This window comes from Rhodoferax sp., assembly GCF_034520025.1.
Classification (GTDB): Bacteria; Pseudomonadota; Gammaproteobacteria; order Burkholderiales; family Burkholderiaceae_C; genus Allorhodoferax.
Genome location: NZ_JAXHNZ010000002.1, coordinates 1,142,653 through 1,256,109 on the forward strand (window position 1 = coordinate 1,142,653; position 113,457 = coordinate 1,256,109).

The following is a 113,457-nucleotide window of genomic DNA, read 5'->3' on the forward strand; positions in this document are numbered from 1 at the left end:
TCGCGCTGGGGTCCGAGAATTCTTGCAGCGCATTCCAAGCCATGCCGCAGATGGCATCCACCAAGGTATTCGTCGCATGAGCCGGCACCCGGTCAAACTGCCTGTAGGCCTCCCTCAGAATCGTTTGCACCAGCCGCGCACTGCCGCCCCGCCCGTCGCAACGCTTGGCGCTACCACGCACGACTAAATCCGCCAATGCAGCGTCTTCCGGAGGGGGCAGCGTGAGAACGATTTGGTCACATCCCGACGGGTTGTGCAGCGCAAACGGACGACCGGTGTCCAGCAAGCACCAGTCCCCCGGGGCTAGCTGTCCGGTGCGCCCGCTTTGCTCAAAAAACGAGACCGGCTTTTGTTGCATCAGCAGCATCAAAGGGCTGGGGTGACTGGTGCTGAGCTCTACCGCCGGTCGCACAAACCGGTGCGGTGCAGCGACCATGCGGCACAGGAAGCCGTTACCCAAGGCACCGAACTCCAGACTACCGGTGAACGGTGCACCGCCTTCAGCCGCCCAGCGGCCGGGGTCGTGCTCCAATTCCTCGCCCATGTTTTGCCCAAGGTGGCGACTGATCATGTTGCGCCATGACGGCAGCCGCTCACCCGGGCTCAGAGTATTCACAGACACATAGGCACGGTGAGGCATAGCAAGGCCTTTCCAAGGATCGGGCGGGCCCGTGATCAGGCTCGCACCCGGAGGATAGCGGCAAAGTACTCCGCCAACGCATTACGCGCATCGAGTGGGAGTATGTGCCCGACATATTGGTCCGGCCGGACAATCACCACGCAGCCCTGAGTGCGGTCAATGCCGCGCATCGTGAAGATGTCCTTTTCTGGAGACAGGTCGGCGCAGAATACTTTTTCATAGTCACACAGGCCCAAGCGCCCGACCTTGGGCCGAAGCAAGGCTGGCATGGCGGTGCAATCCAACGCCCGAAAGCCCTGTTGGAACACAGCACGCACATCAATGACCGCATCCACATCCTCGCCCGGGGCGGTATGGCGGCGCACCGGGGATGCCGGGTCGGTTTCCAGCCAGTGACACAGCGCAGCCACAGGCCCTTGGGCCGTTCCCTGGTCGCTAGCTGGCGCAAAAAGAAGCACCCGGAAGCGCGCATCCGCGTCAATGCAGTGCCCTAAATGCATCGGTCTAGCATCGGCCAGGCGAACCACGGGCGCTGAGTGGAAGCGCTTGCCGATGTCAAAGCCCGTTGCCAGGTGTTGCGACTCAGGTGTACCCGTCAAGGCACCGGGCTCGTATTGCACAGTCAGGCCGCAGGTGAAAGGCAGGTTGTTGACAAATTCCCGGGCCACGCGGGGCAGGCCATCAGTCACGGTATCCGGTGCGGTGGAGCCCACCACACGGGCCCATTTATGGTCAAACTCCACCAGGCTTTGGGCAGCCGCACGCCGCTCGCCGGAGTAGGTGTGCAGCAGGGAGGCGTCGGCCCGGCCCGTCAGCACGGAGACCAGCTTCCAGCCCAGGTTAAAGGTATCACCCATGGACACATTCATGCCCTGCCCCGCTTTCGGGCTGTGGGTGTGACAGGCATCCCCCGCCAGCATGACGCGAGGGAAGCGGGTGGCCACCTCGCCGGCAGGTACGTCATCGAATTTATCGGTTAAGCGGTGGCCGATTTCGTAGATGGACCACCACACCACGTCTTTTACGTCCAGCGTGAAGGGGTGAAAGATGCGTTGGGCTTTGGCAATGATGTCTTGGGCCCCCATCCCGCGGTCGGCCACGCGCTCATGCTCGCCCAGCGCCTCCAGTTCGACATACAGCCTCACCAAATGTCCGCCCTCACGCGGCAGCACCATCAGGATGCCGGTATCTTGAGAGCGCACGAACGACTTCATGCGCCAGTCCGGGAAGTCGGTTGTCGCCAGCAAGTCCATCACGCCCCAAGCGTGGTGGGCGGCATCGCCATGCAAGGTGCCACCAATCGCCTTGCGCACCGTGGATCGTGCGCCGTCGCATCCAACGACGTAGTTGGCACGCAGTGTGGAGATTTGCCCCAATCGCACAGGGTCGGTGTGCTCCAAAGTCACGGTCACAGGGTACTCGCTGGCATCGGGGTCCACCTGAAGATCTACAACCTTCAGCCCGTAGTCGGGCTCCAGCTTGGTAGGGCTATTGCGCATCACATCCATGAACATGTCATGCACGCGTGCCTGATTCAAAAGCACGTGAGGCATTTCAGAGATGCCATCGGGTACATCCTGGACGCGAGCCACACGCTCCAAGCCGGTGCTTTGTCCAGCCCCCCAAAAAGTCGTCTCATTGATCCACATCGACTCGCGCATGACCTTCTCGGCGAATCCGAATGCCTGAAACATCTCCATAGAGCGCACGCTGATGCCATCGGCCTGCCCTTTTTCCATCGGGCCCAATTTAGGCTCAACCACCATGGTGCGAATCAGCGGCTCACGGGCCAGTTGTGCTGCCAGACACAGGCCGGCTGGGCCTGAGCCGGCAATCAACACATCAATGGTTGCGGGTAGTGGGTCGCCAGCACGCCGGTGGCCGGGCGCTGCGGCCGATACATCCGGGTCTCCGGGCACAAATCCGTGGGTGTGGTACTGCATGTCGTCTCCTGGTGGGCCGAAGCCGTTGATTAATTAATATGTATGCATATGATATTTATACAAATTAAAAGTGTCAACGATCCCGGTAAGACCGCTTAAGCTCGCGGTGATGCGAAATAGCGGAGACAGACATGGATATGAGCAGAGTGGCCGGGCACCTGATTCGGCGCTTACACCAACAGTCGGTGCAGGTCTTCCAGACCCACACACAAGCAGCCGGCTTTGAACTAACGTCGGTGCAATTTGCTGCACTCAACACCATCGCGGAGCAACCCGATATCGATCAAGCCAGCCTGTCTACGGCTATCAGTTTCGACCGCGCAACTATCGGCGGAGTGATTGAACGTCTGGAACGCAAAGAGTTGATACGGCGCGTAGTCTGCACGGAGGACCGCCGGGCGAGGCGCCTGCGGCTGACGCCCCAAGGCGAGGCGCTCTTGGCAGCCTGCCGCCCGGTGATAGACGCCTTGCAGGCCGACATTCTGGGGCCCCTGTCGCCCGCGGAGCGGGATGTGTTTCTTCAGCTGGCCAGCAAGGCACTCCGGCTGGATGGATAGATAGACAGCCCAGTGTTATGAACCCTAGCGCTCCCGGTACAAATAGAAGTTGAGATGACCACTTTACTGATCAACGGAATCCATCTGTATTACGAAGTTCACGGCATGGGACCGCCGCTTCTTTTACTTCATGGGTTTGGGGGGGGCAGCGAAACATTGGCAGCCATTTTTACCTAAGCTATCAGAACACTTTTAGCTCGTCTAGCTCGTCATTGTCGATCTTCGGGGCCACGGTCACTCAACCAGCTCAAGCGAGCCTTTTACTCATCGCCCAGCCGCGCATGATGTTGTGTGCTTGCTTGATCAGCGCGACTGCGCACTTTCCCCCACAGGCCAGAAGCATCATGCGGTCGACCTCATTTGAACGCATGCCGGAATTCGTCCGAGAAATGTATCGAGAATGCGCCACGCGCGGGGAGGAGCAAATCCACGATCTCGTATTCCAATTTAATGCGCTTCATGACAACCACGATGACATGAATTTTTCAACCAGCTGTCTAGAAAAGATAACGGCCCACACCCTGATTGTCCATGGTGATAGCGACCAGTTTTTTCCAGTGGATATCGCCGAAGCAATGCATGCCTACATCCGGAGTTCGACGATGCACATAGTCTCTGGAGCACGCCATGTCGCACTCGGAGATCCTGCGCTTCCATTTCTTGAGGTGGCTTGCCCCTTTTTACTGTCGCGAAATCTCGAAGCTATGGGGAAAAAAGTACCCTAGGTGGGCAGCGCCGGGTTCGCCGGTGAGTCCAAGTGCGAGCAGCGACGGGAGAATGGCTCCTCCATCCGAATTCTTGCCATCCTTGCCAATAAAGGGATGCCAGCCAGTTCTTCACACCCAGCCCGTGGAGCTTGCCGAAGCTACGGTGGGGCGAGACCTCGTCCGAACAAAGCACTGTGTCCTTCCCGACAGCGGCACCGGAAGGCCTCCGATCTGCTTGAGCAATCGGTCTTGCAGCTTAGCTGTCAGCCTGCCTCGCGCATTAGTGATTGCAGAAAACCTCAAATCCACTATGTTGGAGCGGTTGAGATAACAATAGTCAGTGACTTCGTTGGATCGGGAGTTTTTGCAAATCTAACGTGGGGGTCAACATGGGTTTTTTAAACCGGTGGAGTGTCAAGGCACGGCTTAGTTTCGGTTACGCGGTCATGACCCTCATCGTGGTCTTGATTGCAGCAGAGGGCCTGATTGCTCTCTCCAATGCCAAGTCAGATTTCGAGCGACAGGTATTCCAGCTCAACAAGCTCACCCAGCTCAGCAACCAAACACTCGATGCCACCAACGCCCGCGCAGTCGGTGCGCGCAACCTGGTCATCAGCTCACCGCAAGCCGGTATTGAGCGTGACAAGGCAGCAATTGAGAAGGCGCATGCAGACGTCCAAAAGCATATTGCGGACATTGACAGCATGCTCGTCCAAGACAACTTCAAGGGCAGTGAACTCGCCCGGGCCTTCGAGGCCGTCAAAAAAACCGAGTCAGTCTATGGTCCGGTCGCGCTGGAGATCACCGCATTGGGTGTAGCCGGCAAGCGTGAGGAGGCGATTGCAGGCATCAACGCCAAATGCCGTCCCTTGCTGGACCAGCTGCTGGCTGACCTCCACGAATTCGGCAAACTCAGCGAGGCGGCAGGCCAGGCCAACGTGGTGGAGTCAGAGCGTGATTTCGGCGTGCTGCGCAACACCTTGATCGTGCTCACTCTTCTGGGCTTGACCATTGCCATCACCATGGGTGTGGGCACCACCCGCTCCATCACACGTCCCCTGCTCACTGCCCGTGCGGCAGCTAAATCCTTTGCCCATGGCGACCTGAGCACCGCACTCGTGGCAGAGGGCAAAGACGAAATCGCACAACTCGTACAGGCGCTGGAAGCGATGCGGCTGGAGCTGTCCGGCATCGTGGCGGCAGTGCGTCACAGTGCCGAGACCGTCTCCAACGCGAGTGCGGAGATCGCCACCGGCAATCACGACCTATCGGGTCGTACCGAAAGCCAGGCCAGCGCCTTGGAGCAAACGTCGGCAAGCATGGAAGAGGTGAACTCCTCCATCCGCCAGAATGCCGATAACTCCCAACAGGCCAGACAACTGGTGGCAGATGCCTCGCAAATTGCCTCACAGGGCGGCAGCACGGTGAGCGAGGTGGTCAGCACCATGCGCGGCATCAGTGACAGCTCTAAACGGATTTCAGACATCACCAGCATCATTGACGGTATTGCCTTCCAGACCAACATCCTGGCGCTCAATGCCGCGGTAGAGGCCGCCCGGGCGGGCGAACAAGGTCGGGGCTTTGCGGTGGTAGCTAGCGAGGTGCGCTCCCTGGCCAGCCGGTCGGCAGAAGCAGCCAAAGAAATCAAAAAGCTCATCGGCGACAACGTGCAGCGCATCGAGCAAGGTGGGGTCCAGGCCGAGCGCGCGGGCACCATCATGTCTGAGGTGGTTAGCAGCATCAGTGGCCTCAACACCGTGATTACCGAGATTTCGATGGCCAGCCGCGAGCAAAGTGATGGGGTTGCCCAGATTGATGTGGCGATCCAGCAAATGGACCAGGTCACACAACAGAACGCCGCCTTGGTCGAAGAAATGGCCGCCGCTGCCAGCAGCCTGAGCAGCCAATCCCGCGATTTGGTGCAAGTCGTCGCCCGATTCAAGCTCAACCCGCTCGACGCGCGAAGCCTGTCCATCGGCCATGCCGGAAGCCCCGGCATGCTGGCGCTGCAGTACTAGCCCAAGAAACGCAACATCCCGTAGAGAGACAACGCGCCGCAGACCGCGAGCATGCCCGTTTTAACCGCGCGGTTGCTCGACAGTGCGCCGGCAATGCTCAGTACCAGAATGGCGATAAAGATAAAGCTCGTTTTCATGGCCGGGATGCTAACGCGTAGCCGTACAGCCACGGCAAATCCAGGAGTTTTTCACCCAATAAGCCCATCGCCGCATCGCGCGCCATGCGCATAGGCCCCGTGAGGTGAAAAACCTGACCGTTTCGAATGGCCCGCGCCTGCACCCGCGCGTTGCGCTGCCAGCGGGCCGCGGCATAGTGCGCCAGTGCAGCAGGTGTGTCGCCCTGCAAGGTTTGTAACGATGCAGCGAGTTGCTGGGCGTCTTCAATCGCCATTCCAGCGCCTTGGGCGAGGTAGGGGCGCATTGGATGGGCTGCGTCTCCGAGCAAAGCACAGCGACCTAGCGCCATCTCACGTGCACTGCGCATAGGAGCGCGGTCACTGAGCGCCCACAAGCGCCAGTCATCAATCGCATGCACCAAGTCCAGCAGCGGGCCACCCGCGTTGGCCAAACGCGCCCGCAGTTCACCGGCATTGGCGGTGTGATCCCATGCCGTGGGGTCGCCAGCCAACGCGCCATGCACGATCACCACCACGTTCAGCCATTCGCCACCTCGCACGGGGTATTGAACAGCGTGGAAATGCGGCCCCATCCACGCGGTAACAACCTGGGACCGGATTGCCGGGGGCAGCGCACTTTGCAAAACCATCGCCCGGTAGGCCAAGTGCCCTGTCACCCGTGGCGCGCCATCGCCTATCAGTTGGCGACGCAGCGCGCTCCACACACCATCGGCGCCCACCACACAACCAGCCTCCAGCTCTTGGCCCTCTTGGGTGATCAAGCGCACCTGCTCTTCGTGACGTGCCACGCTGGCAACACGGGTGTTGAGCGTCATATCCACCGCACCTATGCGCACAACCGCCTCGCGCAACAAACCGTGCAAATCCTGCCGGGCGATGGTGGCATAAGGGGCGCCATAACGCGCCAACGCCTGAGTCCCCAGCGGCAGGGTACCCAACAATCGGGAGCTCATGGCGCTGCGCACCTCCAGCCGCTCCGGGAAAACAGCTACCTGAGACAGCTCTTGTTGAAAGCCCCAGTCATGCAACACTCGGGTGACATTCGGGCCCAGCTGCACACCAGCCCCGACTTCTCCAAACGCTGGGGCCTGCTCCAGCAGCCGCAGCCCTCCCTGCCTATGCCCTGAGAACACGCCTTGCCGGCTGCACGCCAATGCCGCAGCCAAGCCGCCTATGCCTCCCCCCACGATCACCATGTTGTGCTTCATAGACCTGAATTCTGCCGTGCGGCCCACGCAACAAGACTGCGCCAGCGCAAATTACCCCTCACTTCGCGCCGGCACCTTGCGATGGGTGCCATGCAGATGCCCCGAGGGTGGAGCGCCTGCCGACTGCACCGCGAGCCCCTCCAAAATCCCACAGTGCGCACTGTCCAGAACCCCGATGCACTGGGCCCGCAACGCCTTGAGGTGCTTTTCCAGCGCCCGCAGTTCACGGATACGCTGGGCCACATGGCCGATGTGGGCATCCAGCAAAGCATTAACGTTGGCGCAGTTGTCGGCCGGCGAATCCTGAAAAGCCAGCAGCGCGCGGATCTCGTCGAGGCTCATGTCGAGGCTGCGACAGTGGCGGACAAACTGCAGCCGCTGGGTGTGAGCGTCGGAGTAGTGGCGGTAGTTGGCATCGGTGCGGGCCGCGGCAGGCAACAAGCCCTCGCGCTCGTAGTAGCGGATGGTTTCCACCGGGGTGGAGGTGGCCTTGGCCAGATCGCCGATTTTCATGATGAGCCCTGCAATAACCTTGTTGCAGTGTAGCGCTTGACCCTGAAGTGGCTACAGGGTTTCCAATGGCGGCATTGAAAGGAAACACCATGTCTCACGCTTGCGAACACCACACCCCTTCTGCCCACAGCGTTCTTGATTTGCGTCGCTACCGCAGGGTGTTGTGGGTGGCCTTATGGATCAACGCCGCCATGTTCGGCGTGGAGCTGTTCAGTGGCTGGCACTCGGGCTCGCTGTCCCTTTTGGCGGACTCGATTGACTTTGCGGGTGACGCGCTCAACTACGGCGTGTCGCTGGCGGTACTGTCTGCCGCCCTGGCTTGGCGGGCACGCGCGGCAGTGGTCAAGGCGCTGTGCATGATGGGGTTTGGCGCCCTGATATTGGGCCGCGCAGTTTGGAGCCTTTTCACCGGCACAGTCCCGGACGCCACCACCATGGGCGTGGTCGGCCTGCTGGCACTGGTGGCCAATGTGTCGGTCGCGTGGATACTCTATGCCTTCCGCGAAGGCGACGCCAATATGCGCAGCGTGTGGCTGTGCTCGCGCAATGACGCCATCGGCAATGTACTGGTCATGTTGGCTGCCGCTGGAGTGCTCGGTACCGGCAGCGGCTGGCCGGATTTGCTCGTGGCCGCCGGCATGGCAGCGCTGGCGCTACACGGCGGTTGGCAAGTGATGCGCCAGGCCCGCCGGGAACTGGCGCACTAAAGGGCTCGGCGCTCAGTTGGCGACGGTAAAGCGCTTCTTGATGTGCTTAGGCGTTTCCAGCTCGTCCACGATGGCCACCGCCAGGTCGTCCACCGAAATGCTGCCGGGCGCTCCGCCCTCTGCCCACAAAGGCTCATCGGCACCCACGCGGTATTGGCCGGTGCGCACGCCGGGGTTCAGCAAGATGGGGGGAGACACAAAAGACCAATCCAGAGCAGATTCTTGTTGGATCAGGTTCAACGCATCGCGGGCGGCAGAGGCTGCCACTTTGATCTCGGCGGGGAACTCAGGGGTATCCACCAGCTGCACGCCGGGCGCCACAAACAGGCTACCCGCGCCGCCCACCATCAAGAAGCGCTTCACGCCGGACTGCTTGACGCCGTCAAAAATGGCGCGAGTGGCTTGCAAAAAGATTTCGCCGATGCGCGGCTCGGTCCAACCGGGGTTGTAAGCGCTAACCACCGCATCATGGCCGGCAGCAGCCTGAGAGACTTGGGCAGCATCTAAGGCGTCGGCAGACACCACGGTCAAGCCGGCTTGGGCAGCCAGCTTGGTCGGATTGCGGGCCAACACGGTCACTTGGTGGCCACGGCTCAGCAACTCAGCCAACAAAGGGGTGCCCACAAAACCTGTGGCGCCAATCAATGCGATCTTCATAAAAACTCCTGTTTGATGGTGGATAAACAATGGCGTTAGTGTGATTGCTTCACGAAAACCTGAATAGACGGTAAATTTCGCTTTCACCGTGAAGTAAAACTTAACAATTAGATATGGACCAACTCAAACGCATGGCCGTATTTGCCGAAGTGGTCGCTGCTGGCAGCCTCAGCGGCGCAGCCCGCCAGCTCGGCATGACGCCCTCCGCCGTCAGCCAGCACCTCCGCCAGCTGGAAGACGCGCTGGGCTTGGCGCTGCTCCACCGGTCCACCCGCAAGCTGACGCTGACAGAGGCCGGCGCCCGCTATGTAGAGGGCTGCACCGCCATGGTGGCAGCCGCCCGCGCCGCCAACCAGGCGCTGGAGCACCACCGCGACGAGCCCGAGGGTGAGCTGCGCATTGCCGCACCCATTGGCTTTGGCAGCGTGCTGGCCACCGCGCTGGCACCGCTGCACCACTTTCCCAAGCTCAGCCTACACCTGCTGATGGACGATGCGCTGGTGGATGTGATTGGTGAGCGGGTGGACATTGCGGTGCGGGTGGCCACCCTGCAGGACTCGAGTCTGGTGGCGCGCAAGCTGGGCACGCTGCGGGCGCAGCTGTGTGCCTCGCCCGCCTATCTGGCCGCACGCGGCTGGCCCCAGCACCCGGCCGACCTGGCGCGGCACGACTGGTTGGGTGGCCGCCCGCACTCGGCCTCGCACGAGGTGCTGCAGCTGCATAGCAACGACGGGCAAGTGGCGCGGGTGGAGGTCACCTCTCGCGCGTCGGCCACGCAGGTCACCGCCCTGCATGCCCTGTGCGTAGCGGGCTGGGGCATCAGCATTGTGCTGAGTGACGACGACCGCCGCGCCCTGGCCGATGGCCGCCTAGTGCCTGTGCTGCCGGACTGGCGCCCGCCAGACTACGACGCCTACGCCATCACCGTGCGCCGTGGCGAGCAGCCTGCCAAGGTGCGCCATGCGCTGGACCTGCTCGTCCAGTACTTTGCGACCCTGAAGGTCTAGTGGCAGCGCGCTGCGTCAAGCCAGCAACTGCCGCAATACAAAGGGCAGAATGCCGCCGGCGCGGTAGTAGTCCACCTCCACCGGGGTGTCTATGCGCAGCAGCAGGGTGTGGCGGGTCTGGGTGCCGTCTGCCCGGGTCACCAGCAGCTGCGCCTCGCTTTGTGGGGTGAGGTCGGAATCCGGAATGATGCTGATGGTCTCATTGCCGGTCAGCCCCAGGCTCTTCCAGCTCTCGCCGGCCTTGAACTGCAGCGGCAGCACGCCCATGCCCACCAAGTTGGAGCGGTGAATGCGCTCAAAACTCTGCGCCACCACCGCCTTGATGCCCAGCAGCTGCGTGCCCTTGGCCGCCCAGTCGCGGCTGGAGCCAGTGCCGTATTCCTCGCCCGCAAACACCACGGTGGGAATGCCGGCCGCCTGGTAGCGGGTGGCGGCGTCGAAGATGGAGAGCTTTTCACCTTCGCCATCAGCGCCCTGGTACAGGGTGACGCCGCCCTCCTCGCGCGAACCGTCTTCTTTGGGCGGCACCATCAGATTCTTGATGCGCACGTTGGCAAAAGTGCCGCGCACCATCACCTCGTGGTTGCCGCGGCGTGCGCCGTAGGAGTTGAAGTCTGCTTTTTGCACGCCGTTCGCCAGCAGCCACTGCCCGGCGGGTGAGCTTTCTTTGATGTTGCCTGCTGGCGAAATGTGGTCGGTGGTGATCGAGTCGCCGAACAGCGACATGATGCGGGCGCCCTGCACCGCTTCTGCGGACAATTCAGTACCTTTTGAGCCCTTGGCGCCCGTGGAATCTGCGCGAGCAGCTCCTTTTTCCATAGCAAACGTATCAAAGAACGGCGGCTTGGCGATGTAGGTGCTGGCCGGCTAGGTGTAGGTCTGGCCGCTCACGCCCTTGATTTTTTCCCACAGTTTGCCGGGCTCTGACTTCACCTTGGCGTAGTTGGCGCGGAAGACTTTGCGGTTCATCGCAAATTTGAGCAGCTTGTAAATCTCGTCGCTGCTGGGCCAGATGTCACCGAGGTACACAACTTTGCCACCTTTGCCCTGCCCTACCGGCTGGGTCATTAGGTCGCGGGTCACGTTCCCGGCAATCGCATAGGCCACCACCAGCGGCGGGCTGGCCAGGAAGTTGGCCTTGAGGTTGGGGTGAATGCGCGCCTCGAAATTGCGGTTGCCGGACAGCACTGCTGCGCAGACGAGGTCGTTCTCAGTAATCACCGCATTAAGCTCGGGCGCTAGGTCGCCGGCATTGCCGATGCAAGTGGTACAGCCGTAGCCCGCCAGCGAAAAGCCCAGCTTCTCCAAGTAAGGCAAGATGCCAGTTTCCTGCAAATATTCGGTCACGATTCGCGAGCCGGGGGCCAGGCTGGTCTTGATATGCGGGGCCACCGTGAGCCCCGCCTTGACCGCCTTTTTGGCGAGCAGGCCAGCGGCCAGCAAGACGCTGGGGTTGCTGGTGTTGGTGCAGCTGGTGATGGCGGCAATCAGCACATCGCCGTTTTGCACCAGTAAAGGCGAGGGCTCCGCCTTGCCTTTCTTGACGGGCTTCTCCACTTTGGCAGTTACGGGCACAGGTGCGGGATACAGCGTGTGCAGCGTGGCAGCGTCTTTGTTGAAGCCGTTGGCCGTGCCCGGCAGGGTGAACAGCTCGGTGAACTTGTCCGCCACATGGCCCAGCTCGATACGGTCTTGCGGGCGTTTAGGGCCGGCCAGGCTGGGGGTCACGTCCCGCAGGTCCAGCTTGACCACACGGGTGTAAGCAATGTCTTTCATCTCGGCAGATGCACTCTTGCCACCCGGCACGCCAAAGAGCCCTTGGGCGCGGAAGTAGGCTTCAAACGCCTCAATCTCTACTTTGGTGCGGCCCGTGCCCTTGAAGTAGTCCAAAGTGCGCTCATCCACCGGAAAGAAGCCCATGGTCGCACCGTACTCGGGTGCCATGTTGGCAATGGTGGCGCGGTCCGGCAGGGCCAGGTTTTCGGTGCCTTCGCCAAAGGCAAGGACAGTGGCAGGCGGCGTATGTTGGGAAACTGCCGCGCCAGATGCGGCAAGGAGTAAAGCTGCCCGGCTTTGCCGGAAGCCGTTTCAAAAGACCGGAGGGTGGATGCGAATGCGTGTGGCACTAGGGGCTCCCCATGGACATGAAAGAAACATCCTGTCAGCAGCGCAATGACTGTTCTGTGACTGGTGGCTTTTAAAGGCAGAGCGTGCCGCTTCGCCCGCTTGTCACGTGGGTACTGGACACCTGGCGGCGAACGGGCAATAAACCAGCATTCGCAACCAAAAGCACCAAAATCATGAGCGAGACAAGCCACGCCGTCCACACCCACCACCGCATTTGCCCCCTGTGCGAGGCCTGCTGCGGGCTGGAAATCAAGGTCCAAGACCAAAAAGTCATCAGCATCCGCGGGCATGAGGCCGATGTGCTCAGCCGTGGCTACATCTGCCCCAAAGCGATTGCACTCAAGGACCTGCATGAAGACCCCGACCGCCTGCGCACCCCGCTGATCAAGCGCAACGGCAAACATGAATCCGCGACCTGGGACGAGGCCTTTGCCGAGATCGAGAAGCGCCTGCCACCACTCATGGCTGCGCATGGCAAACACGCGGTGGCCATCGCGGTGGGCAACCCCTCGGCCCACAAGATCGGCCTGCTCACCTACTTCGGCAAGCTGGCACGCGCCATCGGCAGCCGCAATGTGTTTTCTGCCTCCACACTGGACCAGATGCCCAAGCAACTGGCCAGCGGCCTGATGTTTGGCCACTGGCTCTCCACCGCCCTACCGGACATCAGCCGCACCGATTTGCTGGTGGTGATCGGCGCTAACCCGTTGGCCAGCAACGGCAGCATGTGGACCGTGCCCGACTTCAAGGGCAAAGCCAAAGCTCTGCAGGCCCGGGGCGGCCAGCTCATCGTGATCGACCCGCGTCGCACCGAAACGGCGGCTGTGGCCGATGCCCACCACTTCATCCGCCCGGGAGCCGACGTGTTTTTGCTGGCAGCCATGGTGCAGGTGCTGTTTGAGGAGAACCTGGTGAACCTGGGACGCGTGGCGCCATGGGTTCAAGGCACCGAGGAAGTTCGCGCAGCGGTAGCCGGCTTCACGCCCGAGGCCGCGGCCGCCCGCTGCGGCATGGGGGCAGACACCATCCGCGCACTGGCCCGGCAAATCGCCAGCACACCCAAAGCGGCTGTATATGCCCGTATCGGCACTTGCACCCAGCAGTACGGCACGCTTGCAAGCTGGCTGGTGGATGTGCTCAACACCCTGACCGGCCACCTGGACATCGAAGGCGGCATGTTGTTTGCCAAGTCCGCCGCGTTTGCCAGCAACACCGCCGGCAAACCTGGCATTGGCAAAGGCGTGAGCACTGGCCGTCACCATGCCCGCGTGAGCGGCGCGCCCGAGGTGTATGGCGAACTGCCCATCACCTGCATGGCCGAGGAAATTGAAACCCCGGGCGAAGGCCAGGTGCGCGCGCTAATCACAGTGGCCACCAACCCGGTGCTCTCCAGCCCGGACGGCCCGCGCCTGTCCAAAGCGCTGGACTCGCTGGACTTGATGGTCAGCCTCGACATCTACCTGAACGAAACCACCCGCCATGCGGACGTGATCCTGCCCGGCCTCTCGCCGCTTGAAGACTTGCACTACGACGTGGCCTTCCCCCAACTCTCGTGGCGCAACCATGCGCGCTACAGCGCACCGGTGCTGCCCCACCCCGAAGGCCAGCCCGAAGAGTGGCAAACCCTGCTCAAGCTGACCGCCATCGTGCAAGGCCAAGGCGCCCAGCAAGATGCGAACCTGCTCGACGACCAGCAGTTTGCTGACGACGCCAATCGCTTGTTTGGTCCGCATGCCGCTGCGGTGATGGCCGCCACATCGGGATTGCGCGGCCCTCAGCGCGGGCTGGACGTGGCGCTGCGCAGCGGCCCCTATGGCGACCAGTTCGGCCTGAAACCTGAAGGCTTAAACCTGAAAAAGGTGATGGCAGCCAGCGACAGCGGCGGCATTGACCTGGGCGAACTGCAGCCCCGCATTCCCGAAATGCTGCGCACCCCCAGCGGAAAGGTGGAGCTGGCCCCACCGCTGTTGCTACAAGATTTAGAGCGCGCTGCGCAGGATTTGTCTGGGCTAGCGCCTGATTTGGTCATTATTGGCCGGCGCGATGTGCGCACCAACAACAGCTGGATGCACAACCTGCCCACGCTGGCCAAAGGCCCTTTTCGCTGCACTGCACTGGTACACCCCGAGGATGCAGCCCGCCGTGGGCTGCAAGACGGTGGCATGGCTACGCTGCGCAACGGGCACCGCAACATACAGGCTCAGGTGCAGTTCAGTACCGACATGATGCGCGGCGTGGTCAGCCTGCCGCACGGCTGGGGCCATAACCTGCCGGGCGCTCAGTTGGGGGTTGCGGCCGAGCGGCCGGGCGCCAATATCAACGCGCTGCTGGATGACCAGCTGCGCGACCCGCTCTCGGGCAACGCCGTGCTGGGCGGGGTGGCCATCACCATGGAAGCGGCCTAGGCGCAAGCCACACCCGCGAGCCCGACCTCGCGCGGGGCAGGCGCTAGAGCAGCGCCTGTCCTGCCGCAGCCACCACACTGCGGGTGAGCCGCTCCAATTCCGGCAGGGGCTGCTGGGCCACCTGCCAGTACAAGGGCACATCCAACGCACGGCCCGGCACCAGCTCCACCAAACGGCGTTTGGACATATGGTCTTGCACCGAGAGCAGCGGGTTCATGCCCCAGCCCACATCAGCCAGGGCAGCATCCACAAAAGCCTGCGATGAAGGTAAGCGGTGGGCGGGCAGCGCCACATCGCGGCGCAACTGGCGGCGCACCCAGCGCTCCTGCAGCCGGTCGTTGCGGTCAAACACAATGCTGGGCGCGCGGGCCAGGGTGTCGGCATTCACCCCGCTGGCGAAGTGCTGTTGCATGAAGGCGGGCGAGGCGGTCGCGCAGTAGCGCAAGGTGCCCAGCTTGCGCACCTTGCAACCCTGCACCGCCTTGGCGTGGGACGTGACAGCGGCCAGCACATGGCCACGGCGCAGCCACTCATTAGTCTGGTCCTGATCGTCCACCGCCACATCCAGCAGCACCCGGCTCTGCGCAGAAAAGTCGCGCATGGCGGTCACGAACCAGGTGCTCAGGCTGTCTGCATTGATGGCGATGCGAATGGTGGTGTGCGCCGCCTGCGCGTCTTCCGGGGCCAGGGCCGGCAGGTCGCGCCGCAAATCGTGCTCCAGCATCGCCACGGAATCCGCATGGCGGCAGATGCGGGCCCCGGCCTCGGTGGCAGTGCACGGCTGGCCGCGAACAATCAATACCGCCCCCACCCGCTCCTCCATCTGCCGGATGCGCTGAGACACCGCCGATGGCGTGATGTGCAGCATCCGCGCAGCGCGCTCGAAGCTGCCTTCGCGCACGACGGAAGCAACGGTGGCAAGCAATGTGGATTCCAGCATGATGGCGTTGAATGAAGTTTGGCTAATTCCAGCGTAGCAGATTTCATGCAGATGGCGCACTGTTGGCTTGCATACTGCCCGGCATGCAAGACACGACCTCTTTTCTATCTACCCTGCACGCAGCGCTGCCCACCATCACCACCGGGCTGACTTTGAGCCTGTCACTCATCGTGGCGATTGGCGCGCAAAACACCTATGTGCTGCGCCAGGGCCTGCGCCGTGAACATGTGCTGGCGGTGGTCATTGTGTGTGCCATGCTCGATATGGCGCTGATGACCCTCGGGGTGAGCGGGCTGGCGGCAACCCTGGGCCAACACCCGCGCGCGCTGAACGCGCTGGCCCTGGCCGGTGCAGCGGTAGTGGCCTGGTACGGCGCCATGGCGTTGCGCCGGGCGCTGGCTCCGCAGGCACTGCAGGCGCAATTGCAAGGCGAACCCCAGAGCCTGCGCACGACCGTGTTGCAAGTACTGGGTATCAGCCTGCTGAACCCGCACGTCTACCTAGACACCGTGATTCTGGTGGGCGCCGTGGGGGCCAAGCAGGCAGCTGATTTGCAGGGCTGGTTTCTGGTGGGCGCAGGCGGCGCGAGTGCTTTGTGGTTCTTCACGCTGGGGTTTGGCGCACGCCTGCTCAGCCCCCTCTTTGCACGCCCGGTGGCGTGGCGGGTGCTGGACCTGCTGGTGGCCGCGATGATGGGCCACATTGCCTACGGTCTGTGGACGCAAGTGACACTGGGGTAAGGTAGGCTCTGCTCTTTTTACTAGGGAGATTGCCATGGTGTGGTTGCATGTAGTCACGGTGCTGGTGGTTGCGCAGTACATGGGCTTTGGGATTCTGGTCGGCTGGGCGCGGGGCCGCTACGAGGTGCACGCACCCGCCGTCACCGGGCACCCGATGTTTGAGCGCATCTACCGGGTGCACATGAACTCGCTGGAGCAAATGGTGGCTTTGCTACCGGCCATGTACTTGAGTGCCCAGTTCTGGTCGCCCCTTTGGAGTGCGGCGGCAGGGGTAGCCTACATCGTCGGGCGACTCATTTACCTGCAGTCGTATGCCAAAGACCCCAAGACCCGCACGCTGGGTTTCGTCATGGGTTTCTTTCCGATCGTCGGTTTGTTGGGAGCGGCGCTGGTAGGCGCCGTTTTGGCAGCTTAACTCTGCCACCTTGACCGGACGCTCAGGCAGCGGCGGGCGAATCAGTGGCGTCCAGCCACTCCAGTTGCCCGCTACCCGCCTCATTCAAGCGAGTCATCAGGCCCGACACTGCATCTGCGGGCACCGTGAAGGCCATGGTGACCCGCACGCTGTGCTGCACATCGCCCAGCACCGCACCGGCATTTTCCAGTTCGCGGCGCACCCGCCCCTCCAAGGGGTAAGGCAAGGCACACCGTAGCATGTGCTGTTTGACGATCGGCACCTTATCCGCGTTGAGCAGGGCTTGCGCTACCGCATCGGTGTAGGCGCGCACCAAACCACCGGCACCGAGATTCACCCCGCCGTAGTAGCGCACCACGGTCGCCAACACGCCCTCCAGGTCATGGTGACGCAACACATCGAGCATCGGGCGCCCGGCTGTGCCGCTGGGTTCGCCGTCATCTACCGCGGCCGAGTGACCGCCCGCCATCAGCGCCCAGCACACATGGGTTGCAGTGGGGTGCGCAGCCCACAGTGCGGCCACGACCTGCTGAGCAGTTGTGCGGTCGGCCACCGGTTGCACACACCCAATAAACCGGCTTTTTTTGATCGTGAGTTCGCTGTGACTGGCTGCGGCCAAAGTGTGGGGCATTTGAATGAAAAAGTGCTTAAGCGCTCTTAGATACTGCGCGAGTCGCTATCTAATCGATAGCAGTCAGCTAGCTGCGGGAGTCTTCAAACCGTCCAGGTAGGCATCCAGCGCGGCCAGGCCTACGGCCTCGAGGTCAAAGGCCTGCGGGTCTAACAGCCAGTTGTATTTGAGCCCACCGATCAGAGCAAACATGCCCAGAGTGGCGGTGCGGATGTCCATCTCTCGGCGCATGGTGCCCTTGTCTTTTGCGATCTGCATCAGGCGGTGAATGTCGTCGATGCACTCATTGCGGCCGGCGATTTGTCGCTCGCGCAGGTTTTGTAGCTCGTCGACATATTCCACCTTCTGCGTGGCAATCTCAAACACACGGCGCACCTGGGGGTCATGGGAAATGGTGTGCAAAGCGGCCGCGGTGTTGCGGCGGATCTTCTCCATCGGGCGCTCTTCGTCCTGCGGCGTGATTTCACTCATCCGCGCCATCATCGGCAGAGTGACACGCTCCATCATGGCGTGAAAAAGCTCGCCTTTGTTCTCAAAGTGCCAGTAGATGGCGCCCCGGGTCAGACCGGCCTCTTTGGCGATTTCCTGCAGGGACGTGCGCGACACCCCGCGCTGGTGAAACACACGTTCAGCAGCGTCAAGTATCAATTCGCGGGTAACTAAAGCTTCTTCTTTGGTGCGGCGGGCCATGGATTGACCTCATAAACATATGCGGGCATTGTAGGTTTTTGGAAACATACATTCGTGCATGTATGTATACTAACCCGCATTGCCGCGGTCTGCTACGCTATTCCTTGAGTGTTTGCCCTAGATCAAGCCGCTGGCAAGCCCCTCCCCCGATTACCGCCCTCCAACTACTTTCGCCGCAAGGGAAATCTGTATGTCGCTGTTCCGTCAGACCCTGGGTCATGCACCCACCTCATCCACTGGCCGCCTCGTTTTGCTGGCCATTCCCTTTGCAGTGGCCCTGGCCGCTTGTGGCGCTAAAGACAGCGCCCAAGGTGGTGGCGCCCCCGGTGGCGGCATGCCGCCAGCGCAAGTGGGGGTGGTAACGGTCGCGCCCCAATCGGTTGCATTGCAATCGGAATTGCCCGGCCGCGTAAGCGCATTGCGCGTAGCCCAAGTGCGCGCTCGTGTGAGCGGCGTGGTGTTGCAGCGCATGTTTCGCGAAGGCAGCGAAGTCAAGGCCGGCCAGGTGCTGTACCAGCTGGACTCCGGCCCCTACCGGGCCGCTTTTGAAAGCGCTCACGCCACTGTCGGCAAGGCCCAAGCCACCCTGGCACAAGCCACCGCCCAAGTGGAGCGCAACAAGGCCTTGGTAGAAGCCAACGCCATCAGCAAACAAGAATTCACCACCCTGCAAACGACCCAGCGTCAGGCAGAAGCCGACCTGGGCGTGGCCAAGGCCGCCGCCGAAACCGCCCGCATCAACCTGGCTTACGCCACCATCACCGCGCCGATTTCGGGCCGCATCGGACAGTCTTCCGTGACTGAAGGCGCGCTGGTGGGTGCTGCGGACGCGGCCGCGCTGGCCACCATCCAGCAAACCGCCTCGGTATATGTGAACTTCACCCAGTCCAGCACCGACGTGCTGCGCCTGCGCAAAGCCATTGCCTCCAAGCAATTGCGCGCCTCGGGCGATGGCTCGGTGCCAGTACGCATCGTGCTGGAAGACGGCAGCGAACTGCCCAAACCCGGCAAGCTGCTGTTCAGCGACTTGACGGTGGACGCCACCAGCGGCCAGATCACCCTGCGCGCCGAAGTGCCCAATGGCGATGGCCTGCTCCTGCCTGGCCAATTTGTGCGGGTGCGCCTGTCACAAGCCGAGTTGCCCTCAGGCATTTTGTTGCCCCAACAAGCCGTGACCCGCACCAACCAGGGCGACACAGTGCTCGTAGTGGGCGAAGACGGCAAGCCCGGCCCTCGCCAGGTCAAGGTGGGGAATGCGCAAAACGGCCAATGGGTGATCTTGGATGGCCTCAAAGAAGGCGATCAAGTCATTGTGGACGGCTTCCAGAAAATGATGGTACCCGGCGCGCCTGTGAAGGCGGTGTCATGGGCCGGCTCTGCCCCGGCTGCTGCCGGAGCGCCTGCAGCCCCTGCTTCCGCCCCAGCAGCTGCCGCATCGGCCGCATCGGCCGCATCGGCCGCAGGCAAATAAATACACACGAGGCACTCTCCCATGGCCCAGTTTTTTATCAACCGCCCCATCTTTGCATGGGTGCTCTCGCTGTTCATCATGGTGATGGGCGGCGTTGCGATTACCCAGCTGCCGATTTCGCAGTACCCGCCCGTGGCGCCGCCGGCCATTGTGGTCAACGTGGCCTACCCCGGTGCGTCCGCCCAAACGCTGGAAGACAGTGTGCTCAGCGTGATCGAGCGCGAAATGAACGGTGCCTCCGGCCTGATCTACATGGAATCGGTTTCGCAAGCCAACGGCTCCGGCGCATTAACCCTGACGTTTGAGACCGGCACCAATGCCGACCTCGCTCAGGTGGATGTGCAAAACCGCTTGGCGCGCGCCACACCGCGTTTACCTGCGGCCGTGACGCAGCAAGGCGTGCGAGTCGACAAGTCGCGCTCGAACTTCCTGCTGTTCACCATGCTGGCCACCGACAACCCGGACACCAGCACCATCGAGCTGGGTGACTACGCCTCGCGCAACATCGTGCCCGAGTTGCAGCGCCTGCCCGGCATCGGCCAGGCTCAGTTGTTTGGTACCGAGCGTGCCATGCGCATTTGGCTGGATCCGGCCAAGCTCGCGTCGTTCAATTTGTCTACCGCCGAGGTCAATGCCGCCATCAGCGCACAAAACGCGCAGGTGTCCGCAGGGGCCATCGGCGACCTGCCCAACATCACCGGCCAAGGCATTGCCGCCACGGTGGTGGTGAGCGGCCAGTTGGGCAGCGTTGCGCAATTCGGCAACATCACTTTGCGCTCTAATGCAGACGGCTCTGCCGTGCGCCTCAAAGACGTGGCTCGTATAGAACTGGGCGCACAAGCCTATGGCACCTCGGCGCGCCTGAACGGCAAGCCCGCTATCGGTATCGGCGTGCAACTCTCCCCCAGTGGCAACGCCATGGCTGCGGCCAAGGCCGTGCGCGCCCGCATGACCGAGCTGGAAGCCTACTTCCCTGAGGGCATGAAGTGGAGCATTCCTTACGACAGCTCGCGCTTCGTCAATATCTCTATCAAACAAGTGGCACAGACGTTGGTCGAAGCCGTGGTGCTGGTGTTTTTGGTGATGTTCTTGTTCTTGCAGAACTGGCGCTACACCGTCATCCCGACCATCGTGGTGCCTATCGCGCTGTTGGGTACCTTCGGCACCTTGCTGGCACTCGGCATGTCGATCAACGTGCTCACCATGTTCGGCATGGTGCTGGTGATCGGTATCGTGGTGGATGATGCGATTGTGGTGGTCGAGAACGTCGAGCGCATCATGAGCGAAGAGGGCTTGCCCCCGCTGGAAGCCACCAAGAAGGCCATGGGCCAGATCTCGGGCGCCATCATCGGCGTGACCGTGGTGCTGATTGCCGTGTTTGTGCCTTTGGCCTTCTTCGCAGGCTCGGTGGGCAATATCTATCGCCAGTTCTCCACTGTGATGGTGGCGTCCATTGCGTTCTCGGCTTTCCTGGCCTTGTCGCTGACCCCCGCACTCTGCGCCACCCTGCTCAAGCCGGTAGTGGCTGGCCATGCGCACGCCAGCACCGGCTTCTTTGGCTGGTTCAACCGCCGCTTCACCAGTACCGCCAAGGGCTACGAAAGCGTAGTGCAGCGCATGCTGAAAAAGGCAGGCCGCTACCTGGTGATCTACGTCGCCATCATCGCCGCTGTGGCAGTCGTTTACATGCGCTTGCCCACCTCGTTTTTGCCCGCAGAAGACCAGGGCAACATCATCGTGAACGTGCAATTGCCGCCGGGTGCTACCCAGCAGCGCACCACCAGCGTGATGGAGCAGGTCGAAGGTTTCATGCTCAAGCAACCCGAGGTGGAGAGTATGGTGGGTGTGATCGGCTTCAGCTTCTCCGGCCAAGGCCAGAACGCTGCGCTGGGCTTTGTCACGCTCAAAGACTGGTCTGAACGCCCAGGCCCCGGCCAATCGGCGCAAGCCTTGGCCGGCAGGGCGTTCGGCGCGCTGATGGGCATTCGTGATGCCTTTATCTTCCCGCTGAGCCCGCCCCCCATCCCCGAGCTGGGAAGCGCATCCGGCTTTACCTTCCGCTTGCAAGACCGCGCCGGCAAGGGCCGCGAAGCCCTGCTCGCCGCACGCAACCAGATGCTGGGCATGGCCTCCAAGAGCAAGGTGCTGACCCAGGTGCGCCCCGATGGCCTGGAAGACGCGCCCCAACTGCAGATCGACATTGACCGCGACAAAGCCAGCGCCCTGGGCGTGAGCTTCAGCGCCATCAACAGCACCATCTCTACGGCACTGGGTTCGAGCTATATCAACGATTTCCCGAACGCAGGCCGCCTGCAACGGGTGGTGGTGCAGGCCGACGCTACATCGCGAATGCAGCCCGAAGACATTTTGAAGTTCAACGTCATCAACACCAGCGGCAAGGCGGTGCCTTTGTCGGCTTTTGCTAGCACCCGCTGGGCCAACGGTGCCATGCAAACGGTGCGCTACAACGGCTACTCGGCCATCCGCATCAGCGGCAGTGCAGCGCCCGGCTTCAGCACGGGTGAGGCCATGGCCGAGATGGAAAAGCTGGCTAGCCAGTTGCCCGCAGGTTTCGGCTTTGAGTGGACCGGTCAGTCCCGCGAAGAAAAGCTGGCGGGCTCGCAAGCGACCATTCTGTATGCGTTTGCGATTCTGGCGGTCTTCCTGTGCCTGGCCGCGCTGTACGAGAGCTGGTCCATCCCGTTGTCGGTGATTTTGGTGGTGCCACTGGGCGTGCTGGGTGTGGTGTTGGCCACGCTGTTCCGGGGGTACGCCAACGACGTGTACTTCCAGGTCGGCTTGATCACCATCATCGGCTTGTCGGCCAAGAACGCGATTTTGATTATCGAATTCGCCAAAGACCTGCAAGCTCAGGGCAAGACGGCCGTTCAGGCCGCTTTGATGGCAGCGCACCTGCGTTTCCGCCCCATCGTCATGACCTCGCTGGCGTTCATCTTGGGTGTGCTGCCCTTGGCCATTTCCAGCGGCGCGGGCTCGGCCAGCCAGCGCGCTATCGGCACCGGCGTGATCGGCGGCATGGTGGCGGGCACCATATTGGCGGTGTTCTTTGTGCCTATCTTCTTTGTGGTGGTGCGCAGCATCTTCAAGGGCAGCGAACGCCAGCGCCAATTCGACGCACAACACGGACACCAGATCGGAGCCGAATCCCATGAGTAAGCACACTTTTGCACGCCCTGCCCTGCGCTTGGCCACCTTGTCAGCAGCTCTGTGGCTGGCCGGATGCAGCTTTATCCCCACCTTCAGCCGCCCGGCGGCACCGGTGGCCCCTGCCTTCCCGCAGATGGCAGCAAGCAGCACCCCTGACGCTGGCGCCAAAGCTGCGGCAGACATCGAGTGGCAAAGCTTTTTCAAAGACGCGCGCCTCAAGCGCCTGATTGAGCTGTCTTTGGAGAACAACCGCGACCTGCGCGTGGCGGCTCTCAACATCGACGCCACCCGCGCCAAGCTGCAAGTGGCACGCGCCGACCAGCTGCCCACGGTGAATGCTGGCATCAACGGCAGCCGCGGCCCGGCTGCCAGCGGCGCCATCACCAGCAGCTACACGGCTGGCCTGAGCGTGACCGCCTATGAGCTGGACTTTTTTGGCCGCGTGCGGGCCCTAGGCCAAGCGGCCCAGTCGCAACTGCTGGCGACCGAGGAAGCCCGCAAAACAGTGCAGATCAGCCTGATTGCGTCGGTCGCCAACACCTACCTCACGCTTTTGGCCGACGACGAGCTGCTGCGCGTGACCCGCGAGACCCTCAAGACACGGCAAGAGAGCCTGCGCCTGATGCAGCTCAAATACGACAACGAAGCCGCCTCCAAGCTGGACCTGAGCACCGCCCAGAGCCAACTCGAAGCGGCCAGAGTGTCGCTGGCCCAACAAACCCGCCAACGCGCCACCGACGAGAGCGCCCTGGTGCTGCTGGTCGGCCAGCCCTTGCCTGCCGACCTGCCAGCAGGCTTAGGGCTGGCAGAGCAAGGCTTCTTGAGCGACCTGCCAGCCGGTGTGCCATCGGAGCTGCTGGTGCGCCGCCCCGATGTGCGCCAGGCCGAGCAAAACCTGCTCGCGCTGAACGCCAACATCGGTGCTGCGCGTGCAGCGTTTTTCCCGCGTATCACGCTCACCGCCAGCGCGGGTGCAGCGAGCAACGATCTGGAGCAGCTGTTCAGCAACGGCACCAGCGCCTGGAGCTTTGTGCCCCAGTTGCTGATGCCTATCTTCGACGCCGGCCGCAACAAGGCCAACTTGGAGGCGGCCAAGGTGAACCGCGACATTGCGATCGCCCAGTACGAAAAAGCCATTCAAAGTGGCTTCAAGGAAGTGGCCGATGCACTGGCCGGCCGCGCCACCTTGGGCGAGCAACTGCAAGCCCAGACTGCACAGCTGGGCGCCACCCAGACCACCATGCAACTGACGGACCTGCGCTTCAAAGCCGGAGCGGCCAGCTCGTTTGAGGTGCTAGAGGCACAGCGCTCGCTGTTCGCAGCCCAGCAAGCGCAAGTGCAGGTGCAAACCCAGCAACTGCAAAACCTGGTGACTTTGTACAAAGTGCTGGGCGGCGGTTGGACGGAAGCTGCCGACGCGCAAAGAGCAGCCCAGCCTTAAGGCAAAAACGGGCGCTAGCGCCCGTGGAATATGCGCAAGTAGCTCCTGTTTTAGGAGCACTTTTGAGAAAGCCCGCAGTACATCGACTGCGGGCTTTCCTTTTTGTGACAGGCCTGACCATGAGGATGGGCAAGATCAGCGCCACCACCAGCTGAGCCACCGACACCCAAGTGCAGATGAAAGTGGACGGCCGCTACGACGGCCGCAGTTAAGACATCGACATCGTCTCTACCAGCTCCATCATGCTGCCGCCAAACGTCGGTGGTCAGGCAGTCCCCGTTAAGCTGCACGGCAATTGGACGGGGCGGATAGTGGGGGTTTATTTTTGAAGAAAATGGGCTCTAGCGCAGGTGGAATTTGCGCCAGTAGCTATTGATTTAGGAGCAAGCTACGGGAGGCAAGGATGTCGGCTTTGGGCTGGAAGCCGACTTTCAAAAATCAGACAGCAGTCATCCAGATACTATGGTTTCTCCCTGTAGCGTTCGAGTTAGACCCGCTTGACTGTTTGGCCCCAAGGAGAGTTCTTGATTCCAGGCAAGTACCGTAGGCCATAGTCGTACCAAGGGCTGCAGTTCTTCCAGCGGAGGCCCATGTAGCGAAGACCCCAAGACTCCGTCATATCCATGATGTCCTGAATCGACTTCTCACTCGTTTCCTCGCCGAACATCACTCCTATCAGAGCGTCGCCGTACGCGACATAGAGGTCTTGGTTGCTGCTAGCAAACGCTACCCATCTCCATTCACATTCGTCGCGCCAGTCGGTCATCTTCTCGAAAAATAGCCTCTTGTAGCTTGTCTGGAGATGCAGATCAGCATATCGCTCCTTGCCAAGATCCTCCAGCGCATCGATATTGATCATGAATTGCCAATCAGAGGCCATGTCTCTGAGTATCGAGCGATCAATGTACTCGACTGGACCAGCGAGCACGCGGTTGGCACCCGCAACTTGCATTGAGATCGCTGCATCCAGCCGCGCGCGGTCGAAAACCATGCAAACGCCTGTATGGCGATCTGCGTATTGAGCCCACATTCGAGGTTTGCTAAAGCCGCGAATGAAAATGTCGTTGATGTGATTGCCAGTCAAAGGCGCTCTGTCAGAAGAAAGGCAAAGAAGTCGGGCGCACGCCTTTAGCCTAGTCGACAGCCACGACGAAGTTTCTGACATCTTGTACGCGCCCAAGTCGCGGTTCTCATTCGTTCCAAGATCGAACTGCCAAGTCTTCGTTTCCTTTGGATCATTCGTATTTGTGTACACCCCGAATCGAAGCATTCTTGTCTTTAGGATGTAGTTGAGAGCTTTGTCCACTGTCGTGTAGTGGTACAGGAATTCGTCAACTCGCGATACGTTCTCGATCATGGGCGTTGAGCGGGGCTAACGAATGAAAGGGACGTCCCCATCCCGAGCAAGCCACAAGCCGTTGGACTTGCGGTTAACGGCAACTGAGTGCCACGATAGAAAGGTCAAACTTTTCATCAACTTGTTCGAGATGGAAAATTGTGCTCATCGTACCAATATTGGGCTCGGTTTTTCATCAGTTGGCACAGACGCAACGGTGCAAAAAGCCCGCAGAATGTGCTGACTAGACTTTCAATTTGAATGTCGGCTTCCGCTGCAAACCAGCCGACTGTCCCGGCTGCGTCCCTCATCACTCCACCCGCGTAATCCGGTTTGGCTTAAAGCCCAAGTCCGCTGCTTTGCCCTTGCGCCCACGCGCAGCGCGGGCGTTGTTGAGGCTGCGGATTTCCAAGGTTTCGTCGCGCTCTTTGCCGCCGCGGCCGATGCCGTCGATGCGGATGCTGCGGGTGTAAGCCGCAGCGCCGGCCAGGGTGTCTTTGTCTTCCAGGTCGATGAGCATCAAACCGCGGCCGCCGTTGGCCATGGTCTTGAGTTCGGTGATCTCAAAGGTCAGGATGCGGCCGCCGGTAGACGCGCAGGCCACGTGGGTGGCAGGTGCTACGACTGCGGACGGAGTACCCGCCACCGTGACCTTGCCTTGCGCGCCCGACACCACTGACGGTGCGCACAGGGTTTCGCCCTCGCCCACGCCCACGAAGGCCTTGCCGGCTTTTTGGCGGGAGGTCATGTTCTCCACACTCGCAATAAAGCCATAGCCGCCACTGCCGGACAGCAGCAACTGCGCGCTGGCAGGGCCGGCAAAGTAATACAGGATTTGCGTGCCACTCTCCAACTCAAGCAGAGTGGTCACCGGCTGGCCATCGCCCCGCCCGCCGGGCAATGCAGACACCGGCACGGTGTAGATGCGCCCGTTGGAGCCGAAGACCAGGAGCGTATCCACCGTGCGGCACTCGAAGGTGCCATACAAGCCGTCACCCGCCTTGAAGGCAAAGGTAGACGCCTCGTGGCCATGGCCGGTGCGGGCGCGCACCCAGCCTTTTTCAGACACCACCACGGTCACCGGCTCGTCCACCACTTTCACCTCAGCCACGGCCTTTTTCTCGGCCTGGATGAGGGTGCGGCGCGCATCAGCAAACACTTTGGCGTCGGCCTCAATTTCTTTGACCATCAAGCGGCGCAGCGCAGCGGGGCTATCCAGAATTTCTTCCAGCTTGCCTTGCTCCGTGCGCAGCTCGGCGAGCTCCTGCTCGATCTTGATGGCCTCCAGACGCGCCAATTGGCGCAGGCGGATTTCGAGAATGTCTTCAGCCTGGCGGTCGCTCAAGTTGAAGCGCGCAATCAGCGCGGCCTTGGGCTCGTCCGACTGGCGGATGATGGCAATCACCTCGTCGATGTTGAGCAACACCGTCTGGCGACCTTCCAGAATGTGGATGCGGTCCAGCACCTTGTTCAGGCGGTGGCGCGAACGCTTTTCGATGGTGATCTGGCGGAAAGCCACCCACTCCACCAGCATTTGCCGCAATGACTTTTGCACCGGTTTGCCGTCCAACCCCACCATAGTGAGGTTGATGGGCGAGGAGGTTTCCAGGCTGGTGTGGGCCAGGAGCGCGGTGATCAGCTCTTGCTGCTCTACGGTGCGGCTCTTGGGCTCGAACACCAGGCGCACCATGGCGTCTTTGTTCGACTCGTCACGCACCACGTCCAGCACACTCAAGATGCTGGCCTTGAGCTGGGTTTGGTCTTGGCTCAGGGCTTTTTTGCCGGCCTTGACCTTGGGGTTGGTGAGCTCTTCAATTTCTTCCAGTACACGCTGGCTGCTCACACCGGGCGGCAGCTCGGTCACCACCAGCTGCCACTGGCCGCGGGCGAGGTCTTCAATCTTCCAGCGCGCGCGCACCTTGAGGCTGCCACGGCCGCTGCGGTAAGCATCGGCAATGTCATTCGCGCTGCTGATAATCTGGCCGCCACCGGGGAAGTCCGGGCCGGGAATGATGGTGAACAGCTCGTCGTCAGACAGCTTGTCGTTTTTGATCAGCGCCACACAGGCATCGGCCACTTCGCGCAGGTTGTGGCTGGGGATTTCGGTGGCCAAGCCCACGGCAATACCGCTAGCGCCATTGAGCAGGCTGAATGGCAGGCGCGCGGGCAACTGCTTGGGCTCTTCGGTGGAGCCGTCGTAGTTGGGCTGAAAGTCCACGGTGCCCTGGTCGATTTCGTCGAGCAGCAGCGTGGTGATTTTGGCGAGGCGCGCTTCGGTGTAGCGCATGGCGGCAGCGCCATCGCCGTCACGGCTACCGAAGTTGCCCTGGCCGTCTACCAGCGGGTAGCGCTGCGAAAAGTCTTGCGCCATGCGCACCAGTGCGTCATAGGCCGACTGGTCGCCGTGCGGGTGAAAGCGGCCCAGCACATCGCCCACCACGCGGGCGCTTTTGACCGGCTTGGCACCGGCGTTGCCATTGGCCCCGCCAAAGCTCAGGCCCATGCGGCCCATGCTGTACAAAATGCGGCGCTGCACGGGCTTGAGGCCATCGCACACGTCGGGCAAGGCACGGCCTTTGACCACGCTCAGTGCGTATTCGAGGTACGCGCGCTGGGCATAGGTGGCGAGGTTGAGTTCACCATCTTCACCAGGGGGCACAGGGCCGGTCGGTTCAGCGGGTTCGGGGATCAAATCGAGCGTGGTTTGGTCAGTCATGTTTCTTCAGTTCAGTCCACTGCAATCTGGGTTTCTTGTTGGGACACAGGCAGGGCCGGTGTGATCATGTTGCCGCGCCCGATGGCGCCACCGGGCATGGCACCGGGTGCCAAGACATAAGCGGTGCGGGAGCCCGACAACAAATAGCCATCGCCATACGCGTTGAGCACGGGCTTGCCGCCTGCTTTTTGTGGCGCGGCAGGTTTGGCCGGCGCCGGCGGCTTGAGTGCGGCATACAGCTCCGACACGGTCGCCACGTAGTTTTGGGTCTCTTTGTAATTGGGCACTTTGTTGCCCGCCCGTTGCACCGCGCCTTCGCCTGCGTTGTACGAGGCGAGAGCCAGATCGGTGCGGCCGGGGAACATGTCGAGCAACAAGCGCAAATAACGCGCGCCAATGCCGACGTTGATTTTGGGGTCTGCCAGCTTGGCTTCTACCGACATCCAGCGGTCGCTGTCCACACCGAAGCGGCGAGCAGTGTCGGGCATGATTTGCATGAGGCCGATAGCACCTTTGGGCGACACGGCCGCAGGCTCGAAACCGGACTCGGTAGTGACCAGCGCCTTGAGCAGCTCGTAGTCCAGGCGGTACTTGCGCGCGGCCTCTTGCAGCAAGGGCTGAGCTTTGCGGTAACGGGGGGAGTTGTCAAAAAACGCTGCCAACTTGGGCGACAACTCGGGCGAGGTATCGGGCCCTTGAGGGGTCGAGGCCGGCAGTGCTGCCGCATCGGCACCCGGGCTCAAGCCACGAATGGAGGCGCGAAAAAACAGGGTGTACCGCTCGTCGGTTTGCTCGCCAGAGAAGTGCGACTGCCCCTGCGGGTCTACATAGACCCACACATCGGCTTTGGCATCAAAAGTGGCTGCAGCGCACATAAAACATGCGCAAGCAGCTATATTTTTGATAGCAAAACGAGAGGCAGCAGCACGCTGGAGCATCAGACGTCGATCTCGACCGAATCGCCATGCAGCTCCATCAGCTCACGGCGTGAGGCCGCTTCGCCCTTGCCCATGAGTTTGGTGATCAGCGCCTCGGTAGCGGCAAAGTCCACCGCGCCCAGCTCCACCGGCAGCAGGCGGCGGGTGTCGGGGTTGAGGGTGGTGTCCCACAACTGCTCGGCATTCATCTCGCCCAAGCCTTTGAAGCGGCTGATGGACCAAGCGCCTTCGCGCACGCCCTCTTTGCGCAACTTGTCGAGGATGGCGGTGAGCTCACCTTCATCCAATGCGTAGGCCTTGCTGGCGGGCTTTTTGCCGCGCGCTGGCGCATCGACCCGGAACAACGGTGGCCGCGCCACAAACACGTGGCCAGTCTCGATAAGCTTGGGGAAGTGGCGGAAGAACAGCGTGAGCAGCAGCACCTGGATGTGCGAGCCGTCCACGTCCGCATCACTGAGGATGCAAACCTTGCCGTAACGCAGGCCGCTCAGATCAGGCGTGTCGTTGGGGCCGTGCGGGTCCACGCCAATGGCGACCGAAATGTCGTGGATTTCGGTGTTGGCAAACAGGCGGTCGCGGTCTACCTCCCAGGTGTTGAGCACCTTGCCGCGCAGGGGCAGGATGGCCTGGTTTTCTTTGTCGCGGCCCATCTTGGCGCTGCCGCCGGCAGAGTCACCCTCGACCAGAAACACCTCGTTGTAGGCAATGTCGCGGCTCTCGCAGTCGGTGAGCTTACCGGGCAAAACAGCCACGCCGCTGCTCTTGCGCTTTTCGACCTTTTGACCGGCTTTCTGGCGAGTTTGTGCGGCCTTGATGGCCAACTCGGCCAGTTTTTTGCCGTAGTCCACGTGCTGGTTCAGCCACAGCTCCAGCGCGGGGCGCACAAAACTGCTGACCAGGCGCACCGCGTCGCGCGAATTGAGCCGCTCTTTGATCTGACCTTGAAACTGCGGGTCCAGCACCTTGGCGCTCAGCACATAGCTGGCGCGGGCGAACACGTCTTCGGGCATGAGCTTGACGCCCTTGGGCAGCAGGCTATGGAACTCGATAAAGCTCTTGACCGCCTGGAACAAGCCATCGCGCAAGCCGCTTTCGTGCGTGCCGCCCGCGCTGGTGGGAATCAGGTTCACATAGCTCTCGCGCACCGGGGCGCCGTCTTCAGTAAAGGCTACGCACCAAGTAGCGCCCTCGCCTTCGGCAAAGGTGTCGTTATTGCCATCCGCAAAACCTTCGCCGTCAAACATGGGGATGACGGGGTCGGCGCTCAGGGTCTGGCCTAAATAGTCTTTCAGGCCGCCCTTGTAGAGCCAGTTCTGGCTTTCCTTGGTTTTTTCGTTGACCAGCGTGACGCTCACACCGGGCATCAGCACCGCTTTGCTACGCAGCAGATGGGTCAGTTCGCCCATGGGCAAGGCTGCGGATTCGAAATACTTGGCGTCTGGCCAGGCGCGGACCGTGGTGCCCTGCTTGCGATCACCATCCCCCGCTGGGCGCAGTTGCAGCGCCTCGGCCACGTCGCCACCGGCAAACACGATGTGGGCCACCTTCCCTTCGCGGTAGCTGGTGACTTCAAGACGGGTACTCAGCGCATTGGTGACGGAAACGCCCACCCCGTGCAGGCCGCCCGAAAAACTGTAGGCGCCGCCTTGGCCCTTGTCGAACTTGCCGCCCGCGTGCAAGCGGGTGTAGACCAGCTCAATCACCGGCGCTTTTTCCTCAGGGTGCATGCCGTGCGGGATGCCACGGCCATCGTCTTCGATGCTCACTGAGCTATCTGCGTGCAGCGTCACCTTGATCTTTGTACCAAATCCGGCCAAGGCCTCATCGGCGGCGTTATCCAACACTTCCTGGATGATGTGCAGCGGGTTATCGGTGCGGGTGTACATGCCCGGGCGCTGTTTGACGGGCTCCAGGCCCTTGAGCACGCGGATCGATGATTCGGAATATTCGGGAGTGGGTTTGACAGCCATAGCGGCGGATTGTAGGGGAACTGCGGCAATCCACTGTATATGCATACATGCAAATACCCGAATCCCTCACAAGCGCTGCACCAAACACTGCCCCACGCGCTGCGAACCCCGGGGCCTGAAACTGGCTACATTTAGAGGATGAGTGCAAGTCCCCAACCTCTCTCGCTCACCCAAGTGCTGGTGTGCGGTGCCACCATCGTGACCTTGTCGATGGGCATACGACACGGCTTTGGCCTGTGGTTGCAGCCAATCACCCAAGCCCAAGGCTGGACGCGCGATACCTTTGCCTTTGCGATCGCGATTCAAAACCTTGTCTGGGGCGTCAGCGGGATATTTGCGGGCATGGCGGCAGACCGCTATGGGGCGTTTCGCGTCATCATCATCGGCGCGTTGCTCTACGCCTTGGGGCTGTGCGGCATGGCCCTTGCCACCACGCCACTGACTTTCACTATCGCAACGGGTGCGTTGATCGGGATGGCGCAGGCGGGCACCACCTATGCAGTGATTTATGGCGTGATCGGCCGTAACGTTCCTGCAGAAAAGCGCTCTTGGACGATGGGCGTGGCGGCCGCAGCCGGCTCATTCGGGCAGTTTTTGATGGTGCCCACCGAAGGCTTTTTAATCAGCCACTTCGGGTGGCAAGAGGCCTTGCTAGTGCTGGCTGTGGCGTCGTTCCTGATGATTCCTTTGGCGCGAGGACTCCGTGAAAACTTGTGGCACCCAGCATCTGCTGGTGCCCACCAGCAAAGCATTGCACAGGCATTGCGCGAGGCCTTCAAGTACCCCAGTTTTCAGCTGCTCATGGCGGGCTACTTTGTGTGTGGCTTCCAGGTGGTGTTCATCGGCGTGCACATGCCCAGCTATTTGAAAGACAAGGGCTTATCACCCCAGGTTGCCAGCTATGCACTGGCTTTGATTGGCCTCTTCAATGTGTTTGGCACCTATGCGGCAGGAGTGCTGGGGCAAAAAATGGCCAAAAAGCACATCCTGGCGTTCATTTATTTTGGTCGGGCGATTGCGATCAGCCTCTTTTTGATCGTGCCTCTGTCGCCGGTGAGCGTGTATGTGTTTTCAGCGGTCATGGGTTTCTTGTGGCTGTCTACAGTGCCGCCTACCAACGCGACCATTGCCCAGATTTTTGGCGTAGCCCACTTGTCGATGCTCGGTGGGTTTGTGTTTTTCAGCCACCAGATTGGCTCGTTCATGGGCGTGTGGCTGGGCGGCTACTTGTACGACAAGACCGGCAGCTACGACATCGTTTGGTACATCGCGATTGCGCTGGGTGTGTTTGCTGCCTTGGTTAATCTGCCCGTGCGCGAGGCCCCGATCGGGCGCGCACCGCAACCCGCGTAAGAGCCATCTCCATGTTGAGAAAAGCCGCTTTCACTTTGGTCTTGTGCCTGTTGCTGAGCGCTGTTTTTTCCCTTTACGCCCAACCTGATTTCATGGTGCAAATGGCCAATCAGGTATGGGCCTGTTTTTGAGCCCAGCCCCCCATGACCACAAGTACCACTGTCACCATCATCACCGGCGCGTCTGAAGGCATAGGCGCTGAACTCGCGCGGCAGCTGGCCACACGTTATGGCGCGGGACTGAGCCTGGTGCTGGCCGCCCGCAAGCGCAAAGGGCTGGACACAGTGGCAGACATTTGCCGTGCCAAGGGCAGCCAAGTTTTGGTGGTGCCGACCGACGTGTCTGTGGAAGCCCAATGCCGCGCCTTGATTAAGGCCACTATTGACGCTTTCGGGCGGATTGACACCCTGGTCAACAACGCCGGCGTCTCTGCTCAAGCGCTGTTTCAGGACGTGGATGCCCAAGACCTGCATTGGTACGAGGACCTGATGCGCGCCAACCTGTGGGGCAGTGTGTGGTGCACCCATGCAGCGTTGCCCCACATCAAGCAAGCCCAAGGGCGCATTGTGGCGGTGTCTTCGCTGGCAGGCCTGATTGGCGTGCCCGGGCGCACGGCCTACAGCGCGTCCAAGTTTGCGATGACGGGCTTTTTCGAAGCGCTGCGCGCTGAGCTCAAGCCGTCAGGTGTGAGTGTGACTACCGCCTTCCCCGGCGTGGTGTTGACCGACATCCGCGCGCACGGCCTCAACGCCAAGGGCGAGGTCGCGGGCTCCAGCGGCCTCAAGGAAGACAAGGCCATGACCGTCTCCGAGTGCGCCTACCTGATTGCCACCGGCATGCAAAAACGCCAGCGCGAAGTGGTGATGACCGCCCAAGGCAAGCTCGGGCGCTTTCTCAAACTCTTGTTACCGGGCGTTGTGGAGAACATGGCGATGGCGGCGCTCAAAGATGAAGTGAAGCCCAAGTGATGCACACACCGCACCGGCAGTTGTCTGCACCGTCGCCCTGGATTCAGCGCTGGAGCCACCTCATCCCGCCGGCTGCCTCAGTTTTGGACGTGGCTTGCGGCAGTGGGCGCCACCTTCATTGGTTTGCCGGGCGCGGCTGCAAGGTGACAGGCGTCGACCAAGATATTGAAAGTGCTCGCCAAGTCATGCCAAATGTCAGACTCGTGCGGGCCGATATCGAAAACGCGCCATGGCCTTTGGTGAACGAGGCCAACGCCGAGCCTGAGTTGTTTGACGCGATTGTGGTGACCCATTACCTGTGGCGGCCACTCATGGACACATTACTGGCCAGTCTGGCATCGGGCGGCGTCTTGCTCTATGAAACATTTGCTGCGGGCAACGAGACGGTGGGGCGCCCTGCCCGGCCTGATTTTTTGCTGAAAAACGGTGAATTGCTGCAGATTTGTAGCGTTTTGCACATCGTGGCCTACGAAAACGGTTTTCTAGAGGAACCCGACCGTTTCGTGCAGCGCATTGCGGCCACACGTATCTTTACCCCAAGTGCACCCAACGGCGCTCCGGCGCGCTATGCACTCTAGTTAAAATGTTTGTTTATAGATTCAACACTCGACATGAACGCTTCTAAAGGTCCAATCCGGGGCAGCATCGTAGCCCTTATCACTCCGATGCTTGACGACGGCTCCGTGGATTACCCCGCGCTGCGCAAACTCATCGATTGGCATATCGCCGAGGGCACCGATTGCATTGGCGTCGTGGGCACCACCGGTGAGTCCCCCACCGTCAGTGTTGAAGAACATTGCGAAATCATCCGCGTGTCGGTCGAGCAATCCGCCGGGCGGGTGCCGATCATGGCCGGCTGTGGCGGCAACTCCACCCGCGAGGCGATTGCCTTGGCCCGCTTTGCCAAACAAGTAGGCGCAGACTGCCAATTGCAAGTCGTGCCCTACTACAACAAGCCGACCCAAGAGGGCCAGTTCCAGCACTTTAAGGCCATTGCAGAAGCTACTGGCGACCTGCCGATCGTGCTTTACAACGTGCCCGGTCGATCGGTGGCCGATATGGCTCACGACACCGTCTTGCGCCTGACACAAGTGCCCGGAATCGTGGGTATCAAAGAAGCAACCGGCAACATTGAGCGTGCCCAGTGGCTCATCAAAGATGCACCAAAAGAGTTTTCGATCTACAGCGGCGACGACCCGACCGCGGTGGCGCTGATGTTGTGCGGCGGCCATGGCAACGTGAGCGTGACTGCCAACGTGGCACCGCGTCTGATGCATGAGCTCTGCAAGGCAGCCATTGCCGGGGACGTAGCCCGCGCCACGGAAATCCAGATGAAACTTTTGCCCGTCCACAAGACTCTATTCATCGAGTCCAACCCGATTCCTGTGAAGTGGGCGGTTGCGCGCATGGGCCTGAGCAAGCCCGCACTGCGCTTGCCTTTGACACAGCTGACAGAAGCCAGCCAACCCGCCCTTGAAAAGGCCATGCAAACCGCTGGTCTGATCTAAGCGCGTTGCCATTTTGAGGATTTTTGTGAATTCGATTTCTAAAGTTATTTTGCTCAGCGCGACGATTGGCTTGGGAGCCTGTACCGCGCTGGAAACAGACAAAGTGGACTACCGCTCTGCAGCAAAAGCCCCTCGCTTGGACGTTCCGCCCGATCTCACCCAGTTGAACAAAGACACCCCCTACACCGTGGTGGGTGGTGCAGTCTCTGCAAATGCCACCAAGACAACCCAGGCGGTGACGGAAAAATCCGACGTAGCGGCATTGGCGGTGGGTGACGTCAGAATCGAGCGCGCAGGCAACCAGCGTTGGCTGGTGGTGAATCGCCCCGCCGACAAACTATGGGAACCGGTGAAAGACTTCTGGCAAGAGAACGGATTCCTGTTAGCGATTGACCAGGACACACTGGGAATCATGGAAACCGACTGGGCGGAAAACCGCGCCAAGCTCCCTCAAGATTTCTTGCGTGCCTCGCTGGGCAAACTGTTGGATTCTTTTTACTCTACCCCGGAGCGAGACAAGTTCCGTACGCGCCTAGAGCGGGATAGCAACGGAAACACCGAAATTTTCATCAGCCACCGGGGCATGGTAGAGGTCTACACCACCGATCGCAGTGACCAAACTGTGTGGCAACCACGTGCAGCCGACCCGGAGTTGGAAGCAGAATTCCTGCGTCGCTTGATGGTCAAACTGGGGGTCTCGCAAGAGCAATCCAAGGTACTCGTGGCCAATAGCGTCCCAAAGCGAGTAGCTACGGTCACGAGCTTGAATGGACAGCCAGCCGTTCAACTGGACGAGGGCTTTGACCGGGCATGGCGCCGCACAGGGCTCGCTTTAGATAGAACCGGTTTCACGGTAGAAGATCGGGACCGAAAGCAAGGTGTTTACTTTGTTCGCTATCAAGAACTGACGTCAGACAAAGCGGAGCCTGGTTTTTTCAGCAAAATGTTCAATGGTACTAAGGCCAACGTTGCCCAGAAGTACCAAATTGCGGTCCGTAGTGCAGGTGAAAAATCCACAGTCAGCGTTTTGGACGCCAATGGCAACCCCGAGAGCACCGCAGTTGCACAAAGAATCGTGCAAATCATTGCCGACGATATCAAGTAACCACGGATGCATCGCCATGAGGCGATGTACCGGCAAAAAAAAACCACCGAAAGGTGGTTTTTTTTCGTCTGCAAGCAGATTATTGCTTGGCTGGCTCGGAAGCAGCAGCTGCAGGAGCCATGGCTTCGGAAGCAGCAGCTGTAGGAGCAGCGGCTTCAGGAGCGGATGCAGCAGCGGCAGGAGCTTCAACAGCAGCAGGAGCTGCAGCGGGAGCTTCTTCTTTCTTACCGCAAGCAGCCAAAGCAGCAGCAGCAATCAATGCTGCCAAAACGAGAGACTTGTTCATTTTTAAAGACTTCAGTGAGTTAACGAAACAATTTCCGGAAATTGTCTGGATAGCGAACCACCCAGCCCTGACGTAAAGCATTCGGTCTCTTTCCATCAGAGCTTGAAATTATACAAGACCCAAAACAGTGCGTACGGGTAAACCCTCTTGAACCTTAAAGTCCCAAAACGGAGGCCGGAAAACCGGGGGAGCTTTGACGGAAACACTCGTCAACCGATTCTTTTAAATTCAGTTTCGAGCGGGCCTCACGAGACCACACACCGACCGAACGCTCGGCATCGCGACGGTGCAAGAACCACGCGGGGCTCAATAAGGCGCTGGGCATTTCAGACTCGTCAAGATGCTTGACCACCCGGCAATCCAGAAGGTGACCCCAAGTCACGCGCCACTGCACAAAGCGGGGGTGCAGCAGCGTGACCTGGTTGTAACGCTTTGCAATCATGGTCAGCCGTCGCCCGGGCTTGACCCATCGCTGGAGAGATTCGATAACCGCTTTTTCGCGCAACGGCCAATCCGCAAAATCAACATCGACCCAGACCATCTGGCTCCAGCCTTCCAGGCCAGCAAGGTCGATGCCTTGCCGGACGGCCTCTGCAAACTCAGAGGGGCCTAGAAACGCCCCCTCACCTGACCATGATGCCTCATTGGTCGACATGCAACCATCCGGAATCGCACCATTCCTGCACCAAGGTGATTGCCCCCTCACTCAAGCGACGTACCTCTTTCGCGTCTAATTGGCGCATATCGGCCAGTTGGCGCATCAATTGCGCGTCTCGACCTGCGGCATTGAAGCTTTCACCGTTGATGAATACATGATGCGCGTCGTAGAGCATACGGGTGCGGCGATCCAAGCGGATGGCACCCGCGACGTCTTGGCCCTCGCCATCGAACCATACGTTGGCCTTCGGTTCACTCAAATATTCGCCCAGTGCACGGGCGATGGCTTTAGGGTCCTTCAGCGCTGACTGCACTGCAGCCTGAGCGAACTCCAGCATGGTGGATGGCAACTCAGCGTGGGCTTCAACTGCCGCTTGTTTGGGGTCGGTGTAAAGGGTTGCCGGCAAATCATCCATCGCTTGCTCAGCAATGCGTTGCAAAACCTCTTGCGCCAACTCCGCCTGCGAAGGAGAGCGGAAACCGATGGAATAGGTCATGCATTCCCCCTCTGCAACACCATCGTGGGCGTATTTGGGCGGGAGGTACAACATATCGCCGGGTTCGAGCACGAACTCTTCTTCCGGCTCGAAATTGGCCAGGATTTTGAGCGGCATATCAGGGACCAGTGACAGGTCTTTCTGCCGGCCAATGCGCCAGCGACGGCGGCCATGGGCCTGCAGCAAAAACACGTCATAGCTGTCGAAATGGGGGCCCACACCGCCTTGGTCTGTGGCGTAGCTGATCATCAAATCGTCAAGGCGCGCATCCGGCACAAAACGGAACTGATTGATCAAGCCATGCACCCGCTCATCATGCGAATCTACCCCCTGCACTAGCAAGGTCCAACCCGCTTGCTTGAGCGGCGGCAGGGCCTTGCGGGCAAAAGGCCCGTGCTTGAATTTCCATGCATCCCCTTTGCCGGGGGCACCCTGCACCACCAAACGCGACTCCACGTCTTCTTGCGCGGCCAGCTCCAATAGCTCGATGCGCTCCAGTAATGGAGAAAATCCGGGAATGGCTTGACGGATCACCAGCGGCTTCTTTTGCCAGTAGCGCTGCATGAAGGTTTCCGGGCTGATGCCGCCGAGCAGCTGGAGTGGGGTTTCAATGTTCATGGGAGAATTCTGCCTTATGGAAATCACCACACAATGCGTCGTTGCCCTCACATGGACGCTGAAAGACACACTGGGCGAAGAACTGGACGTTCTGGACGAGCCGGTTGAGTTTTTATTGGGCGGCAACGACTTGTTGCCCCCCATCGAAGCTGCGCTGCAAGGCCACGTAGCCGGAGATAAAGTGCAATTGCAAATCGAGCCGGAAGAGGCTTTCGGCGATTTCAATGACCAGTTGATTTTCTTGGAGCCGCGCGGCCTGTTCCCCGCAGAACTGCAAGAAGGCCTGACCATGGAGGGTTATGCCTTACCCGCAGGTTGCAACCCGGACGCGCCCAAAGACGCGCTCTACACCATCACAGATATTTACCCCGAACACGTGGTTCTGGATGGCAACCACCCGCTAGCGGGTATCGCCATCCGTATCCAACTCAAAGTAGAGTCCGTCAGGGAAGCCACTGAAGAAGAAATCGGCTCTGGCACCTTGGGTACCGGGTTCTTCCGGGTCCAGCCTTTGCACGAGCAAGCCCCAGGCAACGATCACTTGCACTAAGCCGATCAGGCCTTACCAGTGGAGCCGTAACCGCTCTCCCCGCGCTGTGACGCGGGGAATTCGGTCACCACATTAAACTGGGCTTGCACCACCGGCACGATCATCAACTGGGCTATGCGCTCCATCGGCTCGATAGTGAACGGAACTTCACTGCGGTTCCAAGCGCTCACCATGAGTTGGCCTTGGTAATCGCTGTCGATCAAACCCACCAGATTGCCCAGCACGATGCCATGTTTATGCCCCAGCCCGGAGCGGGGCAGAATCAGCGCCGCGTACGCAGGATCCTCGAGATAAATTGCCATGCCGGTAGGTACCAGTTGCCATGCATTGGGAGCCAGGGTTAGCGGTGCGTCCAGGCAAGCGCGCAAGTCCAAGCCAGCACTGCCCGGGGTGGCATAGGTTGGCAAGTTATTTTGCAAGCGGGGATCGATGATCTTGACGTCGATTTTCATGATGTTCAGTGTGAAAAATTAAGAGGTAGCGTGCAGCCGTTTGGCGATTTCGGCCGCAAGTTGCCGCGCCAAATGCAGCTTGGAGTTGCGGGGCAGCTCGGTAGAACCGGCAGCATCGATGAGCAAAAGCGCATTGTCGTCCTGACCGAAGGTCGCGGGACCGATGTTGCCCACCAGCAGCGGCACCTTCTTTCGCAGTCGCTTTGCCGTCGCGTGGGCCAACAAATCATGGCTCTCCGCAGCGAAGCCGACGCAATAGAGATCACCACGCACCGCGCGCTCGGTTTGGGCCACATCGGCCAGTATGTCGGGGTTTTCCACAAACTCGAGTTTCGGCGTGGCACCACTGCCGTCTTTTTTGAGCTTTTGGTTGGCCGCAGCCGCAGGGCGCCAGTCTGCCACCGCAGCCGTTGCTATAAACACAGTAGCGCAGTGCGCATGTTCTGTGCTAGCTAGGTGCATATCGAGTGCCGATTTCACATCGACCCGCCGAACGCCCTGCGGCGTTGCCAAGCCCACCGGGCCGGCGATCAAGGTCACCTCAGCCCCTGCCTCGCGCGCAGCTCGGGCAATAGCGAATCCCATTTTCCCGCTGGAGAGGTTGGTAATGCCACGCACCGGGTCAATGGCCTCGAAGGTGGGCCCCGCAGTGACCACCACATGCTGCCCCGCCAGAAGCTTGGGCTGAAAAAATGCAACAACCTCCTGCAGCAACTCGTCTGGCTCCAGCATCCGACCATCGCCCGTCTCGCCGCAGGCCTGGTCTCCATTTCCCACGCCCAGCACATGGGTGCCATCCGCACGCAGCTGCGCGAGATTGCGCTGGGTGGCAGGGTGCGCCCACATCTCCCGGTTCATGGCGGGGGCAATGATCAGCGGCACGCTCTCAATAGGCCGCGCAAGGCACATCAGGCTCAGCAAATCGTCGGCTCGACCATGCAACAGTTTGGCCATGAAATCGGCGCTGCAGGGCGCGATCAGAATGGCGTCGGCCTCGCGGCTCAGATTGATATGCGGCATGTTGTTGTGCTCGCGCGCATCCCACTGCGAATCAAATACCGGGCGATTGCTCAACGCTTGCATGGTCACCGGCGTGATGAATTGCGCGGCGGCCTCGGTCATCACGACCTGCACGGTGGCCCCCTGCTTGATCAACGCACGGCACAGCTCAGCCGCTTTGTAGCAGGCAATACCGCCTGTCAAACCCAGAACAATGTGCTTACCGGAAAGGTCCATGTCGTACTCATTTCATGATGGCGAACAGCACGATGGCGCTGCCGCAGACCGCCGCAATGTAGCAGACGCCTATAATCTCGCTTTACCACCTCATCGAACCCTCAAGTTCGCCCCTGACATGACCAAATTTGTCTTCGTCACCGGCGGTGTGGTGTCTTCCCTTGGAAAGGGAATCGCCTCAGCCTCCCTTGCTGCGATCCTCGAATCGCGGGGCCTGACAGTCACCCTCATCAAGCTGGACCCCTACCTCAACGTTGATCCCGGGACCATGTCTCCCCTGCAGCACGGCGAGGTGTTCGTCACCGACGACGGCGCAGAAACTGACTTGGATCTCGGCCACTATGAGCGTTTCATCGAAACGCGCATGCGCAAGACCAACAACTTCACCACGGGTCAAATTTACAAAAGCGTGCTCGACAAAGAGCGCCGCGGTGACTATCTGGGCAAAACAGTCCAGGTCATTCCCCATGTGACCAACGAAATCCAGGAGTTCGTCAAACGCGGTGCGCGGTTCGGCGAGCCGGATGCTGTGGACGTGGCAATCGTCGAAATCGGCGGAACCGTGGGCGATATCGAGTCGTTGCCCTTCCTCGAAGCCGTGCGCCAAATGAGCCTCAAGCTCGGCCCCAATAACAGCGCGTTTGTCCACCTGAGCTACCTCCCCTGGATTGCAGCGGCTGGCGAACTCAAGACCAAGCCGACCCAGCACACTGCCAAGCAGTTGCGCGAAATCGGTATCCAAGCGGATGTTCTTTTGTGCCGCGCGGATCGCCCGATTCCTGATGAAGAGCGCGCCAAAATTTCGCTGTTCTCCAATGTGCCTGAATGGGGAGTGATCTCCATGTGGGATGTGGACACCATCTACAAAGTGCCGCGCATGTTGCACGAGCAAGGCCTGGATGGCCTGATTTGCGACAAGCTCCGCCTAAACACACCACCTGCAAGCCTTAAGCGCTGGGATGATCTGGTGTACGCGACAGAACACCCCCAGGGCGAAGTCACCATTGCCATGGTCGGCAAGTATGTAGACCTGACCGACAGCTACAAGTCGGTCAACGAAGCCCTGCGCCACGCCGGCATGAAAAATCATGTACGCGTCAAAATCGAACACGTGGATTCCGAGACCATTGAAGCCAGCACGGCAAACCAGCTGGCGAAATACGACGCCATTCTGGTGCCCGGCGGTTTCGGCAAGCGAGGCATTGAAGGCAAGATCAGCACCGCCCGTTTTGCCCGCGAGAACAAAGTGCCCTATTTGGGCATTTGCTTGGGGATGCAGGTTGCCACCATCGAATTCGCCCGCCATGTAGCCGGCTTGACAGATGCCAACAGCACCGAATTTGATCCTGAAAGCCCGAATCCTGTGATCGCCCTGATTACCGAGTGGAAAGATGCGGACGGAACGATCAAAACCCGTGATGTCAATTCGGATCTTGGCGGCACCATGCGCTTGGGCGCACAAAGCTCTGATGTAGCCAAAAACACGCTGGCCCACAAGATCTACGGGGATGTCGTCACCGAGCGCCACCGCCACCGCTACGAGGCGAATGTGAACTACCTCGACACCCTTCGTGCGTCCGGCCTTGTCATTTCTGCGCTTACCCAGCGCGAGCAACTGACCGAGATCGTGGAACTGCCGGAAAGTGTTCACCCTTGGTATGTGGGTGTGCAGTTCCACCCGGAGTTCAAGTCCACTCCGTGGAACGGCCATCCATTGTTCAATGCATTTATCAAAGCGGCCGTTGAGCACCAGAACGGTGGAAAAAGTTTGAAAGCGGTTGCCTGATGAAGCTTTGCGATTTTGAGATCGGTCTCGATCGTCCCTTTTTCCTGATCGCCGGAACCTGCTCCATCGAGGGATTGGAAATGTCCATCGAAGTGGCAGGGCAGCTCAAAGAGGCATGCGCCAGCTTGGGCATCCCCTTGATTTACAAGGGCTCGTTCGACAAGGCCAACCGCTCCTCCGGGACCAGCAAGCGTGGTGTCGGCTTGGATGCCGGACTGAAAATTCTCGACGAAGTACGCCGCCAACTGCAATTGCCCATCTTGACCGATGTGCATGACGAGTCGCATATCGTCGAAGTCGCCAGCGTGGTGGATGTGTTGCAAACACCCGCGTTCTTGTGCCGCCAAACTGACTTCATCCGCGCCGTTGCCCAGTGCGGCAAGCCGGTGAACATCAAAAAGGGGCAATTCCTTGCCCCTTGGGACATGAAGAATGTGATCGACAAAGCCCGTGCTGCTGCAGAAGAAGTCGGCCTCTTTCCTGACCGCTTCTTGGCTTGCGAGCGTGGTGTGAGCTTTGGCTACAACAACCTGGTGGCGGACATGACCAGCTTGGCCGAGATGCGGAAGTCAGGCGCCCCAGTGGTCTTCGACGTGACCCACTCCGTGCAAAAGCCTGGCGGGTTGGGCGGCAGCAGTGGTGGCGCGCGTGACATGGTGCCTGTGTTGGCCCGCGCCGGTGTGGCTGCCGGCGTGGCGGGACTCTTTATGGAGACCCATCCACGCCCCGCAGAAGCTTGGTCTGACGGTCCCAATGCCGTCCCACTGCGCCATATGAAAGCGTTGTTGGAAACTTTGGTCGCGCTGGATTCCGTAACCAAAAAAACCCCGTTGCTGGAAGACAACTTCCAGTGATCGGCGGCAAGATGGGATTTGACGTTTTTTGTTTGTGTGTTTTTGAACTGGAAAGAAACTAATGAGCGCAATTGTTGACATCGTCGGCCGAGAGATTCTTGACTCTCGCGGCAACCCTACCGTTGAATGCGACGTGCTGCTGGAATCCGGCACCATGGGCCGTGCAGCTGTGCCCTCCGGCGCATCCACTGGTTCCCGCGAAGCCATTGAGCTGCGTGATGGCGACAAGAAGCGCTACCTCGGCAAAGGCGTGTTGAAAGCGGTTGAGCACATCAACACTGAAATCTCTGAAGCCGTGTTGGGCCTCGACGCTTCCGAGCAAGCTTTCCTGGACAAGACATTGATTGACTTGGACGGCACCGAAAACAAATCCCGCTTGGGCGCCAACGCGATGTTGGCTGTCTCCATGGCAGTAGCCCGCGCTGCCGCCGAAGAGGCAGGCTTGCCTTTGTACCGTTACTTCGGCGGCATGGGCAGCGTGCAAATGCCCGTTCCCATGATGAACGTCATGAACGGTGGCGAACACGCCAACAACAACCTTGACCTGCAAGAGTTGATGATCATCCCCGTGGGCGCGCCCAGCTTCCGCGAAGCCCTGCGCTGGGGTGCCGAAGTGTTCCATGCGCTCAAGAAAATCCTGCACGACCAGGGCATCAGCACGGCAGTGGGCGACGAAGGCGGTTTTGCCCCCAACGTGGCAAACCATGAAGCAGCGATCCAGATGATTCTGCAAGCCATCGACAAGGCTGGCTACGTGGCAGGCGAGCAAATCGCCCTCGGCCTGGATTGCGCAGCCTCTGAGTTCTACAAAGACGGCAAATACGAACTCGAAGGTGAAGGCCTGAGCCTGACCGCCCAAGAGTGGACCGATATGCTGGCCACCTGGGTCGACAAATACCCCATCATCAGCATCGAGGACGGCATGGCTGAAGGCGACTGGGACGGCTGGAAAGTACTGACTGACCGCTTGGGTGCCAAGGTGCAAATCGTGGGTGACGACTTGTTCGTGACCAACACCAAGATCTTGAAAGAAGGCATCGACAAAGGCATAGCCAACTCGATCCTGATCAAGATCAACCAGATCGGCACTTTGTCTGAAACTTTCGCCGCCATCGAAATGGCCAAGCGTGCCGGCTACACCGCCGTCATCAGCCACCGCTCGGGCGAAACTGAAGACTCCACCATCTCTGATATCGCTGTGGGCACCAACGCCGGCCAGATCAAGACCGGTTCCCTGAGTCGTTCCGACCGTATGGCCAAGTACAACCAGTTGCTCCGCATCGAAGAGGACTTGGGTGATGTGGCCGTGTACCCCGGCCGCGCGGCGTTCTACAACCTGCGTTAAGCCTCTCCATCGACCGAACCACTGCCATGGGTAACCGCTGGGTCCCTGTCATGTTGATTGCGCTCCTGCTGATCCTGCATGGTCAGCTGTGGTTCGGTCGTGGAAGCATTCCGGACGTCGCCCGTCTGTCCAAACAACTAGAAGAACAAAAACAGCTCAACGCGCAGGCACTCCAAGCCAATGAGCGTCTCGAAGCTGAAATCCACGACCTGAAAGAAGGCCTGGAAATTGTCGAAGAGAAAGCACGCTCTGAATTGGGCATGGTGAAGGCGAACGAGATTTACGTTCAGATTGCCCGCTGAGCTTGATAGCTATGGGCATGAAAATAGCGATTCTCGGCGCGGAATCGACCGGCAAAAGTACCCTCGCGCACGATTTGACGCTCGCGCTACAAGCCGCCGGCACTCCCGCAGTGACCGTCTCTGAATATTTGCGCGAATGGTGCGATCTGCACCAAAGAACACCCCGCCCCGACGAACAAGCCGGCATTGCCATGGAGCAAACACGCCGTGTTGTCGCACCCCATGGGATGGCCGTGATTTGTGACACCACGGCCTTGATGACGGCCATTTATAGCGATGTGCTCTTCCAAGATGTCAGCCTCTACACCGAAGCCCTCGCGGACCTGCGCACCTACTCGCATGTGCTAGTCACGGGTTTAGATTTGCCTTGGGTGGAAGATGGCTACCAGCGCGACAGCCCTGCAGGGCAACAGCGGGTCCATCAGCGCCTGCAAACGGTCTTGCAGGAACACGACATCGCCTGCTCGATGGTGTGGGGTAAAGGCTCCTTGCGGCTCAAGGCTGCCTTGCGGATCGTGTTGCCCGACCAGATGGAAGACGATCGCCAAGCCGCCGAACAATACGCACGTTGGCTTGGCCAATGTGAGAAGTGTTCGGACGCGACCTGTGAACACAGCCTCTTCAGGTCTTTGCTAGCCCGTTAGTGGGTGCCTGAAGGCCCCTGCTGCAATTGGACCGCATCGGTGAACAGCTGAGCGGCATCCACCGGGTCAAACCGGTACTGCACACCGCAAAACTCGCAAGCGACTTCGATATCGCTACGTTCCGCCAAAATGCTGGCCGCCTCTTCACGCCCAAGGCCGACAATCATTTTGCCCACACGCTCACGGCTGCAATTGCAGCTAAAGCGCGGCGCAGTCTCGCCGACCAAGGGTTCAAACCGGGTCAAGGGCTCTTCCCAAAAAAGGCGTCGAAGAATCGTGTCGACATCCAGCTCCAGCAACTCTTCACTCTTCAGGCTCTTAGCCAGGATGGAAATACGGTTGTAGTGCTCGTTAAGCCCAATTTCATCCTCGTTCTCTTTGGACACCATGCTGCCTGAGAGATTCCCCTCCCCTTGCATCGGCAAGCGCTGGATCAAAAGACCCGCCGCCACCTTGTCGTTGGCGGCCAATACCAGCGTGGTATCCAGCTGCTCGCTCTGCAGCATGTAGTGCTCCAAGACCTCGCTGATACGCTCCAGCGGCTTGCCACTGTCATCAAACAAGGGCACGACACCCTGGTAAGGCTGTTGACCAGGGAACTTGGTGGTGGGGTCCAGGGTAATCGCGCAACGCCCTTCATTTTGCGCGTTCACCATCTGGCTCAACAGCATGTCAGGCGCAATGTCTCCCGCAATAGTGGCGGTAGAGCGCACCTTAAAGTCGGGTTGGATCTCGGTGACCGCCAGCTTGACCGGACCATCACCAAAAATTTGCAGGACGAGCGCACCGTCAAACTTGATGTTGGACTGCATCAAGGTCGCTGCCGCTGTAATCTCACCCAACAGCCTTTGCACAGGCTCCGGGTAGGCGCCATGCTCAGTACTGGAAGCGCGTCGCCGCAAAATCTCTTGCCAGGTGTCTGTCAAACGCACAATGGCTCCCCGAACCGGTAAGCCATCAAACAAAAACTTGTGCAGTTCAGACATGCACCTTCTCCAAAAAAAACAGGCCCCTTGCGGGGCGGATAACTAAGCGATTTTCTTCAGGCCAGACCTGAAGCGTCGCGCGTTTTCAACGTAATGCTTGGCACTGGCGACCAAGGCTTGTTGCTGTGCTTCGGTCAACTCCCGCACAGCTTTGGCAGGACTGCCGATGATCATGCTGCCATCAGGAAATTCTTTTCCCTCGGTCACCAAAGCACCCGCACCCACCAAACACCCTTTGCCGATGCGAGCACCGTTTAGGACCACCGCACCGATACCGATCAAAGAGCCATCACCGATAGTGCAACCATGCAACATGACTTGGTGCCCTACCGTGACGTTGTCGCCAATGGTCAAAGGCTTACCCGTGTCTGCATGCAGCACGCTGGCGTCCTGGATATTGGTTCCTGCACCGATGCGGATCGTTTCCGTGTCTCCGCGCACTACGGCTCCGGACCATATATTGGCATCTACGCCAATTTCAACAGCGCCCATGACTTCTGCACTGTCTGCGATCCAAACACCCTCAGAAAGCTGAGGCGCGATGCCATCAAGTTCATAAACCGCCATCAGAGTCCCCGCAGCGCAAAATTAGAATTGTAAGGATGGAACTTAGAGAACACGCCCTCAAGGCCTTTCAAGCCAGCGTACCGGAGCATAAAGCGCAACTCGCGTTGGAGTTGCAGTCTGGTTGTCCCGCATTCGTCGTGGATGCAAAACGCCACTTTGCGCCCCCTGACGCACCGGGACAACCGGCTCGCCCGGAGCTCGTGGATCCCAAAGACGTTCCCCGCCGCTCGCCCTTCACACCTGCGGGGCATGCAGCTTTGATGCACTCGATCACGCACATTGAATTCAATGCCATCAACCTCGCTTTGGATTGCATTTGGCGTTACGACCATATGCCAGAAGCGTTCTATCGCGACTGGGCGACTGTGGCAGCGGAAGAAGCCAAGCACTTCACCCTACTGTCCGGACACCTTAAGGCACTGGGCTACGCGTATGGCGACTTTCCCGCACATACCGGGCTCTGGACGATCTGCCACAACACCGCGCCTGACATCGCTGCCCGGATGGCACTGGTGCCGCGCACCATGGAAGCGCGCGGACTGGATGCGACACCACTCATTCAATCCAAACTCGCCAAGGTCGGCACTGCGGCGGCTATGGAGGCGCGCGCTATCCTGGACATCATCTTGGCAGAGGAAGTGGGCCATGTCGCCACCGGAAACCGCTGGTACCACTGGGTTTGCGCCCAGCACAACTTGGATGCAGGTGCGTTTTATGCGCAAGCTGCCGCAAGGTATGCGGCACCGCGGCCAAAGCCACCATTCAATTACGCAGCTCGCAAAGCCGCAGGCTTTACCCCCGCCGAAATGCAAAGGCTGGATATCGACGCCGGGCTCGAAACTGGGCTCGATTTTGCCCAGTCCAACGCGGCATGTACCACCTAGAATCGAATCAACTATTTCCTGTGCCGGCTCTCCGGCTGCTTGATGTACCCCACCGAAAATGCCTTTGCCAACCCCGGCGCAGCCTCTGTCTCGATTGCCCGGCAAGCGATCGTCGACAAGAACCAAGCCGTAGTCGGGTATGAACTTTTCAATCGCAGCGTCCAAAAGGGTGAGCACACGGCATCATCCGACGCCCAGATGCTGTTCAACTTGCTGTCCATGGCCGAGAGTGAAACACTCGTTGGCAAGGCCCTGCTGTTTGTCAATTGCACGCTCGACAGCCTGGCAGCGGGCCATGTCGACTTGATTGCGCCGGAACACTCTGTTCTACAAATTCCGGCAGTGCCGCTGTCCCAAATAGATCAAATCCAGCTACGACTACCGACCCTGCGAGCCCTCCATGCGCGCGGGTTTCGGCTGGCGTTCGACTACTCCGTGTTGACCCAGCCCTATGCGGAATGGCTGCCCTTGGCTGCCTACATCAAGTTCGATACCGTTGTTTTGAAGTCTGCGACCATGCATTCGTTCATACGCTTGGCACAAACGAAAACCCCAGCCCTTCTCGTTGCTGAAAAAGTATCGAGTCAGGCGCAGTACCTTCAACTCAAAGAGCTGGGAGTCGAACTATTTCAGGGCGATTGGTTCGCCAGGGCCACCATGGTTGAGGGGCAAAGCATGCGCCCCGGTCAGGCCACGATCCTCCAACTGATCAACTTGGTTCGTAAGCAGGCCAGTACCGCAGAGATTGAAGAAGTCTTGAAGCGTGACCCGACCCTGTCTTTCAACCTGCTGCGATTTATCAACTCGGCAGGATTCGGCCTCCGGACTGAGGTTTCCTCTTTCAAGCACGCGGTCATGCTGCTGGGGTTGCAACGACTGTTCAAGTGGGCCGCTTTGTTGCTGACCACATCGACACTGAGCGGTGCTGCGCCTGCGATCGGAACCACCGCGGTGATTCGCGGCCGCCTAATGGAATTACTGGCCGCAGAGGCCCTCTCCGCCGATGACTGCGACCACGCGTTTGTCGTGGGTATCTTCTCCTTGCTCGACAACATGCTGGGCATGCCGCTCGAGACCGCGTTGTCCAACCTCACCCTGCCGGACAGTGTGACCCAGGCTTTGCTCCACCGGAGCGGGCCACTTGCGCACTACCTCACGCTCACCCTGGCTTGCGAATCAGGCGATGACGAGGCTTTTGCCCAGAGTGCACAAGCCTTGCAACTGACTGAAAAACAAATCAACTGGGCGCATTTGCAAGCCTTGGCGTGGGCAGAGACATTGGGCGAGACCTGAGCGGGACCACGCCCACCCCGGGGTCCCCGAGCCACTACCCGCGAGGGTGGTGCTGGGCGTGCAGCGCAGCCAACCGATCTCGGGCCACGTGGGTGTAAATAGTCGTGGTGGAAATGTCGGCATGGCCCAGAAGCATCTGCACGGCGCGTAGATCCGCCCCATGGTTGAGCAAATGGGTGGCAAATGCATGCCGCAGGGTGTGCGGTGACATTGGGCTGCGAATACCTGCCATCAGTGCATAGCGCTTCACGAGCCCCCAAAACATGATGCGTGACATCGCGCTGCCCGCCTTGGCACCACGCACAGTCACAAACACATCTTCGCTTTGCCGTCCGGCCAAAAGCTCTGCGCGCGGCCCTTGCAGGTACCGCTGCAACCAGAGCCCCGCTACCTCTCCAAAAGGCACCAAACGCTCTTTGGAACCCTTGCCCACGACCCGCAGTACACCCTCATTGAGCCCGAGCTGCGTTATGCGCAGAGCTACCAGCTCGCTCACGCGCAGACCGCTGGCGTACATCAGCTCCAACATGGTCTTGTCCCGGATACCTAGTGCCTCACCGGTATCCGGCGCATTCAAAAGCGCTTCCACTTGCGCTTCGCTCAAGGTTTTGGGAACCCGCAGCGCCTGCTTGGCAGCCTGCAGCTTGAGGGTCGGGTCTTGGGCAATATGCTTTTCGCGTAAGGCCCAGCGAAAGTAGCGTTTGAAAACTGTCAGCCGCCGGTTGGCAGTGGTGGCTTTGGTTTCGGCATGCCTGGCCGCAAAATAGGCCTGTACATCATGCTCTTGGGTTTGCACCAACGGCCGCCCCTTGAGCGATGCCGCAAACAAGCAGAGATCTCGCCGGTAGGCCTCCAAGGTATTCTTGGAGAGGCCTTCTTCGAGCCACAACGCATCGATGAATGCATCCACCGATGCGGTGTCTTCCATGATCAATCCAGACGCAGCTTGGCAGAGTCCACGACTTTTTTGTAGACCTCAAATTCCGCCTTGATCTGGTCCGCAAACTGCTCGGGTGAATTGCCAACCACCAGGGAGCCGGTGTCCTCAATGCGTTTGCGCACCGCTGGGTCCTCCAGCACTTTTTTCACGCCGGCATTGATTTTGTCGATCACGTCTTTGGGCAATCCTTTGGGGCCGTAGATGCCATAAAACGCCATGCGGTTCACAGGCTCCAGCCCCACCTCTTTAAAGGTGGGCACGTTGGGCAACTGGCTCAAGCGCTGCGGCGCAGCCACCACAATGGGGACCAACTTGTTGGAATTGATAAACGGCAATGCAGAGGGCAGATTGTCGAAAATCAGGGGCACTTGCCCTCCCACGGTATCGTTCAATGCCGGGCCTGCACCGCGGTAGGGAATGTGGGTGATGAAAGCGCCGGTCAAGCTCTTGAACAACTCGGTCTGCATGTGACCAATACCCCCGGTGCCTGACGATGCATAGGAATACTTACCCGGATTTTTCTTGATCTCAGCCAGAAACGCTTTGTAGTCTTTGGCTGGGAACGTGGGATGCACCGCGATCACATTGGGCGTGGCCGCAATGTTGATGATGGGCGAGAAATCGGTGAGCGGGTTGTAGGGGTTTTTCGGGTTAATGGCAGGGTTTGCAGCCACCGTAGACACGGTGGCAATACCCAGCGAGTAACCATCGGGGGTTGATTTGGCGGTTTCGTTGGCTCCGACTACGCCACCACCACCGGCCTTGTTTTCCACAATGACGCTCTGGCCCAGCACTTTGCCCAAAGGGTCGGCAATGATGCGAGCAATGATGTCGGAGGTGCCGCCGGGAGCAAACGGCACCTGCAACTTGATCAATTTATTGGGGTAGGTCTGGGCCATGCTCACACCAGAGGCAGCGACGAGGCTGCAGGCCAGAATCAAACGACGTTTCAACATGTAGTCTCCGTAATAAAAAGCCAAGCAAACCCGGCGAGTGTGCTCTTCTGCGATGGTACTGCGACACAAGGGCTCGGGTCTATGCGGTGGAACCATTAGGCTGCTGATATGCTCACCCGCGTGAATTACGCCCAGCTACTTTTCCCCGACTTTTCGCTCATTCTCCTCGGCTACCTGGTCTGCCGCTACACCCAGCTCAACCGCCCCCTGTGGGAGAAGGTCGAGGCCTTGGTGTACTACCTGCTGTTTCCGGTTCTGTTGTTTCACTCCATCGTCAAAAGCCCGCTAGATCTGCAAGTCGCCTCGCGGCTGATGGGCGCAGGCTGGGCACTCGGGGTCGCGGCTATCGGCCTGGCTTATGTGTTGCCCCACCTGCCCGGGTTGCGACGCCATATCAGCGGCCCGGATCATGCCGCGAATGCGCAAATCGCCTTCCGCTTCAACTCTTTTGTTGGCCTGGCAATTGCTGAGCGCCTGGCGGGCCCACAGGGTCTGCAGCTGATTGCGGTGTTGATCGGGGTTTGTGTGCCTTTGTTCAATGTGGCGGCTGTGTGGCCGATGGCGCGGCATGCCCAACGGAGTTTTCTCAGTGAGCTGGTCCGCAACCCGCTCATCATTGCGACGGTCGGAGGGCTGATCAGCAACCTGCTGGGCTTTCAAATGCCGGTGTGGCTGGAGCCCACCGTCGCCCGCTTGGGCGCGGCCTCTCTGGCGATGGGCCTGATGGCGGCCGGCGCAGGCATGCAATTCGGCGCATTGGCACGGGCCAAGACCTTGGCAGTGGCGGTGCTGGCCATCCGCCATGTCATTACGCCTGCCATGGCGTGGGGGGTTTCCAAACTCTTCGGCCTAGACCCAACACAGACCACGATTTTGCTGGCGTTTTCCGCCTTGCCCACCGCCTCTAGCTGCTATGTACTGGCGGCACGCATGGGCTACGACGGCGCCTATGTAGCGGGCCTGGTGACGATCTCCACCCTGCTGGGCGTAGTGAGTTTGCCGTTTGCTCTTGGGGTGTTGCGCGGGCTGTAACCCTACTCGTACCAGCGCTGCAAGGCCTCGGCGTGCATCGCATGTCGGTAGCTACCTTGGGGCAACCAACTCTGCGCGCTGCAGGCGGCACGCGAGACGAAATCCAGCAGCGCCATATGGCGCCGTAACACCCGCTCCTGGCGGTGCCCGATCAAAGGATTAAAAATTCCATATCGGCTGAATAGTTGCCGGGGATTCTTTTTGATCCAGAGCCAAGAACCCATCTCGAGTGTCAAAGGCAGAAACACCTGCCGGGCGGGATCTTCCAATCGGGTGTGCAAGTGGTCCCACAAATCGCCATGGGTCAGGTACTGCAGGCTCTGAGGCTCAAACACATAGGGGTGGTGGCTGTAACTCTGCCGGTACATGCGCTGCAGCACATACATTTCTGCCAGATGCGTGATGGGCTGGCGCGTGTGCGCATAGGGAAACCACAGGCGGTCCCGCACCCCGAAGCCGGAATGGCAGTCGATAGAGATACTGAATGCGCGGTGCGTCAACTCTGACTCCACTACATCGCACAGCGCTTGAGCTTCGGGCTGCATGGGCGCAGAGAGCGCTCCGCGGTACCACGGCAGCTTGGCACTGACACGCTGGCCACCGACCCAAGCGGGCACCGGCTCCAAGGCGTCAATCGGGGCATTGCGCATCAGATCTACTCCTGCGGTGTTGGCCCGCGTGCCACGCAACATGCCCCCGGGATTGACCAAGGGCATGAACACCATGCGCATGGTTTGCAATTGCTGGTGCAAGGTATGGTCCCACGCCATGCGCTGCACCAAGCTGGCCAGAAAGGCGAGCACCACCTCGGTACCAATGCGTTCCAGCCCATGCACCCCGCCAAAAAAACCAATGGCGGGCACCTCGGGGGACGGGTTCCCCATAGCAATCGCATAGACCGGCAAGGCCCCACTCTCGGATGCGACTTGGTGCATCACACGCACCTCCACACGGTCACCTGCAAGCTGCAATATCCGGTCGAGTTCTGCCAGCGCGGGCAAGTTGGTGGATGGCACAAAGTCTCCTGTTATTCACGAGCTTAGCGGCCCATGACACGCTTTCAAAGCCCTGCGGCGCGTCCACCACACTGCCATCAAAGCGTCACACAAAAGACCTAAATTCATTTCAGCAAAACGTAACCGGGAGCTGTCATGATCCTCAAACTGCTGGGCTTGCAACGACTGTTGGATGAATTGTTCGACGATGAGTGGCTAGCCCCCATCGCGTTGATCGAGGTATGACGCGGCGCGGTACCCCGGCGATGCGTCGCCGGGCCTTCCAAGGGCTGGCGCTGACGATGGCTGTTTTACAAGGCGCATTGGAATGGTGGGCTTTGCAGCGCAACACCCGATAGCCGGACCCGCGCGTAGCGCCTAGACTGGGCGTATGCGTATCAAATGGATCCTTGGCACCTTGGTGCTGTGGCTGGTAATCGGAGCCAGCACACTGGCTTGGCTGCTGAGTCACCCACCCGGCATGGGAGGTGTTCAGTCTTTGCGCTGGCCCACTGCATCCGAGCCGCTTGCGCCACTCAAAGTCCGGTTTTTGGGCGTTGCCACCGTGTTGCTGGACGACGGCGAGACGGCCCTATTGACGGACGGCTTTTTCTCGCGCCCCGACAAACTCACTGTTTTCTTGCGCAAGGTGGAGCCCGACGTGCAGGCCATCACTAAGGGCTTGCAACGCGCTGGCATTACCGGGAGTGCGAGTCGCTTGGCCGCTGTGATTCCGCTGCACTCGCACTACGACCATGCCATGGACGCGCCCGAAGTGGCGCGCCAAACCGGCGCACTGTTGATGGGTTCAGGCTCCACCATGATGGTGGGCCAGGGCTGGGGGCTGCCAGCTGATCGCATGAAGCTGGTCCAGCTCCACACCCCATACCACTTCGGCCGGTTCACCATCACGCTCTACCCCGCTCTGCACACACCCACCGGCTTTACCGGGGGCGTGATTGAGCAGCCATTAAAGCCTCCGGTGCGGGCTACCGACTATCTCGAGGGCCAAAGCTACGCCATGCACATAGCGCACGAGGGCCGCACCTTGCTGATCACGGGCACTGCAGGCTTTGTACCCGGCGCGCTGCAAGATGTGCGCGCCGATGTGGTGCTTCTCGGAATTGGTGCCATGGGCCCGCGCAGCCCCGAACACAAACTCGCCTATTGGAATGAAACCGTGCGCACCGTGGGTGCCCGCCGGGTCATCCCCATCCATTGGGACGACTTCTGGATTCCCTCCGCACAACCCATGCAGCCCATGCCCCGCCCTCTGGACGACTTTGAGGCGTCCATGGCGTTCCTGGAGCAACAAGGCGCCGCTGAAGGCGTCAACATCCGCTTGCCGGCCGCTTGGACACCAATGGACGTGTTTGACGGACTGCCGCGCTGAGTCAAGCCAAGGTGCTGAGCGTCGTTGCCTGCAGGCCTGCAGCACGAGCGCGCACCATGAAGTCTTGAGCCGCAGTTTCAAAGCCCGACACCGGGCTCATGCAATCGGTCAACAACACCAACTCGGCCAAGCGCCCAGCGGGCAGGACCTCCATCAAGTCAGATACCGAAGCGGCCACGCAATGGCTCATGGCCTCGCCTGCTATCAAAAGGGTAGCACCCTGCGCAGACAGCGATTGAACCAGAGGCTGATTCAGCTTCGTACGCGCATCATCCGCCCGGGGAACCTCTGCTTTAAACGCGCTGTACTGTTCGGTGAGAGGGTTCTGTCCCTTGAGCACCTTGTGCACGATCTGGCCGGTCGCCAGCTCCCAAGCGGCTAAAGCCTCGCTCAAGCCGGTGTGAATGTTGTGGCCCCAGGTACCCAGCACGCAGTGCACCGGCCAGACTACGAGTTGGCGTTGGCCGGTGGCCTCCAAGGCGTGCAGGTAGGCCTGCACCTCGGCCTGCAGCGCCGGATTGCGCGGTTTGAATTGGCCGCAGGCTAGGTCTGCCGCGGTGATCACGGTGAACGGTGCGACCGGCTCGCCGTTGGACTGCAACCAAAACGTAGTGCGCTCGACGCCCACGCTGGCGTGGGAATCGAGGGTGACAGTGATGCTGCGCACCTGGGCGGCGTGGGGCACCAACCAATCGGCCAGGCGCTGCATGTCCGCGGCGGCACCCGGCACCGGCAAAGCGGCTCCGGCAATGTCTAGAAAATCGTTTTGTGGATCGATGATGAGCAGGTCGTAAGGGGTCGTCATGGCAAGTTTCCAGAGAGTGTTGGGATCGAGACCTGGGACTGCAGCGCCCAGTGCACATGTTCTTGCACCAGAGGGTCTGGATGGCTGATGCGGCGCTGCAAGGACTGGACCAGCATCGCACGCTCAGGTGCCGAGAGCGCACTGCCCTGCAAGGCATTGCCCACGGCCACCGCTACATTGCGCAGCCAGCGCACATGACCGATGCGCCTGATCGGGCTGCCTTCGGTATTGCGCAAAAAGGTGTCTTCGGTCCAGTCCATCAGCGTGGCCAATGCACTGCCGGTGAGGCCATGCCGGGCATCAAAGTCGGGCAAGGTGCTGCGCTTGGCAAACTTGTTCCAAGGGCACACCAGCTGGCAGTCGTCACAACCGTAAATGCGGTTGCCAATCAGGGGGCGCATCTCGAGCGGAATCGGGCCATCGTGTTCGATGGTCAGGTAAGACACGCAGCGCCGCGCATCCAAGCGGTGGGGGGCCACGATAGCCTGCGTCGGGCAGGCACTGATACAGGCGCTGCAACTGCCACAGTGCGCCTCGACCGGCGCACTCGGCGGAAGTGCTACATCCAGATACACCTCGCCCAGAAAAAACATCGACCCCGCTTCGCGGTTGAGCAGCAAGGTATGCTTGCCACGCCAGCCCTGCCCGCTGCGGCTGGCCAGCTCAGCCTCCAGCACCGGCGCGCTGTCGGTAAACACCCGGTAACCCAGGGGGCCCATATGGGCTGCCATGCGGTCGGCCAATTGTTGGAGGCGGTTGCGCAAGACCTTGTGATAGTCCCGGCCGCGTGCGTAGACCGACACAATGCCCTCACCCGGGCGTTGCAAACGGGCCAGCTCGGCGTCGGCCCAGCCGTCTTCTGTGCCGCGGGGCAGGTAGTCCATGCGCGCAGTAATCACACTCACCGTGCCGGGCACCAACTCGGCCGGACGGGCGCGTTTCAGCCCGTGATGCGCCATGTAGCCCATGCCACCGTGGAAACCGTGCGACAACCACGCTAATAATCCGGCCTCAGCGGAGGACAAATCCACACCGGCCACGCCAATTTGGGAGAATCCGAGTTCCCGGGCCCAGCCCTGTATCTGAGCGACCATTTCGTCGCCATCGAATTGAGCCTTGATTTGAGTGCTGTTGATCGTCACCACCCGATTGTAGAAAGCGCGGCCCCGAGCATCGTCTTGGAATGGGCTGATGAATCCGACACTGTCGCCTTTGCGCAGCAGTGGGCCCGCGCGCCATCCATCACAAACGCATTTATTGCACTGCACGGTGATTTGGGGGCCGGTAAAACCACCTTGGTGCGCCACCTGCTGCAAGCACTAGGGGTGACTGGCCGCATCAAAAGCCCGACCTACGCAGTGGTAGAGCCCTACGAGCTGCCTGAGCTGAACATCTGGCACTTTGACTTCTACCGTTTCAATGACCCGCGGGAATGGGAAGAAGCCGGTTTCCGCGATATTTTTGCCAGCCCCGGCCTCAAGCTGGCCGAGTGGCCGGACAAGGCGGCCAGCATGCTGCCGGTGGCTGATGTCACCCTGCATTTGCACACCTTGGATGACAGCCGCCGCGAGGTGCGCCTGACTGCAGGCACCCCTGCGGGCCTGCTACTCATCCAAGCAGCCCAAGGAGCTCGGGCTTGAGGCGCCGCACCCTGCTGCAAGCCGGTAGTCTGGTCTTGACACTGGGCTCCGCCGAGCTCGCCAAGGGTGCCGCCATCATGACTGTGCGGGTATGGCCTGCACCAGAGTATTCGCGGGTGACCATCGAGTCCGACTCCGCACTCAGCGCCAAACAGCTATTTGTGCCCAACCCGCCACGGCTGGCGGTGGATATTCAGGGCATCAGTTTGAACCCGGCGCTCAAAGAGCTGGTCGCCAAAGTGAAGGCGGATGACCCGAACATCGCAGGCATCCGCGTCGGGCAATTCACCCCTGACATCGTGCGCCTGGTGGTCGACTTGAAGCACCCGATACGGCCGCAAGTGTTCAGCCTGGCGCCTGTGGCGGCTTACCAGCACCGCTTGGTGCTGGACCTGTACCCACTGGCCGAGGTCGACCCCCTTGATGCCCTGATCACCGACCGTGCCAACGAGGCCAAAGCTGTTCAGCAGTCCAAGGCAGCGGCACAAGATCCCCTGGACGCCCTGATTGCCCAGCACACCCAGCGCCCCCCTGTGCCGGCTACCGCTGCCAGCAGCACCCTGCAACCAATAGGCGCTATCAAATCAGGAGCAACCCGCGCAGATTCCACGAGTGCTGGAGGCACAAAAGATCCTCAAACCACGGAAAAGGCCAGCACGCCGACCGACCGGCTGATCATCATTGCCCTGGATCCCGGGCATGGTGGCGAGGACCCCGGCGCCATCGGCCCCGGCGGTACCCGGGAAAAAGACGTGGTGCTCAAACTCGCGCACCTCCTGCGCGAACGGATCAACGCCGCCAGCGTTAACGGCAACGCCATGCGCGCGTTCCTGACCCGTGATGCCGACTTCTTTGTGCCCCTGAGCACCCGGGTGCAAAAAGCCCGGCGGGTGCAGGCAGACTTGTTCATCAGCATCCATGCCGATGCGTTTTTCACCCCGGACCCTCAAGGGGCCAGCGTGTTCGCGTTGAGCCAAGGGGGCGCAACGAGTAGCGCTGCCCGATGGATGGCGGCCAAAGAAAACAAAGCGGACTTGATCGGTGGCCTCAACGTCAAGGCCAAAGATGCTACGGTGCAGCGCGCCTTGCTCGACATGAGCACCACTGCACAGATCAATGACAGCCTGAAACTCGGCGGCAACCTGCTAGGCGAGATTAAACGGGTCGGCAAACTGCACAAACCCAAAGTTGAACAAGCCGCGTTTGCAGTGCTCAAGGCGCCTGACATTCCGAGTGTGCTGGTCGAGGCTGCATTCATCAGCAACCCCAGCGAAGAGATCAAACTCAACAGCGACGAATACCAAAACCGCCTGGCTGATGCCTTGATGCGCGGCATCGAAGGCTACTTCGCCAAAAACCCACCCCTCGCACGCAACCGCACCACCAGTTAAAACGCAAAAATCGCCATTTGGCGTAATGATTTATGTATTTTTGGTGTGGAGATAGTCGGCTAAACCTTGCTTCATTCATCGGCTGGAACCAAGTAACAACCCTAAACTGAGCCTTTCAGTCACTCATTCGAAGGAGGTTGTCATGGCTCTGGTAGAGAGAATTCAAGCAGCGGTTGCACGAACCGAATTGTTGCCCTTCAAGGTAGAAATTGCCACCGAGGCGCAGATGGACGGCGTCATTCAGCTGCGCGCAGCCTCTTATGGCAAACACCTGCCGGAATTGGGCGCCAAACTGCGAGAGCCAGAAGCCGCCGACTTTGCCTACGGCTGCGAAGTGTTTCTGGCCACCTCCAAATTGGATGGCACCGTTCTGGGCACCTTGCGGACGCATTCCAACGTGATGGAGCCGTTGCCGTTGCAGATGTCTTTGCGTTTATCTGCTGATTTCCGCGGCCAACGAATGGTTGAATCCACACGACTTTGCATCAAGGGGACCGCAGGATCATCCTTGGTCCGGGCTGCGCTGTTTAAAGCCTTCCACCGATACTGCCTCGCTCAAAAAGTGGATTTGATGATGGCAACGGGTCGGCGGCCGGTCGATCGCATTTACGAAAGCCTACTCTTCACAGACGTGGGACAAACAGGTGCCTTCTACCCCATGACCTTCACTGGCGGGGTACCGCACCGGGTGATGTACCTCGCGCCAGAACGAGCCCGCGAAATCTACGTAGCGGCCCAGCAGCCACACACGGACTTTTTCTTTGAGCAAATCCATCCCGATATTGATTTATCCGGTGCGAAAGATTTGTCAGACAAACTGTGGATGTGCTCGGACACGCAAGTATTGCCACCGGCCAACAGATCGCATGTCGCGACCGTTGCCGGCACTGCAAACAGCCTCAGTCAATGAAGATAAAAGCCGTCAACTTGCCAAATCAATATTCAGCCCGGGCACAGTGACGGGCTTTTGATCAGTCGCGGCGCGAATCGCGAAACAAAGGCATCGAGGCGGATTCGTTGTCTTGTATCGACTCAAAGAAGGCCAGGATTGCTTCGTCTTGAATGAAATCTGCGCCACTGGAGGCCGCGAGGATTTCCTCTGGCGACACGGGCCTGCTGATCCCGTAACCTTGCGCATAGTCGATTCCGGCATCAAAAAGAACTTTGATGGTAGGGAGATCCTCCGCGAACTCCCCGACAGATTTCATCCCTAAATTCCGCACCAATCCACCAATCGCCACAATGATGGCTTGCCCGGCATGAATGCGTACGGCATCACGCACCAAGGAACCATCGAGCTTTAACGAGTCTACGGACAACTCCTTCAAATAGCCGAAGGACGAATACCCTGCGCCGAAATCGTCAAGGGCTACTTTGCCACCCATAGCCCGGACGCGATCGATGAAATGTTGCATCTTCCTCATGTCGGTAATCGCCACCGTTTCAGTGATTTCAATACAGAGCTTTTCGAGCGCCACAGGATGTTGCTCAAACAAGGCAAAAAGCTCTTGCGTAAAAGCTTCGTCGTTTAATGAGCCGCCCGACAGATTCACACCAACAAAACGCGTGGTTAACAATTGATGCGCATGCGCTTCTATCCATCGCACGGTCGTTCCCACGACCCACCGATCAATGATGGCGGTTTTGCCATGCGCCTCCGCCGCTTCGATGATCGTGCCGGCCGGGACTACATCGCCGTTGGATTTACGCAGTCGAACAAGCACCTCGAAATTCAAGGAATCAAAAGGCCGACTGAAAGAAATTTCCGGCTGCATCACGAGGAATAGACCCTCGGGTGTTTCTCCACGCTCCAGGCAATTGATCAAATCCAATTCATCCTGATGCTGTTGCAAGAAGCGGTCATCCGACTTCATCACCACCATGTGCTGCCGGGGGCGCTTCTTCGCCATACGACACAACATGTCAGCTGCAGAAACCAATCCTTTCAAATCAGTCGACTTGAACTGGTCTGTGCCCACCAATCCCGCAGAAATATCCAGTTCAAAGCTCTGCGTTTCGATCTGAAAGGGAGAGGCCGCTATCAACGTGGCGATCGTGTTGCATTTCGCCTCGCATGTATTGATCGTGCCTTCAAAAAAGACAATCACAAACTCATCACCACCAATACGGGCCAGCACATCAGTGTGATGTAGAACGCCACGCATGCGCTCAGTCACTTGGGTGAGCACTTGATCTCCGGCGCTGTGCCCGTACAAATCGTTGATCAGCTTAAATCGATCCAAGTCAAAGTAAGCCAAACCACATGGGCGCTGAGTAATGCGCTCCGTCTCTTGAATCAGTCCCCGCAGGTTCAAACAACCGGTCAAGGGGTCGTGGCCTGCCAGATATTCGAGACGCTCAGTAGCTGAGACTTGGGTCGTTATATCTACCAAAGAGCATTCGACAATGGCTCCGTCTGCCGTGGACGCTCTCAATGAGAACCACTTTTTGTCGGCGAGGTCCTTGGACTCAATGCTGGTTTGCAACTCCAACACTCCGCCTTCACGCGCGCATCGCAAAGAAGCGATACGTGTCTGCACTTCGCTATCAAACAAGTCTGAGAGATCTGCTTTACGCAACGCACCCAGAGCAGCAACCATCGACTCAAAGGCCGGATTTGTTTTCGAAATTTGCGTCCCATGGGTTACCGAAAACAACCCGATTGGTGAGTCTTGGTACGCCGCCTCAAGCAACCGTTGAGCCCGCAAATTTTGCAGCCGATGGGTCCGCATATGCTCAGCTACAGCGGCAGATGCAAGGAGCGCCGACCCTATCGCTGCTGTCACGCTGTTGAGGCCGTACTCAAAAGTGCGCTGTCCAGTGGCAGCAATAAAGACCTCATTCAGTGTTGCGATCAGAGTCAAGAAAATAGATGCGCCATACCAGGCAGCCACTCTTGAATGGGTGTTGCGCAATATCAGGAAAACATAGGCCGATATCACTACGATCCCGGCAAAGGTCGCAACCCAAAGGGGCGGCAGCAAACTCTCGTAAGGCACCACCGGCGCCAAAATCAAAAAGGCTAGTGACTGAAGAAAGAGCAATGTCAGTGGCCACTTTACTTTGAGCGTTCTGAGCTCTTGCTTGAACAACACATAGAACAATCCCACCGTGTTGGCGAAGTACAAGCAAAGCGTCCACTGGCGCATGGGGATCAAGTAGTCAATCGGAACTTCCATGCCGAGGAAGTAGAAATCGGTACCCACAGAGAGGGATGCCATCCTCATGTTGAGGACCAATCCTCCAACAAATGCAAGGTAAAGGGCACTCGAATTAACGAATGCAGTGAGCAGCATGAATATGGCCAGAACGCCAATGGCCGCTTCAATCATCACTCCAGTGTTGCGGTGCGATAGCTGCGCGCGGCCCAATTCATCCGAACTCCAGAGTCGTGCCGAAATCTTCGCAGGTCCTCTGAAGCTGGCCCGACACAGCACGACAGCACCGCGCAAAACTGGAAAGACTTCCAACGAAAAACCGGCTCGACTGCCAGCAATCAAACCTTGGGCTTGACGGCGTTCGCTGTATCCCAGTCGCTGCCCAGTCGCTGTATCCCAACATGCCATGCCCATTGCATGTCGGGATGGAAAGTCAATCAATGTGGCTGCCACACCGTCAACATCAGGAATCCTTAACTCGAACCAAAAAGGCGCGGTAGAGCGACCTGTATCCCATGAGCTTGACTCGCCCCGGAAGACTACGTGATCGATTGGTAGTTGAGGACCTTCTGCGGGAGTTGAATCTGTCTGCTCCCAGACCTTGAAGCTAAGAGATCGCCCTTCATTGAAAGCAGGACCAGCATCCCCAGCAAAAAACAATCCGACAGTGAGTATCAGCGCGATCGCCGGAAACACATAGGTCGTCAGCCGCTCCAGCAAAGTTACAACAATTTTTTGCACAGGGGTCAATGATTAAGCTGGCCGTTTGGTTCGGCTCTTGAGTGCTCCCACAATCACGATCAATCCGGGGATCAATATCATCGCCCAAATAATCTTGTCCAAATTCATTTTCACCCACGGAATGCTGCCCAAAAAGTAACCTGCGGTGCAAATTCCTACGACCCAGAGAACCGCACCCACGATATTGAAGAAGGTGAATTTGGCGCGATTCATGGCCGCCACTCCGCCCACAAAGGGCACAAAGGTGCGCAAAAACGGCATGAAGCGCGCGGCGATGATGGTGAACCCGCCATAGGTTTCGTAGAAGTTGTGCGCTTTGTCAAAAGCCGCTTTGTTGAAAAACCGGCTCTGCTCCCACTGAAAGACTTTGGGCCCGAAGTAGCGCCCAATGCTGTAGTTGCACTGATCGCCCAAAACGGCCGCGACCAGCAGCAGGCCAACGGCCAACGGGTAGCTCATCAAGCCTGCACCGCACATGGCGCCCACTACAAAGAGCAAAGAGTCACCCGGTAAAAACGGCATGACCACCACGCCAGTTTCCACAAAAATGATCATGAATAGCAGGGCATACACCCAAGCCCCGTAGGTCTGGACAAACACCTCAAGGTGCTTGTCGACATGAAGAATGAAGTCGATGAGTACAGCAATAAGTTCCATAGGTGGGATTATGCTGCCCGCCTAAAATACAAATGTGAACGCAACTCTGACTCCCGCACCCCGCCGCCCCATCCGTGAACTCCCGGACGAATTGATCAGCCAGATAGCGGCGGGTGAAGTCGTAGAGCGACCCGCCAGTGTGGTGCGCGAACTCGTGGACAACGCGCTGGACGCAGGCGCCACCCAAGTCACCCTGCGGCTGCTGGCCGGCGGTGTGCGCCTGATCAGCGTGGAAGACGACGGCCAAGGCATCCTGCGCGATGAGCTACCGATCGCCTTCAAGCGCCACGCCACCAGCAAGATCGGCAACCTGCACGACCTAGAGAGCGTGGCCACTATGGGCTTTCGCGGCGAGGCACTGGCCGCTATTAATTCCATAGCTGATTGCGCAATATTATCGAGGGCTAGCGGCCTGAATGATGCCTATTTGCTAGACGGCCGTACCGGTGAACTGCGCCCAGTCGCGCGGGGCCAGGGCACCACCGTCGAAGTCAAAGAGCTGTTTTACAGCACCCCCGCGCGCCGCAAGTTCCTCAAAACCGACGCCACCGAACTGGCGCACTGCATCGAATCCGTACGTCGCCACGCGCTGGCCCGTCCTGATGTGGGCTTTGCCATCTGGCACGAGGGCAAGCTGGTCGAGCAGTGGCGCCGCTGCCTCGATATGCCGCTGGCAGATGCCGCCATGGACGCTGCGCTCGCCGCCCTCGACCAACGCCTCTCAGATGTGCTCGACCCTGAATTTCTAGCCCAAAGCGTGCGGGTGGATTGGCACAGCAAACAAACCAACGGAGCCGGCCAACCCGCCTTGCGCGTGTGGGGCCGCGCCGGCGTTCCCGACGCCGCCCGCTCGCGCGGCGATCAGCAGTTCTGCTACGTCAACGGTCGCTTTGTGCGAGACAAAGTCCTGACCCACGCCGCCCGCAGTGCCTATGAGGACGTGCTGCATGGCAACCGCCAACCGGTGTACGCCCTGTATGTCGCCATGGACCCGACACGGGTGGATGTGAACGTACACCCCACCAAAATCGAAGTACGCTTCCGCGACAGCCGGGAAGTGCACCAGGCCGTGCGCCACGCCGTAGAAGACACCTTAGCCGCGCCGCGCGCCGCCGCAGCGGCAGGCACCGCAGCGGGCCAGCCCCAAGCGCCCAGCTTGTTTGGCACCACCAGCGAGGCCAACGCACTGCCCGCGCCCGGTACTTATGTGCCAAACAGGCCGGTAGCGCCCATGTACAGTTCGCAACCCGCTATCAAATTTGAAGCAGAAGAAGGCCTGATCGGCCATCGCGTCAATGACATCAGCCTGCTCTGGCAACGCAATGCCACCCCGGAAGGCGGGATGGCTGAGCGTTTTGCGCAGGTCAAGGAGGAGCCCGCACAGCGGGCGGGGGACACGGAGCAAAGCGCTCAGCCATCCCACCTTCCAGCGAGCAAAGAAGCCTGGCCCCAGAACCGCGACGGCAACCAAGAAGCCTGGCCATTAGGCCGCGCGATAGCCCAACTCCAAGGCGTCTACATCCTCGCCGAAAACGGCCAAGGCTTAGTGATTGTGGACATGCACGCCGCCCACGAACGCATCGTCTACGAACGGCTGAAAACACAAATCAGCCTCACCGCCCCGGACGGCAGCGTGCACCCGCTGGCCAGCCAGCCCCTGCTCATCCCCGCCACCTTCGCCGCCACCCCCGACGAAGTGGCCACGGCTGAAGCCCATGTGGCCACCCTCAACACCTTGGGTTTGGAGATCAGCCCCTTCTCGCCCAAAACCCTGGCCGTCCGCGCCGTGCCCACCACCCTGGCGCAAGGCGACGCCGTGGAGCTGGCTCGCAGCGTACTGGCTGAACTGGCGCAACACGACGCCAGCACCGTCATCCAGCGCGCGCAAAACGAAATTCTGGGCACCATGGCCTGCCACGGCGCCGTGCGCGCCAACCGCAAGCTCACGCTGGAAGAAATGAACGCGCTCTTGCGCGACATGGAAGCCACCGAACGCAGCGACCAGTGCAACCACGGCCGCCCCACGTGGCGCCAACTCACGCTCAAGGAGTTGGACTCGCTGTTTTTGCGCGGGCGTTAGCCTCGCAGAGGTCCCGTGTTTTTACGCAATGGCGACGACGGCTTCGGTCTCACGGATACCCATGACAAACACCTCACCAAACTTCCGCTCGCCCCTGATCAAAGGGCACTGGTGCACTCGCGCGGCGGCTTTCACTGCAGCACTTTTTTTGTTCGCTTGCTCACCCAAAGCGGACACCGCACTTGCCAATATGCAGACCACCTCCAGTGCTGGAGATGGCATCGTTATCGTGCGGGAAAAACGGCACGATTACCCTGAAAAATTTGTGGCCGCGGTCAAAGAGCTGCAATCGCGCTGCTTCGAAGCAAAGGCCGTCGTGGCCCAAGCGCAAGGTTGGGCCTATGACCCCTCTTCGGAAACCATGACCGACGCGGAAATCGCCCAGCTAGATACCGAACGCATCGCAGAATATTTTGAGGGCAAGCGATATGCCAAACTGGTAAGCGGAGTTCGCATGGACGCCTCCAAACTCGAACCCACCCGCGATGGGAGCTGCAAACCCCTACCCGTACTCTTCAAGTCGGTGGAGGTACACGATGGCAAATGCAATGTCTCGCGTGCCTTCTATGACCAGGCTAGCAGCACAGGCCGGCGCGAGTTGCTGAAAGACGCCTGCACCTCCCCCGGCAAAACCCCCGCACAAGACGGCGACCCCGTATCGGTGCCTGGTACCACCGCACAGTGCAAATGGACGCCCAAACTGATGGTGGGGGGTGTGGCACTGCCTATTGCGCCCGAGTGCACTTTGCTTCCCCTGCCATTGCACACGGGTACCGGGCGGCCATTGGTGGCTATCCGCAAAATGCCAGAGCACCTGCGTACAGCCGCGACGCCATTGCCGGGCATGCAGGCCATGAACATGCAAAGCTTTGTAACCACCGAACACGCCGTGCAAATCAGCGTGGGCACCAGCATTCCCGCCAACACATTTGAACTTCCAGCAGACACTGCATCGTTTCCTTTGACCCATTGAGCCAGCTCCGGAGCGGTAGCGCAGTTTCTGGCCGATCCGGCTAGTCGATGCCGGTTTGCGTCGGGCACGGCGCCTGCTCGATAACGTGCAGCACTTTGAATATCAACAGGCGGTGGGCAAGGTGTCACCTTCAGCGACTTCGACCTGTGTCAATAGGCTCACAATGGATGCATCTATGCGAGCCCGTTTTTTCTTCCAACTCGTCTGCCTCTCCGCTTTGTGGGGTGCGTCTTTTCTCTTTATCCGCATTGCAAGCCCGGTGTTCGGGCCCAACCTGCTGGCCTTTTTTGCGGGTGGCCCTGGCCACTTTGACCCTGGCGGTACTGATGCGGCTGCTGCGCCAGCGCTGGGCATGGCGCCAGTGGCGCACCCTGGCAGTCATCGGGGCACTGTCAGTCGCCATGCCTTTTTTGCTGTTTGCGTGGGCGGGCCTGCAGTTGCCTGCGGGCTACAGCGCCTTGCTCAATTCGACTGCGGTCATATTTGGTATGTTTGCCTCGGCCCGCATGGGTGAGGACACCATCACCCTCAAAAAGCTGCTGGGCTGCGCGTGCGGATTTGCAGGGGTGGCACTCATCGTGAGCCTGGGGCCGGTAGAGCCCTCTTTCAAAGTGGTAATGGCGGTTTTGGCCTGCGTTACAGCCTCGGCCTGTTATGGCTTGTCTGCCCCCATTACCAAGCGCGCAGTCGGTGAGATGCAACCCGTACAAATTGCAGCCGGCATTCACGCCTTGTCGCTGCTCATGGTCTTGCCGGGGGCTGCATACACCCTGCCTTCGGCGCATTTCAGTTGGACCGCTTTGGCGGCCGTAGCTGCCATGGGCATCGTGACATCTGGCTTAGCCTACTGGGCACATCTGCGCATCCTGCGCCATGTGACGCCCGTGGCCGCCATGAGCCCCATCTTCATGGTGCCCGTCTTCGGGGTGCTGTGGGGGCACTTGTTTTTGGGCGAAGAGCTGGGTCACGGCTTGCTGGTGGGTGGCAGCCTGGTGTTGTTGGCCAGTGCGCTCATCACCGGATTCAACCCGCTGCAACGCTGGCTGGACTTGGCCAACGCCAAACCCTGAGCTCTGTCACGCAACAGTCATCCGGGCGCACCATGATCTCGGGTTACTTATTTTCACCATGAGGGCCCCCATGAAAACCATGCGTTTTGCATCCAAGGCTGTCGCCGTTTCGATCGCTACTTTGTTGGCTGCCTGCAGCACTCTCGGCACACCAAGCTCCGCCTACCCCACTTTGAACGGCGCCAAGCCGCTGGTCATCGGCCACCGCGGCGCGAGCGGGCATTTACCCGAGCACACCTTGGCCGCCTACAAAAAGGCCGTCGACATGGGTGCCGATTTCATTGAGCCCGATTTGGTGGTCACCAAAGACGGCGAGTTGATTGCCCGCCATGAACCCAATATCACCGCCACTACCGATGTGTCGGCACGCCCCGAGTTCGCCAGCCGCAAGACCACGCGCAAGGTAGACGGCGTGAACGAAACCGGCTGGTTTGCCACCGACTTCACCCTGGCCGAGCTGCGCACCTTGCGCGCCAAGCAGCCCAACGTTGCGCGCGACAAGTCGTTTGACGGCCAGTTCCAGATCCCCACTTTCCGCGAAATTCTGGACCTCGCCAAGTCGGAGTCCGCCCGCACTGGCCGCACCATCGGCGTTTACCCCGAGACCAAGCACCCCACTTACCACGTGGATGCCGGCCTGCCGATCGAGCCACGCTTGCTGGCCCTGCTGGCCGAATACGGTTACACCAAAAAAGACTCCCCGGTCATCATCCAGTCGTTTGAAGTCTCTAACCTCAAGGCCCTGCGCAAACTCACCCAGGTCCGCCTGGTGCAGTTGGTGGACGCTGACGATGTCGACTCCAAAGGCAACGTGACCCTGGTCGCCCCGTTCGATAAGCCCTACGACTTTGCAGTAGCCAAAGACAGCCGCACCTTCCCCGACCTGCTGACCCCCAAAGGGCTGGCTGAAGTCAAAACCTATGCTGACGGCATCGGCCCCTGGAAGCCCTACCTGGCCAGCGCCGCCCATGTGCTGGGTGCCGACGGCAAGCCGCGCGACCTGAACGGCGACGGCAAGATCACCGACAACGACCGCGTGGCCCTGCCACCCACCGACGTGTTGAAAAATGCCCACGCCGCAGGCTTGTTTGTGCACGCCTACACCTTCCGCAGCGAAGCCCCCGGCCTGCTGTCCGACTACAAGGGCGACCCCAAAGCCGAATACAAGCGCTTCTATGCCCTCGGTGTGGATGGCTTGTTCAGCGACTTCCCGGACACTGCGGTGGCCGCTCGCGACAGCAAATAAAAGGCCTCGGCCACTACAAAAACAGCGCTTCGGCGCTGTTTTTTTTGGCGGTGCCGCACGCGGGTCGAGCGCACTGCAGGGCCACTCTTGCGGGTCACCGCGCAGCAGGGGGTGCCCCGTAAAATGGGCGCCACATGACCGCTCCCGCTGCAAGCCCCCTTCCGCCACCCACGGCCCTCCCCCGCATACATACCCGCACCGAACTGGCCGCCCTGTGGGCGTTGGCATGGCCCATCCTGATCGGCCAGCTGGCCAATGTGGGCATGTCGGTGGTCGATGTGGCCATGGCCGGTCACGCCTCGGCCCACGATCTGGCGGGCATTTCGCTCGGGGTGTCGATCTGGAACATCATCATCATTACCCTCATGGGGTTGATGATGTCGGTAGCCCCGATGGTCGCCCACCATGTAGGCGCCCGCGAGTTCACCCAAGTGCCCCACCTGGTGCGCCAGGGCATGTGGAAGGCTCTGGGCGTGGGCTTGGTGGCCATGGTGCTCGCCCAGTTGTCTACCCAAGTGTTTGACCACATGGACATCGAGCCCCATGTGCACGAAGTTGCTACGGGGTTTGTGCTGATCATCAGCTTTGCCCTGCCGGCCTTTGCCTGCTACCGGGTGCTGTACGGATATAGCGCCAGCCTGAACCAGACCAAACCGCTGATGGTGATGTCGGTGGCGGCCCTGCTGCTCAACATCGTGGTGAACTGGCTGCTGGTGTTTGGCGTGGGCCCCTTCCCGCGGCTGGGCGGCCTGGGGTGTGCCTGGGCGACTTTGCTGTGCGTGTGGTTCAACTTCGGCGGGTTGCTGCTGTGGATGCGCATCGCACCGGCCTACCGCAGCACCTGGCCGTTTGCCGAATGGGAAGGGCCGCACCCCGCCAAGCTGCTGGCGCTGTGGAAGCTGGGCTTTCCGATCGGGGTGACCTACTTTGCCGAAACCAGTGCTTTCGGGCTGATTGCCTTGTTGATTGCAGGCTTCGGCAGCCGCGAAGTGGCCGCCCACCAGATTGCACTCAACTTCACGTCGCTGGTGTTCATGATTCCGCTGAGCATGGGCATTGCCCTGCTTACCCGGGTGGGCCAGAGCCTAGGGGCCGGGGACCCCGTGGCTGCGCGCTTCAGGGCTTGGTTAGGTGTCAAAGCGGGCCTCGCTTTCGGCGTGGTGTCTGCCATCGGCATGGCAGCCGGGGCCCACCAGATTGCCTGGCTCTACACCAACGATGCCGCAGTGGCCGCTGTGGCTGCGCAGCTGCTGTTCCTGGCGGCGGTGTTTCAGTTGTCGGACTCGGCTCAAGTGGTCATCAGTAGCGCCATCCGTGGCTACAAGGTCACCCGCAGCCCCATGGTGATTCACCTCACGGCGTTTTGGGGCTTCTCGCTGCCGCTGGGTTGCGTGCTGGGCCTAGCCCCGGAGTGGCTGCCATGGCGGCCGGCCCAAGGCATGGGAGCGCAGGGTTTCTGGATTGCCCTGGTGGTCGGGCTCACGGTAGCTGCTGTCGGACTGCTGATTCTGCTGCGCCGGGTCACTCTCGCACGCTTACCCGAAGGAGCGAAGGCATGAGCACCCCTTTGCCCTTTTACCTGTGCCTGGCCGGCCCCACCGCAGCCGGTAAAACCGCTGCCGCGCTGGCGATTGCTGCAGAGCATCCGGCCGAGATCATAAGCGTGGATTCGGCTCTGGTCTATCAGGGGATGGACATCGGCACCGCCAAACCCGAGGCCCATGAGCTGGCCGCGGTGCCGCACCACCTGATCAACATCCGCGACCCGCTGCATACCTACAGCGCCGCCGAGTTCGTGAAAGACGCCAAGACGCTCATCACCGACATCAGCACCCGCGGCAAGCTGCCCCTGCTGGTGGGCGGCACCATGCTGTACTTCAAGGCCTTGTTTGACGGTCTCGATGACATGCCCGCAGCCAGCCCCGAGATCCGCGCCGTCCTGGAGGCCGAAGCTGCGACCTTGGGCTGGCCGGCTATGCACGCCCAACTGGCCGCCGTGGACCCGGTAACCGCTGCCCGCCTGGCACCGGCGGACAGCCAGCGCATTCAGCGCGCGCTAGAGGTCTACCGCGTTTCGGGGCAACCCTTGTCGTACTTCCACGCCCAGCAAGACGCTATCAAAAAAGAAGCGGCTCGCGCAGATAATACGGGCGCCAGCACCCTTTTTTCCTTAGAACCCGCCGACCGCACCTGGTTGCACGGCCGCATTGCCCAGCGGTTTGACCTGATGCTGCAAGGCGGCTTTCTGGACGAGGTGAAAGCGCTCATGGCGCGCGGCGACCTCCACCCCGACTTGCCCAGCATGCGCTGCGTAGGCTACCGCCAGGCTTGGGAGGCGCTGACCGGCGTCTCCCCGATGGCAGAGCTGCGTGACAAAGGCATCTTCGCCACCCGCCAACTCGCCAAGCGGCAAATCACCTGGCTGCGCTCCATGCCGCGCCGCCAAGTGATTGCCTGCGACCAAGCCGGCGCCCAAAACGCCTTGCTGCACGCCGTGCGCACCACCCTTCAACAGCGGGCCGCTTCATGACCTTGCAATTGCGTGATGTCGGCAAACACTACGGGAGCACCCCGGTGTTTGCCCATGTGAACCTGGATGTTGCACCCGGCGAGTTTGTGGCCATTGTGGGTGAGTCCGGGGTTGGCAAATCCACCCTACTCAACTGCATGGCCGGGCTCGACAGCTGGGACCACGGCACCGTGCACCTGGCCGGGCACGACCTCGGGCGACTGAATGACGACCAACGGGCCCTGCTCCGGCGGGACAAGGTGGGCTTTGTGTTCCAGGCCTTTCATGTGCTGCCGCATCTGGATGTGGCGCAAAACGTGGCCTTGCCGCTGATGCTGCTCGGCCGCCAGGAGCCAGAGCGGGTGCAGACCTTGCTGGACGCAGTCGGGCTGGGCGAGCTCGGCGCGCGTTTGCCCCAACAGCTCAGCGGTGGGCAGTTGCAACGGGTGGCTATCGCACGCGCGCTGGTGCACCAACCTGCATTGATTCTGGCCGATGAGCCCACAGGCAACCTCGACCCCACGACAGCGGCTAAGGTCATGCAAGCCCTGGTCACCCAGTGCCGCCAACATGGTAGCGCCCTGGTGCTGGTCACGCACTCCATGGCGGCCACGGAGCATGCAGACCGAGTGTTGCACTTGCATCACGACGGGATACGTCACCAGCAAGGCTGACAAAGCAAGGCGCCTGCGCTAGACTGTTTGTTACAACTTGCCCTACGTCGCCAGACGCACCACTGTGAACTTGCCCGCCCCCAGGATTCGTAGCTCGCTGCTGGTTGCCCTAGGCCTCATGGCAAGCACCGTGGCCACGGCCGCATGCGAGCGCAAGCTGCAAGTCCCCGTGTCCTCGACCGGCCAGAGCCTGACCGTCAACGGCGAACGGGTCGGCGGAATTTACAAAGACCTGCTCGACGCGATTTCCAGCAAAAGCAAATGCACTTTTGTGTTCAGCCCCGTACCACGGGCCCGACAGGAGCGCTTGTTTGAGGTGGGCCAAGCGGATGTGATGCTCGCTGTCACACAGTCGCCGGAGCGCGACGCCGCCGGTATTTTCATCCCTATGGTGCGCAACCGCGCCACCATCATTTCTTTCGGCAGCGCGGAAAGAAAGGCGTTCACCAACAGCTCTGAATTGCTCAAGCAACGCAACGTCCGCTTAGTGGCCGTGCGGGGTTTTAACTTTGGCCCCCACTATTCGGGGTTGCTTGATGCCATGCAAGCAGAGGGCCGGCTGGTGCTGGAGCCGGACCCGATAGGCGTCGCCCGTTGGCTTCGCAGCAATCCGAACGATGTGACCCTCATGGCCCCGATCACGTTGTATGGCGAGCTGATGGATGACGAGCGCATGAAAGACATGCTCGACACGATGCGCGTGGAGCCCATGGACGACATGCCTTGGGGCGAAAGCGGCGTCTACCTCTCCCGCACCTCCATGCCCGCCGGAACTTTGAAATACTTGAGGACCGCCATTCAACGGGAAACCCGCAGCGATTACCTGTACAAAAAGTTCAGCGTTATCTATCCCCCGTTCGTACTCAAAGGCAGTGTGATGCCCCTGGTCCGTTAATCGTCAATGAAGGGCCCGCCAGGGTCAGCAACCCACGGTTTTCTCAAGTACAGACCAAAAAAAACCACCGCACGCGGTGGTTTTTTGTTGGCAGATGCGAATCAGGAGGACTTCTTGCGACGCGCTGCAGCGCCAATCGCGAGCAAACCAGCCAGCAACATCGCATAAGTTTCCGGCTCCGGAACCGCGGCCGTAATGCTCAACAAGGTGTAATCCGACTGGTTGGTACCCTTACCCTCGCCACGAACGCCCGTCGCCGCACCGAAAGTCACTTGGCTCACCAGCTTATTACCAAAGGGGTCGGCCACCGACCAAGCGCCGCCTTTACTGATGCTGGCCGGGCTCAAATTGGTCACCTGCGTCTTGGAGCCATTCCAAAGTGCCACCGTGTTCCCGGTCGCAATCAAGCTGAAGTTGGCAGTCGTGTTGTCAGCGTACAAAACCGAGACAATGGCATTTTCTTTCACATCGTCGTATTCGGGGCCATTGAACAAGAGGCCGACGCTGAAATTTTTGACCAGCACACCGCGGGAGAAAGAACCGGTAATGGTTTCACCAATATCGATTTCACCGGGGGTGCGGCCGTTTCCGTGGCTCGGGGACACCCCTACGCCCAAAAAGCCGTCTTGTCCCGGTTTAAAACTAAACCGTGCGGCGCTACCGTCGATCTTGGCCGCAAAGCTGGCCACGGTTCCACCCAAGAAAGTGGTGCTGTAGCTACTGCTCAAATTGGTGAAATTGGCGCCGTAAATGGTGTCGAACGTATTCGCTGGCGACACGGTTGCTTGCGCAGACAAAGCGGCCATTGCAAGACCGGCAACTACCGCGACGCGCTTCAGGTAGGGAGTAAACATGGTGGGGACCTTTTCAAATGTGACGCGAGGATACCGGCTCTGCACTATTTTTTCGATGAGCCGAATGGACTGTTGCCCGGGCTTTTTTCACCAAATCGGGCAAAAAACACCGTCTTGCAGCCGGTAACCCCGCACCGCCATCGCGCGGGCCTCGGCTTCGTCGTGGGTCACCCACAGCGTGGCCACGCGGTGCTCGGCAATATGGGCCTTGAATTCGGCGCGCAGTTGCAGGCGCAGGTCGGCATCCAAAGCGGAAAAAGGCTCATCGAGCAACAAGGCACGCGGACGCGTGATCAAGGCCCGAGCCAGCGCCACCCGCTGCTGCTCCCCGCCCGAGAGTTGCCAAACCTTGGAATGGGTGCAAGCCGACAAACCGAACCGGGCCAGCATCGCTACCGCCTCGTCCCGGGCCACTTTGCGGGGTACCCGCTGCTCCACCAGGCCGAAGGCCACGTTGTCTTGCACATTCAGGTGGGGGAACAGGGCAAAGTCCTGGAACATCAGGGCAAAGCCCCGGCGCTCGGGGGGCAGCCCGGTGATTTCTTGGCCATCCATGCAAACGCTGCCGGCATCCGCCGCCTCCAGGCCCGCCGCAATCCGCAGCAGGGTGCTCTTGCCACTGCCGCTGGAGCCGAGCAAGGCGACCGTTTCGCCAGCAGCCACGCTGACAGACACCCCGCGCAGCAATGGCCTGGCCTTTCCGTGCGGGGGCTGCCACGCCTTCACGATCGATTGCAACTCAAGCACGCGCGTCACCTTCCTCACCGGGCCATTCAATCAACACAAACGCCAACAGTGCCAGCGCCATCAGCACACAGGCGAGCACCTGTGCGGCACCCAGGTTCGCCGCACCGGGCTTGCCCAGGTGCTGATAAATCAAGGTGGTGAGTGTGGCCCACTCAGGGCGCGATAAAAACAAGCTCACTGCAAACTCGCCCACGGCGGTGGCAGCCGCAAAGGCCATGCCCCGGCGCAAAGCCGGCGCCAACAAGGGGAGCGTGACCCGCCAGAAACAGCGCCACGGGCTGGCGCCCAGGCTGCGAGCGGCCTCCAGATAGTGGGCGGGCAAGCTATCCAAGCGCGAGGCCACGCTTTTGGCCACGAAGGGATACGCCAGCAAAGCGTAGGCCGCCACCAACACCCCGAAACTGCCGCTGGCCTCGGGGTACAACAGCAACAGGCCAAACGCCACCATCACCGGCGACACAATAAATGGCAGAAACACCAAGGTGCGCAGCCATAGCACCCGGCGGGCCGCCAAGGCGTGTGCAACACCCAGCACAGTGGCCAGCACCAGTGCCAACAACGAGAAACGTACGGTGTTGTAGAGGGCTAGCAAAGTGTCGTCCTCCCACAGCACACCCCAAGCATCTGCTCCTGAAAAAATAGCGCCGTGTGCAATGGCTATGAGGGGTGCAGCACAAATAAGCATCCAAACACCCACCACGGCCATGACCGCGCTCCACTGCCACACGCCCTGTGCGGGCCGGCGCAGCACCCCATCAGCCCGGGCAGGGGTCGCCAGGCGCCGCTCCACCGCCGCGTAACCCAGGGCAACTGCGCCTGTCAGTAACAACATCCAGACCGACAACACACTGGCCTGCCCCAACTGCAGCTCATGGGCCACCAAGGTGTAGATCTCGACCTCCACGGTGGCATAGGCCTGTCCGCCCAAGACCAGCGCAAGACCGAAACCCGAAAAGCAATACAAAAACACGAGGCACAAGGCCGAGGCCAGCCATGGCGCACTCGCCGGCCACTCCACCCGCCAAAAGGCACGCCACGGCGTAGCCCCCAAGGTGCGGGCCGCGGCTACCCGGGCGGCGCTCACCTGCGAAAGCGCATCCACCGCAGCGCGCACCACCACACACAGGTTGAAAAACAAATTGCCAAACAGCAGCAACCACGGTGTGCCCTGCAAATCCGGCCCGCCCCACTGTGCCAGCAAGCCACGCGGCCCCATCAAGGCCAGCACACCCATGGCCGCGACGAGGGTGGGCACCACAAAGGGCAGCATCAAGCCGCGCAACAACAAGCCGCGCCCGGGAAATTCGAGCCGTGCCAACACCCAGCCCATGGGCAAGCCAATCAGCAATACCAAGCCGCAGGTAATCGCCGCTTGGGCCAGCGACCACCACAGCCGCCCGCGCAAATAGGGGTCTTGCCACGGAGCCCACAGGTCGGCACTGCCGCCCTCCACCATCAGGCGCACTGCGGGCGCCGCCAGCACCACTGCCAAAAACAGCAGCGGCACCGCAGCGAGTGCCCAACGCTCCCACGCCCAAGGGCGGGGCCGTTTCAGGCCAGGGATCTCCAACACCACAGCGGACGCTGCAGGCTTACTTCAACACCACCTTGGTCCAGCGGGCGACCCAGTCGCTACCCTTGGCAGCGATGTCAGCGTCAGACGGTGCGTTAAAAGCGGTGGGCTCAGGCGCAAAGCGGAAGGCGTCGGCTTTGGCGACACCGGCCTCTGCGGGGTACATCCACATATCGGTCTGCATCGCGGTTTGGACGGCGGGGGACCGCATGAACTCGACAAACTTTTCGGCAGCAGCGCGCTCTTTACCGCCCTTGACCAAGGCCACGCCTTCGACTTGGCGGAACACCGCGCCCGGCAAACTCAAGGAGGCGGTAGGTGGCTCATTGAGCTTGGTCTTGCTGTAGAACACTTCAGCCGCCGGGCTGGTGGCATAGCTCACCACGATAGGGTGCTTGCCGCCGTTTTGGCTGAACTCGGTGTAGTAGGCCTCGGTCCATCCCTTGGCCACTTTCAGGCCGTTTGCGCGCAGCTTGGCCCAAAAATCAAACGCTTTGTCTTCGCCCATCGCGCCGATGGTGGAGAGCAAAAACGCATAGCCGGGGCTGCTGGTGGCCGGGTTTTGCACCACCAGCAATTTGGCGTAGGCGGGTTGGGTCAGGTCATCGAGTGTTTTAGGCACGGCTACACCGTTCTTAGTGAACCAGGCTTTGTCGTAGTTCAGGGTCACATAGCCGTAGTCCACTGGCACCAGCGGGGCCGGCAGTTCGGCTACCGGTTTGCGGCTGGCGGCTGCGGTGGTGCTGGTATCCAGGACACCCGCGGCCAGCGCCTTGGGGGCAAACGCGTTGTCAATGCCGTACACCACATCAGCGATCGGGTTAGCCTTGGTCAGGATCAGCTTGTTAAGCATTTCACCGGCGTCACCGCCTTTGGTGATGCGCAGCTTGACGCCGTTGTCTTTTTCAAACTGCGCCAGCAAAGGCTTGGGCACGGTGAAGGAGCTGTGGGTGAGTACCCGCAAGTCGGCAGCTTGGGCTGCGGTGAGGCCCGCAGCCAGCAGAGCGCCGCCCAGAGTAGTCTTGAAAAATGAAAAAATCCCGTGTGGCATGGTGCGCTTTCTTTCAATGCGCCGGCGGGGGTCGCATTCAAAAACCGGCACCCGCACAACGGGATCAGGCTTCTCACGCTTCCTACGCTGGCATAACCCAGATCAGGTACATGGGGTATTTCTCAGTCCTGTGACGGACACCCCCGGTGGAAGCTGTGATTGTAGGGCGCACCGGCAAACCGCGAGGCACAGACGCACAATCGCCCCATGCAACTGAACCACCGGACCCCACTTTGGCCCCTGCTCTGCACTTTTTCGTGGCAAGAGCTGCGCCATCATCCGTGGCGCAATGCAGCGGCCGTGGTGTCGGTGATGCTGGGGGTGGCGCTGGCGTTTTCGGTGCATCTGATCAATGCCTCTGCGCTAGACGAGTTCTCGCAGGCGGTGCGGTCGGTGGGCGGGCAGCCCGACCTGGAGCTGCGCCCGGCCAACCCGCAGCAAGGTGTGCCGCTGGATGTGTGGGGCCGCTTGCAACAGGACCCGGATATTTCGCTGGCCTCCCCGGTCCTGGAGCTCAGCACCTACGCCCTGCCCGCCGATACCGGAGGTCAACGCGTGTTGCTGCGGGTCGTAGGCATCGACACCCTGCAAGTGGCAGCAGTGGCGCCGGACTTGCTGCCCCGGCCGCTGGCAAGTGACGACACAGCCAATGCTGACGGCACTGCCCCGGACCGGCTCGCTTTTTTCGCGCCCGACACCGTGTTTTTGAACCCGATGGCGCGCCAACAGTTGCAGGGCAACACAGTGCGCTTGCAAATGGGCCTGCAACTGCGCACCGTACGGGTCGCTGGCAGTGTGGCTGCCGGGGGCGGCCCCTTGGCGGTGATGGACATTGCCGCAGTGCAAGACTTGTTTGGGGTGGGTGAGCGCATCAGCCGCCTCGACCTGCGGCTGCGCGCCGGAGCCAACCGCCAAGCGGTGCAACAGCGCCTGCAGAGTGCAGCAGATTGGCCGCAGGGCCTGAGTCTGCGCGAACCCGGCGACGCGGTGAGCCGCATCAGCAACCTGTCGCGCGCCTACCGGGTGAACCTGACGGTGCTGGCCCTGGTAGCGCTATTCACCGGCGGCTTTTTGGTCTATTCGGTGCTGGCTCTTAGTGTGAGCCGGCGCTCACAACAATTTGCCCTGCTGGCGGTGCTGGGCCTCACCGGCGCACAGCGGCTGCGCTTGGTGGTGCTGGAGGCTGCCGCGCTGGGGGTATTGGGTAGCGTGCTGGGTCTGGCGCTGGGCACTGGCTTGGCCGCTTTGGCCTTGCGGCTGCTGGGAGGCGACCTGGGTGGCGGTTATTTCAGCGGCGCGGCACCTGCCCTGCAGTGGAGCCCAGTGGCCGCGGTGATTTTTGGCGCGCTCGGTACCGCTGCCGCACTCCTGGGGGCGTGGGGCCCGGCCCGGTTGGCGCAACAACTCCCCCCCGCACAAACCCTCAAAGGTCTGGGCCATGCGCACACCCGTAGCCACGCCACCCGCTGGGGCGTGGCCCTCATGGGCGCAGGCGGTGTGCTGGCGCTGCTGCCTCCGGTGTGGGACATGCCGCTGGCCGCCTACCTGAGCGTGGCTGCCCTGCTGTTGGGCGGCATCTTGAGCCTGCCGGCCGCTGTGGGCGTGGTGCTGGACCGCATGGCGCCCCTGTTTGCGCGCTACTTGCTGCCCTTGCTGGCGGTGGAGCGCGCCCGGCGGGTGCGGGAGAGTGCAGCCGTCGCCGTGAGTGGCGTGGTCGCGGCGCTGAGCCTGGCGGTGGCGCTGACGGTAATGGTGGCGAGCTTTCGCGGCTCGGTCATGGACTGGCTGGACCAGGTGCTGCCCGCCGACCTGTACCTGCGCACCGCCGGCAGCGGCAGCGCCACAGAAACGGCCTTTCTGGACCCGGCCTTTGTGACACAAGCCACTGCCCTGCCCGGCGTGGCCCGCGCCACCACCCAACGCACACTGAGCGTGTCGCTCAGTGCCACGCAGCCCCCGGTCGCCCTGATCTCCCGCCCCTTGCGGGACCCGCAAAGCGGCAACCTGAATCTGCCGCTGGTGGGCGATGTGCGTGCGGTACCGGCTGGTCATATTGCGATTTATGTGAGCGAGGCTATGGTGGACCTGTATGGCGCGCAGCTGGGGCAACCGTTTCCAGCCCTGCAGCCCGCTTTTATGCCAAATAAGGCTGTAGCCCAAGCGGGAAAAGCGGGAGTAGCTCCTTTTTTTGTAGCAGGCATTTGGCGGGACTATGCGCGCCAGACCGGTGCAATCACCCTCGATCAGGCAGACTTTGCCCGCCTGAGCCAAGACACGCGCGTCAACGACATGGCGTTCTGGCTCGACGATGGCGCCGATGCCAGCGCACTGCAAGCCCGCATGCGTGCATTGGCGGATCAACTGGCCGGTACGCCAGCTGGCGAGGCCGGTGAATTGTTGGAGTTCAGCTCCGCCCGCGAGATACGGACCATCAGCTTGAAGATTTTTGATCGCAGTTTTGCGGTGACTTATTGGCTGCAGGCGGTGGCCATCGGAATCGGCCTGTTCGGTGTGGCTGCCAGCTTCAGTGCGCAGGTGTTGGCGCGGCGCAAGGAGTTCGGGCTACTGGCGCACCTGGGGCTGACACGGCAGCAAATTTTGCGAGTGGTGGCCCTGGAGGGCGCCGCATGGACCAGCATGGGCGCGCTGGCGGGGGTGACGCTAGGCCTGGCAGTCGCCGTGGTGTTGGTGCACGTGGTGAACCCGCAGAGCTTTCACTGGACCATGGAGCTGGCTCTGCCTTGGGCTCGGCTGGCGGCCCTGGCAGGGGCCGTCGTGCTGGCCGGCACCGCCACAGCCTGGCTGGCCGGGCGGGCTGCGGCGGGGCGGGATGCCGTGATGGCTGTCAAAGAGGACTGGTAAGCCCGCCCTTATTTTTTGCCTCGGATTTTGGCCAGTTCGGCTTGGGCTTCGTTCCACAAGTCCATGCCGATATCGGCACCGATGGTGGCGTACACACGGGTCAGCTTGTCGCGCATGCGTGCAGCCTCTGCGGGGGGTAACTCGTTGATCTGCATGCCCTTGGCCTTGAGATCGGCGACTGCCTTGGCGGCTTCTTCGCGGGTGTCTTTGCGTTCAAAATCGCGGCTCAGTTTGGCTGCGTCGCTCAGGATTTTTTGCTCGTCCTTGGAGAGCTGGTCCCACCATTTCTTGCTCACCAACACAATCCACGGCGCGTAGACGTGGTTGGTCACTGTGACGTACTTCTGCACTTCGTAAAACTTGCTCGACAGAATGGTGTTGAAGGGATTTTCCTGGCCGTCGACGGTGTTGGTTTCCAGTGCACTGAACAACTCTGAAAACGCCATGGGAACGGCATTTGCGCCCAAGGTCTTGAAGCTGTTGAGGTACACGTTGTTTTGCATCACGCGCAGCTTGATGCCCTCCAAGTCTTCGACCTTGTTGATCGCGCGCTTGCTATTGGTCAGGTTGCGGAAACCGTTTTCCCAATACACCAGCCCGACCAGGCCTTTGTCTTGCAATTTGTTGCGGATTTTGTCGCCCACTGGGCCATCCAACATGGCATCGGCCTCTTTGGTGTTACTGATCAAAAAGGGCGCATCCCACAGTGCCATTTCCTTGGTGATGCCGACCAGGGTGGCGGTGGAGCCAACCATCATTTCCTGCGCGCCGCCGATCAGCGACTGCTGCATTTGGGTGTCGGGGCCGAGTGCTGCGGCACCGATGGCGCGCACTTTCATTTTGCCGCCCGACGCTTTTTCGACCGCCTCGGCAAACACCTTGGCAGCGCGACCCTGGTTACTTTGCTCGTTGAGCCCATAGCCGAAGCGGATCAGGCGGGGCTTGATGTCTTGTGCCAGTGCAGGCAGCGCTGCGCTGAACACGGCGGCGCCGGCCAGTGCCAGAACGGCACGACGGATGGGGGTTGTGGATGTTTTCATGGTGTGTCTCCAGGGTGGGTGTTGTTGTTGCAAGAAAAAAAGAGGGCTCAGCGCATCCACGCGACCGGCGCGGTCACCATCTGCGGGAACAGTACAAAGAGCGACAAAATCAGCACATAGGTGATCAAAAAGGGGTTGACCCCTTGTATGACCCGGTGCAGTGGCAAGCGCCCTACCCCGGCCACCACATTGAGCACCGTGCCCACAGGCGGTGTGATCAGCCCGATAGCGCCATTGAGCACAAACATCAGGCCGAAGTAGACCGGGTCGATGCCGGCTTTCACCGCAATCGGCAGCATCACCGGCGCAAAAATCAGAATCGTCGGGGTCAGGTCTAGGGCGGTGCCAACCAGCACCAAAACCAGCATCATCACCAGCATCAGCAAGCGCGGGCTCTCTACCAGCGGGCCCAGCCATCCCGTCAGCACGCTGGGTAAATCGGCCAGGGTGATCATGTAGCTGGCCACTTGGGCACCAGCGCACAAGAACATGACAATGGCGGTGGTTTTGGCGGCACGCACCAACACGCCATACACGGCGGACACCTGCATTTCGCGGTGAACGAAGAGCGCCACCACCAGGGCATAAAACGCGGCCACCACAGCCGCTTCGGTGGGTGTGAACACGCCGGTTTTCATGCCGCCGATGATGATGATCGGCATCAAAAGCGCCCAAAAGGCCTTGAGGGTGGCCTGCAAGCGCTCACGCAGGGGCAGCGGCTGCCCCTCGGGCAGGTCGAGGTTGCGCAGCACCAGCTTCCAGGCGACGATCAAGCCGGCACCCATGATGAGCCCAGGAACAATGCCCGAGAGGAATAAAGACGATATCGAGGTGTTGGTCGTCACACCATAAATCACAAACGGCATGCTCGGCGGAATGATGGGCGCGATGATGCCGCCCGAGGCAATCAAGCCGGCAGAGGTGTGCATCGGGTAGCCCTGCTGACGCATCATGGGCATCAGAATAGTGGCCAAGGCTGCTGTATCTGCCAACGCCGACCCGCTCATGCTGGCCATGAGCACCGCAGCCCCGATCGCCACAAAGCCCAGCCCACCGCGAATGTGCCCCACCCATGCCTGCGCCATGGTAATGATGCGGCGGCTGATGCCCCCGCTGTTCATCAGCTCACCGGCCAGAATGAAAAATGGCACCGCCAGCAGCGGAAAGCTGTCCACCCCTGCCACCAGGTTCTGGGCGAGCAACTGGGTATCCCAGAAGTCCAGCACCCAGGCCATGCCGGCGCCGGTCAGGACCAGTGCCAAGCCCATGTTCATGCCAATGCCCATCAGGGTCAGCATACCGACCGAGAACACCACAAACGCCAATGCTTCGTTGCTCATGGCCTTACTCCACCTCTGCCGCATGACCGAGGTCGAGCGGTGTGCGTTGAATCAATTCCCACAATGCCATCGCACCGATCGACAAGGAACACAAAAAGGCAGGCATCGGCAACAAAGCGGTCGGGTAGCGCAGCACCACCGAGTAGCTGTCCAACCCCACCACGATCTGCTGCCAGGCCCCGTGCGCCAACATGCCGCACGCCAGCAAAACCAGCACGCGGATGAAGGCGGTGGCCAAGGCCAGGCGCACCGGATGCGCCTTCAACATAGCCACCAAACTGGTGAATGCCATGTGCTCCCCTGCCGGGTAAGCCGCAGCAGCGCCAATGAACACCATCCAGACAAACAACAAGCGGGACAGCTCTTCGCTGGCGGCCACACCGCTGCCAAAGCCATAGCGGAGCACCACATTCACAAACACCGAGAGCGCCATCACGCCAAGGCACGTGGCCATCAGCACTTGGGTGATGCGCGCAAAGGCGCTGGGGCGCGGTGCAGACAGGGTGGACTCGGGGGCCGCAGTTTCGGCGTGCTGGCTCATGCAAGCTCCTTGGCAGGCAAGAGCCACGTGCAGATATCGGCTTGCAAGGCATCCAGCGAGCGGGTGGCGTCCAGCGTCAAGACCCCGGCTTCGCCCTCGGGGGACTCCAGCGTGGCGAACTGGTTGTCCACGAGAGCGGTGTTGAAAAAATGTTGGGCCGCGCGGGCGGTGACCCGGGCCTGGGCCTCGGTTTGTGAAATCTGCAAAAAGGCGAAGCGCAAGCCCGGGCTGGCTTGCCGCAGGCGCTCGCGGTAGCTGCGTTTGAGGGCACTACAGGTCACCACCACGCCCTGGGGCTGCAAGGTGATCTGCGTGGCCAATGTGGCGAGCCAGCCTTGGCGGTCGGCATCCGTCAGCGCAATGCCGGACTGCATTTTGTGGCGGTTGGCTTCGCTGTGGTGGTCGTCGCCCTCCACCAGCGGCCATGCAATGGCCTGGGCCACCCGGGCCCCTACGCTGGATTTGCCGCAACCGGCGACCCCCATGATGACAATCGAATTCATATCACTCTGTATTTTTTGGATAGCGCTATCCAATTCGAACCAAAAAAATGCCGCATCTAACGTGCAACGCAATGCACTTTGCGGCTCTGGACGATACGGGTAACTACCTTCACACCGTGCCGTCGGATAGCGCTATCCTATGAGAAGATTTTAAAAACCTATTCAGTAGTTTCCCTAGCCCATGAACTCCCCCCTCCGCCCGCGGGCCACTGGTCGTGTGACCCTGTCCGATGTTGCCCAACTGGCAGGCGTCAGCCCGATCACCGTGTCGCGGGCGCTGCGGGGTGAGCGGGCGGTTGCGCCGGATCTGGTGGCTAAGGTGCGTGCAGCGGCCGATACGCTGGGGTATGTGCCCAATCCTGCGGCACGGGCGCTCGCTTCCGGGCAGAGCAGCCATGTGGCGGTGCTGATCCCGATGCTGTCGAACGCCTTGTTTGTGGACCTGCTGGAGGCGCTACAACACACCTTGCGGCAAGCGGGGTTTCAAACTTTGATCGGCATCACTCACTACGACCCCAGCGAAGAGGAAACCCTGCTGCGCGAGCAGCTGCTCCACCGCCCAGCGGGCCTGGTGGTGACCGGCTTGGAGCGCACCGAGGCCACCCGGCTGCTGATTGCGCAAAGCGGTGTACCGTGTGTGCACTTGATGACTACCGATGCACCCGCCGGCTCCTACTGTGTGGGATTTTCACAGCGGGATGCGGGGCGGGACATGGCGCGCCACCTGATCGCACAGGGTTACCGGCGGATTGCGTTTGCCGCTGCACAACTCGACCCGCGCACCCTGCAGCGTTTGGCGGGCTGGCGCAGTGCGCTGGTCGATGTAGGGCTGTATGACGAGGTTTTGGAGTGGCTTAACCCGGCGCCCTCGTCATTGGCCCTGGGGGCCCGCATGTTCGAGCAGATCATGGGGCAGACACCGCCGGTGGATGCCATCTTTTTTTGTAACGACGACTTGGCCCAAGGCGCACTGCTGGCGGCGATGCGAACCGGTGTAGCGGTGCCGCAGCGGGTTGCGATTGCCGGCTTCAATGACCTGACGGGCAGCGACCAGATGGTGCCCCCGCTCACCACGGTCCGCACCCCGCGCGCCGAGATCGGCCATGCCGCAGCCCGCATGTTGATGGGGCTGATGCAGGGCGAGCCATCTGACAGCAGCGCTATCGACCTGGGCTACACCCTGCAGATTCGCCACAGCACCTGAGCCGCTGTGGGCCACATGCTTCAAGGCGCGTTGGACTCCAAGCCCCGCAGCACCCGGCCACGGCCTGCCACCAGGTAGTCGCCAAAACCGGCCAAACCGGCGAGCAGGCGCAACGTGGAACGGGCCACCAGTGCCAGCCCAACGCCGATGTCGCGGGCTGGCTCCACCACCGTGGCTTGCCAGCGGCTGGCCGCGCCGCTTTCGGGCAAGGGCACCCATTGCAGGCGGACACTGTCTTGCCCGTGGTAGGGCCAGGCCTCCACCACCACGCGCTGCCCGGCGCGTAGCGGCAGATCGTGCCCCAGAGCAACAAAATGGTCACCCGCGTCCGCCAGCGGTGTGTGGCGCGCCACATCCAGCGTTGCCCACGCCCGCCCGCTGACCACCTGCAACACACCGGCGGTGCGCGGCTTCAGGGTGACCGCGTGGCCGTGCGGCAACTTCCAGGATTGCAGGGCGGGCGATGAAGACAGGGACTCGCGGGATGGCATAAAAAACTCCTTTGGGTGGTGAACAGGCACTTGAATGATCCGCCCGGCCTGCTGTACCGTCCAATGATTTCGGGCTATGCTATTCATTCCGATACCGCATGAATCACTCCTGCCATGAGGCCGCTCCATGTCTGATGCCATCGCCCCAAATACCGAAATACGCCTGCGCACCCGCCCAATCTCCATGGGTCATTTGCGTGCCTTGGAGGCGGTGGCGCGGCACCTCAATTTCCGGGCGGCTGCCGAGGAGCTGGCATTGACCCAGAGCGCCGTCAGCCGGCAGATTCAATCACTCGAAGAGGAAGTCGGCGTGCCCTTGTTTTTACGGCACACCCGTGCAGTCGAGCTCACCGGCGCTGGAGGGCAACTGCTGCGTGCGGCCATGCCCTCGCTGGAGCGGATTGATGCGGCGGTGCGCCAGATCCGCCGCACGGCGGGGCGCAAAAGTGTGGCGATTTCGACCTGGGCTTCGTTTGCCTCGATGTGGCTGATTCCGCGGCTGGAGGCCTTTCAGGCCGAGTACCCCGATATCGATATCCGGATTGACGCTACCGACAACCCGGTCGACCTCGACACCAGCGATGTGGACCTGGCCATCCGCTACACCCAGCCCGGCAGTGTGCGGGCCGATGCGGTGCGCCTGTTCGGCGAACAACTCACGCCCGTGGCAAGCCCCTGGCTGCTTAAGAGTGGCGCGCCCCTGCGCAAGCCCGCCGACCTGGCCCGATTCGCTTTGCTGGAAGCCAGCGACACCCATCGGGTGCAGCACATAGAGTGGCTGACCTGGCGGCGGTGGTTGGAGTTGAACCAACAACCGAGACTCGAACCCAAGCGCTGGATGTACTTTAACTACGCCCACCAAATTGCCCAGGCCGCACTCACCGGCCAGGGTATTGCGCTGGCCCGCATGCCGCTGGTGGCCGACAGCCTGGCCAGCGGCGATCTGGTGGAAGTGTTGCCCGGCGGGCGCATTGACACCCCCATGGTGTATTGGCTGCTGGTGGGTGCCCGCAATAGCAGCCGGCCAGAGATCCAGGCTTTTTGCGATTGGCTGTTAGCCCAGGCCGCCATCACCCGGCAAGCCACAGGCGAAGAGCCCGACACCGCCTCGCAAGCCCTTGCACGCTAAACCTTACCCTCCCCCACCGCATGTCCGTCCCGAACCGTATTCCCCTCTCAGCGCCCGGCCGCTTCAGCCATCTCAGGCGGCAACTGTTGCTGGCGCCGATGCTGGCATCCCTGCCGCTGGGTGCACGAGCATTGCCACCGGCGACCCTGCGCTTTCCGCGCGATGCGGGCTCGCACAACGCGTTCAAAACCGAGTGGTGGTATGTGACTGGGTATGCGCAGGTGCCGGGCGACCGGGGTGAGGCCTCCCGCTTGCTGGGCTTTCAAGTGACTTTTTTTCGCAGCCGGGTGGAGGCCACACAGGGCATGCAATCCCGCCTGGCAGCGCGCCACCTGCTCTTTGCCCATGCAGCCGTCACCGATGTGCAGGGCCGCAAGCTCTGGCATGACCAGCGGATTGCCCGCTGGTCGGGCGAGCCCGCAGGCAGTAACCCTGCCGATGTGGCCCATGCCAGCACCGAAGACACGGCGGTAGTGATTCGCGACTGGTTTTTGCAGCGGTCGGGGCCGCATTTGCAGGCGCGTGTCCTTGCGACTGACTTTGTGCTGGACTTGGAGTTGCAGGCCAGCCAGCCGTTGCTGCTGCAGGGGGTGGATGGCCTGTCCCGCAAAGGCCCGCAGGCGCAGCAGGCCAGCTACTACTACAGCGTGCCCCAGCTGCAGGTGCGTGGCAACGTGACGCTCAAGGATCAGAAGTACCCCTTGGCAAGCGGCAGCACCGCTTGGCTGGACCACGAATGGAGCCAGGAGGTGCTGCACCCCAACGCCGTAGGCTGGGACTGGATCGGTATCAACATGCTGGATGGGGCTGCGCTAACCGCCTTTCGCCTGCGGACGGCCCAAGACACGGCCCTGTGGGACGGCGGCTCCTACCGCAGTGGCCAAGGCGTGCGCCAGGTGTTTGCACAAGGCGAGCTTGCATTCACCCCGCAGCGCCGATGGACCAGCCCGGCCAGCCGCGCAAGCTACCCCGTGGAGTGGCTTGTGCGCACACCAGCCGGCAGCTTTACGGTCAAAGCCCTGCTGGACGACCAGGAGCTCGACAGTCGCAGCTCGACCGGCGCGATCTACTGGGAAGGCCTGTGTGAAGTGTGGAACACCAGCGCAGAACTGGTGGGCCGCGGCTATCTGGAGATGACCGGCTACGCCAGCCCGCTCAAAATCTAGAGATTTTTGCTGCAAAAATAGTAGCAACCAGCGCAATATTTGCCTGCACTACCGCCCTATTTGGCTCTTGAAACCTGCAATTCGTGGGCAGAGCGGTGGCTCTTGCGCCGCTCGCGGCCGGCCAGCCATCGCAGCACCAAGGCGTGAAAGGCCTCCGGTTGTTCGAGCATCACCCAATGCCCACAGCGCAGCGCGTGGGCCGCACCATCCTCTGAGGCGCGCAGGGTGTGCAGCCAGCGCGGAGAATGGAACATAAAGGGTTTGCGCTCCCCGAACACATACAGCACCGGACAGGTCAGCTTCACCGGGCGGGTGCGGAGCCCCCCCCGCATGCCGAACCACTGCATCACATAGGGAAAGTTCATGGTCCAGCTGAGCTGTGGGGCCGGCACGGGGCAGCGCATCAGGCCTGCCATCCAGCGCGTCATCCGGTTGCCCAGGCCGGGGTGCAAGTAGCGCCCCACCATCCAGGCTTTGGCCAGCCAGAGCTGGTAGGCCGCCACCGCCAATTTCTGTTTCAGCGACAAGGACTGGACATACGCCCGCGCATTGTGGTCCCCAATGTCGATGGCGACTACGGCCTCCACCCGCTGGGGGTGTCGCATCGCCAGCTCGTACCCAAAAATGCAACCCCAGTCATGGAGCATCAAGGTGACCGGTGCGCCGGGGCTCACGGTTTGAATCACCGCGACCAGGGCATCCACCACATCATCCAGCTTGGGCACCACCGGGGGCCGCCCCTGGACGTCACCGAAGCCGGGGAGCGTCAACCGCACACACCGGTAATTGTTGTGCAGGGCGCGAACGGTGCCGTCCCACACGGCCAGGGTGTCTGGCCATCCATGCAACATCAGGACCGTGCGCGGCCCGCTCCCCTCCACCTGTACCTCCATGCCTTGGATATGCATTTTTCGAGTCTCCATGGTTCCTCCTATTTTTTTCATGAGCTTACATCGACTGATGTGCAACAAAATGAAACAAACCGCAAAGTCCCGCTCAGGCGTCTCTCCGGCAGATTGCGCAATACTCAGCGGCTCACCGGCACACGCTTTAATCCTGCGGATCGCCTTGCAGCCCGGCCCATCACCCTTACCTGATCGCCCATGAGTACCTCTGAACGCCCCAAATCGACCAACCCCAAGTCTTTGAGTGGCTTGCTGCCGTTCTTGAGGCCGTATCACGGGCGGATTGCCATGGCGCTGGTGTTTCTGGTGCTGGCAGCGGTGGCGACCTTGGCCTTTCCGGTGGCGTTGCGCAGCTTGATCGACGGAGGCCTGGTGCAAGCAGACAAAGGCGCCCAGGTGTTGGCGCTGCGCAATCACTTTGCAGCCCTTTTTGCGGTGGCTGTGGCCTTGGGGCTGTTTTCTGCCGCGCGCTTTTACATGGTGAGCTGGCTGGGTGAACGGGTCACCGCCGATCTGCGCAATGCGGTGTACAGCCATGTGCTTCGGCAGAGCCCGGAGTTTTTTGAAACCACCCAGACCGGCGAAGTCCTCTCGCGCCTATCGGCTGACACCACACTGGTGCAAACCGTAGTGGGCTCTTCGCTGTCCATGGGCTTGCGCAACGCGGTCATGGGGGTGGGCGCGTTGGCTGTGCTGGTGTGGACCAACCCTGTCGTCATGTTGCAGGTGCTGGCTGTTTTGGTGCTGATTGTTTTACCCAGTTTGTGGTTCGGTCGGCGGGTACGCAAGCTTTCACGCGCCTCGCAGGACCGGGTGGCGGACTCCAGCGCCATCGCAGCGGAGGTGCTCAATGCAATTCCGGTGGTGCAAAGCTACACCGCCGAAGACCGGGAGACCCAGCGTTTCATTAGCTCGACCGACAACGCCTTTGCAACGGCCGCCAAACGCAGCCTGATGCGCTCGGGTCTGGTGGCCTTCATCATCATTGCCACCAGTGCGGCTTTGTTGTGGGGCTTGTACCAAGGCACCCAAGCCGTGGCCGAGGGGCGCATTACCGCCGGGCACTTGGGTCAGACCGTGGTGTATGTGATCATTTTGGCCAGCGCATTTGCGGTGTTGGGTGAGGTGTATGGGGATCTACTGCGGGCCGCCGGCGCCACCGAGCGTTTGATGGAGTTGCTGGGCACCCAGTCGCCCATTACTTCACCGGCTAAACCAGTGATTGCGCCCATGCCTATTGCGGGGAGTGCTATTCAATTTGAAGCAGTCAACTTTCATTACCCGTCACGCCCTCAGCAGCAAGCCCTGAAAAACTTCCACTTGAACGTGCTGCCCGGGCAAACGGTCGCGATTGTCGGGCCCAGCGGAGCCGGTAAGAGCACCGTGTTTCAGCTGCTGCTGCGCTACTACGATCCGCAGCGCGGAAGCATTGTGCTGGACGGTTCAGAAACACGGCAGCTGTCACTTGATGCGCTGCGACAGCGCGTAGGCATCGTGCCGCAGGATGCGGTGATTTTCTCGAGCAGCGCTATCGAAAACATCCGATACGGCAAACCCGGCGCGACCGATGCGGAGGTCAAAGCCGCAGCCCATGCGGCCTTCGCCCATGAATTTATCGAAGCGCTGCCGGAGGGTTATGACACCTTCCTCGGCGAGCGAGGAGTGCGCTTGTCTGGCGGACAACGCCAACGGATTGCCATTGCTCGCGCCATGCTCAAAAACCCGCCTCTGCTTTTGCTGGACGAGGCCACCAGTGCGCTGGATGCCGAGAGTGAACGCATGGTGCAAGCGGCCCTGGAGTCCGCGATGCGCGACCGCACCACATTGGTGATTGCCCACCGGTTAGCGACCGTCCAAAAAGCAGATTTGATCGTGGTGCTCGACCACGGCGAATTGGTCGAGCAAGGGACCCATGCGGAGCTGGTGGCCAAGGGCGGCGTCTATGCGGGTCTGGCCGCCTTGCAGTTCAACGCGTGAGCCCACACAGCCCCCGCTGATTGCTTAGCCGATTTTCGAGGGTAGCTATCGTTTGATAAAGAGGCGGTAACTCCCTAAAATCAAGGCTTCACCACCGGAGGCCGCTATGGAAGTTACTCGCACCAAGGTACAGCAACCCGAGCAGACACAAGCGTCCAAACGGGCTGAAAACATCCAGCGCGAAGCCGTCAGGCAGGCTGCCGCGACCGAACTGAAGCCCCTCAAGGCGCAGGAAGCCGAGAAGAAACCGGTCGTAAACGGGCAAGGCCAAACCATCGGCACCCGCCTCAACGTGAGTGCCTGAGCGTTCACAGGCAAGCCCGATGGCCATCAGTGCAACCAACAGCGCAACGCCGTCGATCCAGTCGACCCTGAGTCGCGCCCGCTTGGAACAGGCCAAACGCGAAGCCGAAAACGCAGAAAACAAAGTCGAGTCGCTACAACAGCAGACCGACCGGGCCGAGCAAGAAGTCCAGTCCAAGAAGAATGCAGTGCAGACATTAACTGCGCGCAATACTCTCGAAGATACCACTTACATTAGCCAACTCCGGGCTTCGACATCTTCAGTAGCGCCCGCCACGCAGGACTTTCTTCTGCGCATGTACAGCGCGACTTCCGCCAAATTTGCGGCCAGTGGCAATGCCCTGCGCGCCAGCTTGAATGCACGACCTTTCGTCAACACGCTCGGGCAACCGACGGGCCGGATCGTGGATTTGACGGCCTGATCAACTATTAATTTTTTGCATAGTTAGCATATCAAGTGGCCTTGGACAGGTCGGTAAGGGCAGCCTACATTGCGAGCCTTGACGACAACTACAAGGAGCATTCATGTCGCAGCAATCCGGCGTTCAACAGACGCCTAACGCCCACAACGCAGCCGTTACCCATGCGCTGCCGTCTTACCTGCAGGCCGACCATCTCGGTCCGTGGGGCATTTACCTTCAGCAAGTGGATCGTGTGACACCGTACCTCGGCCATTTGGCGCGCTGGGCTGAAACACTCAAGCGCCCCAAGCGCGCTCTGATCGTCGATGTGCCAATTCAACTGGACAACGGTACCGTAGCCCACTTTGAAGGCTACCGGGTTCAGCACAATACGTCCCGCGGTCCGGGTAAAGGCGGTGTGCGCTTTCACCAGGACGTGACCCTGTCAGAAGTGATGGCCTTGTCCGCGTGGATGTCGGTAAAAAACGCAGCGGTGAACGTGCCCTACGGTGGCGCAAAAGGCGGCATCCGCGTAGACCCCAAGACGCTGTCCATGGGTGAGTTGGAGCGGTTGACGCGCCGCTACACCAGCGAGATTGGCATCATCATCGGCCCCTCCAAAGATATTCCCGCACCTGACGTCAATACCAACGAGCAGATCATGGCGTGGATGATGGATACCTACTCCATGAACGAAGGTGCTACCGCTACCGGTGTAGTCACAGGCAAGCCCATTGACTTGGGTGGTTCATTGGGTCGCCGCGAGGCAACCGGCCGTGGTGTCTACACCGTGGGCGTTGAGGCCGCGCAGCACCTCGGACTCGACATCAGCAAGGCACGTCTGGCTGTGCAAGGCTTTGGCAATGTGGGCGGTATTGCTGCCAAGTTGTTTGCCCAAGCCGGCGCCCGCATTGTGGCGGTGCAAGACCATGGTGGCACGATTTACCAGGAGTCCGGACTCGACGCTAATGCGTTGCTAGCCCATGTTGGCCGCCAAGGTAGCGTCGCCGGTTTTCCGGGCGCAGAAACCATCGATGCCAATGCTTTCTGGGATGTGCCTTGCGACATTTTGATTCCTGCAGCGCTAGAGCAGCAGATCACCGCCGCCAATGCCCATCGCATCCAAGCAAAACTCATCATTGAAGGTGCGAACGGCCCCACGACACCGGCGGCGGATGACATTTTGCAGAGCCGCAACATCCTGGTGGTTCCTGACGTGATTGCCAACGCGGGTGGCGTGACGGTGAGCTACTTTGAATGGGTACAGGATTTCTCCAGCTTCTTCTGGAGCGAGGACGAAATCAACGCACGGCTGGTGCGCATCATGAAAGACGCGTTCGCAGCAGTCTGGGAAGTGGCCGCCGAGCACCGGGTGAGCCTGCGCACCGCAACATTTATCGTTGCTTGCAAGCGGATTTTGCACGCACGCGAATTGCGCGGCCTTTACCCATAAGCAGGGTAGTGTGGAACCTCTGCAGTTTCTACTGCAGGGGATTCTTCAAATGCTCGGGAATGGGGATGGCCATAAGCTCTATCCCCTCCTCCACCAGCTCCTTGGCCTCATCGACAGTCGCTTGACCGCGGATCGCACGTTCCTCTGTCTCGCCATAGTGAATGCGCCTAGCTTCCTCTGCAAAACGGTCACCGACGTCATCCGTACTGGCCAACACTTGTTGAACTACTTTTGCGAGTGCGCTCTGCAATTCCGCCTGCATGTTTGCGGGCAAAGGGGCAGTCATTGATGCGCCGGGAGATACGCCCATCGCAGGGGATCGCGGAGCAACAGAGTTACTGTCATCCAGTGCTTTGGCACGTGACAGGTTGAGACGTGGCGCACTCAGCTTTTTATGGACGCTGGAAGAACCACATACAGGGCATTGCACCAAGCCATGCGACAACTGGGTTGAAAAGTCATCTTCAGAACCAAACCAGCCTTCAAAGACATGGCCGGACAGGCAAGACAAATCGAGTACCTTCATACCTAGAAAGCTATGGGCCAGCCTCAGACGGCGGAGTGCCAGGCGGGCGACCAAGTCCCTGTTATGTAATGCTGTAACCAAAGTGCAGCAGCAACTGTCTTGGCGTCTGTAACTTGCCCTTCGAGGCATGCAGTGATCAAGTCCGCCGCAGGCGCATCAAATACATCGAGGAGTTCACCGGAGTCCAAATGTCTCGGGCCGGGGATCAGATCGCGGGCGAACCAGACCTCAATAAACTCGGTGGAGTAGGCAATCACCGGGTGGATCACGCCCGCTTTGGCCCACTGGCCAGCGCGGTAACCGGTCTCTTCAAACAACTCGCGCTGAGCACACTCCAAAGTGGTCTCACCCGAATCCAACTTTCCTGCAGGAAATTCGATCATCACCTGCTGAACCGGATAACGATATTGACGCTCTAGTACGACCCGTGTTGGTGCGTCAGCCTCCTCCAGTAAAGGAATGACCATCACAGCGCCAGGGTGTACAACGTATTCTCTCGTGGCAGCCTTACCGTCAGGTAAAACTACTGAATCCCGCAAGACTTTGAGAAAGCTACCCTGAAGAACTTCTCCACTAGAAACTAATTCCTCGCGGAGGTGTGCATCCTCCCGGGAACTAATCATGGCGTTTCAGGAGATACCGACACACAAACCCTGGAAAAGCCAGGGTGACAAAGAGGGTACCGGTGATGGCGTAAAACTCCCAGCCTTGCGGGAAGATTTGACCTGCTGTCTGCTCCAGCAACAACCCTATGCCACCTACGAGAAAGTAAGCCACCACGAGTTCCCCTAAGCGGGCCCCAAGCGACTTTTCTTCGGTTCCGAAGAACCCGAAAACTCGCCGGGTGAGAAAAGGAGCATTTGCGAATGCAACCGCAGTCAGCAACAACACGAACACACTGGAAGAACTATCCATTCAGCGAGGCCTCGGAATTCGTGTAGACGCTTCTTACATCCCCAGCATCTGGCGAACGGAGGCAGCACACAAGGCCATCAGACCACCAGGCGCCAAGCCCAGTATCAGCACCAAAGCGCCGTTGATAGACAGTACCACCCGGACGTCAGCCGGTGCATTGACGGTTGTTGCCGTAATTGGCTCGTCGAAATACATCACCTTGACCAAACGGAGGTAATAGAAGGCACCAATCAGCGACATCAGCACAGCGAACACTGCCATGCCGAGATAGATAGGCTCGCCAGAGACCACCAAAGCCTGCAATACTGACAACTTGGCGTAGAAACCGACCATTGGCGGAATACCAGCCAACGAGAACGCACAGATAGCCATCACCGCCGCGTACAAAGGGCTGCGTTGGTTCAAGCCGGCAAAATCGGAGATCTCTTCGCTTTCGAAACCTTCGCAAGACAAGAGCAAGATGACGCCAAACGTGGCAAGCGTGGTCAGCACGTATGTCACCACGTAAAACATGGCGGAGCTGTAGGCATTGGCCGCAAAAGTCACAGCATCGCCCTGCACCACCCCCGACATCAGTCCCAACAACACGAAACCCATCTGGGAAATCGTCGAGAAAGCCAGCATGCGCTTCAAATTGGTCTGGGCAATAGCCGCCAAGTTCCCGATCAGCAATGAGCCCACCGACAACACCATCAACATTTGCTGCCAATCACTTGCCAGAGGACGCAGACCCTCCACCAACAAACGGATACAAATCGCAAAAGCTGCCAGCTTGGGAGCACCACCAATCATCAAGGTCACAGCAGTGGGCGCGCCCTGATACACATCTGGAATCCACATGTGGAAAGGCACGACGCCCAACTTAAAGGCCAAGCCCGCAACAATGAACACCAAGCCGAACACCAAAACGTCAGGACGCACTTGACCGCTCGAGATGGACTTAAACAACTGGGTGATGTCCAAGGTTCCAGTCGCACCGTACAACATGGACATTCCGTAAAGCAAGAAGCCCGAAGCCATCGCACCCAGCACAAAGTACTTCATTGCGGCCTCCGTCGCTGCTACGTTATCGCGGCGCAATGCAACCAAGGCGTAACTGGACAAGGTCAACAGCTCAAGCCCCATGTACGTCAGCAGCAAATTGTTGGACGAAATCATGACAAACATGCCCAGCAAAGCCAGCATATTCAAAGTGAACAACTCTCCACCGCGGAGCATGTCACGATGGGCAGCATAGGGGCGCGCGTAAACCAGAGAAACCATGACGGCAATAGCCGCGAAGCACTTGAGCCAATTGCCCATAGCATCGCTGACAACCATGTTGCCAAAGCCGTAGTAGGTTTGACCCGCCAACGCCAAATGCGCCTGCGCAGCGGCGACAACACCCAGTGCCAGCATTGTCAGTCCGTAGGTCAGGCCCCTGAGCGGGCTTTTGACGCCGAGGTCGATCAACAGAATGGCACAGGCCATCACCAACAAGATAATTTCTGGATAGACCGTGATCCAACTGATTGTGTCAATCATCATTCTTCTCTCAATTCAGTTTGATCAGTTCAACTTGGAAATAGCGACGTGCTTCAGCAGCTCAGCAACGGAGACATCCATCACGTCGGTAAACGGCTTGGGATACAAGCCCATGGCCAGGACCGCAATCGCCAACAGAGCAAGCATCAAAAACTCACGCGCATTGATATCAGTCAATCCCTTGACATCATCATTGACCACAGGGCCCAAGTAGACGCGCTTGAACATCCACAAAGTGTAGGCTGCGCCAAAAATCAGAGCGCTTGCGGATGCGAAGCCGACCCAGAAGTTGAACTTCACGGCACCCAAGATAACCATCCATTCGCCGACGAATCCGGCGGTTCCCGGAAGACCACAGTTAGCCATCGCGAAAAACAAACCGAACGCCGCAAATTTCGGCATGGTGTTGACCACACCGCCATAACTAGAGATCTCACGCGAGTGGACCCGGTCGTACAAAACTCCAATCGACAAGAACATGGCGCCAGAAACGAAGCCGTGAGCAATCATTTGGACCAAGCCACCCGACACACCCAAATCGTTGAAGATGAAGAAACCCAAGGTTACGAACCCCATGTGGGCAACGGACGAGTAAGCCACCAGCTTTTTCATGTCCTGCTGAACCATAGCGACCAAGCCCACATAGACCACAGCCACCAAGGACAGACCCACCATCAAGCTACCCCATGTGTGCGCAGCATCTGGGGCAATGGGCATGGAAAAGCGCAGGAAACCGTAGGCACCCAACTTCAACATGATGGCCGCCAACACAGCAGAACCACCAGTAGGCGCTTCGACGTGCACATCAGGAAGCCATGTGTGCACAGGCCACATAGGCACCTTCACAGCAAAGGCCGCAAAGAACGCAAAGAACAGCAAAGTCTGCGCTGTTTCACCCAAGGGCAGCGCATGCCATTTGGCCAAGTCGAAACTACCGCCGGATTGGGTGTAGAGATAGATCAACGCAACCAGCATCAGTAGCGAACCGAGCAGGGTGTACAAGAAAAACTTGAATGCGGCGTAGATCTTGTTCGGTCCGCCCCAGATGCCGATGATGAGATACATCGGGATCAAAGTTGCCTCGAAGAACACATAGAACAGCATGCCGTCCAATGCGGAGAACACGCCGATCATGAGGCCACTCAGGATCAAGAACGCACCCATGTACTGATTGACCCGCTCAGTAATCACTTCCCAACCGGCAATCACCACGATCACCGTGATAAACGCGGTCAATGGCACGAACCAGAAAGAAATTCCGTCCAAACCGAGGTGGTAATTGACGTTAAAACGCTCGATCCAGGGGAGGTTCTCAACGAACTGCATGGCAGCAGTCGTGTTGTCAAACTGGCTGTACAGAGGAAGCGTCAACAAAAAACTGCACAGTGCACCAATCAGTGCAACCCACCGCACTGCAGTCGCCTGCTCGTCTCGTCCGAATGCAAGAAGAACAACGCCGAAAGCGATGGGCACCCAGATAGAAAGGCTCAACAAACCCATATTATTTTTCTCCTACTTGAGCCAAACGAAATAAGTCATCAGCACAAAAATCCCGAGGATCATGACCAATGCGTAGTGGTAGAGATAGCCCGACTGTGCTTTGCGCACAAATCCAGAGAGTAAGCCCACCAGCTTCCAGGAACCGTTGACCACAGCACCATCAATGATGGCTTGGTCGCCGACCTTCCATAAACCAGTTCCCAAGAGTCGCGCACCACGTGCCAAGACGTTCTCGTTGAACCAATCCAAGTAATACTTGTTTTCGAGCAAGGTGTAGATAGGCTGGGCAACGCGCTTGATGGCAGCGGGTATCGCCGGGAACATCATGTAGAACACATAGGACGACACCACACCTGCCACCGCGAGCCACAAAGGCAAAGTCGACAATGAATGCGACGCCATTGCAACGGCACCGTGGAACTTGGAAGAAATCTCTTCCATCGCTGGGTGCAAGGTGTGATTGACGTAGATGACATCCTTGAAGAAGTCACCGTGGAGCATAGGCCCGATGGTGAAATATCCAATCAGTACTGAAGGGATCGCCAACAAAACCAATGGCACCCAGACCACCCACGGGGACTCATGGGGAACCGCATCATGGTGGTGGTCGTCATGGTGGGCATCAGGGTTTTGGTCAAAGCGCTCTTTTCCGTGAAATACCAAGAAGTACATACGGAAAGAGTAGAAGGCCGTCACGAACACCCCTGCAAGCACCGCGAAATTGGCAAAGCCGGACGCAGGCAGGTTACTGGCGTGAACCGCCTCGATGATGCTGTCCTTCGAGTAAAAGCCAGAAAACAAGGGAGTGCCGATCAGGGCCAACGAACCAAGTAGCGAAGTAATCCAGGTAATGGGCATGTACTTGCGCAAACCGCCCATCCAACGAAGGTCCTGGTTGTGATGGACCCCCATGATGACCGAGCCCGCACCAAGGAACAACAGTGCCTTGAAGAATGCGTGGGTCATCAAATGGAAGACTGCTACTGAATAAGCAGACACGCCCAAAGCGACCGTCATATAGCCGAGCTGAGACAGAGTCGAATAAGCGACAACTCGCTTGATGTCATTCTGAATGATGCCCAAAAAGCCCATGAACAGCGCAGTAATCGAACCCACCACGAGAATCAAATTCAAAGCTGTGTCACTCAGCTCAAACAATGGAGACATACGCGAGACCATGAAGATACCTGCAGTCACCATCGTGGCAGCATGAATCAACGCGGAGATGGGCGTTGGGCCTTCCATAGAGTCGGGCAACCAAACGTGCAAAGGGAATTGCGCGGACTTGCCCATGGCGCCGATGAACAAACAGATGCAAATTACTGTGACCAACATCCAGTCAGTACCGGGGAAGACCAAGGCTGAAAGATCATTGGTTTTCGCAAAAATTTCGGTGTAATTCAAGCTACCGGTGTAAGCGCCGATGAGACCAATACCCAGAATGAAGCCGAAGTCGCCGACCCGGTTGACCAAAAATGCCTTCATGTTGGCAAAAATTGCCGTCGGCTTATTGAACCAAAACCCGATCAACAGGTAAGACACCAAGCCCACCGCCTCCCAGCCAAAGAACAGCTGGAGCAAGTTGTTACTCATCACGAGCATCAGCATCGAGAAAGTAAACAAGGATATGTAAGCAAAGAAACGGTTGTAACCCTCGTCCTCTTCCATGTAACCCACCGTGTACAGGTGAACCATGAGAGAGACGAAGGTAACCACACACATCATCATGGCGGTCAAGGAGTCCACCAGGAAGCCAACTTCCATTTTCAAACCACCAACGACCATCCAGGTATAAATGGTTTCGTTGAATCGTGCTCCGTCATTCACGACCGACATCAATGTCATCGCAGATAAAACGAAGGAAATAAAGACGCCGAGAATAGTGAGACTGTGGCTAAGCTTGCGACCAAACCAATTGCCACCAAATTTCGTACCAAATACACCTGCCAACAAAGCACCGGCAAGTGGCGCTAAAGGTACGGCTAGCAAAGTCGACGCAGAAAGGGTCTGGCTCATTAGATTAACCCTTCAAAGTATTGAGCTCATCCACGCTGATACTGGATTTATTGCGGAACAGCAAAACCAGAATCGCGAGTCCGATAGCAGCTTCAGCAGCGGCCACGGTCAGGATAAAGAAAACAAAAATTTGGCCGTGCATGTCATTCAAATAGTGGGAAAAGGCCACGAAATTTGTATTCACTGCCAGCAACATAAGCTCAATCGCCATCAACAAAACAATCAGGTTGCGACGGTTAAGAAATATTCCGACTACCGAGAGTGCGAACAACATCGCTCCGAGTGATAGGAAGTGTCCCAGGGTCAAAGTCATGCTTTTTGCTCCGTATCAACTGTCTCAACCACTGGCGCAGACTTCGTAGCGTCCATCTTAAGTACTGTCATGCGATCTACCGGCTTGACACGTACCTGCTCACCTGGAGAGACATATTTGCTGTCCTTGCGTGCGCGCAAGGTCAGTGCGATTGCCGCAATCATGGCGACCAGGAGTATGGCGGCAGCTACTTCAAGCTGAACAATGTATTGGGTGAAAAGCAACTTACCCAAAGCCTTTGCGTTACTTGGCTCAGCTGCAGTAGCAGCTGCCAAGGCGGCTGGGTCATCCACTACCCGGAACCCGCCCATCAACACAGCGGCCATTTCCAAAGCAATCACAACGCCCACAACGGCTGCAAGCGGGAAATGCTTCCAAAAACCAACACGCAGGTTCTCCACGTTGATGTCCATCATCATCACAACGAAAAGGAACAACACCATGACAGCGCCGACATACACCAACACTAGTGTGATAGACAGGAATTCAGCTTTTAACAGCATCCAAATCATCGCTGCCTGAAAGAACGTCAACACCAAATACAGCGCCGCGTGCACTGGATTGCGTGCAGTGATCACTCGAAACGCTGCGAACAAGAGCACCGCAGCGAAGACGTAAAAAAGTCCGGTCGTAACATTCATGATTCAAGGGCTTTCTTGCGGCTATTCATCGGTACTTCGCATCTGCCTGCTTGTTTGCGGCAATCTCGGTTTCGTAGCGATCTCCCACCGCCAGGAGCATTTCCTTGGTGAAGTACAGGTCGCCGCGCTTTTCGCCGTGGTACTCCAAAATGTGTGTTTCAACGATGGAGTCAACGGGGCAGCTTTCTTCACAGAAGCCGCAAAAAATGCATTTGGTCAGGTCGATGTCGTAACGTGTCGTCTTGCGGGAACCATCGTCCCGGACATCGGATTCGATAGTGATCGCCATCGCAGGACACACCGCTTCGCACAATTTGCAGGCAATGCAACGTTCTTCCCCATTTTCATAGCGCCGCAACGCATGCAGACCACGGAAACGCGGTGAAAGAGGCGTCTTCTCCTCAGGAAATTGAACAGTAACTTTCTTACGAAACAAGTAACGGCCTGTCAAAGCCATTCCCTTGAATAACTCCACCAGCAAAAAGCTGTAGAGAAAATCCTTGATGGAAAAGGCCGAAGCCGGGCGAGCCGTAGTTTGTGTAGACATTACTATGCCCCTCACTTCCAAATGTTCAGAGGCGTTTGCATCCACAAACCGACCACCAATAACCAAACCAACGTTACGGGAATGAATACCTTCCAACCCAAGCGCATGATCTGGTCATAACGAAAACGGGGGAAGGTAGCACGTACCCAAATGAACAAGCTGACAATCGCGAAAGTCTTGAGTCCCAACCAGATCCAGCCAGGTATCCAATTTACCAACGCGTGGTCAAAGGGGGACAACCAGCCGCCCAGAAACATAAGGGCTGCAAGAATAGAAATAAGCCACATATTGGCGTATTCAGCCAGGTAGAACATCGCGTATGACATGCCGGAATACTCGACCATGTGACCGGCAACGATCTCGGCTTCGCCTTCAACGACGTCAAAAGGGTGGCGATTGGTTTCAGCGAGACCGGAAATGATGTAGACCGCAAAAATTGGGAGGAGTGGCAACCAGTTCCAAGACAAGAAATTCAAGCCCGAGGCTGCGAACTGACCAGTCGCCTGTCCCGCCACAATGTCTGAAAGATTCATGCTGGAAGACACCATGAGCACGATCACAAGGCAAAAGCCCATGGCAATTTCGTAGCTCACCATTTGTGCGGACGCGCGGAGGGCTCCTAAGAACGCATATTTGGAGTTCGAAGCCCAGCCCGCGATCACGACGCCATAAACCTCCATGGAGGTAATAGCCATAACAAACAGCAATCCCGCATTGATGTTGGCCAGCGCCACATCAGGCCCGAAAGGAATGACTGCCCAAGCTGCCATGGCCGGCATGATGGTCAAAATCGGGCCCACAAAGAACAAACCTCTGTTCGCAGCTGTAGGGACCAAAATTTCTTTGGTCAATAGCTTCAACGCATCGGCGATTGGTTGCAAAAGACCCCATGGTCCTACACGGTTAGGCCCCACTCGCACTTGCATCCAACCCAGGAACTTCCGCTCCCAAAGAGTGAGATAGGCCACAGCGCCCATGAGAGGGAGGACCACAATGACAATTTTCAAGAGCGTCCAAATGACCGGCCACAACACGGATGCCCATACAGGCACACTGAACAAACCAAGGCCTGCGCTGTAAATAGTGTCAATCATGCTGCCACCTCATGTGCGGCACGCGCATCCGCTGTTAACTGCAAGGAACTCGAGCGACGTACCAAGCCATCCAATTGATAGATGCTGGCCACAACCGGACGCACTTCTGCCGGCGTCAAGTCAATAGCTCCACTCACGCTTAGGCCCAAACGGTCAGCGGCTACGCTGCCTGCTTGGATACCAAGCGATTCCAAAGAGGCCAAAACCTCTTGACTCGAATCAAACTCCATGCCTTGAACCGACATGAGGTTGCCCAGTACGCGAAGTACCTTCCAGGCGGGGCGAGTTTCACCCAAGGGCTTCACCACCGCATGGAAACTTTGGACACGGCCCTCGGCGTTCACGAATGAACCGGACGTTTCAGTAAATGGCGCGATCGGCAGAAGCACATCGCTAAACGACAGGTTGCATTTGAAAGGACTGAGGGTCACTACCATTTCGGCCCCCATCAAGCCCTGCTTGGACGCAGCTCCGACAGCGGTATCGAATTCAGGTTCAACATTCACCAGGATCGCCGCTTTCAGTGCGCCGGTCAGCATCTGACCTGCATGAAAACCATTGCCTGTTGGCAACGCTCCCACAGCATATCCACCCACAGTGTTGGCTGCCTCTGTCAGGTATCCGATATTGGCGCCTGTTTGAGCAGCAATCCAGGAAGCAATAGCAACCAAGCTGGAGGACTTCGCATGGTGGGCCGCCGCATTACCGAGCAAGATGGCTTTTCGCTCACCAGTGCTCAGGGATTTGGCTACTGACTTCGCAGCTTCGGTCGAGGTACCGGCCGCAGGTGCAGCAACACCATTTATCTCAGCCAATGCAACGGCAATATCGGCCAGGGTTTGAACCCACATGGCAGATTCAACGACATGGCTTGTAGACAAAGGCAGCGCCCAATCCGCTTGGGAGTCGACGATGGCATGCACTTGTGCTCCAGCCTTGGTAGCTTGGCGAATGCGCTGTGCAAAAAGCGGGTGGTCTTTGCGCAGGTTCGAGCCGACAACTAGCACCCGCTGCAAAGTAGTCAAAGACGCGATAGACGTTCCCAAATAAGGGACCATTTGCGTGCCGGAAAAATCTGCATGGCGAAGACGGAAGTCTACGCTTCCGGATCCGAGTCCCTGAACAAGGGTCTTGGTGAGCGCCATTTCCTCCAGCGTGCTGTGAGGGCTCAGCAATGCTCCGATGCGGTTTGCACCGTGATTAGATTTGATTTGCTTCAACCCGTTGGCAACGTACTCAAGCGCAGTTTGCCAATCCACCGCTTTCCACTCACCGCCCTGCTTGATCATTGGGGACGTCAAGCGGTCAGGACCATTCAGCGCTTCATAGGAGAAGCGATCACGATCGGCAATCCAGCACTCGTTCACGGCTTCGTTCTCCAAAGGAACGACGCGCATGACTTGATTGTTTTTGACTTGAACAACCAAGTTGGCACCGGTTGAGTCGTGAGGGCTCACTGATTTACGACGTGACAGCTCCCAGGTACGAGCGCTGTACCGGAATGGCTTGCTCGTGAGAGCACCCACCGGGCAAATATCAATCATGTTGCCGGACAACTCAGAGTCCACGCTCTGGCCGATGAAAGTCTCAATCTCAGCATGCTCACCACGATGCGACATACCAAGTTCCATCACGCCGGCAACCTCTTGCCCGAAACGGACACAGCGGGTGCAGTGGATGCAACGGCTCATCTCTTCCATGGAAACGAGTGGGCCCACGTCCTTATGGAACACGACGCGCTTCTCTTCCTCATAACGTGAAGAGGAACCGCCGTAACCCACTGCCAGATCTTGCAATTGGCATTCACCACCTTGGTCGCAAATCGGGCAGTCCAAAGGATGGTTGATCAACAGAAACTCCATGACGGACTTCTGCGCTTTGATGGCTTTTTCGCTTTTGGTCCGAACGATCATGCCGTTGGTGACCGGTGTCGCGCAGGCCGGCATCGGCTTGGGCATTTTTTCGACATCCACCAAGCACATGCGGCAGTTCGCTGCAATGCTCAGCTTCTTGTGATAGCAAAAATGCGGAATATAGGTGCCGGCCTTATCAGCAGCATGCATCACCATGCTGCCTTCAGCAATTTCAACTTTTTTGCCGTCGAGTTCGATTTCAATCATCTTGTGGACTCGCTCAAACGTAGGCAGGGACCATGCAGGTCTTGTTCGCCACGTGGTACTCAAATTCGTGCCGGAAGTGTTTAATCATGGCGCGCACAGGCATGGCCGCCGCATCACCCAGAGCGCAAATTGTGCGTCCTTGAATATTTTCGGCAACGTTGTCCAACAGATCCATATCGCTTGGACGACCTTGTCCTCCCTCAATGCGATCCACCATGCGGGACAACCAGCCCGTGCCTTCGCGGCATGGGGTGCACTGACCACAGGATTCATGCATGTAGAAATAGCTCAAGCGCTGCAGAGCTTTCACCATACAACGGCTGTCATCCATCACGATCACGGCACCGGACCCCAGCATCGATCCTGCTTTCGCAATCGAGTCGTAGTCCATCGTGCATTCCATGATGATGGACGCCGGCAATACGGGCGATGAAGATCCGCCTGGAATGACTGCCTTCAACTGTCTGCCCGCGCGCACACCGCCCGCCAACTCGAGCAGCTTTGCAAAAGGTGTGCCCATCGGAACTTCGTAGTTGCCCGGACGCTCTACGTCTCCGCTCACAGAGTAGATCTTGGTGCCGCCATTGTTAGGCTTGCCGCACTCAAGATAGGCTTGACCACCGTTGCGGATGATCCAAGGCACAGCCGCGAAAGTCTCTGTGTTGTTGATTGTGGTCGGTTTGCCGTAGAGGCCAAAGCTTGCAGGAAACGGCGGCTTGAAACGTGGCTGACCTTTTTTGCCCTCTATGGACTCCAGCAGTGCGGTTTCTTCACCGCAGATGTACGCTCCAAACCCGTGTGCAGCATGTAATTGGAAGTTAAAGTTGCTGCCCATGATTCCGTCGCCGAGGAAACCAGCAGCGCGTGCTTCTTCGAGTGCAGCTTCAAAACGATCGTACGAAGCAAAAATTTCGCCGTGAATGTAGTTGTACCCAACCGAGATGCCCATCGCATAGGCAGCGATAGCCATTCCTTCGATGACTATGTGCGGGTTGAATTGCAAGATGTCACGATCTTTGCAAGTGCCAGGCTCGCCCTCATCAGAATTGCAAACCAAATACTTCTGACCTGGAAATTGACGTGGCATGAAACTCCACTTCAACCCCGTCGGGAAGCCTGCGCCCCCACGACCACGAAGGCCCGACTCTTTCACCGTGGCGATGACTTGGTCTTGGGTCAGTCCTTCGCCTCCGTCTTTGCCCAAAATCTTGCGCAATGCTTGGTAGCCGCCACGAGAAACGTAGTCTTGAAGGCTCCAGTTAGAACCATTCAAACCTGCATAGATTTGTGGCTCGATGTGGCGATCGTGGAAACAAGTTTCAGCGCCGGAAGCACTGAATTTTGCGAGGATACTGTTGGCGCTCATGCTTGGCCTCCCGAGGCACGCAGTTCATCCACCAACTGATCAAGCCGGTCGTTCGTCATGAAGCTGCACATCGCGCGGTCATTCACCAACATCACCGGAGAGTCGGCGCAAGCGCCCAAACACTCGCTCTGTTGGAGTGTGAATAGGCCATCAGCAGTGGTTTCCCCCATATGGATTCCGAGTTTGGACTCCAAATGATGGAGGGCCTTTTGGCCGTCACGCAACTGGCATGGCAGGTTCGTGCATACATTCAACTTGAACTTGCCAACCGAACGCTGGTTGTACATGTTGTAGAACGTCGTGACCTCATGCACTGCCATGGGCGCCATGGACAAATGCTCAGCAATCACCTTTTCACTGTCGGTGCTCACGAAACCCAGCTCTTGCTGAACAATCGCCAAGCAAGCCATGACTGCGGATTGCTTTTGCTCAGATGGGTACTTTGCAACTTCGCGATCAAAACGCGATTTCATTTCAGCGGAGATCATCGATCAATCTCTCCAAAAACAATATCCATGGTTCCAATAATGGAAACAGCATCGGCAATCATGTGACCCTTTGCCATCTCGTTCAAACTGGCCAAATGCACGAATCCTGGGGGTCGAATTTTCAAACGATAAGGTTTGTTGGCACCATCACTGACGATGTAAATACCAAACTCCCCCTTCGGATGCTCCACTGCGGCATAAGCTTCACCTTCAGGTACACGGAAACCTTCCGTAAACAACTTGAAGTGGTGAATCAGCTCTTCCATGCTCGACTTCATCGCTTCGCGGGAAGGGGGAGCCACTTTGTGGTTGTCCGTAATCACGGGACCAGGATTGGCTTTGAGCCAGTCCACGCACTGCTTGATGATGCGATTGGACTGCTTCATCTCTTCCATGCGAACGAGATAGCGGTCATAGACGTCGCCAGTCTTCCCGACGGGTATATCGAACTCGACTTTGTCATAGGCATCATACGGCTGCTTTTTGCGCAGATCCCAACCGATGCCCGATCCACGCAGCATAGGGCCTGAAAAACCCATATTCAACGCACGCTCAGGCGACACAATTCCTATATTGACCGTACGCTGCTTCCAAATTCGGTTTTCGGTCAGCAGAGTGTGGTACTCCTCCAAACAAGCCGGAAAGCGCTGTGCAAAGTCGTCGATAAAGTCCAGCAACGAACCCTTGCGATTGGCGTTCAGTTCCTCGATCCCCTTGGCATTCCGGACCTTGCTGGCCTTGAATTGGGGCATGGTATCCGGCAAGTCACGGTAGACACCACCTGGGCGGAAGTACGCAGCATGCATGCGGGCGCCACTGGCGGCCTCATACATGTCAAAGAGATCTTCCCGCTCGCGGAAGGTGTAAATCAGAATCGTCGAGCTACCGCAATCGTTACCATGCGAGCCCAGCCACATCAGATGGTTGAGCAGTCGGGTAATTTCCGAGTACATCACCCGGATGTACTGCGCGCGAATCGGCACCTCGATGCCCAAAAGCTTCTCGATGGCCAGGCAGTATGCATGCTCATTACACATCATGGACACGTAGTCCAAACGATCCATGTACGGCAGGGATTGGATATAAGTTTTGCTTTCGGCCAACTTTTCAGTCGCACGATGCAACAAACCAATGTGCGGATCCGCGCGTTGGATCACTTCGCCGTCCAACTCCAAGACGAGGCGCAACACTCCGTGAGCCGCAGGATGCTGCGGGCCGAAGTTCAAAGTGTAGTTTTTAATTTCAGCCATGCTTGTTCTGCTTACTGCAGGCCTCCGTAATTGTCTTCACGGATGATGCGTGGTGTGATTTCCCGAGCCTCAATCGTGACAGGCTGGTACACCACACGCGCTTGTTCCGCGTCGTAGCGCATTTCGACATGGCCACTGAGCGGAAAGTCCTTGCGGAACGGGTGACCAATAAAGCCGTAATCCGTCAATATCCGGCGGAGGTCATCATGGCCTTCAAAAAGAATACCGAACAAGTCAAAAGCTTCGCGCTCAAACCAATTCGCAGAATTCCAAACTGAATTTACCGAAGCAACAACCGGCATGTCATCGTTTGCGACCCACACTTTCAAGCGCAAGCGCTGATTCAAACTGATGGAGAGCAAATGCGAGACGACAGCGAAACGAGCACCTTCGTACGCGCCATCTTTGTACTCTGAGTAGTCAACCCCACACAGGTCAATCAACTGCTCAAACTGGCAACTAGGCGCATCACGGAGAGACAGTGCAGCTTCCAAATAGTCTGCCGGGGCCACTTGCACAGTGACTTCGCCAAGCGCTATCGAAATTTGCTTTACCTTATCACCAAGAGCTGCTTGAACTGCGGCCTGTGTTGCCTCAGGACTCACTGAATAAATAGTCATATCTCTCAGGCCCGTGCGATGGTTTCGGTGCGACGGATTTTGTGCTGCAGCTGCAAAATTCCGTATACCAAGGCTTCAGCGGTCGGAGGGCAGCCTGGCACATAGACATCCACCGGAACGATGCGGTCGCATCCCCGCACCACCGAATAGCTGTAGTGGTAATAACCACCGCCATTGGCGCACGAACCCATGCTGATTACCCAACGTGGCTCCGACATCTGGTCGTAGACTTTGCGCAGCGCAGGAGCCATTTTGTTGCACAGAGTGCCTGCCACAATCATCAGATCTGACTGACGAGGGCTTGCGCGAAACACTTCTGAACCAAAGCGACTGATGTCATATCGCGCTGCCGCAGCGTGCATCATTTCCACAGCGCAACAGGCCAATCCGAATGTCATCGGCCAGATGGAACCGGTCTTTGCCCAGTTCACTACAGAGTCGTAACTCGTCGCGACGAAGCCTTCCTTCAAAACGCCTTCAATCATTGCGTTACTCCCAGTCCAATGCGCCTTTTTTCCACATGTAGACGAATCCGATAGTCAAAATGACCACGAACTCGACACCGAGCAAGAACCCGAACAGACCGAGCTCCTTGAGGGCTACCGCCCATGGAAACAGAAACGCTGTTTCCAAGTCAAACAAAATAAAGAGAATGGCAACGAGGTAGTACCGGACGTCAAACTTCATCCGAGCGTCTTCAAACGCTTCAAAACCGCATTCATAAGGGGAGTTTTTGGCAGCATCAGGCCTGTTGGGCCCAAGGATGTATCCCAAGATCTGGGGCACAACGCCTACGCCGATACCAACCAAGATGAACAGCAAAACGGGGAGATATTGGTCGAGGTTCATCTTGAGATTCTGATCACCATAAATGCCTGCCACAGGGGTAGAACCTGCGCAAGCTGATTTCTTTCTGGTGCCGTCGGCGAGACTCGAACTCGCACAGCTTTCGCCACTACCCCCTCAAGATAGCGTGTCTACCAATTTCACCACGACGGCGGCTCTCAGCCGATGAATTTGCGTGAGGAGCCTTGCGGCATTTGCTCGTTCATCAGCCTTAGAGTTTACCCTGAATTTCTCTGCCTTGCAGGCAGTCGCAGGGATTTCAGCGGTGTTTATTTTGCAGGAATTTGCGCAGCACCCGATGCAGGGGCCGCTGGCACTGTTTCAACGACCGGCGCTGCGGGAATCGCTTCAAGCACGGAGCCGGAAGTAGATGGGCGAAGGTTGCCGAAGTAAGCCAACGCAAGGGTCGAAACAAAAAACACCGTGGCCAGCACTGCGGTTGTGCGGGAGAGGAAGTTGGCACTACCACTCGCACCGAACAAGCTGCCGGATCCGCCGCTACCAAAAGCAGCCCCCATATCAGCACCCTTCCCGTGCTGAACCAAAATTAGTCCGATCATCGCGATCGCCGACAGCAACTGGATGCTCAGAATGATAGTAATCACAACGTTCATAAATTCTCCTTGATTCAAATTCAAAAAATAATTCAGGCGGCGGCTGCAATCGCCAGAAAGTCCGGCGCTTTCAGAGAAGCTCCACCGACCAAACCGCCATCAATGTCTTTTTGCGCGAGCAGTTCCGCAGCATTCGATGCGTTCATGCTGCCACCGTACAAAATGTGCATGCGATCTGCATGCGGTGTTGCAGCCAGAAGCTGAGCACGCAGCACTGCATGAACTTCTTGGGCTTGCGCGGGTGTGGCAGTTTTACCGGTGCCAATGGCCCAGACAGGCTCATAGGCAACCACGATTTCGCTGATGCAATGCCCATTGGTGTGAATCACCGCTGCCAGTTGCCGCTTAACGACCTCCTCCGTCTTGCCGGCTTCACGCTCAGCCAAGGTTTCACCCACACATACGATGGGGGTCACACCAGCGGCCAAGGCCTTTTGGGTTTTCACTGCCACGGTAACATCGGTTTCGCCGTGATATTGACGCCGCTCAGAGTGACCCACGATCACATAGCGCACACCACATTCACGCAACATAGCCGCGGAGATTTCACCCGTGTAGGCACCGGCGTCATACGCGGACACATCCTGTGCACCCAAACCGATGTCCGAGTTTTGAACCAGCTGCGCCACTTGCGACAAGTACACCGCTGGCACGCAGATCGCCATCTGGCAGGACACTCCCGCGAGGCCTGCGCGCAAGGCCTCTACAAGAGCTGCATTGGCAGCTGCGCTGCCGTTCATCTTCCAATTGCCCGCAATCAGTTTCTTTTTCATGCAGATTCCCAATTCAACACAAGTTTCCCGATATGGGCGTTGCTTTCCATAACACTGTGTGCGGCAGCAGCAGCCGTGCCACCATCGGCCCCGGATACAGCGAATTGTCGAAACACCACAGGACGCACGTCTTTGCGCGACAACAAGGGCCACACCTCTTGGCGCAAGGCCTTGGCAATAGCAGCCTTGAATGCCACAGGGCGCGCGCGTAACGTAGAACCGGTGACCGTTAAGCGCTTGCGCAAGATGGCACCCGCATTGAGCTCCGCGTGAACACCGCCCTGAACGGCAATCAACACCAATCGCCCATCGTCGGCCAAGCAATTTACTTCTTTGCCGAGGTATGAACCCGCCACCATATCGAGGATCAAATCGACGCCACGCCCGTGGGTCAAGCCCATGACCTGCGCCTCAAAATCGTCTGTCCGGTAATTGATCGCATGGTCTGCGCCCAGAGCAAGACAAGCCTGGCACTTTTCCTCCGTGCCCGCCGTGACGATCACAGTGGCACCGCGTGCCTTAGCGAGTTGGATAGCAGTTACCCCGATACCACTACTGCCCCCTTGGATTAACAAGGTTTCGCCGGCCTTCAATGCGCCGCGATCGAACACATTCGACCAGACGGTAAAGAATGTTTCCGGTAGGCTGGCGGCCTCCACTAAGCTCCATCCATCGGGCACTGGCAGGCACTGCGCAATCGGTGCGACGCAGAACTCTGCATAGCCGCCACCAGCGACGAGGGCACACACGGGAGTCCCGATATCCAAACCGGCGAACGCCAGCGCCGCACGATCTCCATCGACGATATGCCCAGCGACCTCCAAGCCCGGAATGTCCGAGGCACCGGCAGGCGCGGGGTACTTGCCCAATCGCTGCAATACATCCGGACGATTAACGCCGCTGGCTGCTACACGAATCAGCAACTCCCCCGCCCCTGCAACAGGCGCGGGCCGATCCACCAGACGCAAAACGTCCGGCGTACCGGGAGAGGATATTTCAAATGCTCGCATATCGAATTGACCGGTAGCGCCCGCCAAGCTTGCGCGAGCAGCTACCAAATCAATAGCAGACCAACGATTTACTCTTGCGCAGGACGCTCGATCAAGGCCTTCATGGACAGCTTGATACGGCCCTTTTCGTCGGTCTCGAGAACCTTGACCTTGACGATCTGGCCTTCAGACAGGTAGTCCGTGACTTTTTCGACGCGCTCGTGAGCGATCTGGCTGATGTGCAACAAGCCGTCCTTACCGGGCAGCAGGTTGACCAGCGCACCGAAGTCCAGAATCTTAGTGATCGGGCCTTCGTACACCTTGCCGATTTCGACTTCAGCCGTAATCTGCTCGATGCGCTTCTTGGCCAACTCTGCCTTCTCAGGATCGCTGGAAGCGATGGTGATGGTGCCGTCTTCCTCGATGTTGATCTGGGTGCCGGTTTCTTCGGTCAGTGCGCGAATCACAGAACCGCCCTTGCCGATCACGTCACGGATTTTTTCGGGGTTGATCTTGAAGCTGAACAGACGTGGTGCGAAGTTGGACACTTCGGTGCGGGCTTCAGCCATGGACTTTTGCATTTCGCCCAGGATGTGCACGCGCGCTTCTTTGGCCTGCGCCAATGCCACTTGCATGATTTCCTTGGTGATGCCTTGGATTTTGATGTCCATCTGCAGCGCAGTGATACCGTTGGTAGTGCCCGCCACCTTGAAGTCCATATCGCCCAGGTGATCTTCGTCACCCAAGATGTCGGTCAACACCGCGAAGCGGTTTTCTTCCTTGATCAGGCCCATGGCGATACCTGCCACGTGTGCCTTCAAAGGCACGCCAGCGTCCATCAGGGACAAGCAGCCGCCGCACACAGAAGCCATGGAAGACGAGCCGTTGGACTCGGTGATTTCCGACACCACGCGCAAGGAATAAGGAAACTCTTCTTTGGATGGCAATACTGCGACCAAAGCGCGCTTAGCCAAACGGCCGTGGCCGATTTCGCGGCGCTTGGGCGTACCCACGCGGCCGGTTTCGCCAGTGGCGAAGGGAGGCATGTTGTAGTGCAGCATGAAGCGGTCTTCGTACTCGCCGCTCAAAGCGTCGATACGCTGCGCATCACGCTCGGTACCCAAAGTGGCGATCACCAAAGCCTGCGTTTCGCCACGCGTGAACAAGGAGGAGCCGTGGGTGCGGGGCAACACGCCATTACGGATTTCGATAGCGCGCACAGTGCGTGTGTCGCGGCCGTCGATACGGGGCTCGCCTGCCAGAATTTGGCCGCGCACGATCTTGGCTTCGATGTCAAACAGCATGCCTTCGACCTTGACGCTGTCAAACTCGACGCCTTCAGCCTTCAAACCGGCGAACACGTCTGCGTAAGCAGCGCGGCAGGCTTGGGTACGGGCTTGCTTGTTGCGGATTTGGTAAGCGGCCACCAGCTTGTCTTTGCCGTGGGCATCAACCTTGGCGATCAAGGCTTCGTCACGGGCAGGAGCCTTCCAGTCCCACACGGGCTTGCCGGCGTCACGCACGAGTTCGTGGATGGCGTTGATAGCGGCCTTGCTCTGCTCGTGGCCATAGACCACAGCGCCCAGCATCACTTCTTCGGACAGCTGTTGTGCTTCGGACTCGACCATCAACACAGCAGCTTCAGTACCGGCAACCACCAGATCCATGATGGAGTCTTTGCGGGCAGTCTGGCCTGGGTTCAACACGTATTCGCCTTTGACGTAACCCACGCGGGCTGCGCCGATCGGGCCGTTGAACGGGATACCGGATACGGACAGGGCCGCGCTCACCGCGATCATGGCGGCAATGTCAGCATCCACTTCGGGGTTCAAGGACACGGTGTGTACCACCACGTGCACTTCGTTGAAGAAGCCTTCGGGGAACAAGGGGCGGATAGGGCGGTCGATCAGACGGCTGGTCAGCGTTTCAAACTCGCTGGGGCGGCCTTCGCGCTTGAAGAAGCTGCCGGGGATCTTGCCTGCGGCGTACGACTTTTCGAGGTAGTCAACAGTCAGGGGGAAAAAGTCTTGACCGGGCTTGCCTTCAGTCTTGCCGACCACAGTGGCTAAAACCACGGTGCCGTCCATGTCCAACAGCACAGCGCCGGTGGACTGGCGTGCGATTTCGCCGGTTTCCATGGTGACGGTGTGTTGGCCCCATTGGAAAGTCTTGGTAACTTTATTGAAAATGCTCATGGTGGTTCTCCTGTGAGTATCGAGTTTTATCGGGGGGTGCAGGCCACCCCGCCACAGCCCGGATTCCACAACACAGTCCACGATGCCATTCCAGAAACACTGCCCATTTGAGAGCAACGGCTTTGGAATGACACAGCTTCGTTCTGTTTTTGCAGTCTCCGAAGTAAAAAACGCCTGAGCTAGTGACCTAACTCAGGCGTTCGTCATTCTGTCAGTCGCTTACTTACGCAGACCCAACTTGGCAATCAGGGCCACATAGCGGTCGTGGTCCTTGGAGTTCAAGTAGTCCAACAGCTTGCGGCGACGGCTCACCATACGCAGCAAACCGCGGCGACCGTGGTGGTCTTTGGCGTGGGTCTTGAAGTGGGGTGTCAGCTCGTTGATACGGGCTGTCAACAGTGCTACTTGCACTTCTGGGGAGCCAGTGTCACCGGCGGAACGGGCGTTGTCTTTGACAACAGTAGCTTTGATGCTGGAAGCGATCATGTGTTTTCCTTTTGATATTTTGACTTGCGCCAGGTGCTGGAATGGCTCTTGGCGTGCGCCTTGCCCAATGCAAAGCCGCTCGATTATAGCCCGAAGCACGCCCTCCGCGAAGCACAGCGTTACCCGGCGCGCTCCGGTTAGGCCTTGTTCCGGCGCACCAAGTACGGTGCAAACCGGCACCAAATAACGCCTCTGACACGGTTTTCAAGGGGCTTTTTTAGGGTTTAAATTCCTACAAATTGGCTTGAATTGCACCCCGCTGCGCTCAGTTAGGGACCAAGCGGCAATCACGGTGAGCGCCGCGCAAGATAAGGAATCCCATCATGTTCTTCGCCACTGCACCCGCCGCCTTTCAAGCCTCTCTGCGCCGCCCTGCCCACTCCGGCAGTGCTCATGCGGTCGAGCGCTTTTTGAGCGACGCACTCCTATCAGCCCGCCAAGCCGGCACCACCTACACCCAAGACGACACCAGTTTCACCCTAAGCCTGGACATGCCCGGTATCGCCAAGGAGCAACTGCGCATCGCGATTGACGGTGCGGTGGCCCGCATCCAAAGCAAGGACGACGCCCCACGCCGCTACCGCGCCGCTTACGAATTGCCCCAAGAGGTAGACAGCGCCTTGAGCGAAGCCAAGCTCGAAAACGGCGTGCTCACCCTGAAATTGGCAAAAAAGGTGCCCGTGGATACCTCGGCAGAGCTCACGATCCAGTAAGTCACCCCGCGCCCTAGCGCTGCACTCACTTGCATGCGCTATCAAAAAAGGAGCTTCACGCGCTTGATTTGCGAGCGTCGGAGGCTCTTTTCACAATGAATGCAGGGGCCAGCGCGGCTTGACGTCAAACGCGTAGTCGGTCACCGCGTTTTGCAAGCCACTTTGCAGCCGCATGGCAGCGGCCATGGCGATCATGGCGCCGTTGTCGGTACACAAATGCAGCTCGGGGTAATGCACCCGGACGCCGCGCTTG

Annotated in this window: 106 protein-coding genes, 1 tRNA gene, 1 pseudogene and 1 riboswitch (2 of these 109 cut by a window edge); of the genes and pseudogenes, 46 read left to right on the forward strand and 62 right to left on the reverse strand. The window is 59.3% G+C overall.

The window, feature by feature from the left end; all coding sequences use genetic code 11:
• Positions 1-640, reverse strand: the 5' portion of a protein-coding gene (locus tag U5L73_RS13710; RefSeq protein WP_322562864.1) for a helix-turn-helix domain-containing protein. 341 nt of this gene lie to the left of the window's left edge; the window shows 640 of its 981 coding nt (coding positions 1-640); its start codon is at positions 638-640; its stop codon lies beyond the left edge, outside the window.
• Between the two features lie 35 nt (positions 641-675).
• Positions 676-2,583 carry an FAD-dependent monooxygenase gene (locus U5L73_RS13715; protein WP_322562865.1) on the reverse strand — a complete coding sequence of 636 codons (1,908 nt, stop codon included), beginning with the start codon at positions 2,581-2,583 and terminating at the stop codon, positions 676-678.
• A 131-nt stretch (positions 2,584-2,714) separates the two neighbouring features.
• On the opposite strand from U5L73_RS13715, the gene U5L73_RS13720 reads away from it, so the two are divergent.
• The 3 genes from U5L73_RS13720 (at position 2,715) to U5L73_RS13730 (ending at position 5,865) form a co-directional block, all read left to right on the forward strand.
• Positions 2,715-3,140, forward strand: coding sequence for a MarR family transcriptional regulator (locus U5L73_RS13720; protein ID WP_322562866.1), 426 nt, complete (start codon positions 2,715-2,717; stop codon positions 3,138-3,140).
• Positions 3,141-3,484: 344 nt separating this feature from the next.
• The gene (locus U5L73_RS13725) at positions 3,485-3,865 is read left to right on the forward strand and encodes an alpha/beta hydrolase (protein WP_322562867.1); all 381 of its coding nucleotides are present in this window, start codon (positions 3,485-3,487) and stop codon (positions 3,863-3,865) included.
• A 371-nt stretch (positions 3,866-4,236) separates the two neighbouring features.
• Positions 4,237-5,865 (forward strand): methyl-accepting chemotaxis protein, encoded by a 1,629-nt coding sequence (locus tag U5L73_RS13730; RefSeq protein ID WP_322562868.1) that lies wholly within the window; start codon positions 4,237-4,239, stop codon positions 5,863-5,865.
• On the opposite strand, the gene U5L73_RS13735 is transcribed toward U5L73_RS13730, so the two are convergent.
• The 3 genes from U5L73_RS13735 to cadR are packed head-to-tail and all read right to left on the reverse strand — an operon-like array spanning position 5,862 to position 7,723.
• Complete coding sequence (locus U5L73_RS13735) at positions 5,862-6,002, reverse strand: hypothetical protein (RefSeq protein ID WP_322562869.1); 141 nt, start codon at positions 6,000-6,002, stop codon at positions 5,862-5,864. The genes U5L73_RS13730 and U5L73_RS13735 overlap by 4 nt on opposite strands.
• Positions 5,999-7,210: an FAD-dependent monooxygenase gene (locus U5L73_RS13740; RefSeq protein ID WP_322562870.1), complete on the reverse strand. Its 1,212-nt coding sequence runs from the start codon at positions 7,208-7,210 to the stop codon at positions 5,999-6,001. Before U5L73_RS13740 ends, U5L73_RS13735 begins: the two co-directional genes overlap by 4 nt.
• A 51-nt stretch (positions 7,211-7,261) precedes the next feature.
• On the reverse strand, positions 7,262-7,723 hold the full coding sequence (cadR, locus tag U5L73_RS13745) for a Cd(II)/Pb(II)-responsive transcriptional regulator (RefSeq protein ID WP_322562871.1): 462 nt from the start codon (positions 7,721-7,723) through the stop codon (positions 7,262-7,264).
• 89 nt (positions 7,724-7,812) lie between these two features.
• On the opposite strand from cadR, the gene U5L73_RS13750 reads away from it, so the two are divergent.
• Positions 7,813-8,430, forward strand: a complete 618-nt coding sequence (locus tag U5L73_RS13750) for a cation transporter (protein WP_322562872.1) — start codon at positions 7,813-7,815, stop codon at positions 8,428-8,430.
• Positions 8,431-8,442: 12 nt separating this feature from the next.
• Here U5L73_RS13750 and U5L73_RS13755 read toward each other — a convergent pair whose 3' ends face one another.
• On the reverse strand, positions 8,443-9,087 hold the full coding sequence (locus U5L73_RS13755) for an NAD(P)-dependent oxidoreductase (RefSeq protein WP_322562873.1): 645 nt from the start codon (positions 9,085-9,087) through the stop codon (positions 8,443-8,445).
• 113 nt (positions 9,088-9,200) lie between these two features.
• Here U5L73_RS13755 and U5L73_RS13760 point away from each other — a divergent pair, with 113 nt between their 5' ends.
• Positions 9,201-10,094 (forward strand): LysR family transcriptional regulator, encoded by an 894-nt coding sequence (locus U5L73_RS13760; RefSeq protein ID WP_322562874.1) that lies wholly within the window; start codon positions 9,201-9,203, stop codon positions 10,092-10,094.
• Positions 10,095-10,109: 15 nt separating this feature from the next.
• On the opposite strand, the pseudogene acnA reads toward U5L73_RS13760, so the two are convergent.
• A pseudogene (gene acnA / locus U5L73_RS13765) lies at positions 10,110-12,092 on the reverse strand (aconitate hydratase AcnA); the annotation flags it as partial.
• A 302-nt stretch (positions 12,093-12,394) separates the two neighbouring features.
• Here acnA and U5L73_RS13770 point away from each other — a divergent pair.
• The gene (locus tag U5L73_RS13770; RefSeq protein ID WP_322562875.1) at positions 12,395-14,626 is read left to right on the forward strand and encodes a molybdopterin-dependent oxidoreductase; all 2,232 of its coding nucleotides are present in this window, start codon (positions 12,395-12,397) and stop codon (positions 14,624-14,626) included.
• A 43-nt stretch (positions 14,627-14,669) separates the two neighbouring features.
• On the opposite strand, the gene U5L73_RS13775 is transcribed toward U5L73_RS13770, so the two are convergent.
• On the reverse strand, positions 14,670-15,566 hold the full coding sequence (locus U5L73_RS13775) for a LysR family transcriptional regulator ArgP (RefSeq protein ID WP_322562876.1): 897 nt from the start codon (positions 15,564-15,566) through the stop codon (positions 14,670-14,672).
• A gap of 83 nt (positions 15,567-15,649) precedes the next feature.
• Here U5L73_RS13775 and U5L73_RS13780 point away from each other — a divergent pair, with 83 nt between their 5' ends.
• Positions 15,650-16,306 (forward strand): LysE/ArgO family amino acid transporter, encoded by a 657-nt coding sequence (locus tag U5L73_RS13780; protein ID WP_322562877.1) that lies wholly within the window; start codon positions 15,650-15,652, stop codon positions 16,304-16,306.
• 34 nt (positions 16,307-16,340) lie between these two features.
• Positions 16,341-16,721 (forward strand): MAPEG family protein, encoded by a 381-nt coding sequence (locus U5L73_RS13785; RefSeq protein ID WP_322562878.1) that lies wholly within the window; start codon positions 16,341-16,343, stop codon positions 16,719-16,721.
• Positions 16,722-16,743: 22 nt separating this feature from the next.
• Here the strand turns inward: U5L73_RS13785 and U5L73_RS13790 are convergent, their stop codons facing one another.
• Positions 16,744-17,352: a YigZ family protein gene (locus U5L73_RS13790; protein ID WP_322562879.1), complete on the reverse strand. Its 609-nt coding sequence runs from the start codon at positions 17,350-17,352 to the stop codon at positions 16,744-16,746.
• 63 nt (positions 17,353-17,415) lie between these two features.
• Complete coding sequence (locus U5L73_RS13795; protein ID WP_322562880.1) at positions 17,416-18,042, reverse strand: TetR family transcriptional regulator; 627 nt, start codon at positions 18,040-18,042, stop codon at positions 17,416-17,418.
• A gap of 190 nt (positions 18,043-18,232) precedes the next feature.
• On the opposite strand from U5L73_RS13795, the gene U5L73_RS13800 reads away from it, so the two are divergent.
• The 3 genes from U5L73_RS13800 to U5L73_RS13810 are packed head-to-tail and all read left to right on the forward strand — an operon-like array spanning position 18,233 to position 24,122.
• On the forward strand, positions 18,233-19,513 hold the full coding sequence (locus U5L73_RS13800; protein ID WP_322562881.1) for an efflux RND transporter periplasmic adaptor subunit: 1,281 nt from the start codon (positions 18,233-18,235) through the stop codon (positions 19,511-19,513).
• Positions 19,514-19,534: 21 nt separating this feature from the next.
• Positions 19,535-22,690: an efflux RND transporter permease subunit gene (locus U5L73_RS13805; RefSeq protein ID WP_322562882.1), complete on the forward strand. Its 3,156-nt coding sequence runs from the start codon at positions 19,535-19,537 to the stop codon at positions 22,688-22,690.
• Positions 22,683-24,122: an efflux transporter outer membrane subunit gene (locus U5L73_RS13810; RefSeq protein ID WP_322562883.1), complete on the forward strand. Its 1,440-nt coding sequence runs from the start codon at positions 22,683-22,685 to the stop codon at positions 24,120-24,122. The genes U5L73_RS13805 and U5L73_RS13810 overlap by 8 nt, the downstream gene beginning before the upstream one ends.
• A gap of 487 nt (positions 24,123-24,609) precedes the next feature.
• On the opposite strand, the gene U5L73_RS13815 is transcribed toward U5L73_RS13810, so the two are convergent.
• From U5L73_RS13815 to U5L73_RS13830, 4 genes are all read right to left on the reverse strand, one after another.
• Entirely contained in the window at positions 24,610-25,479 is an 870-nt protein-coding gene (locus U5L73_RS13815; RefSeq protein ID WP_322562884.1) for a DUF2971 domain-containing protein, read from the reverse strand.
• A gap of 289 nt (positions 25,480-25,768) precedes the next feature.
• Positions 25,769-28,174 carry a DNA topoisomerase IV subunit A gene (gene parC, locus U5L73_RS13820; protein ID WP_322562885.1) on the reverse strand — a complete coding sequence of 802 codons (2,406 nt, stop codon included), beginning with the start codon at positions 28,172-28,174 and terminating at the stop codon, positions 25,769-25,771.
• An 11-nt stretch (positions 28,175-28,185) separates the two neighbouring features.
• Positions 28,186-29,049, reverse strand: coding sequence for a lytic transglycosylase domain-containing protein (locus tag U5L73_RS13825; protein ID WP_322562886.1), 864 nt, complete (start codon positions 29,047-29,049; stop codon positions 28,186-28,188).
• A gap of 62 nt (positions 29,050-29,111) precedes the next feature.
• Positions 29,112-31,082 carry a DNA topoisomerase IV subunit B gene (locus U5L73_RS13830; RefSeq protein WP_322562887.1) on the reverse strand — a complete coding sequence of 657 codons (1,971 nt, stop codon included), beginning with the start codon at positions 31,080-31,082 and terminating at the stop codon, positions 29,112-29,114.
• A gap of 138 nt (positions 31,083-31,220) precedes the next feature.
• Here U5L73_RS13830 and U5L73_RS13835 point away from each other — a divergent pair, with 138 nt between their 5' ends.
• The 5 genes from U5L73_RS13835 (at position 31,221) to bamC (ending at position 36,016) form a co-directional block, all read left to right on the forward strand.
• Positions 31,221-32,435 (forward strand): MFS transporter, encoded by a 1,215-nt coding sequence (locus U5L73_RS13835; RefSeq protein WP_322562888.1) that lies wholly within the window; start codon positions 31,221-31,223, stop codon positions 32,433-32,435.
• Between the two features lie 143 nt (positions 32,436-32,578).
• On the forward strand, positions 32,579-33,403 hold the full coding sequence (locus tag U5L73_RS13840; protein ID WP_322562889.1) for an SDR family oxidoreductase: 825 nt from the start codon (positions 32,579-32,581) through the stop codon (positions 33,401-33,403).
• A complete protein-coding gene (locus U5L73_RS13845) occupies positions 33,403-33,981 on the forward strand; it encodes a class I SAM-dependent methyltransferase (protein ID WP_322562890.1) in 579 nt (192 codons plus the stop codon). Before U5L73_RS13840 ends, U5L73_RS13845 begins: the two co-directional genes overlap by 1 nt.
• Positions 33,982-34,014: 33 nt before the next feature.
• Positions 34,015-34,911 (forward strand): 4-hydroxy-tetrahydrodipicolinate synthase, encoded by an 897-nt coding sequence (dapA, locus tag U5L73_RS13850; protein WP_322562891.1) that lies wholly within the window; start codon positions 34,015-34,017, stop codon positions 34,909-34,911.
• Between the two features lie 25 nt (positions 34,912-34,936).
• Positions 34,937-36,016: an outer membrane protein assembly factor BamC gene (bamC, locus tag U5L73_RS13855; RefSeq protein WP_322562892.1), complete on the forward strand. Its 1,080-nt coding sequence runs from the start codon at positions 34,937-34,939 to the stop codon at positions 36,014-36,016.
• A gap of 79 nt (positions 36,017-36,095) precedes the next feature.
• Here bamC and U5L73_RS13860 read toward each other — a convergent pair whose 3' ends face one another.
• The 3 genes from U5L73_RS13860 to U5L73_RS13870 form a co-directional block, all read right to left on the reverse strand.
• The gene (locus tag U5L73_RS13860) at positions 36,096-36,302 is read right to left on the reverse strand and encodes a hypothetical protein (RefSeq protein ID WP_322562893.1); all 207 of its coding nucleotides are present in this window, start codon (positions 36,300-36,302) and stop codon (positions 36,096-36,098) included.
• Between the two features lie 154 nt (positions 36,303-36,456).
• Positions 36,457-36,957 (reverse strand): hypothetical protein, encoded by a 501-nt coding sequence (locus U5L73_RS13865; protein ID WP_322562894.1) that lies wholly within the window; start codon positions 36,955-36,957, stop codon positions 36,457-36,459.
• The gene (locus tag U5L73_RS13870; protein ID WP_322562895.1) at positions 36,944-38,074 is read right to left on the reverse strand and encodes a cupin domain-containing protein; all 1,131 of its coding nucleotides are present in this window, start codon (positions 38,072-38,074) and stop codon (positions 36,944-36,946) included. The genes U5L73_RS13865 and U5L73_RS13870 overlap by 14 nt, the downstream gene beginning before the upstream one ends.
• A gap of 16 nt (positions 38,075-38,090) precedes the next feature.
• Between U5L73_RS13870 and U5L73_RS13875 the strand changes: the two genes are divergently transcribed.
• Positions 38,091-38,624 carry an FKBP-type peptidyl-prolyl cis-trans isomerase gene (locus U5L73_RS13875; protein WP_322562896.1) on the forward strand — a complete coding sequence of 178 codons (534 nt, stop codon included), beginning with the start codon at positions 38,091-38,093 and terminating at the stop codon, positions 38,622-38,624.
• Positions 38,625-38,629: 5 nt separating this feature from the next.
• Here U5L73_RS13875 and dut read toward each other — a convergent pair whose 3' ends face one another.
• Together dut and coaBC are read right to left on the reverse strand one after the other, a co-directional pair.
• Positions 38,630-39,076: a dUTP diphosphatase gene (gene dut, locus U5L73_RS13880; protein ID WP_322562897.1), complete on the reverse strand. Its 447-nt coding sequence runs from the start codon at positions 39,074-39,076 to the stop codon at positions 38,630-38,632.
• 18 nt (positions 39,077-39,094) lie between these two features.
• Complete coding sequence (gene coaBC, locus U5L73_RS13885) at positions 39,095-40,312, reverse strand: bifunctional phosphopantothenoylcysteine decarboxylase/phosphopantothenate--cysteine ligase CoaBC (RefSeq protein ID WP_322562898.1); 1,218 nt, start codon at positions 40,310-40,312, stop codon at positions 39,095-39,097.
• A 118-nt stretch (positions 40,313-40,430) separates the two neighbouring features.
• On the opposite strand from coaBC, the gene U5L73_RS13890 reads away from it, so the two are divergent.
• From U5L73_RS13890 to U5L73_RS13910, 5 genes are all read left to right on the forward strand, one after another.
• Positions 40,431-42,098, forward strand: a complete 1,668-nt coding sequence (locus tag U5L73_RS13890; RefSeq protein ID WP_313876163.1) for a CTP synthase — start codon at positions 40,431-40,433, stop codon at positions 42,096-42,098.
• On the forward strand, positions 42,098-42,952 hold the full coding sequence (gene kdsA / locus U5L73_RS13895; protein WP_322562899.1) for a 3-deoxy-8-phosphooctulonate synthase: 855 nt from the start codon (positions 42,098-42,100) through the stop codon (positions 42,950-42,952). Before U5L73_RS13890 ends, kdsA begins: the two co-directional genes overlap by 1 nt.
• A 61-nt stretch (positions 42,953-43,013) precedes the next feature.
• Positions 43,014-44,297 (forward strand): phosphopyruvate hydratase, encoded by a 1,284-nt coding sequence (gene eno, locus U5L73_RS13900; RefSeq protein WP_296507956.1) that lies wholly within the window; start codon positions 43,014-43,016, stop codon positions 44,295-44,297.
• A 26-nt stretch (positions 44,298-44,323) separates the two neighbouring features.
• The gene (locus U5L73_RS13905) at positions 44,324-44,599 is read left to right on the forward strand and encodes a septum formation initiator family protein (RefSeq protein ID WP_313873534.1); all 276 of its coding nucleotides are present in this window, start codon (positions 44,324-44,326) and stop codon (positions 44,597-44,599) included.
• A gap of 17 nt (positions 44,600-44,616) precedes the next feature.
• Positions 44,617-45,243, forward strand: coding sequence for an ATP-binding protein (locus tag U5L73_RS13910; RefSeq protein ID WP_322562900.1), 627 nt, complete (start codon positions 44,617-44,619; stop codon positions 45,241-45,243).
• Here U5L73_RS13910 and U5L73_RS13915 read toward each other — a convergent pair.
• Together U5L73_RS13915 and U5L73_RS13920 are read right to left on the reverse strand one after the other, a co-directional pair.
• The gene (locus tag U5L73_RS13915) at positions 45,240-46,229 is read right to left on the reverse strand and encodes an Hsp33 family molecular chaperone HslO (RefSeq protein ID WP_322562901.1); all 990 of its coding nucleotides are present in this window, start codon (positions 46,227-46,229) and stop codon (positions 45,240-45,242) included. The two genes, U5L73_RS13910 and U5L73_RS13915, sit on opposite strands and share 4 nt — an antisense overlap.
• A 42-nt stretch (positions 46,230-46,271) precedes the next feature.
• Positions 46,272-46,796, reverse strand: a complete 525-nt coding sequence (locus tag U5L73_RS13920; RefSeq protein WP_322562902.1) for a gamma carbonic anhydrase family protein — start codon at positions 46,794-46,796, stop codon at positions 46,272-46,274.
• Between the two features lie 35 nt (positions 46,797-46,831).
• Between U5L73_RS13920 and U5L73_RS13925 the strand changes: the two genes are divergently transcribed.
• Together U5L73_RS13925 and U5L73_RS13930 are read left to right on the forward strand one after the other, a co-directional pair.
• Positions 46,832-47,680, forward strand: coding sequence for a ferritin-like domain-containing protein (locus tag U5L73_RS13925; protein WP_322562903.1), 849 nt, complete (start codon positions 46,832-46,834; stop codon positions 47,678-47,680).
• 42 nt (positions 47,681-47,722) lie between these two features.
• Positions 47,723-48,973, forward strand: a complete 1,251-nt coding sequence (locus U5L73_RS13930; RefSeq protein WP_322562904.1) for an EAL and HDOD domain-containing protein — start codon at positions 47,723-47,725, stop codon at positions 48,971-48,973.
• Between the two features lie 34 nt (positions 48,974-49,007).
• On the opposite strand, the gene xerD is transcribed toward U5L73_RS13930, so the two are convergent.
• Together xerD and U5L73_RS13940 are read right to left on the reverse strand one after the other, a co-directional pair.
• On the reverse strand, positions 49,008-49,907 hold the full coding sequence (xerD, locus tag U5L73_RS13935; RefSeq protein ID WP_416221315.1) for a site-specific tyrosine recombinase XerD: 900 nt from the start codon (positions 49,905-49,907) through the stop codon (positions 49,008-49,010).
• On the reverse strand, positions 49,904-50,869 hold the full coding sequence (locus U5L73_RS13940; protein ID WP_322562906.1) for a tripartite tricarboxylate transporter substrate binding protein BugE: 966 nt from the start codon (positions 50,867-50,869) through the stop codon (positions 49,904-49,906). Before U5L73_RS13940 ends, xerD begins: the two co-directional genes overlap by 4 nt.
• Positions 50,870-50,977: 108 nt before the next feature.
• Between U5L73_RS13940 and U5L73_RS13945 the strand changes: the two genes are divergently transcribed.
• Positions 50,978-51,901 (forward strand): AEC family transporter, encoded by a 924-nt coding sequence (locus U5L73_RS13945; protein WP_322562907.1) that lies wholly within the window; start codon positions 50,978-50,980, stop codon positions 51,899-51,901.
• Between the two features lie 2 nt (positions 51,902-51,903).
• On the opposite strand, the gene U5L73_RS13950 is transcribed toward U5L73_RS13945, so the two are convergent.
• Entirely contained in the window at positions 51,904-52,917 is a 1,014-nt protein-coding gene (locus U5L73_RS13950; RefSeq protein WP_322562908.1) for a M14 family zinc carboxypeptidase, read from the reverse strand.
• 370 nt (positions 52,918-53,287) lie between these two features.
• Between U5L73_RS13950 and U5L73_RS13955 the strand changes: the two genes are divergently transcribed.
• Positions 53,288-54,289, forward strand: a complete 1,002-nt coding sequence (locus U5L73_RS13955) for an MBL fold metallo-hydrolase (RefSeq protein WP_322562909.1) — start codon at positions 53,288-53,290, stop codon at positions 54,287-54,289.
• A 1-nt stretch (position 54,290) separates the two neighbouring features.
• Here the strand turns inward: U5L73_RS13955 and U5L73_RS13960 are convergent, their stop codons facing one another.
• Both U5L73_RS13960 and queG read right to left on the reverse strand, forming a co-directional pair.
• Positions 54,291-55,094, reverse strand: coding sequence for an isochorismatase family protein (locus tag U5L73_RS13960; protein WP_322562910.1), 804 nt, complete (start codon positions 55,092-55,094; stop codon positions 54,291-54,293).
• On the reverse strand, positions 55,091-56,188 hold the full coding sequence (gene queG / locus U5L73_RS13965) for a tRNA epoxyqueuosine(34) reductase QueG (RefSeq protein WP_322563516.1): 1,098 nt from the start codon (positions 56,186-56,188) through the stop codon (positions 55,091-55,093). The genes U5L73_RS13960 and queG overlap by 4 nt, the downstream gene beginning before the upstream one ends.
• 27 nt (positions 56,189-56,215) lie before the next feature.
• On the opposite strand from queG, the gene tsaE reads away from it, so the two are divergent.
• The 3 genes from tsaE (at position 56,216) to U5L73_RS13980 (ending at position 59,035) form a co-directional block, all read left to right on the forward strand.
• Positions 56,216-56,734 carry a tRNA (adenosine(37)-N6)-threonylcarbamoyltransferase complex ATPase subunit type 1 TsaE gene (gene tsaE, locus U5L73_RS13970; protein ID WP_416221316.1) on the forward strand — a complete coding sequence of 173 codons (519 nt, stop codon included), beginning with the start codon at positions 56,216-56,218 and terminating at the stop codon, positions 56,732-56,734.
• Entirely contained in the window at positions 56,731-58,125 is a 1,395-nt protein-coding gene (locus tag U5L73_RS13975; protein WP_322562911.1) for an N-acetylmuramoyl-L-alanine amidase, read from the forward strand. Before tsaE ends, U5L73_RS13975 begins: the two co-directional genes overlap by 4 nt.
• 142 nt (positions 58,126-58,267) lie before the next feature.
• Complete coding sequence (locus U5L73_RS13980) at positions 58,268-59,035, forward strand: N-acyl amino acid synthase FeeM domain-containing protein (protein WP_322562912.1); 768 nt, start codon at positions 58,268-58,270, stop codon at positions 59,033-59,035.
• Positions 59,036-59,096: 61 nt separating this feature from the next.
• On the opposite strand, the gene U5L73_RS13985 is transcribed toward U5L73_RS13980, so the two are convergent.
• Together U5L73_RS13985 and U5L73_RS13990 are read right to left on the reverse strand one after the other, a co-directional pair.
• Positions 59,097-62,024, reverse strand: coding sequence for a putative bifunctional diguanylate cyclase/phosphodiesterase (locus tag U5L73_RS13985; RefSeq protein ID WP_322562913.1), 2,928 nt, complete (start codon positions 62,022-62,024; stop codon positions 59,097-59,099).
• Positions 62,025-62,036: 12 nt separating this feature from the next.
• Positions 62,037-62,681, reverse strand: coding sequence for a VTT domain-containing protein (locus tag U5L73_RS13990; RefSeq protein ID WP_322562914.1), 645 nt, complete (start codon positions 62,679-62,681; stop codon positions 62,037-62,039).
• A 34-nt stretch (positions 62,682-62,715) separates the two neighbouring features.
• On the opposite strand from U5L73_RS13990, the gene mutL reads away from it, so the two are divergent.
• The 8 genes from mutL to U5L73_RS14030 all read left to right on the forward strand — a co-directional run bounded on the left by mutL (position 62,716) and on the right by U5L73_RS14030 (position 72,128).
• Positions 62,716-64,761, forward strand: a complete 2,046-nt coding sequence (gene mutL, locus U5L73_RS13995; RefSeq protein WP_322562915.1) for a DNA mismatch repair endonuclease MutL — start codon at positions 62,716-62,718, stop codon at positions 64,759-64,761.
• Between the two features lie 61 nt (positions 64,762-64,822).
• Positions 64,823-65,734: a hypothetical protein gene (locus U5L73_RS14000; protein ID WP_322562916.1), complete on the forward strand. Its 912-nt coding sequence runs from the start codon at positions 64,823-64,825 to the stop codon at positions 65,732-65,734.
• Positions 65,735-66,042: 308 nt separating this feature from the next.
• Complete coding sequence (locus U5L73_RS14005; RefSeq protein ID WP_322562917.1) at positions 66,043-66,804, forward strand: DMT family transporter; 762 nt, start codon at positions 66,043-66,045, stop codon at positions 66,802-66,804.
• 70 nt (positions 66,805-66,874) lie between these two features.
• The gene (locus U5L73_RS14010; RefSeq protein ID WP_416221317.1) at positions 66,875-68,050 is read left to right on the forward strand and encodes a glycerophosphodiester phosphodiesterase; all 1,176 of its coding nucleotides are present in this window, start codon (positions 66,875-66,877) and stop codon (positions 68,048-68,050) included.
• Positions 68,051-68,184: 134 nt separating this feature from the next.
• The gene (locus U5L73_RS14015; protein ID WP_322562918.1) at positions 68,185-69,609 is read left to right on the forward strand and encodes an MATE family efflux transporter; all 1,425 of its coding nucleotides are present in this window, start codon (positions 68,185-68,187) and stop codon (positions 69,607-69,609) included.
• Positions 69,606-70,580 carry a tRNA (adenosine(37)-N6)-dimethylallyltransferase MiaA gene (miaA, locus tag U5L73_RS14020; RefSeq protein WP_322562919.1) on the forward strand — a complete coding sequence of 325 codons (975 nt, stop codon included), beginning with the start codon at positions 69,606-69,608 and terminating at the stop codon, positions 70,578-70,580. The genes U5L73_RS14015 and miaA overlap by 4 nt, the downstream gene beginning before the upstream one ends.
• The gene (locus tag U5L73_RS14025) at positions 70,577-71,233 is read left to right on the forward strand and encodes an ABC transporter ATP-binding protein (protein WP_322562920.1); all 657 of its coding nucleotides are present in this window, start codon (positions 70,577-70,579) and stop codon (positions 71,231-71,233) included. Before miaA ends, U5L73_RS14025 begins: the two co-directional genes overlap by 4 nt.
• A 118-nt stretch (positions 71,234-71,351) precedes the next feature.
• Entirely contained in the window at positions 71,352-72,128 is a 777-nt protein-coding gene (locus U5L73_RS14030; RefSeq protein ID WP_322562921.1) for a hypothetical protein, read from the forward strand.
• Positions 72,129-72,229: 101 nt separating this feature from the next.
• Here the strand turns inward: U5L73_RS14030 and U5L73_RS14035 are convergent, their stop codons facing one another.
• The 4 genes from U5L73_RS14035 to U5L73_RS14050 all read right to left on the reverse strand — a co-directional run bounded on the left by U5L73_RS14035 (position 72,230) and on the right by U5L73_RS14050 (position 76,353).
• A complete protein-coding gene (locus tag U5L73_RS14035; RefSeq protein WP_322562922.1) occupies positions 72,230-72,982 on the reverse strand; it encodes a PEP-CTERM sorting domain-containing protein in 753 nt (250 codons plus the stop codon).
• Positions 72,983-73,069: 87 nt separating this feature from the next.
• Complete coding sequence (locus U5L73_RS14040) at positions 73,070-73,729, reverse strand: ABC transporter ATP-binding protein (RefSeq protein ID WP_322562923.1); 660 nt, start codon at positions 73,727-73,729, stop codon at positions 73,070-73,072.
• Positions 73,722-75,302 (reverse strand): iron ABC transporter permease, encoded by a 1,581-nt coding sequence (locus U5L73_RS14045; RefSeq protein WP_322562924.1) that lies wholly within the window; start codon positions 75,300-75,302, stop codon positions 73,722-73,724. Before U5L73_RS14045 ends, U5L73_RS14040 begins: the two co-directional genes overlap by 8 nt.
• Positions 75,303-75,321: 19 nt before the next feature.
• Positions 75,322-76,353, reverse strand: a complete 1,032-nt coding sequence (locus U5L73_RS14050; protein ID WP_322562925.1) for a thiamine ABC transporter substrate-binding protein — start codon at positions 76,351-76,353, stop codon at positions 75,322-75,324.
• 61 nt (positions 76,354-76,414) lie between these two features.
• Positions 76,415-76,508: riboswitch (TPP riboswitch) on the reverse strand.
• 52 nt (positions 76,509-76,560) lie between these two features.
• Here U5L73_RS14050 and U5L73_RS14055 point away from each other — a divergent pair.
• Positions 76,561-79,215: an FtsX-like permease family protein gene (locus U5L73_RS14055; protein WP_322562926.1), complete on the forward strand. Its 2,655-nt coding sequence runs from the start codon at positions 76,561-76,563 to the stop codon at positions 79,213-79,215.
• Between the two features lie 8 nt (positions 79,216-79,223).
• On the opposite strand, the gene U5L73_RS14060 is transcribed toward U5L73_RS14055, so the two are convergent.
• Genes U5L73_RS14060 through U5L73_RS14075 form a run of 4 tightly spaced genes read right to left on the reverse strand, consistent with a single transcriptional unit; the run spans position 79,224 to position 82,639 of the window.
• Positions 79,224-80,255, reverse strand: a complete 1,032-nt coding sequence (locus U5L73_RS14060) for a TRAP transporter substrate-binding protein (protein ID WP_322562927.1) — start codon at positions 80,253-80,255, stop codon at positions 79,224-79,226.
• A 47-nt stretch (positions 80,256-80,302) separates the two neighbouring features.
• Entirely contained in the window at positions 80,303-81,595 is a 1,293-nt protein-coding gene (locus U5L73_RS14065; protein WP_322562928.1) for a TRAP transporter large permease subunit, read from the reverse strand.
• A 4-nt stretch (positions 81,596-81,599) separates the two neighbouring features.
• Positions 81,600-82,136, reverse strand: a complete 537-nt coding sequence (locus tag U5L73_RS14070; RefSeq protein ID WP_322562929.1) for a TRAP transporter small permease subunit — start codon at positions 82,134-82,136, stop codon at positions 81,600-81,602.
• Positions 82,133-82,639: a gluconokinase gene (locus tag U5L73_RS14075; RefSeq protein ID WP_322562930.1), complete on the reverse strand. Its 507-nt coding sequence runs from the start codon at positions 82,637-82,639 to the stop codon at positions 82,133-82,135. Before U5L73_RS14075 ends, U5L73_RS14070 begins: the two co-directional genes overlap by 4 nt.
• Before the next feature lie 181 nt (positions 82,640-82,820).
• On the opposite strand from U5L73_RS14075, the gene U5L73_RS14080 reads away from it, so the two are divergent.
• A complete protein-coding gene (locus U5L73_RS14080) occupies positions 82,821-83,843 on the forward strand; it encodes a LacI family DNA-binding transcriptional regulator (RefSeq protein ID WP_322562931.1) in 1,023 nt (340 codons plus the stop codon).
• A 20-nt stretch (positions 83,844-83,863) separates the two neighbouring features.
• Here U5L73_RS14080 and U5L73_RS14085 read toward each other — a convergent pair whose 3' ends face one another.
• Positions 83,864-84,334, reverse strand: coding sequence for a DUF2917 domain-containing protein (locus tag U5L73_RS14085; RefSeq protein WP_322562932.1), 471 nt, complete (start codon positions 84,332-84,334; stop codon positions 83,864-83,866).
• Between the two features lie 127 nt (positions 84,335-84,461).
• Here U5L73_RS14085 and U5L73_RS14090 point away from each other — a divergent pair, with 127 nt between their 5' ends.
• Together U5L73_RS14090 and U5L73_RS14095 are read left to right on the forward strand one after the other, a co-directional pair.
• Positions 84,462-85,463 carry a LysR substrate-binding domain-containing protein gene (locus U5L73_RS14090; RefSeq protein WP_322562933.1) on the forward strand — a complete coding sequence of 334 codons (1,002 nt, stop codon included), beginning with the start codon at positions 84,462-84,464 and terminating at the stop codon, positions 85,461-85,463.
• A 20-nt stretch (positions 85,464-85,483) separates the two neighbouring features.
• Complete coding sequence (locus tag U5L73_RS14095; protein WP_322562934.1) at positions 85,484-86,629, forward strand: carotenoid 1,2-hydratase; 1,146 nt, start codon at positions 85,484-85,486, stop codon at positions 86,627-86,629.
• Positions 86,630-86,685: 56 nt separating this feature from the next.
• Here the strand turns inward: U5L73_RS14095 and U5L73_RS14100 are convergent, their stop codons facing one another.
• Complete coding sequence (locus U5L73_RS14100) at positions 86,686-87,552, reverse strand: alpha/beta hydrolase (protein ID WP_322562935.1); 867 nt, start codon at positions 87,550-87,552, stop codon at positions 86,686-86,688.
• Between the two features lie 180 nt (positions 87,553-87,732).
• Here U5L73_RS14100 and U5L73_RS14105 point away from each other — a divergent pair, with 180 nt between their 5' ends.
• The 4 genes from U5L73_RS14105 to U5L73_RS14120 all read left to right on the forward strand — a co-directional run bounded on the left by U5L73_RS14105 (position 87,733) and on the right by U5L73_RS14120 (position 91,668).
• Positions 87,733-89,511: an ABC transporter transmembrane domain-containing protein gene (locus U5L73_RS14105; RefSeq protein ID WP_322562936.1), complete on the forward strand. Its 1,779-nt coding sequence runs from the start codon at positions 87,733-87,735 to the stop codon at positions 89,509-89,511.
• Positions 89,512-89,617: 106 nt separating this feature from the next.
• Complete coding sequence (locus U5L73_RS14110) at positions 89,618-89,815, forward strand: hypothetical protein (RefSeq protein ID WP_322562937.1); 198 nt, start codon at positions 89,618-89,620, stop codon at positions 89,813-89,815.
• Positions 89,816-89,834: 19 nt separating this feature from the next.
• Positions 89,835-90,236 carry a hypothetical protein gene (locus tag U5L73_RS14115; protein ID WP_322562938.1) on the forward strand — a complete coding sequence of 134 codons (402 nt, stop codon included), beginning with the start codon at positions 89,835-89,837 and terminating at the stop codon, positions 90,234-90,236.
• A 103-nt stretch (positions 90,237-90,339) separates the two neighbouring features.
• Positions 90,340-91,668, forward strand: coding sequence for a Glu/Leu/Phe/Val dehydrogenase (locus U5L73_RS14120; RefSeq protein WP_322562939.1), 1,329 nt, complete (start codon positions 90,340-90,342; stop codon positions 91,666-91,668).
• A gap of 28 nt (positions 91,669-91,696) precedes the next feature.
• Here the strand turns inward: U5L73_RS14120 and U5L73_RS14125 are convergent, their stop codons facing one another.
• The 23 genes from U5L73_RS14125 to rpsO all read right to left on the reverse strand — a co-directional run bounded on the left by U5L73_RS14125 (position 91,697) and on the right by rpsO (position 112,491).
• Entirely contained in the window at positions 91,697-92,194 is a 498-nt protein-coding gene (locus U5L73_RS14125; RefSeq protein WP_322562940.1) for a DUF1178 family protein, read from the reverse strand.
• 23 nt (positions 92,195-92,217) lie between these two features.
• Positions 92,218-92,661: an NUDIX hydrolase gene (locus tag U5L73_RS14130; protein ID WP_322562941.1), complete on the reverse strand. Its 444-nt coding sequence runs from the start codon at positions 92,659-92,661 to the stop codon at positions 92,218-92,220.
• Between the two features lie 148 nt (positions 92,662-92,809).
• On the reverse strand, positions 92,810-93,109 hold the full coding sequence (locus U5L73_RS14135) for a DUF2818 family protein (RefSeq protein ID WP_322562942.1): 300 nt from the start codon (positions 93,107-93,109) through the stop codon (positions 92,810-92,812).
• Positions 93,110-93,142: 33 nt separating this feature from the next.
• The gene (nuoN, locus tag U5L73_RS14140; RefSeq protein WP_322562943.1) at positions 93,143-94,633 is read right to left on the reverse strand and encodes an NADH-quinone oxidoreductase subunit NuoN; all 1,491 of its coding nucleotides are present in this window, start codon (positions 94,631-94,633) and stop codon (positions 93,143-93,145) included.
• A 24-nt stretch (positions 94,634-94,657) separates the two neighbouring features.
• Complete coding sequence (locus U5L73_RS14145; RefSeq protein WP_322562944.1) at positions 94,658-96,133, reverse strand: NADH-quinone oxidoreductase subunit M; 1,476 nt, start codon at positions 96,131-96,133, stop codon at positions 94,658-94,660.
• Between the two features lie 12 nt (positions 96,134-96,145).
• Positions 96,146-98,149, reverse strand: coding sequence for an NADH-quinone oxidoreductase subunit L (gene nuoL / locus U5L73_RS14150; protein ID WP_322562945.1), 2,004 nt, complete (start codon positions 98,147-98,149; stop codon positions 96,146-96,148).
• Positions 98,150-98,153: 4 nt separating this feature from the next.
• Positions 98,154-98,462: an NADH-quinone oxidoreductase subunit NuoK gene (gene nuoK, locus U5L73_RS14155; RefSeq protein ID WP_296508048.1), complete on the reverse strand. Its 309-nt coding sequence runs from the start codon at positions 98,460-98,462 to the stop codon at positions 98,154-98,156.
• The gene (locus U5L73_RS14160; RefSeq protein ID WP_322562946.1) at positions 98,459-99,103 is read right to left on the reverse strand and encodes an NADH-quinone oxidoreductase subunit J; all 645 of its coding nucleotides are present in this window, start codon (positions 99,101-99,103) and stop codon (positions 98,459-98,461) included. The genes nuoK and U5L73_RS14160 overlap by 4 nt, the downstream gene beginning before the upstream one ends.
• A 25-nt stretch (positions 99,104-99,128) precedes the next feature.
• The gene (gene nuoI / locus U5L73_RS14165) at positions 99,129-99,650 is read right to left on the reverse strand and encodes an NADH-quinone oxidoreductase subunit NuoI (RefSeq protein WP_322562947.1); all 522 of its coding nucleotides are present in this window, start codon (positions 99,648-99,650) and stop codon (positions 99,129-99,131) included.
• A gap of 11 nt (positions 99,651-99,661) precedes the next feature.
• A complete protein-coding gene (gene nuoH / locus U5L73_RS14170) occupies positions 99,662-100,744 on the reverse strand; it encodes an NADH-quinone oxidoreductase subunit NuoH (RefSeq protein WP_322562948.1) in 1,083 nt (360 codons plus the stop codon).
• Positions 100,741-102,864 (reverse strand): NADH-quinone oxidoreductase subunit NuoG, encoded by a 2,124-nt coding sequence (gene nuoG, locus U5L73_RS14175; protein ID WP_322562949.1) that lies wholly within the window; start codon positions 102,862-102,864, stop codon positions 100,741-100,743. The genes nuoH and nuoG overlap by 4 nt, the downstream gene beginning before the upstream one ends.
• Before the next feature lie 13 nt (positions 102,865-102,877).
• A complete protein-coding gene (nuoF, locus tag U5L73_RS14180; protein ID WP_322562950.1) occupies positions 102,878-104,230 on the reverse strand; it encodes an NADH-quinone oxidoreductase subunit NuoF in 1,353 nt (450 codons plus the stop codon).
• Positions 104,227-104,703, reverse strand: coding sequence for an NADH-quinone oxidoreductase subunit NuoE (gene nuoE / locus U5L73_RS14185; RefSeq protein ID WP_416221318.1), 477 nt, complete (start codon positions 104,701-104,703; stop codon positions 104,227-104,229). The genes nuoF and nuoE overlap by 4 nt, the downstream gene beginning before the upstream one ends.
• Positions 104,704-104,714: 11 nt before the next feature.
• A complete protein-coding gene (locus tag U5L73_RS14190) occupies positions 104,715-105,968 on the reverse strand; it encodes an NADH-quinone oxidoreductase subunit D (protein WP_313880097.1) in 1,254 nt (417 codons plus the stop codon).
• A gap of 11 nt (positions 105,969-105,979) precedes the next feature.
• Complete coding sequence (locus U5L73_RS14195) at positions 105,980-106,588, reverse strand: NADH-quinone oxidoreductase subunit C (RefSeq protein WP_322562952.1); 609 nt, start codon at positions 106,586-106,588, stop codon at positions 105,980-105,982.
• Positions 106,589-106,593: 5 nt separating this feature from the next.
• Positions 106,594-107,073 (reverse strand): NADH-quinone oxidoreductase subunit B family protein, encoded by a 480-nt coding sequence (locus U5L73_RS14200; RefSeq protein ID WP_322562953.1) that lies wholly within the window; start codon positions 107,071-107,073, stop codon positions 106,594-106,596.
• A gap of 4 nt (positions 107,074-107,077) precedes the next feature.
• Complete coding sequence (locus U5L73_RS14205) at positions 107,078-107,437, reverse strand: NADH-quinone oxidoreductase subunit A (protein WP_322562954.1); 360 nt, start codon at positions 107,435-107,437, stop codon at positions 107,078-107,080.
• Positions 107,438-107,502: 65 nt separating this feature from the next.
• Positions 107,503-107,587, reverse strand: a tRNA-Leu gene (locus tag U5L73_RS14210).
• 116 nt (positions 107,588-107,703) lie between these two features.
• Complete coding sequence (gene secG, locus U5L73_RS14215; protein ID WP_313880094.1) at positions 107,704-108,048, reverse strand: preprotein translocase subunit SecG; 345 nt, start codon at positions 108,046-108,048, stop codon at positions 107,704-107,706.
• A gap of 32 nt (positions 108,049-108,080) precedes the next feature.
• The gene (tpiA, locus tag U5L73_RS14220) at positions 108,081-108,821 is read right to left on the reverse strand and encodes a triose-phosphate isomerase (protein ID WP_322562955.1); all 741 of its coding nucleotides are present in this window, start codon (positions 108,819-108,821) and stop codon (positions 108,081-108,083) included.
• Positions 108,818-109,831 (reverse strand): NAD(P)H-quinone oxidoreductase, encoded by a 1,014-nt coding sequence (locus U5L73_RS14225; protein ID WP_322562956.1) that lies wholly within the window; start codon positions 109,829-109,831, stop codon positions 108,818-108,820. Before U5L73_RS14225 ends, tpiA begins: the two co-directional genes overlap by 4 nt.
• A gap of 68 nt (positions 109,832-109,899) precedes the next feature.
• On the reverse strand, positions 109,900-112,005 hold the full coding sequence (gene pnp / locus U5L73_RS14230; protein WP_322562957.1) for a polyribonucleotide nucleotidyltransferase: 2,106 nt from the start codon (positions 112,003-112,005) through the stop codon (positions 109,900-109,902).
• Positions 112,006-112,224: 219 nt separating this feature from the next.
• Positions 112,225-112,491 carry a 30S ribosomal protein S15 gene (gene rpsO / locus U5L73_RS14235; RefSeq protein ID WP_322562958.1) on the reverse strand — a complete coding sequence of 89 codons (267 nt, stop codon included), beginning with the start codon at positions 112,489-112,491 and terminating at the stop codon, positions 112,225-112,227.
• Positions 112,492-112,814: 323 nt separating this feature from the next.
• Between rpsO and U5L73_RS14240 the strand changes: the two genes are divergently transcribed.
• On the forward strand, positions 112,815-113,204 hold the full coding sequence (locus U5L73_RS14240; RefSeq protein ID WP_322562959.1) for an Hsp20/alpha crystallin family protein: 390 nt from the start codon (positions 112,815-112,817) through the stop codon (positions 113,202-113,204).
• A 90-nt stretch (positions 113,205-113,294) separates the two neighbouring features.
• Here the strand turns inward: U5L73_RS14240 and tsaD are convergent, their stop codons facing one another.
• Positions 113,295-113,457 carry the 3' end of a tRNA (adenosine(37)-N6)-threonylcarbamoyltransferase complex transferase subunit TsaD gene (gene tsaD, locus U5L73_RS14245; RefSeq protein ID WP_322562960.1) on the reverse strand. The gene runs 893 nt beyond the window's last position, so the window shows 163 of its 1,056 coding nt (coding positions 894-1,056); its start codon lies off the right edge, out of view; it ends in the stop codon at positions 113,295-113,297.

Bases quoted from the DNA above. Each gene is read 5' to 3' on its own strand.
- U5L73_RS13715 (WP_322562865.1), bottom strand. From the start codon at position 2,583: ATGCAGTACCACACCCACGGATTTGTGCCCGGAGACCCGGATGTATCG.
- U5L73_RS13720 (WP_322562866.1), top strand. From the start codon at position 2,715: ATGGATATGAGCAGAGTGGCCGGGCACCTGATTCGGCGCTTACACCAA.
- U5L73_RS13725 (WP_322562867.1), top strand. From the start codon at position 3,485: ATGCGGTCGACCTCATTTGAACGCATGCCGGAATTCGTCCGAGAAATG.
- U5L73_RS13730 (WP_322562868.1), top strand. From the start codon at position 4,237: ATGGGTTTTTTAAACCGGTGGAGTGTCAAGGCACGGCTTAGTTTCGGT.
- U5L73_RS13735 (WP_322562869.1), bottom strand. From the start codon at position 6,002: ATGAAAACGAGCTTTATCTTTATCGCCATTCTGGTACTGAGCATTGCC.
- U5L73_RS13740 (WP_322562870.1), bottom strand. From the start codon at position 7,210: ATGAAGCACAACATGGTGATCGTGGGGGGAGGCATAGGCGGCTTGGCT.
- cadR (WP_322562871.1), bottom strand. From the start codon at position 7,723: ATGAAAATCGGCGATCTGGCCAAGGCCACCTCCACCCCGGTGGAAACC.
- U5L73_RS13750 (WP_322562872.1), top strand. From the start codon at position 7,813: ATGTCTCACGCTTGCGAACACCACACCCCTTCTGCCCACAGCGTTCTT.
- U5L73_RS13755 (WP_322562873.1), bottom strand. From the start codon at position 9,087: ATGAAGATCGCATTGATTGGCGCCACAGGTTTTGTGGGCACCCCTTTG.
- U5L73_RS13760 (WP_322562874.1), top strand. From the start codon at position 9,201: ATGGACCAACTCAAACGCATGGCCGTATTTGCCGAAGTGGTCGCTGCT.
- U5L73_RS13770 (WP_322562875.1), top strand. From the start codon at position 12,395: ATGAGCGAGACAAGCCACGCCGTCCACACCCACCACCGCATTTGCCCC.
- U5L73_RS13775 (WP_322562876.1), bottom strand. From the start codon at position 15,566: ATGCTGGAATCCACATTGCTTGCCACCGTTGCTTCCGTCGTGCGCGAA.
- U5L73_RS13780 (WP_322562877.1), top strand. From the start codon at position 15,650: ATGCAAGACACGACCTCTTTTCTATCTACCCTGCACGCAGCGCTGCCC.
- U5L73_RS13785 (WP_322562878.1), top strand. From the start codon at position 16,341: ATGGTGTGGTTGCATGTAGTCACGGTGCTGGTGGTTGCGCAGTACATG.
- U5L73_RS13790 (WP_322562879.1), bottom strand. From the start codon at position 17,352: ATGCCCCACACTTTGGCCGCAGCCAGTCACAGCGAACTCACGATCAAA.
- U5L73_RS13795 (WP_322562880.1), bottom strand. From the start codon at position 18,042: ATGGCCCGCCGCACCAAAGAAGAAGCTTTAGTTACCCGCGAATTGATA.
- U5L73_RS13800 (WP_322562881.1), top strand. From the start codon at position 18,233: ATGTCGCTGTTCCGTCAGACCCTGGGTCATGCACCCACCTCATCCACT.
- U5L73_RS13805 (WP_322562882.1), top strand. From the start codon at position 19,535: ATGGCCCAGTTTTTTATCAACCGCCCCATCTTTGCATGGGTGCTCTCG.
- U5L73_RS13810 (WP_322562883.1), top strand. From the start codon at position 22,683: ATGAGTAAGCACACTTTTGCACGCCCTGCCCTGCGCTTGGCCACCTTG.
- U5L73_RS13815 (WP_322562884.1), bottom strand. From the start codon at position 25,479: ATGATCGAGAACGTATCGCGAGTTGACGAATTCCTGTACCACTACACG.
- parC (WP_322562885.1), bottom strand. From the start codon at position 28,174: ATGACTGACCAAACCACGCTCGATTTGATCCCCGAACCCGCTGAACCG.
- U5L73_RS13825 (WP_322562886.1), bottom strand. From the start codon at position 29,049: ATGTGCGCTGCAGCCACTTTTGATGCCAAAGCCGATGTGTGGGTCTAT.
- U5L73_RS13830 (WP_322562887.1), bottom strand. From the start codon at position 31,082: ATGGCTGTCAAACCCACTCCCGAATATTCCGAATCATCGATCCGCGTG.
- U5L73_RS13835 (WP_322562888.1), top strand. From the start codon at position 31,221: ATGAGTGCAAGTCCCCAACCTCTCTCGCTCACCCAAGTGCTGGTGTGC.
- U5L73_RS13840 (WP_322562889.1), top strand. From the start codon at position 32,579: ATGACCACAAGTACCACTGTCACCATCATCACCGGCGCGTCTGAAGGC.
- U5L73_RS13845 (WP_322562890.1), top strand. From the start codon at position 33,403: ATGCACACACCGCACCGGCAGTTGTCTGCACCGTCGCCCTGGATTCAG.
- dapA (WP_322562891.1), top strand. From the start codon at position 34,015: ATGAACGCTTCTAAAGGTCCAATCCGGGGCAGCATCGTAGCCCTTATC.
- U5L73_RS13860 (WP_322562893.1), bottom strand. From the start codon at position 36,302: ATGAACAAGTCTCTCGTTTTGGCAGCATTGATTGCTGCTGCTGCTTTG.
- U5L73_RS13865 (WP_322562894.1), bottom strand. From the start codon at position 36,957: ATGTCGACCAATGAGGCATCATGGTCAGGTGAGGGGGCGTTTCTAGGC.
- U5L73_RS13870 (WP_322562895.1), bottom strand. From the start codon at position 38,074: ATGAACATTGAAACCCCACTCCAGCTGCTCGGCGGCATCAGCCCGGAA.
- U5L73_RS13875 (WP_322562896.1), top strand. From the start codon at position 38,091: ATGGAAATCACCACACAATGCGTCGTTGCCCTCACATGGACGCTGAAA.
- dut (WP_322562897.1), bottom strand. From the start codon at position 39,076: ATGAAAATCGACGTCAAGATCATCGATCCCCGCTTGCAAAATAACTTG.
- coaBC (WP_322562898.1), bottom strand. From the start codon at position 40,312: ATGGACCTTTCCGGTAAGCACATTGTTCTGGGTTTGACAGGCGGTATT.
- U5L73_RS13890 (WP_313876163.1), top strand. From the start codon at position 40,431: ATGACCAAATTTGTCTTCGTCACCGGCGGTGTGGTGTCTTCCCTTGGA.
- kdsA (WP_322562899.1), top strand. From the start codon at position 42,098: ATGAAGCTTTGCGATTTTGAGATCGGTCTCGATCGTCCCTTTTTCCTG.
- eno (WP_296507956.1), top strand. From the start codon at position 43,014: ATGAGCGCAATTGTTGACATCGTCGGCCGAGAGATTCTTGACTCTCGC.
- U5L73_RS13905 (WP_313873534.1), top strand. From the start codon at position 44,324: ATGGGTAACCGCTGGGTCCCTGTCATGTTGATTGCGCTCCTGCTGATC.
- U5L73_RS13910 (WP_322562900.1), top strand. From the start codon at position 44,617: ATGAAAATAGCGATTCTCGGCGCGGAATCGACCGGCAAAAGTACCCTC.
- U5L73_RS13915 (WP_322562901.1), bottom strand. From the start codon at position 46,229: ATGTCTGAACTGCACAAGTTTTTGTTTGATGGCTTACCGGTTCGGGGA.
- U5L73_RS13920 (WP_322562902.1), bottom strand. From the start codon at position 46,796: ATGGCGGTTTATGAACTTGATGGCATCGCGCCTCAGCTTTCTGAGGGT.
- U5L73_RS13925 (WP_322562903.1), top strand. From the start codon at position 46,832: ATGGAACTTAGAGAACACGCCCTCAAGGCCTTTCAAGCCAGCGTACCG.
- U5L73_RS13930 (WP_322562904.1), top strand. From the start codon at position 47,723: ATGTACCCCACCGAAAATGCCTTTGCCAACCCCGGCGCAGCCTCTGTC.
- U5L73_RS13940 (WP_322562906.1), bottom strand. From the start codon at position 50,869: ATGTTGAAACGTCGTTTGATTCTGGCCTGCAGCCTCGTCGCTGCCTCT.
- U5L73_RS13945 (WP_322562907.1), top strand. From the start codon at position 50,978: ATGCTCACCCGCGTGAATTACGCCCAGCTACTTTTCCCCGACTTTTCG.
- U5L73_RS13955 (WP_322562909.1), top strand. From the start codon at position 53,288: ATGCGTATCAAATGGATCCTTGGCACCTTGGTGCTGTGGCTGGTAATC.
- U5L73_RS13960 (WP_322562910.1), bottom strand. From the start codon at position 55,094: ATGACGACCCCTTACGACCTGCTCATCATCGATCCACAAAACGATTTT.
- queG (WP_322563516.1), bottom strand. From the start codon at position 56,188: ATGGTCGCTCAGATACAGGGCTGGGCCCGGGAACTCGGATTCTCCCAA.
- U5L73_RS13980 (WP_322562912.1), top strand. From the start codon at position 58,268: ATGGCTCTGGTAGAGAGAATTCAAGCAGCGGTTGCACGAACCGAATTG.
- U5L73_RS13990 (WP_322562914.1), bottom strand. From the start codon at position 62,681: ATGGAACTTATTGCTGTACTCATCGACTTCATTCTTCATGTCGACAAG.
- U5L73_RS14000 (WP_322562916.1), top strand. From the start codon at position 64,823: ATGACAAACACCTCACCAAACTTCCGCTCGCCCCTGATCAAAGGGCAC.
- U5L73_RS14010 (WP_416221317.1), top strand. From the start codon at position 66,875: ATGAAAACCATGCGTTTTGCATCCAAGGCTGTCGCCGTTTCGATCGCT.
- U5L73_RS14015 (WP_322562918.1), top strand. From the start codon at position 68,185: ATGACCGCTCCCGCTGCAAGCCCCCTTCCGCCACCCACGGCCCTCCCC.
- miaA (WP_322562919.1), top strand. From the start codon at position 69,606: ATGAGCACCCCTTTGCCCTTTTACCTGTGCCTGGCCGGCCCCACCGCA.
- U5L73_RS14025 (WP_322562920.1), top strand. From the start codon at position 70,577: ATGACCTTGCAATTGCGTGATGTCGGCAAACACTACGGGAGCACCCCG.
- U5L73_RS14030 (WP_322562921.1), top strand. From the start codon at position 71,352: ATGGCAAGCACCGTGGCCACGGCCGCATGCGAGCGCAAGCTGCAAGTC.
- U5L73_RS14035 (WP_322562922.1), bottom strand. From the start codon at position 72,982: ATGTTTACTCCCTACCTGAAGCGCGTCGCGGTAGTTGCCGGTCTTGCA.
- U5L73_RS14050 (WP_322562925.1), bottom strand. From the start codon at position 76,353: ATGCCACACGGGATTTTTTCATTTTTCAAGACTACTCTGGGCGGCGCT.
- U5L73_RS14055 (WP_322562926.1), top strand. From the start codon at position 76,561: ATGCAACTGAACCACCGGACCCCACTTTGGCCCCTGCTCTGCACTTTT.
- U5L73_RS14060 (WP_322562927.1), bottom strand. From the start codon at position 80,255: ATGAAAACATCCACAACCCCCATCCGTCGTGCCGTTCTGGCACTGGCC.
- U5L73_RS14065 (WP_322562928.1), bottom strand. From the start codon at position 81,595: ATGAGCAACGAAGCATTGGCGTTTGTGGTGTTCTCGGTCGGTATGCTG.
- U5L73_RS14070 (WP_322562929.1), bottom strand. From the start codon at position 82,136: ATGAGCCAGCACGCCGAAACTGCGGCCCCCGAGTCCACCCTGTCTGCA.
- U5L73_RS14075 (WP_322562930.1), bottom strand. From the start codon at position 82,639: ATGAATTCGATTGTCATCATGGGGGTCGCCGGTTGCGGCAAATCCAGC.
- U5L73_RS14080 (WP_322562931.1), top strand. From the start codon at position 82,821: ATGAACTCCCCCCTCCGCCCGCGGGCCACTGGTCGTGTGACCCTGTCC.
- U5L73_RS14085 (WP_322562932.1), bottom strand. From the start codon at position 84,334: ATGCCATCCCGCGAGTCCCTGTCTTCATCGCCCGCCCTGCAATCCTGG.
- U5L73_RS14090 (WP_322562933.1), top strand. From the start codon at position 84,462: ATGTCTGATGCCATCGCCCCAAATACCGAAATACGCCTGCGCACCCGC.
- U5L73_RS14095 (WP_322562934.1), top strand. From the start codon at position 85,484: ATGTCCGTCCCGAACCGTATTCCCCTCTCAGCGCCCGGCCGCTTCAGC.
- U5L73_RS14100 (WP_322562935.1), bottom strand. From the start codon at position 87,552: ATGGAGACTCGAAAAATGCATATCCAAGGCATGGAGGTACAGGTGGAG.
- U5L73_RS14105 (WP_322562936.1), top strand. From the start codon at position 87,733: ATGAGTACCTCTGAACGCCCCAAATCGACCAACCCCAAGTCTTTGAGT.
- U5L73_RS14110 (WP_322562937.1), top strand. From the start codon at position 89,618: ATGGAAGTTACTCGCACCAAGGTACAGCAACCCGAGCAGACACAAGCG.
- U5L73_RS14115 (WP_322562938.1), top strand. From the start codon at position 89,835: ATGGCCATCAGTGCAACCAACAGCGCAACGCCGTCGATCCAGTCGACC.
- U5L73_RS14120 (WP_322562939.1), top strand. From the start codon at position 90,340: ATGTCGCAGCAATCCGGCGTTCAACAGACGCCTAACGCCCACAACGCA.
- U5L73_RS14125 (WP_322562940.1), bottom strand. From the start codon at position 92,194: ATGAAGGTACTCGATTTGTCTTGCCTGTCCGGCCATGTCTTTGAAGGC.
- U5L73_RS14130 (WP_322562941.1), bottom strand. From the start codon at position 92,661: ATGGTCATTCCTTTACTGGAGGAGGCTGACGCACCAACACGGGTCGTA.
- U5L73_RS14135 (WP_322562942.1), bottom strand. From the start codon at position 93,109: ATGGATAGTTCTTCCAGTGTGTTCGTGTTGTTGCTGACTGCGGTTGCA.
- nuoN (WP_322562943.1), bottom strand. From the start codon at position 94,633: ATGATTGACACAATCAGTTGGATCACGGTCTATCCAGAAATTATCTTG.
- U5L73_RS14145 (WP_322562944.1), bottom strand. From the start codon at position 96,133: ATGGGTTTGTTGAGCCTTTCTATCTGGGTGCCCATCGCTTTCGGCGTT.
- nuoL (WP_322562945.1), bottom strand. From the start codon at position 98,149: ATGAGCCAGACCCTTTCTGCGTCGACTTTGCTAGCCGTACCTTTAGCG.
- nuoK (WP_296508048.1), bottom strand. From the start codon at position 98,462: ATGACTTTGACCCTGGGACACTTCCTATCACTCGGAGCGATGTTGTTC.
- U5L73_RS14160 (WP_322562946.1), bottom strand. From the start codon at position 99,103: ATGAATGTTACGACCGGACTTTTTTACGTCTTCGCTGCGGTGCTCTTG.
- nuoI (WP_322562947.1), bottom strand. From the start codon at position 99,650: ATGTCTACACAAACTACGGCTCGCCCGGCTTCGGCCTTTTCCATCAAG.
- nuoH (WP_322562948.1), bottom strand. From the start codon at position 100,744: ATGATTGACACTATTTACAGCGCAGGCCTTGGTTTGTTCAGTGTGCCT.
- nuoG (WP_322562949.1), bottom strand. From the start codon at position 102,864: ATGATTGAAATCGAACTCGACGGCAAAAAAGTTGAAATTGCTGAAGGC.
- nuoF (WP_322562950.1), bottom strand. From the start codon at position 104,230: ATGAGCGCCAACAGTATCCTCGCAAAATTCAGTGCTTCCGGCGCTGAA.
- nuoE (WP_416221318.1), bottom strand. From the start codon at position 104,703: ATGAAATCGCGTTTTGATCGCGAAGTTGCAAAGTACCCATCTGAGCAA.
- U5L73_RS14190 (WP_313880097.1), bottom strand. From the start codon at position 105,968: ATGGCTGAAATTAAAAACTACACTTTGAACTTCGGCCCGCAGCATCCT.
- U5L73_RS14195 (WP_322562952.1), bottom strand. From the start codon at position 106,588: ATGACTATTTATTCAGTGAGTCCTGAGGCAACACAGGCCGCAGTTCAA.
- U5L73_RS14200 (WP_322562953.1), bottom strand. From the start codon at position 107,073: ATGATTGAAGGCGTTTTGAAGGAAGGCTTCGTCGCGACGAGTTACGAC.
- U5L73_RS14205 (WP_322562954.1), bottom strand. From the start codon at position 107,437: ATGAACCTCGACCAATATCTCCCCGTTTTGCTGTTCATCTTGGTTGGT.
- secG (WP_313880094.1), bottom strand. From the start codon at position 108,048: ATGAACGTTGTGATTACTATCATTCTGAGCATCCAGTTGCTGTCGGCG.
- tpiA (WP_322562955.1), bottom strand. From the start codon at position 108,821: ATGAAAAAGAAACTGATTGCGGGCAATTGGAAGATGAACGGCAGCGCA.
- U5L73_RS14225 (WP_322562956.1), bottom strand. From the start codon at position 109,831: ATGCGAGCATTTGAAATATCCTCTCCCGGTACGCCGGACGTTTTGCGT.
- pnp (WP_322562957.1), bottom strand. From the start codon at position 112,005: ATGAGCATTTTCAATAAAGTTACCAAGACTTTCCAATGGGGCCAACAC.
- rpsO (WP_322562958.1), bottom strand. From the start codon at position 112,491: ATGATCGCTTCCAGCATCAAAGCTACTGTTGTCAAAGACAACGCCCGT.
- U5L73_RS14240 (WP_322562959.1), top strand. From the start codon at position 112,815: ATGTTCTTCGCCACTGCACCCGCCGCCTTTCAAGCCTCTCTGCGCCGC.